Origin of the sequence: Labrenzia sp. C1B70 (genome assembly GCF_000475395.1) — a bacterium.
Taxonomy (GTDB): Bacteria; Pseudomonadota; Alphaproteobacteria; order Rhizobiales; family Stappiaceae; genus Roseibium; species Roseibium algicola.
Genome location: NZ_AXCE01000012.1, coordinates 1 through 115,343 on the forward strand (window position 1 = coordinate 1; position 115,343 = coordinate 115,343).

The 115,343-nt window shown below is 58.6% G+C and carries 105 protein-coding genes and 4 tRNA genes (1 of these 109 running past the window's edge); 52 read left to right on the plus strand and 57 right to left on the minus strand.

Annotated elements, in window-relative coordinates; all coding sequences use genetic code 11:
- Positions 1-200 precede the first annotated feature (200 nt).
- Together Q666_RS48290 and Q666_RS48295 are read right to left on the minus strand one after the other, a co-directional pair.
- Positions 201-274, minus strand: a tRNA-Gly gene (locus tag Q666_RS48290).
- Between the two features lie 22 nt (positions 275-296).
- Positions 297-381 (minus strand) — tRNA-Tyr (locus tag Q666_RS48295).
- A gap of 418 nt (positions 382-799) precedes the next feature.
- Between Q666_RS48295 and Q666_RS48300 the strand changes: the two genes are divergently transcribed.
- The 4 genes from Q666_RS48300 (at position 800) to Q666_RS48315 (ending at position 3,182) form a co-directional block, all read left to right on the plus strand.
- Positions 800-1,330 (plus strand): MarR family winged helix-turn-helix transcriptional regulator, encoded by a 531-nt coding sequence (locus Q666_RS48300; protein ID WP_208993918.1) that lies wholly within the window; start codon positions 800-802, stop codon positions 1,328-1,330.
- On the plus strand, positions 1,327-1,830 hold the full coding sequence (locus Q666_RS48305) for a PaaI family thioesterase (protein WP_023001152.1): 504 nt from the start codon (positions 1,327-1,329) through the stop codon (positions 1,828-1,830). The genes Q666_RS48300 and Q666_RS48305 overlap by 4 nt, the downstream gene beginning before the upstream one ends.
- 122 nt (positions 1,831-1,952) lie before the next feature.
- Positions 1,953-2,273, plus strand: coding sequence for a hypothetical protein (locus Q666_RS48310; protein ID WP_023001151.1), 321 nt, complete (start codon positions 1,953-1,955; stop codon positions 2,271-2,273).
- A gap of 93 nt (positions 2,274-2,366) precedes the next feature.
- On the plus strand, positions 2,367-3,182 hold the full coding sequence (locus Q666_RS48315) for an RNA methyltransferase (protein ID WP_023001149.1): 816 nt from the start codon (positions 2,367-2,369) through the stop codon (positions 3,180-3,182).
- Between the two features lie 25 nt (positions 3,183-3,207).
- Here Q666_RS48315 and Q666_RS48320 read toward each other — a convergent pair whose 3' ends face one another.
- Entirely contained in the window at positions 3,208-4,398 is a 1,191-nt protein-coding gene (locus tag Q666_RS48320; RefSeq protein ID WP_023001148.1) for an MFS transporter, read from the minus strand.
- Between the two features lie 679 nt (positions 4,399-5,077).
- Between Q666_RS48320 and Q666_RS48325 the strand changes: the two genes are divergently transcribed.
- A tRNA-Thr gene (locus Q666_RS48325) sits at positions 5,078-5,153 on the plus strand.
- Positions 5,154-5,205: 52 nt separating this feature from the next.
- Here Q666_RS48325 and Q666_RS48330 read toward each other — a convergent pair.
- The 8 genes from Q666_RS48330 to Q666_RS48365 all read right to left on the minus strand — a co-directional run bounded on the left by Q666_RS48330 (position 5,206) and on the right by Q666_RS48365 (position 13,161).
- The gene (locus Q666_RS48330) at positions 5,206-6,198 is read right to left on the minus strand and encodes a glycosyltransferase family A protein (protein WP_023001147.1); all 993 of its coding nucleotides are present in this window, start codon (positions 6,196-6,198) and stop codon (positions 5,206-5,208) included.
- Positions 6,195-7,412 (minus strand): FAD-dependent oxidoreductase, encoded by a 1,218-nt coding sequence (locus tag Q666_RS48335; RefSeq protein ID WP_023001146.1) that lies wholly within the window; start codon positions 7,410-7,412, stop codon positions 6,195-6,197. The genes Q666_RS48330 and Q666_RS48335 overlap by 4 nt, the downstream gene beginning before the upstream one ends.
- A gap of 120 nt (positions 7,413-7,532) precedes the next feature.
- Entirely contained in the window at positions 7,533-7,802 is a 270-nt protein-coding gene (locus tag Q666_RS48340) for a hypothetical protein (protein WP_023001145.1), read from the minus strand.
- A gap of 66 nt (positions 7,803-7,868) precedes the next feature.
- On the minus strand, positions 7,869-8,174 hold the full coding sequence (gene cyoD, locus Q666_RS48345) for a cytochrome o ubiquinol oxidase subunit IV (protein ID WP_023001144.1): 306 nt from the start codon (positions 8,172-8,174) through the stop codon (positions 7,869-7,871).
- A gap of 9 nt (positions 8,175-8,183) precedes the next feature.
- Complete coding sequence (gene cyoC, locus Q666_RS48350) at positions 8,184-8,777, minus strand: cytochrome o ubiquinol oxidase subunit III (RefSeq protein WP_023001143.1); 594 nt, start codon at positions 8,775-8,777, stop codon at positions 8,184-8,186.
- Between the two features lie 11 nt (positions 8,778-8,788).
- Complete coding sequence (cyoB, locus tag Q666_RS48355) at positions 8,789-10,828, minus strand: cytochrome o ubiquinol oxidase subunit I (protein ID WP_023001142.1); 2,040 nt, start codon at positions 10,826-10,828, stop codon at positions 8,789-8,791.
- On the minus strand, positions 10,828-11,760 hold the full coding sequence (gene cyoA / locus Q666_RS48360; RefSeq protein ID WP_031269334.1) for a ubiquinol oxidase subunit II: 933 nt from the start codon (positions 11,758-11,760) through the stop codon (positions 10,828-10,830). Before cyoA ends, cyoB begins: the two co-directional genes overlap by 1 nt.
- Positions 11,761-11,919: 159 nt before the next feature.
- Positions 11,920-13,161: a Zn-dependent hydrolase gene (locus Q666_RS48365; RefSeq protein ID WP_023001140.1), complete on the minus strand. Its 1,242-nt coding sequence runs from the start codon at positions 13,159-13,161 to the stop codon at positions 11,920-11,922.
- Between the two features lie 147 nt (positions 13,162-13,308).
- Here Q666_RS48365 and Q666_RS48370 point away from each other — a divergent pair, with 147 nt between their 5' ends.
- The 5 genes from Q666_RS48370 (at position 13,309) to Q666_RS48390 (ending at position 19,866) form a co-directional block, all read left to right on the plus strand.
- The gene (locus tag Q666_RS48370; protein WP_035908743.1) at positions 13,309-14,868 is read left to right on the plus strand and encodes an ABC transporter substrate-binding protein; all 1,560 of its coding nucleotides are present in this window, start codon (positions 13,309-13,311) and stop codon (positions 14,866-14,868) included.
- A gap of 280 nt (positions 14,869-15,148) precedes the next feature.
- Positions 15,149-16,093, plus strand: coding sequence for an ABC transporter permease (locus Q666_RS48375; protein WP_023001138.1), 945 nt, complete (start codon positions 15,149-15,151; stop codon positions 16,091-16,093).
- Positions 16,093-18,030 carry a dipeptide/oligopeptide/nickel ABC transporter permease/ATP-binding protein gene (locus tag Q666_RS48380; protein ID WP_023001137.1) on the plus strand — a complete coding sequence of 646 codons (1,938 nt, stop codon included), beginning with the start codon at positions 16,093-16,095 and terminating at the stop codon, positions 18,028-18,030. Before Q666_RS48375 ends, Q666_RS48380 begins: the two co-directional genes overlap by 1 nt.
- The gene (locus Q666_RS48385) at positions 18,027-19,034 is read left to right on the plus strand and encodes an oligopeptide/dipeptide ABC transporter ATP-binding protein (RefSeq protein WP_023001136.1); all 1,008 of its coding nucleotides are present in this window, start codon (positions 18,027-18,029) and stop codon (positions 19,032-19,034) included. Before Q666_RS48380 ends, Q666_RS48385 begins: the two co-directional genes overlap by 4 nt.
- A 37-nt stretch (positions 19,035-19,071) precedes the next feature.
- Complete coding sequence (locus tag Q666_RS48390) at positions 19,072-19,866, plus strand: FCD domain-containing protein (protein ID WP_023001135.1); 795 nt, start codon at positions 19,072-19,074, stop codon at positions 19,864-19,866.
- Here the strand turns inward: Q666_RS48390 and Q666_RS48395 are convergent.
- The 4 genes from Q666_RS48395 to Q666_RS48410 all read right to left on the minus strand — a co-directional run bounded on the left by Q666_RS48395 (position 19,863) and on the right by Q666_RS48410 (position 25,805).
- Complete coding sequence (locus Q666_RS48395; protein WP_023001134.1) at positions 19,863-21,131, minus strand: amidohydrolase family protein; 1,269 nt, start codon at positions 21,129-21,131, stop codon at positions 19,863-19,865. The genes Q666_RS48390 and Q666_RS48395 overlap by 4 nt on opposite strands.
- Complete coding sequence (locus Q666_RS48400; protein WP_081713288.1) at positions 21,128-23,578, minus strand: branched-chain amino acid ABC transporter ATP-binding protein/permease; 2,451 nt, start codon at positions 23,576-23,578, stop codon at positions 21,128-21,130. Before Q666_RS48400 ends, Q666_RS48395 begins: the two co-directional genes overlap by 4 nt.
- Positions 23,579-23,656: 78 nt before the next feature.
- Complete coding sequence (locus Q666_RS48405) at positions 23,657-24,532, minus strand: branched-chain amino acid ABC transporter permease (protein WP_023001132.1); 876 nt, start codon at positions 24,530-24,532, stop codon at positions 23,657-23,659.
- A gap of 85 nt (positions 24,533-24,617) precedes the next feature.
- Positions 24,618-25,805, minus strand: coding sequence for an ABC transporter substrate-binding protein (locus tag Q666_RS48410; protein ID WP_031269330.1), 1,188 nt, complete (start codon positions 25,803-25,805; stop codon positions 24,618-24,620).
- A gap of 234 nt (positions 25,806-26,039) precedes the next feature.
- Here Q666_RS48410 and Q666_RS48415 point away from each other — a divergent pair, with 234 nt between their 5' ends.
- A complete protein-coding gene (locus tag Q666_RS48415) occupies positions 26,040-26,453 on the plus strand; it encodes a nuclear transport factor 2 family protein (protein ID WP_023001130.1) in 414 nt (137 codons plus the stop codon).
- Here Q666_RS48415 and Q666_RS48420 read toward each other — a convergent pair.
- From Q666_RS48420 to Q666_RS48480, 13 genes are all read right to left on the minus strand, one after another.
- Positions 26,450-27,139 carry a GntR family transcriptional regulator gene (locus tag Q666_RS48420; protein WP_023001129.1) on the minus strand — a complete coding sequence of 230 codons (690 nt, stop codon included), beginning with the start codon at positions 27,137-27,139 and terminating at the stop codon, positions 26,450-26,452. The genes Q666_RS48415 and Q666_RS48420 overlap by 4 nt on opposite strands.
- A gap of 40 nt (positions 27,140-27,179) precedes the next feature.
- Positions 27,180-28,724 (minus strand): siroheme synthase CysG, encoded by a 1,545-nt coding sequence (cysG, locus tag Q666_RS48425; protein ID WP_051990131.1) that lies wholly within the window; start codon positions 28,722-28,724, stop codon positions 27,180-27,182.
- The gene (locus Q666_RS48430) at positions 28,699-31,380 is read right to left on the minus strand and encodes a nitrate reductase (RefSeq protein ID WP_023001127.1); all 2,682 of its coding nucleotides are present in this window, start codon (positions 31,378-31,380) and stop codon (positions 28,699-28,701) included. The genes cysG and Q666_RS48430 overlap by 26 nt, the downstream gene beginning before the upstream one ends.
- Before the next feature lie 22 nt (positions 31,381-31,402).
- Positions 31,403-31,852 (minus strand): cyanase, encoded by a 450-nt coding sequence (gene cynS / locus Q666_RS48435; protein ID WP_023001126.1) that lies wholly within the window; start codon positions 31,850-31,852, stop codon positions 31,403-31,405.
- 9 nt (positions 31,853-31,861) lie between these two features.
- Positions 31,862-33,595 (minus strand): bifunctional protein-serine/threonine kinase/phosphatase, encoded by a 1,734-nt coding sequence (locus tag Q666_RS48440; RefSeq protein ID WP_023001125.1) that lies wholly within the window; start codon positions 33,593-33,595, stop codon positions 31,862-31,864.
- A 63-nt stretch (positions 33,596-33,658) separates the two neighbouring features.
- Complete coding sequence (locus Q666_RS48445; RefSeq protein WP_023001124.1) at positions 33,659-34,504, minus strand: formate/nitrite transporter family protein; 846 nt, start codon at positions 34,502-34,504, stop codon at positions 33,659-33,661.
- A gap of 31 nt (positions 34,505-34,535) precedes the next feature.
- Positions 34,536-34,877, minus strand: a complete 342-nt coding sequence (gene nirD, locus Q666_RS48450) for a nitrite reductase small subunit NirD (RefSeq protein WP_023001123.1) — start codon at positions 34,875-34,877, stop codon at positions 34,536-34,538.
- Positions 34,874-37,327, minus strand: a complete 2,454-nt coding sequence (nirB, locus tag Q666_RS48455) for a nitrite reductase large subunit NirB (protein WP_023014523.1) — start codon at positions 37,325-37,327, stop codon at positions 34,874-34,876. Before nirB ends, nirD begins: the two co-directional genes overlap by 4 nt.
- 17 nt (positions 37,328-37,344) lie before the next feature.
- A complete protein-coding gene (locus Q666_RS48460) occupies positions 37,345-39,105 on the minus strand; it encodes a nitrate ABC transporter ATP-binding protein (RefSeq protein WP_023001121.1) in 1,761 nt (586 codons plus the stop codon).
- 10 nt (positions 39,106-39,115) lie between these two features.
- Complete coding sequence (locus tag Q666_RS48465; RefSeq protein WP_023001120.1) at positions 39,116-40,198, minus strand: ABC transporter permease; 1,083 nt, start codon at positions 40,196-40,198, stop codon at positions 39,116-39,118.
- Positions 40,199-40,289: 91 nt separating this feature from the next.
- On the minus strand, positions 40,290-41,690 hold the full coding sequence (locus Q666_RS48470; protein WP_023001119.1) for a CmpA/NrtA family ABC transporter substrate-binding protein: 1,401 nt from the start codon (positions 41,688-41,690) through the stop codon (positions 40,290-40,292).
- A 365-nt stretch (positions 41,691-42,055) separates the two neighbouring features.
- Positions 42,056-43,165 (minus strand): CmpA/NrtA family ABC transporter substrate-binding protein, encoded by a 1,110-nt coding sequence (locus Q666_RS48475; RefSeq protein ID WP_023001118.1) that lies wholly within the window; start codon positions 43,163-43,165, stop codon positions 42,056-42,058.
- Positions 43,166-43,225: 60 nt separating this feature from the next.
- Positions 43,226-43,813 carry an ANTAR domain-containing protein gene (locus tag Q666_RS48480; RefSeq protein ID WP_023001117.1) on the minus strand — a complete coding sequence of 196 codons (588 nt, stop codon included), beginning with the start codon at positions 43,811-43,813 and terminating at the stop codon, positions 43,226-43,228.
- Between the two features lie 205 nt (positions 43,814-44,018).
- On the opposite strand from Q666_RS48480, the gene Q666_RS48485 reads away from it, so the two are divergent.
- From Q666_RS48485 to Q666_RS48540, 12 genes are all read left to right on the plus strand, one after another.
- Entirely contained in the window at positions 44,019-44,204 is a 186-nt protein-coding gene (locus Q666_RS48485; protein ID WP_200863770.1) for a DUF4089 domain-containing protein, read from the plus strand.
- The gene (locus tag Q666_RS48490; protein WP_023001115.1) at positions 44,201-45,613 is read left to right on the plus strand and encodes an AtzE family amidohydrolase; all 1,413 of its coding nucleotides are present in this window, start codon (positions 44,201-44,203) and stop codon (positions 45,611-45,613) included. The genes Q666_RS48485 and Q666_RS48490 overlap by 4 nt, the downstream gene beginning before the upstream one ends.
- Before the next feature lie 6 nt (positions 45,614-45,619).
- Positions 45,620-46,513 (plus strand): LysR substrate-binding domain-containing protein, encoded by an 894-nt coding sequence (locus Q666_RS48495; RefSeq protein ID WP_023001114.1) that lies wholly within the window; start codon positions 45,620-45,622, stop codon positions 46,511-46,513.
- Between the two features lie 191 nt (positions 46,514-46,704).
- A complete protein-coding gene (locus Q666_RS48500; protein WP_023001113.1) occupies positions 46,705-47,832 on the plus strand; it encodes a TIGR03364 family FAD-dependent oxidoreductase in 1,128 nt (375 codons plus the stop codon).
- Between the two features lie 9 nt (positions 47,833-47,841).
- On the plus strand, positions 47,842-48,624 hold the full coding sequence (gene phnX / locus Q666_RS48505; RefSeq protein ID WP_023001112.1) for a phosphonoacetaldehyde hydrolase: 783 nt from the start codon (positions 47,842-47,844) through the stop codon (positions 48,622-48,624).
- Positions 48,621-50,117 carry a sulfatase-like hydrolase/transferase gene (locus Q666_RS48510; protein ID WP_023001111.1) on the plus strand — a complete coding sequence of 499 codons (1,497 nt, stop codon included), beginning with the start codon at positions 48,621-48,623 and terminating at the stop codon, positions 50,115-50,117. The genes phnX and Q666_RS48510 overlap by 4 nt, the downstream gene beginning before the upstream one ends.
- Positions 50,118-50,258: 141 nt before the next feature.
- A complete protein-coding gene (locus Q666_RS48515; RefSeq protein ID WP_023001110.1) occupies positions 50,259-51,023 on the plus strand; it encodes a trypsin-like serine protease in 765 nt (254 codons plus the stop codon).
- Positions 51,024-51,189: 166 nt separating this feature from the next.
- The gene (locus tag Q666_RS48520) at positions 51,190-51,999 is read left to right on the plus strand and encodes an NAD kinase (protein ID WP_031269325.1); all 810 of its coding nucleotides are present in this window, start codon (positions 51,190-51,192) and stop codon (positions 51,997-51,999) included.
- A gap of 144 nt (positions 52,000-52,143) precedes the next feature.
- Positions 52,144-52,668, plus strand: coding sequence for an Hpt domain-containing protein (locus Q666_RS48525; RefSeq protein ID WP_023001108.1), 525 nt, complete (start codon positions 52,144-52,146; stop codon positions 52,666-52,668).
- Positions 52,669-52,775: 107 nt separating this feature from the next.
- Positions 52,776-54,530: a caspase domain-containing protein gene (locus tag Q666_RS48530; protein ID WP_208993917.1), complete on the plus strand. Its 1,755-nt coding sequence runs from the start codon at positions 52,776-52,778 to the stop codon at positions 54,528-54,530.
- A 159-nt stretch (positions 54,531-54,689) separates the two neighbouring features.
- Positions 54,690-56,423 carry a caspase family protein gene (locus Q666_RS48535; protein WP_023001106.1) on the plus strand — a complete coding sequence of 578 codons (1,734 nt, stop codon included), beginning with the start codon at positions 54,690-54,692 and terminating at the stop codon, positions 56,421-56,423.
- Positions 56,424-56,584: 161 nt separating this feature from the next.
- On the plus strand, positions 56,585-58,339 hold the full coding sequence (locus Q666_RS48540; RefSeq protein WP_023001105.1) for a caspase family protein: 1,755 nt from the start codon (positions 56,585-56,587) through the stop codon (positions 58,337-58,339).
- 23 nt (positions 58,340-58,362) lie between these two features.
- Here Q666_RS48540 and Q666_RS48545 read toward each other — a convergent pair whose 3' ends face one another.
- The 4 genes from Q666_RS48545 to Q666_RS48560 form a co-directional block, all read right to left on the minus strand.
- The gene (locus Q666_RS48545) at positions 58,363-59,517 is read right to left on the minus strand and encodes a DUF2336 domain-containing protein (protein WP_023001104.1); all 1,155 of its coding nucleotides are present in this window, start codon (positions 59,515-59,517) and stop codon (positions 58,363-58,365) included.
- A gap of 164 nt (positions 59,518-59,681) precedes the next feature.
- Complete coding sequence (locus tag Q666_RS48550) at positions 59,682-60,989, minus strand: transglycosylase SLT domain-containing protein (protein ID WP_031269324.1); 1,308 nt, start codon at positions 60,987-60,989, stop codon at positions 59,682-59,684.
- 338 nt (positions 60,990-61,327) lie between these two features.
- Positions 61,328-61,930 carry a flavin reductase family protein gene (locus Q666_RS48555; RefSeq protein WP_023001101.1) on the minus strand — a complete coding sequence of 201 codons (603 nt, stop codon included), beginning with the start codon at positions 61,928-61,930 and terminating at the stop codon, positions 61,328-61,330.
- Between the two features lie 3 nt (positions 61,931-61,933).
- Complete coding sequence (locus tag Q666_RS48560) at positions 61,934-62,530, minus strand: nitroreductase (RefSeq protein WP_031269322.1); 597 nt, start codon at positions 62,528-62,530, stop codon at positions 61,934-61,936.
- A gap of 413 nt (positions 62,531-62,943) precedes the next feature.
- On the opposite strand from Q666_RS48560, the gene Q666_RS48565 reads away from it, so the two are divergent.
- Complete coding sequence (locus tag Q666_RS48565; protein ID WP_023001099.1) at positions 62,944-63,972, plus strand: hypothetical protein; 1,029 nt, start codon at positions 62,944-62,946, stop codon at positions 63,970-63,972.
- 48 nt (positions 63,973-64,020) lie between these two features.
- Here the strand turns inward: Q666_RS48565 and Q666_RS48570 are convergent, their stop codons facing one another.
- The 5 genes from Q666_RS48570 to Q666_RS48590 all read right to left on the minus strand — a co-directional run bounded on the left by Q666_RS48570 (position 64,021) and on the right by Q666_RS48590 (position 70,377).
- The gene (locus Q666_RS48570; protein WP_023001098.1) at positions 64,021-64,869 is read right to left on the minus strand and encodes a lysophospholipid acyltransferase family protein; all 849 of its coding nucleotides are present in this window, start codon (positions 64,867-64,869) and stop codon (positions 64,021-64,023) included.
- A gap of 143 nt (positions 64,870-65,012) precedes the next feature.
- Positions 65,013-66,983 carry a threonine--tRNA ligase gene (gene thrS, locus Q666_RS48575; protein WP_023001097.1) on the minus strand — a complete coding sequence of 657 codons (1,971 nt, stop codon included), beginning with the start codon at positions 66,981-66,983 and terminating at the stop codon, positions 65,013-65,015.
- Between the two features lie 138 nt (positions 66,984-67,121).
- Complete coding sequence (locus tag Q666_RS48580) at positions 67,122-68,588, minus strand: RimK family protein (RefSeq protein WP_023001096.1); 1,467 nt, start codon at positions 68,586-68,588, stop codon at positions 67,122-67,124.
- A gap of 4 nt (positions 68,589-68,592) precedes the next feature.
- On the minus strand, positions 68,593-69,777 hold the full coding sequence (locus tag Q666_RS48585; protein ID WP_023001095.1) for a GNAT family N-acetyltransferase/peptidase C39 family protein: 1,185 nt from the start codon (positions 69,775-69,777) through the stop codon (positions 68,593-68,595).
- Between the two features lie 147 nt (positions 69,778-69,924).
- A complete protein-coding gene (locus Q666_RS48590; RefSeq protein WP_031269318.1) occupies positions 69,925-70,377 on the minus strand; it encodes an Lrp/AsnC family transcriptional regulator in 453 nt (150 codons plus the stop codon).
- A gap of 135 nt (positions 70,378-70,512) precedes the next feature.
- On the opposite strand from Q666_RS48590, the gene Q666_RS48595 reads away from it, so the two are divergent.
- Positions 70,513-71,409 carry a DMT family transporter gene (locus tag Q666_RS48595; RefSeq protein ID WP_031269317.1) on the plus strand — a complete coding sequence of 299 codons (897 nt, stop codon included), beginning with the start codon at positions 70,513-70,515 and terminating at the stop codon, positions 71,407-71,409.
- Here the strand turns inward: Q666_RS48595 and Q666_RS48600 are convergent.
- The 3 genes from Q666_RS48600 to Q666_RS48605 form a co-directional block, all read right to left on the minus strand.
- On the minus strand, positions 71,404-73,194 hold the full coding sequence (locus Q666_RS48600; protein WP_023001092.1) for a radical SAM protein: 1,791 nt from the start codon (positions 73,192-73,194) through the stop codon (positions 71,404-71,406). The two genes, Q666_RS48595 and Q666_RS48600, sit on opposite strands and share 6 nt — an antisense overlap.
- Before the next feature lie 78 nt (positions 73,195-73,272).
- On the minus strand, positions 73,273-73,623 hold the full coding sequence (gene yidD / locus Q666_RS65535) for a membrane protein insertion efficiency factor YidD (protein ID WP_081713268.1): 351 nt from the start codon (positions 73,621-73,623) through the stop codon (positions 73,273-73,275).
- Between the two features lie 17 nt (positions 73,624-73,640).
- Positions 73,641-74,093 (minus strand): iron-sulfur cluster assembly scaffold protein, encoded by a 453-nt coding sequence (locus Q666_RS48605; RefSeq protein WP_023001091.1) that lies wholly within the window; start codon positions 74,091-74,093, stop codon positions 73,641-73,643.
- Positions 74,094-74,381: 288 nt separating this feature from the next.
- On the opposite strand from Q666_RS48605, the gene folE reads away from it, so the two are divergent.
- The 8 genes from folE to Q666_RS48645 all read left to right on the plus strand — a co-directional run bounded on the left by folE (position 74,382) and on the right by Q666_RS48645 (position 80,298).
- A complete protein-coding gene (folE, locus tag Q666_RS48610) occupies positions 74,382-75,017 on the plus strand; it encodes a GTP cyclohydrolase I FolE (protein WP_023001090.1) in 636 nt (211 codons plus the stop codon).
- Between the two features lie 44 nt (positions 75,018-75,061).
- Complete coding sequence (gene hisI / locus Q666_RS48615) at positions 75,062-75,517, plus strand: phosphoribosyl-AMP cyclohydrolase (protein WP_031269315.1); 456 nt, start codon at positions 75,062-75,064, stop codon at positions 75,515-75,517.
- Positions 75,518-75,723: 206 nt separating this feature from the next.
- The gene (gene napE, locus Q666_RS48620) at positions 75,724-75,879 is read left to right on the plus strand and encodes a periplasmic nitrate reductase, NapE protein (RefSeq protein WP_023001088.1); all 156 of its coding nucleotides are present in this window, start codon (positions 75,724-75,726) and stop codon (positions 75,877-75,879) included.
- 4 nt (positions 75,880-75,883) lie between these two features.
- Positions 75,884-76,399 carry a ferredoxin-type protein NapF gene (gene napF, locus Q666_RS48625; RefSeq protein WP_023014524.1) on the plus strand — a complete coding sequence of 172 codons (516 nt, stop codon included), beginning with the start codon at positions 75,884-75,886 and terminating at the stop codon, positions 76,397-76,399.
- The gene (locus Q666_RS48630; RefSeq protein ID WP_023001086.1) at positions 76,396-76,680 is read left to right on the plus strand and encodes a chaperone NapD; all 285 of its coding nucleotides are present in this window, start codon (positions 76,396-76,398) and stop codon (positions 76,678-76,680) included. The genes napF and Q666_RS48630 overlap by 4 nt, the downstream gene beginning before the upstream one ends.
- Positions 76,677-79,172, plus strand: a complete 2,496-nt coding sequence (gene napA / locus Q666_RS48635; protein ID WP_023001085.1) for a periplasmic nitrate reductase subunit alpha — start codon at positions 76,677-76,679, stop codon at positions 79,170-79,172. Before Q666_RS48630 ends, napA begins: the two co-directional genes overlap by 4 nt.
- 8 nt (positions 79,173-79,180) lie before the next feature.
- Positions 79,181-79,651, plus strand: coding sequence for a nitrate reductase cytochrome c-type subunit (locus tag Q666_RS48640; RefSeq protein ID WP_023001084.1), 471 nt, complete (start codon positions 79,181-79,183; stop codon positions 79,649-79,651).
- Entirely contained in the window at positions 79,651-80,298 is a 648-nt protein-coding gene (locus Q666_RS48645; protein WP_031269311.1) for a cytochrome c3 family protein, read from the plus strand. Before Q666_RS48640 ends, Q666_RS48645 begins: the two co-directional genes overlap by 1 nt.
- Positions 80,299-80,350: 52 nt before the next feature.
- Here Q666_RS48645 and Q666_RS48650 read toward each other — a convergent pair whose 3' ends face one another.
- Together Q666_RS48650 and Q666_RS48655 are read right to left on the minus strand one after the other, a co-directional pair.
- Positions 80,351-80,782 (minus strand): CBS domain-containing protein, encoded by a 432-nt coding sequence (locus Q666_RS48650; RefSeq protein ID WP_023001082.1) that lies wholly within the window; start codon positions 80,780-80,782, stop codon positions 80,351-80,353.
- A gap of 280 nt (positions 80,783-81,062) precedes the next feature.
- Entirely contained in the window at positions 81,063-81,851 is a 789-nt protein-coding gene (locus Q666_RS48655) for a rhomboid family intramembrane serine protease (RefSeq protein ID WP_023001081.1), read from the minus strand.
- Between the two features lie 555 nt (positions 81,852-82,406).
- Between Q666_RS48655 and Q666_RS48660 the strand changes: the two genes are divergently transcribed.
- The 3 genes from Q666_RS48660 (at position 82,407) to Q666_RS48670 (ending at position 85,113) form a co-directional block, all read left to right on the plus strand.
- Entirely contained in the window at positions 82,407-83,054 is a 648-nt protein-coding gene (locus Q666_RS48660) for a PAS domain-containing protein (RefSeq protein ID WP_031269307.1), read from the plus strand.
- 368 nt (positions 83,055-83,422) lie between these two features.
- A complete protein-coding gene (locus Q666_RS48665; protein WP_023001079.1) occupies positions 83,423-84,058 on the plus strand; it encodes a PilZ domain-containing protein in 636 nt (211 codons plus the stop codon).
- Positions 84,059-84,498: 440 nt separating this feature from the next.
- Positions 84,499-85,113 (plus strand): transglutaminase-like cysteine peptidase, encoded by a 615-nt coding sequence (locus Q666_RS48670; protein ID WP_031269305.1) that lies wholly within the window; start codon positions 84,499-84,501, stop codon positions 85,111-85,113.
- 175 nt (positions 85,114-85,288) lie between these two features.
- On the opposite strand, the gene Q666_RS48675 is transcribed toward Q666_RS48670, so the two are convergent.
- Together Q666_RS48675 and Q666_RS48680 are read right to left on the minus strand one after the other, a co-directional pair.
- Positions 85,289-85,816 carry a gamma carbonic anhydrase family protein gene (locus tag Q666_RS48675; protein WP_023001077.1) on the minus strand — a complete coding sequence of 176 codons (528 nt, stop codon included), beginning with the start codon at positions 85,814-85,816 and terminating at the stop codon, positions 85,289-85,291.
- 6 nt (positions 85,817-85,822) lie between these two features.
- On the minus strand, positions 85,823-86,149 hold the full coding sequence (locus Q666_RS48680; RefSeq protein ID WP_023001076.1) for a hypothetical protein: 327 nt from the start codon (positions 86,147-86,149) through the stop codon (positions 85,823-85,825).
- Positions 86,150-86,431: 282 nt separating this feature from the next.
- On the opposite strand from Q666_RS48680, the gene Q666_RS48685 reads away from it, so the two are divergent.
- The gene (locus Q666_RS48685) at positions 86,432-87,061 is read left to right on the plus strand and encodes a hypothetical protein (RefSeq protein ID WP_145903469.1); all 630 of its coding nucleotides are present in this window, start codon (positions 86,432-86,434) and stop codon (positions 87,059-87,061) included.
- Positions 87,062-87,147: 86 nt separating this feature from the next.
- Here the strand turns inward: Q666_RS48685 and Q666_RS48690 are convergent, their stop codons facing one another.
- Both Q666_RS48690 and cysE read right to left on the minus strand, forming a co-directional pair.
- On the minus strand, positions 87,148-87,363 hold the full coding sequence (locus Q666_RS48690; protein WP_006940479.1) for a DUF3126 family protein: 216 nt from the start codon (positions 87,361-87,363) through the stop codon (positions 87,148-87,150).
- A 112-nt stretch (positions 87,364-87,475) separates the two neighbouring features.
- The gene (gene cysE / locus Q666_RS48695) at positions 87,476-88,312 is read right to left on the minus strand and encodes a serine O-acetyltransferase (RefSeq protein ID WP_023001074.1); all 837 of its coding nucleotides are present in this window, start codon (positions 88,310-88,312) and stop codon (positions 87,476-87,478) included.
- Between the two features lie 166 nt (positions 88,313-88,478).
- Between cysE and Q666_RS48700 the strand changes: the two genes are divergently transcribed.
- Positions 88,479-89,291: an enoyl-CoA hydratase gene (locus tag Q666_RS48700; RefSeq protein WP_031269304.1), complete on the plus strand. Its 813-nt coding sequence runs from the start codon at positions 88,479-88,481 to the stop codon at positions 89,289-89,291.
- A 131-nt stretch (positions 89,292-89,422) separates the two neighbouring features.
- On the opposite strand, the gene Q666_RS48705 is transcribed toward Q666_RS48700, so the two are convergent.
- Positions 89,423-90,307, minus strand: a complete 885-nt coding sequence (locus tag Q666_RS48705; protein ID WP_023001072.1) for an alpha/beta hydrolase — start codon at positions 90,305-90,307, stop codon at positions 89,423-89,425.
- A 65-nt stretch (positions 90,308-90,372) separates the two neighbouring features.
- Positions 90,373-91,128, minus strand: a complete 756-nt coding sequence (locus Q666_RS48710) for an alpha/beta hydrolase (protein ID WP_023001071.1) — start codon at positions 91,126-91,128, stop codon at positions 90,373-90,375.
- A 214-nt stretch (positions 91,129-91,342) separates the two neighbouring features.
- Here Q666_RS48710 and Q666_RS48715 point away from each other — a divergent pair, with 214 nt between their 5' ends.
- The 5 genes from Q666_RS48715 (at position 91,343) to Q666_RS48735 (ending at position 95,076) form a co-directional block, all read left to right on the plus strand.
- On the plus strand, positions 91,343-91,588 hold the full coding sequence (locus Q666_RS48715) for a zinc-finger domain-containing protein (protein ID WP_023001070.1): 246 nt from the start codon (positions 91,343-91,345) through the stop codon (positions 91,586-91,588).
- Between the two features lie 15 nt (positions 91,589-91,603).
- The gene (locus tag Q666_RS48720; protein ID WP_023001069.1) at positions 91,604-92,806 is read left to right on the plus strand and encodes an FAD-dependent monooxygenase; all 1,203 of its coding nucleotides are present in this window, start codon (positions 91,604-91,606) and stop codon (positions 92,804-92,806) included.
- Between the two features lie 73 nt (positions 92,807-92,879).
- Positions 92,880-93,623 (plus strand): molybdopterin-binding protein, encoded by a 744-nt coding sequence (locus Q666_RS48725; RefSeq protein WP_023001068.1) that lies wholly within the window; start codon positions 92,880-92,882, stop codon positions 93,621-93,623.
- Between the two features lie 15 nt (positions 93,624-93,638).
- Entirely contained in the window at positions 93,639-94,148 is a 510-nt protein-coding gene (gene gpt, locus Q666_RS48730; RefSeq protein ID WP_023001067.1) for a xanthine phosphoribosyltransferase, read from the plus strand.
- A 247-nt stretch (positions 94,149-94,395) separates the two neighbouring features.
- Entirely contained in the window at positions 94,396-95,076 is a 681-nt protein-coding gene (locus Q666_RS48735; RefSeq protein ID WP_081713269.1) for a L,D-transpeptidase, read from the plus strand.
- A gap of 50 nt (positions 95,077-95,126) precedes the next feature.
- On the opposite strand, the gene sfsA is transcribed toward Q666_RS48735, so the two are convergent.
- Together sfsA and Q666_RS48745 are read right to left on the minus strand one after the other, a co-directional pair.
- The gene (sfsA, locus tag Q666_RS48740) at positions 95,127-95,831 is read right to left on the minus strand and encodes a DNA/RNA nuclease SfsA (RefSeq protein ID WP_023001065.1); all 705 of its coding nucleotides are present in this window, start codon (positions 95,829-95,831) and stop codon (positions 95,127-95,129) included.
- 62 nt (positions 95,832-95,893) lie between these two features.
- The gene (locus tag Q666_RS48745; RefSeq protein WP_023001064.1) at positions 95,894-97,318 is read right to left on the minus strand and encodes a TrkH family potassium uptake protein; all 1,425 of its coding nucleotides are present in this window, start codon (positions 97,316-97,318) and stop codon (positions 95,894-95,896) included.
- Positions 97,319-97,770: 452 nt separating this feature from the next.
- On the opposite strand from Q666_RS48745, the gene Q666_RS48750 reads away from it, so the two are divergent.
- Positions 97,771-99,912 (plus strand): EAL domain-containing protein, encoded by a 2,142-nt coding sequence (locus tag Q666_RS48750; RefSeq protein WP_023001063.1) that lies wholly within the window; start codon positions 97,771-97,773, stop codon positions 99,910-99,912.
- 15 nt (positions 99,913-99,927) lie between these two features.
- Here the strand turns inward: Q666_RS48750 and Q666_RS48755 are convergent, their stop codons facing one another.
- Entirely contained in the window at positions 99,928-100,404 is a 477-nt protein-coding gene (locus tag Q666_RS48755; protein WP_023001062.1) for a MarR family transcriptional regulator, read from the minus strand.
- An 84-nt stretch (positions 100,405-100,488) separates the two neighbouring features.
- Here Q666_RS48755 and Q666_RS48760 point away from each other — a divergent pair, with 84 nt between their 5' ends.
- Genes Q666_RS48760 through Q666_RS48770 form a run of 3 tightly spaced genes read left to right on the plus strand, consistent with a single transcriptional unit; the run spans position 100,489 to position 105,217 of the window.
- On the plus strand, positions 100,489-102,264 hold the full coding sequence (locus tag Q666_RS48760) for an N-acetylglutaminylglutamine amidotransferase (protein ID WP_023001061.1): 1,776 nt from the start codon (positions 100,489-100,491) through the stop codon (positions 102,262-102,264).
- Positions 102,265-102,266: 2 nt separating this feature from the next.
- Positions 102,267-104,048, plus strand: coding sequence for an N-acetylglutaminylglutamine synthetase (gene ngg, locus Q666_RS48765; RefSeq protein ID WP_031269302.1), 1,782 nt, complete (start codon positions 102,267-102,269; stop codon positions 104,046-104,048).
- Positions 104,045-105,217: an osmoprotectant NAGGN system M42 family peptidase gene (locus Q666_RS48770; protein WP_023001059.1), complete on the plus strand. Its 1,173-nt coding sequence runs from the start codon at positions 104,045-104,047 to the stop codon at positions 105,215-105,217. The genes ngg and Q666_RS48770 overlap by 4 nt, the downstream gene beginning before the upstream one ends.
- 24 nt (positions 105,218-105,241) lie before the next feature.
- On the opposite strand, the gene Q666_RS48775 is transcribed toward Q666_RS48770, so the two are convergent.
- The 4 genes from Q666_RS48775 to Q666_RS48790 form a co-directional block, all read right to left on the minus strand.
- Positions 105,242-105,916: a class I SAM-dependent methyltransferase gene (locus Q666_RS48775; RefSeq protein ID WP_023001058.1), complete on the minus strand. Its 675-nt coding sequence runs from the start codon at positions 105,914-105,916 to the stop codon at positions 105,242-105,244.
- A complete protein-coding gene (gene phnE, locus Q666_RS48780; RefSeq protein ID WP_023001057.1) occupies positions 105,913-106,746 on the minus strand; it encodes a phosphonate ABC transporter, permease protein PhnE in 834 nt (277 codons plus the stop codon). Before phnE (Q666_RS48780) ends, Q666_RS48775 begins: the two co-directional genes overlap by 4 nt.
- Positions 106,739-107,491: a phosphonate ABC transporter ATP-binding protein gene (gene phnC, locus Q666_RS48785; protein WP_208993915.1), complete on the minus strand. Its 753-nt coding sequence runs from the start codon at positions 107,489-107,491 to the stop codon at positions 106,739-106,741. The genes phnE (Q666_RS48780) and phnC (Q666_RS48785) overlap by 8 nt, the downstream gene beginning before the upstream one ends.
- A 62-nt stretch (positions 107,492-107,553) precedes the next feature.
- Positions 107,554-108,426 carry a PhnD/SsuA/transferrin family substrate-binding protein gene (locus Q666_RS48790; protein ID WP_023001055.1) on the minus strand — a complete coding sequence of 291 codons (873 nt, stop codon included), beginning with the start codon at positions 108,424-108,426 and terminating at the stop codon, positions 107,554-107,556.
- 298 nt (positions 108,427-108,724) lie between these two features.
- Between Q666_RS48790 and phnC (Q666_RS48795) the strand changes: the two genes are divergently transcribed.
- The 4 genes from phnC (Q666_RS48795) (at position 108,725) to phnE (Q666_RS48810) (ending at position 112,490) form a co-directional block, all read left to right on the plus strand.
- Positions 108,725-109,546, plus strand: a complete 822-nt coding sequence (gene phnC / locus Q666_RS48795) for a phosphonate ABC transporter ATP-binding protein (RefSeq protein ID WP_023001054.1) — start codon at positions 108,725-108,727, stop codon at positions 109,544-109,546.
- Positions 109,547-109,635: 89 nt separating this feature from the next.
- Entirely contained in the window at positions 109,636-110,547 is a 912-nt protein-coding gene (phnD, locus tag Q666_RS48800; protein WP_023001053.1) for a phosphonate ABC transporter substrate-binding protein, read from the plus strand.
- A gap of 168 nt (positions 110,548-110,715) precedes the next feature.
- A complete protein-coding gene (gene phnE, locus Q666_RS48805) occupies positions 110,716-111,630 on the plus strand; it encodes a phosphonate ABC transporter, permease protein PhnE (RefSeq protein ID WP_023001052.1) in 915 nt (304 codons plus the stop codon).
- A 2-nt stretch (positions 111,631-111,632) separates the two neighbouring features.
- Entirely contained in the window at positions 111,633-112,490 is an 858-nt protein-coding gene (phnE, locus tag Q666_RS48810; protein WP_023001051.1) for a phosphonate ABC transporter, permease protein PhnE, read from the plus strand.
- Between the two features lie 180 nt (positions 112,491-112,670).
- On the opposite strand, the gene Q666_RS48815 is transcribed toward phnE (Q666_RS48810), so the two are convergent.
- Both Q666_RS48815 and Q666_RS48820 read right to left on the minus strand, forming a co-directional pair.
- Positions 112,671-113,846 (minus strand): alpha-D-ribose 1-methylphosphonate 5-triphosphate diphosphatase, encoded by a 1,176-nt coding sequence (locus Q666_RS48815; protein WP_023001050.1) that lies wholly within the window; start codon positions 113,844-113,846, stop codon positions 112,671-112,673.
- A 362-nt stretch (positions 113,847-114,208) separates the two neighbouring features.
- Positions 114,209-114,294 (minus strand) — tRNA-Leu (locus tag Q666_RS48820).
- A gap of 220 nt (positions 114,295-114,514) precedes the next feature.
- Here Q666_RS48820 and map point away from each other — a divergent pair.
- Positions 114,515-115,343, plus strand: the 5' portion of a protein-coding gene (map, locus tag Q666_RS48825) for a type I methionyl aminopeptidase (protein ID WP_023001049.1). 2 nt of this gene lie beyond the right edge of the window; the window shows 829 of its 831 coding nt (coding positions 1-829); its start codon is at positions 114,515-114,517; its stop codon straddles the right edge of the window (only 1 of its three bases is visible, at position 115,343).

Here is a 115,343-nt window from a genome sequence, read left to right on the forward strand (position 1 = left end):
CTTGTTGCGCTCAAATTTTTCCTTCGCCATCGGCGTCGCTCTCTGTCCAATACTCGGTTCGGTCGAATTAGGTCGAGGCGGGACGCGTTCCGGCGCCTTGGACAGATCCGCGAGCGACGAATTGCTTCCCGTTGAACTTCTTGTCAGGATTTCCGGGCGAAAGAGCCTTCCGTTCCGGACACTCCGATCAGCACCCATGATGGAGCGGGTGAAGGGAATCGAACCCTCGTCGTCAGCTTGGAAGGCTGCTGCTCTACCATTGAGCTACACCCGCACAACGAGAGAACCAGGAACGATGGTGGAGGAGGTTGGATTCGAACCAACGTAGGCATAGCCAACGGATTTACAGTCCGTCCCCTTTAGCCACTCGGGCACTCCTCCATCTCGTCCTGCTTCACGCCGAAGCGATCAGGATGGCTTACCGAAGAGCCCGCCCGGAAGGGGCGAGCAATCCCGTGGCGCGTGTTATGCAGATAGGGCCCCGCCCTGTCAACGCCGATTTTGCAAAGAATTGAACAAAATCAGCAGGACGCTCGAAACAGACGCTTCGAACGTGAGCTATTGCCAAGGCCGATGGCACCACCAGATTGCCGCAGCACGGCTGTGATGTCACGGTTCCCCTGCGTTTTGCTGAAAATCCGGCATCACGCGACCCCAGCCTGTGGACAACTTTCATCAACGCGCCCGTTCCTTTGACGAGGCCATTTGTGCCAATTCCTGCACCTGCTGCCCTTTTGAAAAACCAGTCGGACACGACTGCACCCTTGAGCAGATTCTCTTGTTGTTGTATCTACAACAAATGTCATCTTCTCTCAAAGATATCGATTTCCAGCACATGGGCCGAACCTGCCTCGGTCACGCTGCCCGGCGCACCGCCAATCTTCTGACCCGTCATTATAATAGGCACATGGCAGTTCTCGGCCTTGAACTGACCCAGGCCCAGCTTTTGGCTGCGATAGCCGACGGATCTGCAAGTTCGGCGGCAGAGATCGCCCGTTTTCTCGGCATCGACCGATCCACGCTGGCCCGAAACCTCAAGCCTTTGGAAGTTGCCGGTCTTGTAACCCGGCAAGATGGCAATGGCCGAAAGGTTCTTCCAGTGCTGACACAACTGGGCGAGGCAAAGGTGATTGAGATCCACCGCACCTGGCTCAAGGCACAAGAAGAAGTCAGCACATTGCTTGGCCCGGACGGCGCTGATGCCGTTCGCACCCAGATGTCCACGTTGCGCAAGGCGGTTCACATTCTGGAAAGCCAGGAAAAACCTGCCGCAGACACTGCCTCCCAATCAGACCCCGACGAGACCACCCTTACAGGACACCAATCATGAGCGATCCCCAGACCCTGACCGAAAACGGCAAGACCCACACCCTTGGCGCGCTTCCAAAGGCAGCCTTTGCCACCATGACCGGGCTTGATATCTTTGAGCGCATGATGGCAGGCGATCTGCCTGCCCCGCCGATCATGGTGCATTCCAATATCAGGATGAAGGAATTCTCCGAAGGCCGGGCCGTCTTCACCGGCCTGCCAGCACGCGAGTTCCTGAACCCGCTCGGTACGGTCCATGGTGGCTGGATTTCGACGCTGATCGACACGGCGCTGAGCTGCGCGGTACACACCACGCTGCAGCCCGGCGAATTCTACACCACCACATCGCTCAACGTGAACATGGTTCGCCCGCTGCTTGAAACCAGCGGAGAAGTGGTTTGCGAGGGTCGGATCGTCCACCGCGGCTCCCGCCTGGCGACCTCCGAAGGCGATCTGCGGGACGCGAACGGCAAACTGATCGCCCATGGCACCGTCAGCTGCATGATCCTGAAGCCCTCCTGAATTTGCGAAGGCTTTTTCACTAGCTGCTTAGTCGAAAGTCACTGAATTGCTCATCGACTTATTGGAGGACCCCACTCGAAATATAGTGTTAATTTCGAGACAAATTTTGCCTTGGGAAAAACATGAAAACAAAGATCGGCGAACTGTTTTTAATTTTGGGCGTTTTATCGTCGTTGGTTGGTGTACCCAGTTTCTTTCTATTTTTAATATGTTCAATTTTGTTAGGAGGAGACGCACTCAACGGACACGTTATCGGAGACCAGCACTTTGTATGCGCTCATGGTGAATGCAAAGAAGTCTGGCCCTTTTTCTTTAACATTTCCTGGTATTTGGGTGTTGCGATGATTTCGACCCTCACACCAGCAGTCTTCTTGGGAGCGACTTCTCAATGGCTTCTCAAAGAAGAGAGATCTAGCCAACAAGAAGGTCAGACCAAAAACTAACTGCCCGTTATTGCCTCCATACAAACTATTCGGAACCGGATGTGGAAGAAGTTCCCCTTCCCCTCCACGAAAATTGCCGCTAGAGCATGCGCCATGAGTGACGACAAGAAACCATTCCGTGCTGGCGGCAAGCCGGGCTTTCGCGGCAACAAAAAGTTCTCCGGCAAACCTGCGCCGCGCCGTCCGGGCCTCCCCCCGGAAGGCCCGGTGCTGCTTTACGGCCTCCACACCGTTGAAGCAGCCTTTGCCAACAAGGATCGCAAGCGGCTGAAGCTGTTCGCAACGGACAATGCCGTTCGTCGCCTCGAAGAACGCGGCGTGACAATCGATGTCCCTGTCGAATCCATGATGCCCCGCGCACTGGACCGGATGGTGACGAAGGATGCTGTCCATCAGGGCATGATCCTGGAAGCCGATCCCCTTCCCGCTTATGGCGCCGAGCATCTGAAAGGTGCGCGGCTCGTGCTGGCACTTGACCAGGTCACGGATCCGCACAATGTCGGCGCAATCCTGCGCTCGGCTGTCGCGCTTGATGCCGATGCGGTGGTAACAACCGAACGCCATGCGCCGGAAGAAGGCTCCGTTCTGGCGAAATCCGCTTCCGGTGCACTCGACATGATCAAACATGTCCGGGTGAAAAACATGGCCCGCTTCATCGCCGAGATGAAGGACGAAGGTTTTTCCTGCATTGCCCTCGACAGCGATGGCCCGGCAAGTCTTGAACAGACACCGTTCAGCGACAGGACAGTTCTGGTACTGGGCTCGGAGGGCAAAGGCGTGCGTCAGGGTGTGCGCGAAGCTTGCGGCCTGACGGCCCGCCTCGACATGCCGGGCGAGATTCGCTCGCTCAACGTTTCAAATGCCGCTGTACTGTCACTCTATGTGGCGCGGATGAAAATGGGGCTTTAAGGCCCCTCTCCTTTCACCATCCGATTCAAAGCGCCTCTCCACGCGCTGCAGTCACGGAGCTGGTGGCAGTTCTGTTCGCCCGCGTTGCCTCCGACCGGGTCAAGCAAGGCGCCAATAGCAGACTGATACCGATCATCGGTGCCAGCACCATGAGAGCCGCCCGAATACCGAAGGCATCGGCGAGCGGCCCGATGGTGAGCGGCCCGACCAGAAAGCCAAGCAGAGCCACAAAGGAAAGCACGGCGACATTGGAAGCCGCACTTCCTCCTGGCGCTGCGGATGCCGCGGTCACTCCAAGGGGAAACGCGAGCGCTGCTCCCGATCCCAGTACTCCCAGACCGAGAAGTGCAATCGGCGCGTTCGGTGCAAGCCATATCAGGCTCAGACCGATCAGTCCGATGAGCGCAAGCACCTGCCCCAGGCGTCCTGGCGCCGCAACCTGGCGCAAGCGGTCTCCCATGAGCCGGGTCGAAGCCAGACACAGCGAAAAGATCGAGATGCCCAGCCCGGCGAGGCCCGGATTGGCGGCAAAGGCGTCCCGGAGATAGACCGCAGCCCAATCCGCAACGGCCCCTTCCACCAATGTCGTTCCAAAAGTGAAAAAACAGACGCCAAGCAAAACCGGATGTGGCAACCGGAAACCGCGCTGCTCGGGTTTGGCCGACTGCCCTTCGGGCGGCAAAGGCAACCGCAGGATTACAGGCAGCACCAGGACCTGAACCAGGATCGCTATCGCGATACCGGCCACAAGGGGCGACAGGGCAAGACCCGCCACAGCCGAGCCAATCAGCGTTCCAGACAGCAGTCCGAAGCTCCAGCAACCGTGTGCTCTGCTCATGATCTTGTGGTGGGTGCGCGTCTCGTAATCGTCAGCCAGAACATTGAGCCCGAGTTCCAGGATGGACATCGATCCGCCGACAAGCGCGAGTGCGGCCATCAAAAGCCACTGGGTTGTCGCCATGAAGGGCAACAGCATGGCGAGAAGAAAGACCGGATAAAAGACCAGCGTGATCCGCTTGGCGCCGATCCAGCCTGCAATGCGCCCCGCGATCATCAAGGTTGTCAAAGTGCCGACCGGCGCCCCGACGAGCGCAATCGCCAACTCGCTATTGGTCAGTCCGAGCGTGGTCTGGACACCTGGAATATGCGGCAGCCAAGCCCCGAGTGCGATCGGCTGCAGATAGAAAATGAGGCAGATGCGCTGCGCTTCAGTCATTTAAATCGATCCAATTGGCGCACATGATTTCGAGCAGAACCACATGTGTCACGGCAGATTTTCCACTGAGGGTGAAACGGAAGTGATGACAGGACCGAACAGTGTTTGGTCTATCCAGCCTGCCTTCCGGTAAAACCAGAGGAGCCCGCGCAGAAAGCGACAGGCTGATATTCAGAGTACGCATTTATGGGTGCAAAACCCGGTTCATGCAAGCTGCCGTCCCCCTCTTCGCGGATCCCCTTCAGCGCTTGCGAACGCTGGTTTGGCGGATGCCGCAGTTTGGACGTCGCCAAGCGTCCACCTTGATCAGGAGCACATCGGCTATGCGGATCAGTGCTTGATATGCTGCACGAGCATATTATCCCAAGGCAAGGAAATGACTCCGTTCCAGGGAACTTGCAAGATGGCAGAGCGCTGCCCCTCTGACCGAGAAATATGCCTCTTGATTGCGCCTACGCCACAACTGCTTCCCTCAATTTGCAGGAACGACATTGGAATCGAGACGTCGCGATACTGAATTTCTGGGTCGCAGAAACCCTGCGCATGCGAAACTATCCACAGAGGCCAACCAATTTTCGAAATTATCAGAGAGGTTTAGCTGGTTTTCCGGAATCAGAATCGAAAAATGCAAATCAGGGCATGGACAAGTGCGCCCAATCTGGTAGAAGCCATCCCCGGCGCCGGTATAGCTCAGCTGGTAGAGCACGTGATTTGTAATCTCGGGGTCGCGGGTTCGAATCCTGCTGCCGGCACCATTTCCCCCATTCAGCTTGAATCTCTATTGTTTCGCTCGCCGCTGGCACTGTGCTATCGCGTGCCTCGGGCGACACGGACCATATGTTTTCGCCACGCGTTGCAGCCACCCTGGCTCTGCATCAATGAACGCCGCAGCATCTTCTTCATACCCTCCTGGCGCAGATCCAGTTCACTCTTGCTCCAGATCGCGTCGAATGCCGTGCCGACGGCTAGCGGTCTCAACTCGCTGTTTCTGGAAAAGACCCGCTCGCAGGCAAGATCGAATATGGCCTCGCGCTGGTACTCGTCAGCCACGGACCGTGCCGCATAGAGTGCCATTTGCTGGCAATAACGCATCCAGGCGGATGCAAGGGTTTTGGCCGGTGTTTCCAGCCAGCTCGTGTGAGTGTTGCCGCCGTGGTAGAGCTTCCTGTAGAGCGGCCGGTCGAGATAAAGCATTTCTCCCTGGATCGCCTGGCGCATGATCCAGGTACTGTCGGCGAACATGTTGTCGAACCGGTTTCCGGGAACGGTCAGATCACGTAGGTTTGGTGGTGTCCGATTGACCGCCCGAAAACTGACGCCGGCATAACTCATCCCGAACACCTGACTGATCCGCGCTTCCAGGTCTCCGCTCACGCTTTTGCTGCGGATGATGTGTTCATCCGGCCTGCCGACGGTCTGAATTGCGGTGCAAGCGCTTCCGGCAGAGGGTGTCTTTTCCAGAAGATCCACAAGAGCGGCGTAATAGTCCGGCTCAATGGTGTCGTCTTGCGGCAGGATGGCAAAATACGGCGTCCTCACCCTTCTGATCAGCCAATTGGCGTTTTCCACCCAGCCGAGTCGTCCCCGCTGATGGTAGACACGCATGTTTGCTATGCGCCGGAACGGTTCGAAGGTTTCCCGTTCGAAACCGCCATCATTGGAAATGACAATACGAAAGTCGCGAAAGCTCTGCTCCTGCACCGACGCAAGCACCCGTTCCAGAAACCCGTTCGGCCGGTAGGCAGGAATACAGATTGTCAGACGTGGCCGTTTCCATGGCCATATTGCAGGAAACTTCATGAGGCGATGACTTGATGAACCCGGCTTGAAGATGCCAGCGCGTCCGCCGCTTCAAGCGCGAACATCGGTGCGGTCGTGTATTTGCCCGGATCAAGGCTGCAATAACCATCGGCCAGGAGGCTGGGGCCTATTCTGCTGCGCTTGTGCAGATCGCTCACGCGATCGTCGATATCACTTGCACCCCTTGCGTCGATAACTCCGCCGATCAACGGTGCTTCGTCCGTCTCGGGAAAGCGCAGGAACTCAGCTAACTTCGGATAGTAGGCTGCAAGTGCGGCAACGGAACTGCGCACAATTTCGGCCTTTCGGGAAGAAGCGATCTCTGGGTGCGGAAGCAAAAGGTCGCGTGTGCTGGCGAGCATCATCGACGGGTACCAGGACAGATACACCCGGCCTGTCTCATACCGCACGACATCCCCGTATCGCCCCAACATGAGCGTAACATTCGCCAGATCTTCGACAACATCCGGCAGCAGCACCGCCATTTTGTAGCGCAGGAACCACGAGGCATCATCAGCAAAGCCGCTGGCATGATCAAGAAAGCGGCGCTGCTCCCAGGCGGCGTTGAGCACCCGGTCAAATGGTCCGTCAGCGCGATGTTCACCAACCACTTGCCATCCGGACAGGCTTGTCTCGAAACGCGTCACCCTGTGATTGGACCGGAACTCGATTCGCGGGTGAGATAGAACCGCTGCGCGCAGTGAAGCAGCAATGGCTTGAGTGTCGACGGATCGTTCCGGCGTTCCGAAGGCCGCCTCGATCTTGCCAGCTTCAGAGCCATAAGGATGGGAGGTCAGGCGCCGGAAGGCCGGTAGATCCACTTCGCCGAGGTAGTCTGCATTTGGTGCCGCTAGCCGCTCGCGGAGGATATCCTGCACCAGCACAAAGTGCTGTTCTACCGCACCCGCGGAAAGCTGAGACCCCTCGGGAACGGCATAATCGAATGGCTGCGTTACGGAAGAAGCGAAAAGGTCTTGCGCCATCCACCGGCACACGATGGACCGGAATTGAAGCGCGCCGTCGATCATGCGCCGTGCGGTCAGACCTGAACTGTCCCCGCCGTAAACGAACCCGAGATGGATCTTGCCTTCGTTGACCAGCGATGCCGCAGTCAGCGGTTCTGCTCCGGCATCGTAAAGCACGACGCGGTTACCGCGATCAGCAAGCTCCAGAGCTGCGATCGAGCCGGCAATGCCGGCCCCCACAATCGCCATGTCCCGGCACGATTTCATCCAAGAACGACCGAAATCATGTTTCCCCACACCTGTTCCGGAACGGGTTCTCTTACCTCAAGCGCAGCAAACCGACCAGTGGAACAGATACATTATCGGCCGTCATTCCACGTCGCCGATGTATTTTGCCTGGTTGATCAGCTCCTGGCATTTTGCTTCGTTGCCTGCGTGCCGTTCCTTGTTCGCTTCCTGGAGCAGTGCGCGCATCTTCTCTGCAACAGTGATGTCGATACCCTCCCTCTCGGAGTGGGTAACGGCATTTTCAACCTTGTCGATGTCCGCCTGACAGTCGGCAAGTGCACCATTGGTAGCGACCAGCATCAGCCCTGCGGCCAGAAGACTTCCGGCAAGCGGATTGCGATAGCATCTCATGTCATTCTCCCTTTCGGACAGGCTGGTCGTCGATTGCGGCGAGACGCCTCAATGGCGACCAGGCATTCACTGCATGCGGTGATGCAGATCCATCATGATCCAGAGACTGCCGCCGACCATGATGAAAATGAGCACCGCGGCAAAGGCCAGAAAGAACAGGTTTTCGACCGGGGTGGATTTCAGGTCGATGTGTAGAAAAAAGACCAGGTGAACAATCACCTGCAGAACCGCGGCAACGGCGATGACGAAATATACGGCACTGCCTGTGAGCAGTCCGCCCCAGACCAGGGCGAAGGGAATTGCCGTCAGCACAACTGCAAGCACAAACCCGGTGAGATAGGTAGACAGGCTGCGTTCAGCGGAATGGTTCATATGTGCCCCCTATAGAACGCCCGGCAGATAGACCGCCGAAAAGATCCCGATCCAGACAATATCGAGAAAATGCCAGAACAGCCCGAGCCGCATCAACCGGGAACGAACCGGCGGCGTCAGGCCCTTGACCATGATCTGGCCAATCATCACCACGATCCCGAGTGCCCCGAACGCAACGTGCAGTCCGTGTGTACCTACCAGCGTGAAGAAGGCAGACAGGAAGCCGCTTACCTCCGGACCCGCACCTTTTTCGATCATTCCGGCAAATTCACTCAGCTCCATTGCCAGAAACGCGAAGCCGAGCAGCAAGGTCACAAAGAGCCATTGGACCACGCGGCCCTTCTGGTCATTCATCAGCGCAATGCTCGCCATCCCGAAGGTCAGGCTGGAGACCAGCAGCAAGCCGGTTTCAACGGCAGTCCTGCTGAGATCGAAGAGCTCTTTTGACGTCGGACCCGCTGCGGAATTTTCCGACAGGACAGCGTAGGTCGCAAACAACAGCGCGAAGATGACCGCGTCTGTCATCAGATAGATCCAGAACCCGAATTCCCTGGAATGAAGGGAGTGCTTCTCTTCCTCTTCAAGGATGGTTGCAGCAGACATTGGCCCCTCCCTCAAACCGTTCCGGACAACGGTGCGCCAGAGGCGGCACCGCGCGGCACAAAATCGCGCATGTCGTGCAGGTCGGCTGGCGAGATCTGAGCGAGGCGTTCACGCTCGATCCGGGCGACTTCTGCTGCAGGCAACACGAATTCGCTGTTGTCGTCGGACGCCCGGATACCGACACATACGAGGGACAGCACAAAGCTCAGGGCGACGAGCCACCAGATGTACCAGATGAAGGCAAAACCGAGCACAAAGGCCAGCGCACCAAGCACCGGGCCGATCCAGGTGTTTTTCGGCATGACGATGTCTTCGTAATGCTGCGGCGGCTGATAGGCCTCCCCCCGGATCTTCATGTCGTGGAACGCGTCGATATCGGTCACCTCGGGCAGAACCGCGAAGTTATAGGCAGCTGGCGGTGAGGACGTCGCCCATTCCAGGGTACGACCGTTCCACGGGTCCCCCGTGATGTCCCTGGCGGATCCCCATTTCCTGGCCGAAACGTAAAGCTGGATGGCGATGCAGGCGATGCCGCACAGGACGAACAGAGCCCCGATCGCAGCGACGATCAGATAGGGTTGCCAGGTGGGGTCGGCATAATGCTCCATCCGCCGGCTCATGCCCTTGAAGCCAAGGACGTAGAGCGGCATGAAGGCGAGATAGAAACCGATGATCCAGCACCAGAAGGACCGCATGCCCCATTTGGCGTCCAGCTTGAAACCGAAGGCTTTGGGGAACCAGTAGTTCATGCCGGCGAAATAACCGAAAAGAGCGCCCGGGATCAGCATGTTGTGGAAGTGCGCCACCAGGAAGGTGGAATTGTGCATCAGGTAGTCGGCGGGCGGCAGGGCCAGCAGCACCCCGGTCACGCCACCGATGACGAAGGTCACCATGAAGCCGATGGTGTAGACCATGGACGTGTGAAACTCGATCCGGCCCTTGTACATGGTGAACAGCCAGTCGAAGATCTTCACCCCCGTCGGCACCGCGATGATCATCGTCGCGATGCCGAATATGGCATTCACATTGGCAGACGAGCCCATCGTGAAGAAGTGGTGCAGCCAGACTGTGAACGACAGCAGCGCGATACAGGCGGTTGCATAGACCAGTGAAGTGTAACCGAACAGCCGCTTGCGCGAGAATGTCGCCACCACTTCGGAAAAGATACCGAAGGCCGGCAAGATCAGGATGTAGACCTCCGGATGACCCCAGATCCACAGCAGGTTGGCAAACATCATCATGTTGCCGCCGTCACCGTTGGTGAAGAAATGGAAGCCGAGCGTACGATCGAGTGTCAACTGACCGGCGACCACCGTCAGCGCCGGAAAAGCGAAGGCAATCAGGATGGAAATGCACAGTGTCGTCCAGGTGAACATCGGCATGCGCATGAAAGTCATGCCCGGGCAGCGGTTCTTGACGATGGTCACGATGAAGTTGATGCCTGAAAGCGTACTGCCCACCCCGCTGATGATCAGCGCCCATAGCCAGTAGTCGACCCCCACGCCCGGACTGTATTCAGCCCCGGAATATGGAGGATACCCGGTCCAGCCGGCTTGAGAGAACTTGCCGACCACAAGCGATATCAGCACCAGCCCGGCACCGGCTGCCGTCATCCAGAGGCTGACGGAATTCAGGAACGGAAAGGCGACATCCCGCGCGCCGATCTGTTGCGGCACGATGATGTTGATGAGCCCGGTCAGGAACGGCATGGCCACGAAAAAGATCATGATCGTGCCGTGGGAGGAGAATATCTGCTCGAAATGCTCCGGCGGAAGGTAACCTTCGCTGTTCAGGGAAACCGCCTGTTGCGCCCGCATCATGAGGGCATCGACAAACCCGCGCACCAGCATCACCAGAGCCAGCACCACATACATGATGCCGATCTTCTTGTGATCGACACTGGTCAGCCAGTCTGTCCAGAGAACTTTCCATGCGCGCAGCCAGGTGATCAGCAGGAACACGGCAATGCCGCCGCCAACGGTTACTGCCGCCCCACCCATGGCCACCCAGGAATAGAACGGCAGGGCCTCAATCGTAAGACGTCCCAGCATCAAACAGCCCCCCGGCAGATGAGTTCGGCGGCCTTGCTTTCGTAAGGGCCGACAATCGGCGCGTATTTGCGCAGGATGATCGAAAAGAGATCCGTCTCGTAAGACGAATAATGCCGGACTGGATCGGCAACGCTCTGCTTGTGCAAGTCCACATAGGTCTTGGCGTCCAGCACGTCAGCGGATCCTGTTGCCTTTTCCTTCCAGGCGGTGAAATCCGCTTCGTTCATGGCATGAGCCTTGAAGTGCTGGTCGGAAAAGCCGTCGCCGGAATACATTGTGTTGCGGCCGTTGAAGGTGCCTGGACCATCTGCGATCAGGTTAAGTTCAGAGCGCATGCCCGCCATGGCGTAGATCTGGCCACCGAGTGCGGGGATCATCAGTGAATTCATGACCGTGTCGGAAGTGATCTCGATGGTCAGCGGCCTGTCTGCGGGAAAAGCCAGTTCATTCACGCTGGCCGTGCCGAGTTCCGGGTATAAGAACAGCCATTTCCAGTCGAGTGCGACGGCCTGCACCTTGAAAGCCGGCTTATCGGACGCCAGGGCCTTGTAAGGGTCGAGCCTGTGGGTCGCATCCCAGACAATGGTTCCGATGACAATCACGATCGCAGCTGGAACCAGCCAGACCACGGCTTCAATGCCCCAGGAACCATCCCACTCGGGCGCATAATCCGCGGTGTTGCCATTACGCTTGCGATATCGCCAGGCGAACAGCAGCGTTAGTATGATCGCAGGAATGGCAACGATCATCATGATACCGAATGCCGTGAACAGCAGATCCCGTTCCGCCAACGCAATAGGCCCTTTCGGGAAGAGCACCGGCGCATCGGAAAGCGCACAACCTTGTAACAACGGGAAAAGGCATACGAGGCCGACCGTCGCGGCAGACCTCAAGGCAATACGGACCCTTAGTCCGGCAATCCGATCAACCATGGCACCCCCGTTGAAAAATGGATAGGGACTGTCTGTTTGCAACACTTGTGGCGGCGCGCCCGCCAGGAACGATATGCTTTACTTTTGAAAAGCCTAGCCGAGCCCGCGCGGCATTGAAAGAGCGAAAGTTGCAGAAGCCGGCAGACACCAGCAAACAGGTTAGCCAGACAAGTCGAGCAACGCCTGCAGCATGAGGTTCGCCCCCTTCTCGATATCCGACCAGTCGCTGAGTTCTTCGGGAGCATGGCTTATGCCGGCCCGGCTGGGAACGAAGATCAGCCCGGAAGGGCAGAAAGACTGCATTGTCTGGGCATCGTGACCGGCTCCGGAAGGCATCCGCCGCGCCGGTAATTCGTTGCGTTCGGCAAGGTCGGCGAGCTTGTCGGCAAGCTCGCTATCCAGCGAAACCGGTGACAACCAGCTCCTCTCGGTCTTGTTCAATTTCAGTCGGTGCCGGTTTGCGACACTGTCGGCGCTTTCCAGAAAACGCGATTTCAGCCCCACCATTATCTCTTCCGACGTGTCACGCAGAATCACCGAAAAGACTGCGCGACCTGGAATCGTGTGGGGATGGTTCGGCGAAAGTTCGACATGACCAATTGTAAACCGGCTCTGGTCGGTGCCGTGCATCTGGATCAGATCCGGAATCGTCCCGGCAAGCTCGGAAAGCCCGGCAAATGCATCCGCCCGCAGATGCATGGGTGTTGTCCCGGAATGATTGGCGATTCCCGTCAGTTCCAACTCCAGATAACAGACACCGGAAACCTCCTCGGCGATGCCGATGGGAAATTCTTCGGCTTCAAGAACCGGCCCCTGCTCGATATGGAGTTCCAGAAAGGCATTTATCGAACCGGCCGGCCGGGCTGCTTTCAGGATGTCCATCGGCTCGAGACCCAGACTGTTCATGGCATCGCGCAGCCGGATCCCGTCGGCATCAATCGCCTGCTCGATCCATGCCGGAGTGATCGCCCCGGATATGGCCTGTGAGCCGAGCATGCCCCCGAAACGGCCCTCTTCTTCGGAAGTCGCGGCAACTTCGATCGCTGTCCGGGGCGTTATTCCGGCATCCTTCATCGTTCGCACGCATTCCAGCGCAACACAGGCGCCGAGTGCTCCGTCAAAAGCCCCGCCATTGACCACGGTGTCGAGATGCGATCCGGCCATGACGCACGGCCCGTCCTCAGGTCCATACCGGCCAAACAGGTTGAGTGCGCCGTCTCTCCACACCTGCAGATCGTCGGCCCTCATCTGTGCCTCGAACCAATCCCTGCACTCCAGATCGACCCGAGTGAAGCCTGGTCGCGTGTAGCCGCCGGTTTCAGGAACAAAGCCGAAGCGATTCACTCCGTTGAGAAGCGTTCTGAGACGCTCCGGGTCGATACGGATTGCGTGCTGCAGCATCCTTGTTTCCCCCTTATTTATCAGCGCTTAAGCGTTTATCTGGCATCGAGAGCACAACCCTCGAGCGAAAATAAATATGAAATAATTATTGCAGCATTGCAATTAATCATGATTAATTATTCGTCAGAAACAACGAGGGGAATGGTCATGAAAAGATTCCTAGCCGCGGCTTTCGCCTCGGCCTTCCTCGCCTTTGCACCCCAGGTGCAGGCGCAAACTCCGCCCAATGTTCTGGTTGTCGGCCAGATCGCGGAACCCAAGTCACTCGACCCGCACGCCGTCACCGCGGTGAACGATTTCCGCATTCTGGTGAACTTGTATGACGGACTTGTGCGCTACAAGGACGGCACTCTGGAAGTCGAACCGTCCCTTGCCGAAAGCTGGACCATTTCGGAAGACGGCAAGACCTACACGTTCAAGCTGCGTGAAGGCATCAAGTTCCACGACGGTTCCCCCTTCAACGCGGAAGCGGTGAAGTTCAACTTCGACCGTATGCTGAACGAGGAAAACCCTTATCACGATACGGGTCCCTTCCCGCTCGCGTTCTTCTTCTCCACTGTTGAGGACGTGGTCGTCGACAACGAAACCACCGTCACCTTCAACCTCAGTGCCCCTTACGCGCCGTTCCTGTCGAACCTTGCCTATCCGACGGGTCTGATCGTCTCGCCCGAGGCCGTCAAGCAATACGGCAAGGATTTCGGCCGCAATCCGTCCGGTACCGGCGCCTACAAGTTTGCCGAATGGGAAGCCAACGCCAAGGTGGTTGCCGTCAAGAACGAAGACTACTGGGATGGCGCTCCGGACCTGGAAGCGCTGATCTACCGTCCGATCACCGATGCCAACACAAGGATCGCCGAAATGCTGTCCGGTGGACTGGACGTGATGGTTGAAGTTCCGCCGGACAGCCTGCAGCAGTTCAAGGACGATTCAACGTTCAAGGTGCTGGAACAGGCCGGACCTCACGTCTGGTTCCTGATCCTGAACACCCGCGAAGCACCGTTTGACGTCAAGGCTGCACGCCAGGCCGCCAACTACGCCATCAACAAGAAGGCTCTGGTGGAAAACATCCTGCAAGGTACGGCTGACGTCGCAGCAGGGCCGACACCTCCTGCCTTTGCCTGGGCCTACAACGAGAGCCTGGAGCCCTATCCCTACGATCCGGAAAAGGCCAAGGAACTCCTGAAGGAAGCTGAATACGCCGGACAGGAAGTTACTTTCTATGTCACCGAAGGCGGCTCCGGCATGCTCGACCCGGTTGCCATGGGCACGGCCATCCAGGCCGATCTCCAAGCCGTCGGCATGAAGGTCAAGATCGAGACCTATGAATGGAACACCTTCCTCGGCAAGGTGAACCCGGGTCTGCAAGGCAAGGCTTCCATGGCGGAAATGGCATGGATGACCAATGACCCGGACACGCTTCCGTTCCTGGCCCTGCGCACCGAAGCGATGCCCGAACAGGGCGGGTTCAACTCCGGCTACTATTCCAACGCCAAGGTGGACGAGCTTCTGGAAAATGCCCGCGAGGAAACCAACCAGGAAGAACGTGCAAGGCTCTACAAGGAAATGCAGGAAATCGTCCAGGAGGACGCCCCCTGGGTCTTCGTTGCCAACTGGAAACAGAATGCCGTCACCAAGGCATCGGTTGAAGACTTCAAGCTGCAGCCCTCCTTCTTCCTGATGCTTCAGGACGTCAAGAAGCCTCAATAAGACGACACGTCTCCCGGCGGACCTTGAACGGTTCGCCGGGATTTTCGTATTCGGACCTGCACGCAGCAAGTGCCGAAGGAAACGTAAAGGCGCACCCCGGCGACACAACACTCCCTCATCCTGAGGAAGCGCAAGGCGCTGTCTCGAAGGATGGGCCACTTGCTCCGGAGTGTGCCGCCCATCCTTCGAGACGCGCATAAATGCGCTCCTCAGGATGAGGTTGCGGAGGCGGCAAGGCTTCAGGAAATGGCCGGCCGCACTCAGAAAGAGGGAGAGACCATTGGCTTCCTATATCGCCAAGCGTCTGCTGGCTGCCATCCCGGTCCTGTTCGGGCTGACGATCATCGTCTTCCTGATCATGGCGATGATCCCGGGAGACCCGGCAACTGCCATTCTCGGCTCCTACGCGACACCGGAAAATGTCGCCAAGCTCAACCGCGATCTCGGCCTCGACAAAACCCTGTTCGAGCAATACGTCATCTGGATCGGCAACCTGTTCCAGGGTGATCTCGGCCGCTCCTACACGCTCAATCGTCCGGTGCTGGATGAAGTGATGGAGCGCTTTTCAGCGACCCTCATTCTGGCCGGGACCTCGCTCATCCTGTGCTCGATCTTCGGCCTTCTTGCCGGTATTGTTTCCGCCGTCCGTCAGTACGGCTGGGCGGACAAGATCATCACGCTGCTCGTTCTGATCGGTATCTCGACCCCGTCTTTCTGGCTCGGCCTGCTGCTGATCCTGGTGTTTGCCGTCAATCTGCGCCTGTTTCCGGCGTCCGGCATGTACGCGATCTACGGTGGCGGCGACTTGCCCGACCTGATCCATCACCTCACCCTGCCCGCGCTGACGCTTTCGGTCGTCGCGACCGGCGTCATCGCCCGGTTGACACGCACCGCCATGCTGGAAGTGCTGCGTCAGGACTATATCCGCACCGCCCGCGCCAAGGGCCTGTCGGAACGCAAGGTCATCTACAAGCACGCATTCAAGTCGGCCCTCGTCGGCGTGGTGCCGGTCATCGGCATCCAGGCCGGCTTTGTCATCGGCGGTGCTGTCTATATCGAGACGGTGTTCCAGTGGCCGGGCATCGGATCCATGCTCGTGACCGCCATTTCCACCCGCGATCTGCTGCTGGTCCAGGGCGGGGTTCTGGTGGTCGCCGCCGCCTATGTTCTCTTCAATCTGCTCGCAGACGTGGTGCAGACCATTCTTGATCCGAGGTTGCGCTGATGAGTGACACGACCATGAGCGCCCCTTCCAAGGAGAAGGCAAAGTCCTCGCGCCCGGGGACACTTGCGCTGCTGCTCAACAATTCGCTGGCAACCAGCGGCCTTGTCGTTCTGGTGCTGATCTGTCTTATCGCGCTGGCAGCGCCGATCCTGCCGCTGGCGAACCCGGACGTTACCGCCCCGGCAGACCGTCTTCTGCCGGTCCTTACCGAAGGACACCTGCTTGGCACCGATCACTTGGGCAGGGACATCCTTTCGCGGCTGATCTGGGGGACACGCATATCGCTTGCCGTCGGTCTGTCGGCAACAATAATCGCTGCCTTCTTCGGCTCGCTTCTGGGACTGGTCGCCGGATACGCAGGCGGGCGAACGGACACTCTGATCATGCGCGGCATCGATATGGTGATGGCGTTTCCCTACATTCTGTTGGCACTGGCCATTGTCGCCGTGCTCGGCCCTGGGCTGCTCAACGCGCTTTACGCCATCGCGCTCGTCAACATACCGTTCTTTGCCCGCAACATTCGCGGTATCACACTCGGGCTATCCCGAAGAGAGTTTGTTGACGCAGCACGGCTGTCCGGCAAATCACCGGTACAAATCCTGTTTCTGGAAATTCTGCCCAACGTCTTGCCGGTGATCGTCATCACCATGTCGACGACCGTCGGCTGGATGATCCTGGAAACGGCCGGCCTGTCTTTCCTCGGCCTGGGGGCCCAGCCGCCACAGGCAGACCTTGGCTCCATGCTGGGTGAAGGCAGAAAGATCCTCTTTACCGCGCCGCATGTCTCCATCATTCCGGGACTGATGATCTTTGCGCTGGTCATGAGTATCAACCTCTTCGGCGACGGTGTTCGCGATATCCTCGACCCGCGCCTGCGTGCCGGGTCCCTCACCCGGCCGGTCTCTCGAACAGCGGTGCATCGCAAGCCCGACGAGATCCCCGCGCCTTCGGAAAAGGGCGGTGTGCTGGATGTCCGTCAGATGCGCACCGAATTCCAGATCGGCAGCTCCGTTTACAAGGCAGTCGGCGGTGTTGATCTGAACCTGAAAGAGGGCGAATGCCTGGGCGTGGTCGGAGAATCCGGATCCGGCAAGTCGGTAACGGCCATGTCCATCATGGGCCTTGTGCCGACACCGCCCGGCCGGATTGCAGGCGGTGCCGCCTATCTCGACGGCGAAGATCTTTTTGCGGCAAGCGACCGGCGTATCCGGGACCTCAGAGGCGGCTCGGTTGCCTATGTCTTCCAGGATCCGCTGTCGACGCTGCACCCGCTCTTCACCGTTGGTGATCAGTTGACGGAAGCGATAACCACCCACCAGCCCATGTCCGGCTCGAAAGCACGGGAAAAGGCCGTTGAACTGCTTTCGCTTGTGCGGATCCCGAATGCGAAGGAACGATTGTCCGCCTACCCGCACGAGCTTTCCGGTGGCATGCGCCAAAGGGTCTGCATTGCCATGGCGCTCGCCAACGATGCCAAGGTGCTGATTGCGGACGAGCCGACCACCGCGCTCGACGTCACCGTGCAATCGCAAATCCTGACGCTGATGAACGGCCTGCGCCGCGAACGGAACGCTGCAATCCTGTTCATCACCCATGATTTCGGCGTTGTCTCCGCCCTTTGTGACCGTGTTGCGGTGATGTATGCGGGCCGGATCGTTGAAACGGGAACGACGGAGGAGGTTCTGGCGAATCCGCGTCATCCCTACACCGCCAAGCTGATCGAATGCGTGCCGGTTCTGGGCGAACCGGACCGTCGTCTGGATGCAATCGAGGGCCGCCCGCCCGTGGTCAACAACCTGCCGGACGGTTGTGCCTTCGCCGAACGGTGTCCGCATGCACAGACCTCCTGCCGGACCGGTGAGATCAACCTTGAGATGTCTTCCGAAACCCGCGGTGTGCGCTGCCTCTTTCCGCTGAATTCCGGAGCGACCGCATGAACGAGATAAGCCAGAACCACATGGACAGCGAAGCCCTTCTGACCATTCAGGGTGTCGAGCGCATTTTCGGCGGCGGTCGGAAGCTCTTTGGCGGTCATTTTCCCGCCGTGCACGCGGTTCAGGGTCTCAGTCTCGACGTAAAGAAGGGAGAGACCCTCGGTGTCGTCGGAGAGTCGGGCTGCGGCAAGTCCACCCTCGCGCGCCTCGTCGTCGGTCTCGATCTGCCGACTTCCGGCTCGATCACCTTCAACGGCGAGGATCTTGCGGCACTGGCAAAAAAGGACCGCAACGCTCTCGCCCGCAAGGTTCAATATGTCTTTCAGGATCCGGTTGCCTCGCTCAATCCGCGCAAGACCATCAGGACCATCCTGGAAGCGCCGCTCAAGCACCTGACAAACCTGAATTCCGATGGTCGCGAGAAGCGCCTTGCCGAGCTGCTGCAGGCGGTCAACCTGGCGCCGGAGTTCCTGGAACGCTACCCGCATGAATTCTCCGGCGGCCAGGCGCAGCGGATCGGCATTGCGCGGGCCCTTGCGGCCGGGCCGGAGCTGATCGTGCTTGATGAGCCCGTGTCTGCCCTCGATGTGTCGGTGCAAGCCCAGGTGTTGAACCTGCTGGACAAGCTGAAGGACGACTTCGGCCTCACCTACATCTTCATCAGCCACGATCTTTCAGTGGTGGAAAGTGTCAGCGACCGCGTGGCGGTGATGTACTTCGGCCGGATGGCCGAACTGGGTCCAGCCAGAGAAATCTTCCGCAAACCGCTACATCCCTATACGGATCTTCTAATGCGCTCCGCGCCCGCCCCCGGGCGGCACGACCTGATGTCGGAAGACGCCTCTGCCGAATTGCCGGATCCCTACAATCCCCCTGAAGGCTGCGCCTTTGCCGCGCGCTGTGCGCACCGCACGGATATCTGCGTTGCCGGCAAACCGTCACCAGACGAGGCCAAAGGCGGCAACAATCACGTTGCGGCTTGCTATCACCCACTCGGGAAGGCATAGGCTCCCCAAAAAACAAGGCAATGCAGTTTAACCGGTCATGAGAATTCCCGAAGGAGCGACAGATCCCAAGACACGGAAACGCCTGCGGCGGCCCGACATGGTTGCCCAGCAGATCCGCGAACAGATCGTCGAAGCCGGTCTGCGCCCCGGTGACAGGATTCCCGCCGAATGGCTTCAGCCGGAAACGGTCAGGGTGTCACGTGGTTCACTGCGTGAGGCTTTGAAGGTACTGGAGTTCCAGGGGTTGATTTCAACGCGCAGCGGCCCGGGCGGCGGTGTCTTCGTCGCATCGGTGGAGCCAGGTGAAGCCATCCGCATGCTGGACAATCTGTTCCTGTTCGACCAGCCGACGATTGCCGACATCTACACACTCCGGAAACAGCTTGAGCCGGAACTTGCCGCCTCGGTTGCCGGAACACTGACAGACGAAGGTTTTCAGGCCTTGCAGGGCTGCATCCGGCTTTACGAGGACGAGCCGAAGACGGCGGAAGAAGAATATTCGCAGCGCCTGGCCGAGCTTGATTTTCACGAAGAACTGGCCCGGCACTGCAAGAACCCGATCCTGGCCTTCACATGTTCCTTCCTGCTCAGCCTGCTACGCGACATGACGGTCTGCCGTTCGATCTACAAGGAACCGAACCCCGCCCTGCGCGAAACGGGACTGCACTATCAGGTGCAGTTGCTGCGGGCGATAAAATCGGGTGATGCCGAACTCTGCCGCATGATCATGCGTGGTCATATGATCGAGGCGGAAAAATACATGAAGGAACGTGCCGCCATGCGCACACGCGGCAGCACGACGGCGCAAGCGGTCTCGTCCACGAGCAGCTAGGGCACAAGAGCCGCTCGCCTTTCCTCAGTCCGGCCTTGCGCTGCAAATGGGCCCATCAACCTGGCCGGAGCCTGCTCGAAGGTGAATTTTCCATTCTTCATCCCCCAGACCGGCCGGATGATTTCCGAAACGATCTGATGTCCGCTCACGGCCGGCAGCGCCACGAAGGTGGCCGCTTCGCCGACTTCGATCCGGTGAGCCTTGTTGATCAGCCGCCGTGGTGCAGCCGTTACCATGTCAAAACAAGCCTTCAGGTCTTCCGCTGATCCGAGCTGGTGAACATTGGCATAAAGATTTGCCATGCGCGGCAAGGAACAGTCGCCATAGGGCGTGAAGGGATTAAGCACGTTGTTTGTTGCGACCGTGCAGCAAACGCCGTGTTCATGAAAGACATGCGCCGGCGCGACCCCGCGTGGCACCAGGCTTTCGCTGCCACGCCCCATCAGAAACAGATCCGTCGACGGCAGGACGGTAAGCGCGATTTCAGCGCTTTTCAGTATTTGCACCGCCTCCAGAAGGTCCTTTCGGGAAAGGGCCGACAGCTTGGTGACATGGCCGATCGCGACCCTTCCCTGCCAGCCGAAGGCGACTGTCTGGCGAGCGATTTCATCAAGATGACGCCAGGATGGATCGAGATCGAAATCCAGATGGAAATCGAGATCGACATCATGGCGTTCGGCCATTTCGAACAGACAGGCAATCTGGCCATTCGGATCGCTGTCCGTATAGGGACACCCGCCCAGCAGGTCCGCTCCGGCGGTGAGCGCCTCTTCCAGCAATTCGGCAGTACCCGGGTTGTTGATCAGCCCTTCTTGCGGAAAGACACATATCTGCAGGTCCAGCGCCCAGGCGAAATCCTGCTTCAGCCGCTGAATGGCGTGAAACCCCGTCAGGCCGATGCCCGGATCAATCTCCACATGCGTCCGGATGGCGTTGGTGCCCTGGGTAATGGCCTTTTCGAGAACCTTTCGACCACGGTCGTAGACGTCGTCTTCCGAAAACCCTTTCTTTGCCTCCGCAACTGACGAGATCGCTCCTTCCAGCGTACCTGTCTCGTTCCGACAGCGGTCGAGAATGCAGGCTTTGTCGAGATGAAGATGGCTCTCGACGAATCCCGGCACCAGGAGAACGCCGTTGCCATTCAATTCTTCCGCACGCGTGGGCAGGTCGGCTCCTATCGCCGAAATCTTTCCGGCCCTAACAGCAATATCGACAGCCGCATCAGCGCCCTCCAGCAGGACGTTCCGGATTACTAGCCCGCTCATACCCTCGCCTCCATGCGAGTTTCCTGTTCATTGGCGGCGCCGAGATAGGCCGCCGTCAGCCGCGGGTCCGAAGCCAGATCCGCAGCCTTGCCTTCAATCACGATACGGCCTTGCTCCAATACGTAGGCGTAATCTGCAACGGCGAGAGCAAGCGTCGCCATCTGGTCGACAAGCAGAATGGTGATGCCTTCGTCCCGCAACTCGCCAAGGATCGCATAAAGCTCCTCAACCATCGCCGGAGCCAATCCAAGCGAAGGTTCATCCAGGAGCAGGATCTTGGGTTTCGCCATGAGACCGCGGGCAATTGCCATCATCTGCTGCTCACCGCCCGAAAGAAGCCCTGCGCGGCTGTGCAACCTGTCACGCAGGCGCGGAAACCGCTTCAGATGAGCTTCCAGTTCCGAGCTGTTGACATCCGAATGTCTCTTGTAGGCACCCAGTTCGATATTCTCGCGCACTGTCAGTTCCGGAAACACCTGGCGACCTTCGGGAACCAGCACAAGACCACGCCCGACGAGTTCATGCGGCTGCATGGCCTGTGTCTGCTCGTCATTCAGGATTATGCTTCCGGTGACCGGCCTGTGCAGACCCGAAACGGCAGAAAGAAACGTCGATTTTCCTGCACCATTCGCCCCGAGCAGAGCCACCATTTCGCCTGGCCGCACCTTGAGTGATACCTCTTTCAACACCGGTGCCGCGCCATATCCTGCAGTCAGCTTTTGTGTCGAAAGAACTGGCGTTTCTTCCGTATGCAGCGGTTTTATGCGCGGGAAGGCCGTGGCGCCACCGGTGCCGAGGTAGGCTGCAATCACTGTTTCGTTTGCCTGGATCTCTGCCGGGGTGCCAAAGGCAATAGGCTTGCCGGCGTCAACCGCCTGGATCCGGTCCGAAATCCCCATGACCAGCTCCATGTCATGTTCAACGAGCACAACTGCAGGCCCCAGGTCGGCAATATCCCGCAGCAGCATGGCGAGCTTGTCCTTGTCGGCACGCATCAGTCCGGCTGCCGGTTCATCCAGAAGCAGGATGTCAGGTTTCAGGGCAAGCGCGCGTGCGATCTCCACCAGCCTGCGGTCGACATGTGGCAGGTCACCGGCACGCTTGTCGAAGTCCCCTTCATAGCCGCAGTATCGCAACAGTCCTGCCGCCAGCGACAAACGATCTGGCGACTGAATGTCGGACCACGGGTCGCCGAAGGCACCGCGCCCCAGCCCGGAGACGACATTTGCAAGCACCGTCAGGTTCTCGAAAAGTTTGGTCGTCTGGTAGGTCCGGGCAATCCCCGATCGAGCAACCGCATGGGCCGGTAGCCCGGCAAGGTCCCGGCTTCCAAGCAGGATCTTTCCCTGCGTTGGACGGTAGAACCCGCCTATCATGTTGAGGACGGTGGTCTTTCCCGCACCGTTCGGACCGATGATGGATGTTACCTCGCCGGGCTTGATCCGGAAGCTGACACCATCGACTGCCCGAACGCCGCCGAACGAAATGCCGAGGTCTTCAATTTCCAGTGCACTTGAGGAAAGCCCGCCCTGGAGGAACTGCTCGATGTCTGCGGAAGAAACCGGTGCCACGCTTCGGCTCGACTTCGGAATGTAAGACGCCACCGTGCCGACCAGCCCGCGAGGCGCAATCAGCAGCACGCCCACCAGCAAACCGCCAAAGAACAGCAGCCGGTATTCTGCAAGATCTGAAAGGAACTCCGGCAGCAGGACGGTTACCAGCGCACCGGCGAGTGGCCCCAGCACGGTGCCGGCGCCGCCGATCAGGATCGCGAAGAGAAAAAGGATCGACTGCGAGAACGGGAAATTGCTCGGCGCGATGAACATCATCAACGGCGCAAACAGACCGCCCGCAAGCCCGGCCATCGCCGCCGCAATGGCAAACGCGGCCGCCTTGACCGCGAAGGGCCGATATCCAAGCGAGGCGGCTGCGGTTTCAGCATCGCGTACGCCCGTCATTGCCATGCCCCAGCCGCTTTCGGCCAATCGGCGAAACAGGTAGAGAGACAATCCGGCAAGCAGGATGGCCAGCACCACCAGTTCCCGCTCGCTGAACACAAAGCCCAGGATCTCCGGCATCGGAAAGCCCATGAGGCCATTCTGACCGCCGGTCAGGGAACGCCATTCCACTGCGCCGTGTTCGACAATGAACGCGAAGGCAATCGTGACCATTGCCAGGAACGGCCCCGCCATACGGACGGCAGGCACCGCCAGCAGAACGCCCGCGATCCCCGCCACGAGTGCGGACAAGGGCAGTGCCAGCCAGAAGCTCAGGCCAGACAGGGTCATCACCGCCACACCATAAGCGCCGATGGCAAAGAAACCCACCTGGCCAAGTGAGACCAGACCAGTCAAACCATAAAGAACGTTGAGACCTGTCCCCAGGATGGTCGTGATTGCAACAAGGCCGATGACGAACTGCGTGTAGCCACCGCTTGTCACGGCCATCGCACAGGCTGCAACAGTCAGAACGAGCAACGCGCTGTCGAGAAGAATTCGCTGGTTCAGAAAGGGCACGGCTCTTCCTCAGACTTTCTTTACGGCGGGACGACCGAAGAGACCGTCCGGCTTCAATGTCAGTGCAAGGATGATCAGCGCAAAGACAACGATGTAGGTGGAAGATGAGCCCAGGTAGGCCGTTACCAGGGCTTCCGTCACCCCATAGAGAAAGCCTGCCAGCATGACGCCGGCTGCCGATGTCATGCCGCCCAGGATTGCCACCGCGAAGGCCTTGAGCCCAAAGAGAGTTCCCATGTCCGAATGCACGGAAAACAGCGGCGCGATCAAAAGACCGGCACATCCGGCAAGCATGGCCGAAATCGCAAAGGAACCGGACACCATCATGGTTGTGTTGATCCCCATGAGCCGTGCTGCCTGATTGTTCTGGACGACGGCAAGCAGCGCCCTGCCCTGCAAGGTCTTGCGGAACAGGAAGTGCAGCGCCAGAGCAACACCGATGGCGGCAATCGGAATAAGCAGTTGCTGCGGATAGATGCCCGTGCCGGCGAACTGCCACGTGGTCTGCGCCAAAGGCGAAAACAATGTCCGCGGTTCGTTGCCGAAGCTGAAGAGAACGGCGTTGTCGAGAAAGATGCCGCCCGCGACGGTCGCCATCAGCCAGGCCTCCGAATTGCGTTCCACGAAGGGACGAACCAGAAGTATTTCAACAAGCACGCCAAAAAGGCCGCAGCAGGCGATCGCAAGCGGATAGGCGATCAGCCAGTTCAAGCCGAGCCGTTCGGTAAAGACAAAACCCAGAACCGCGCCCAGCATGACAACGCTGCCTTGCGCGAAATTGACGGTGGAAGAAACGGAATAGGTGATCTGAAAGCCGAGCGCGATCAGCCCGTACATGCTTCCAAGGCCAATGCCGGTGACAAGGGCGGCGATCAAGAGGGTCATGGGTGGGTCCTGGCGGGTGAGACGGGATCAGGGCTAATTCAAAGGAAAGAAACCTCCCGCGGGCCTGCCGCGGGAGGTGACATCATCAATCTTCGATCGGGATGATTTCGCCTTCGACGAACTGCGCGAAGACATAGTCTTCAGGCGCGATCGCATCCTGGTCCTCCGGCGAGAACGGGTCGGTATAGGTCTTGATCAGGCCTTCGACGTTCTCGATGTCGTACATCGCCTGTCGGATAGCCGGACCATCGGTGGAACCGGCCTTCTCGATGGCAGCAGCCAGCAGAAGCATGGCGTCATAGGCATTGGCGATACCGGTTGCGGGTGTCACATCGGCCATGGTCTTGATTTCGGGAAAGCTTTCCTGAAGCTTCGAGAACATGGCCTCGCCCTTCGCATCGCCCTCCCGGAACAGGTAGGTCTGGATGAAGTGGAGCTTCTCGCCGCTCTTGCCGGCCAGTTCCGTGAACCGTCCGCCTGCCGGGCCCCAGTGCGATGCCATGGCAACGTCCCAGCCCATCCGGTCGAGCGATTTCACCACCTGTGCGGTCGGGGCAACGTTTGCCACCACAAACAGGCCATCCGCGCCGTTTTCCTTGAGGCGCGTGAGCTGCGGCACGACATCGACGTCGTTGGACTCGAACTTCTCGATACCCGCATGCTCCATGCCGCGCTTCTCGAGCGCTTTCAAAAGCCCCTTCTCGTTGGACTCGCCCCATGGGTTGTTGATGAGGATCATGCCCGGTTTCTTGGATCCGTATTTGGTGACCAGATACTCGGTGATCGCTTCATCGACATATTCATCAACGGCGGAGACGCGGAAGATGTAGTTCTCTTCAGCACCATTCTTGGTGATGCCGGTGCCTGCAGCCCACGGGCCGACAAAAGGCACCTTTGACTGGTTTGCAAAGGGAACGATTGCAAAGGAGACCGGCGTGTCCAGACCGCCGATCAGAGCCGCAACGCCTTCGCGCTGGACAAGCTCACGTGCGGCGACAAGCCCCTTGCCCGGGTTGCTTTCGTCGTCGCGGCTTACAAGTTCAAGCGGTTTGCCAAGGACACCGCCCTTCTCGTTGATCTCATCAATCGCGATGGTCAGGCCACGTGTAATTGCCTGTCCGGACTTGGCAGACTGACCGCTGAGCGCGGCAACAAGGCCGATCTTGATTGTATCGGCGGCGAAGGCCGGAAGGCTGGTGGCCAGGGCGAGACCGACAGCACCTGACATCAGGACGCGGCGTGTCACCTTCGGAAATTTGCAAGCGGATTTCATGAACGGCTCCTCTGGTTTTCCGGACGACACGTCCGAACGCCACATCAAGAGCAAGTCAGATGCCAGTTTACTGATCTCTATATATTTCAATTACTTACCAAATTTCAGCCTTTACAGACCTTCGATGACATCAGAATTTCGCTTAAATTGCATGCAATCTTTGCATACAAAACTTGCATGCAAAAAACCGGACAGGATTTATGCTCCGGAAGGCCATTTTGAAAAGGACGCCCCATGCTGGACGAAAACAAGGACACCCTTCCCGAGGAAGCGCAGATCGTCAGGGAATATCTCGACGCTTCCATGAAACCCGATCCGGATCTAGCTGCGACATACGTTGCCGACGATGTGACGATCACGTTTACGGGCGGACGGGTATTCAACCATCCGTCAGGTCCGACCGGCTTTAACGCGAAGCGGTACAAGTGGGTGAAGAAGAAGATGGACCGTTTCGACGTTGCCCGCGGGGCGGACGGGGTTGTCGTCTATTCTGTCGGGACGCTTTACGGCGAATGGCCGGACGGAACCGCCTTCGAAGGCAACCGGTATGTCGACCGGTTCGAAGTGCATGACGGCAAGATCACAAAGATGGATGTCTGGAACGACAGCGCGGAGCGAATTCTCACCCGCATGGGCATTGAAGCCTAGTCGTCTCCTCGAACCGCGCGAACGTAAGGTTCCAGGGCATCGAGATAGATGCCCTGCCCCTTGTTTTCGGGCTTGATCAGCGCCCGGTCAGCCACGGCCCCCAGGTGGTGTCGCATGAGATCTCTGGCCCGATCCTCATCGCCCTTGGAAAGAGCATCAATAATTTCCCGGTGCTCCTGGATCCCGCAATCAGTGGAATGCGGCCGTGAGTAAAGCGCCAGCGTCAACCCGCATCTATAGCCGACATCTTCCACGTAGCGGATCAGAACCGGACTTTCCGTGAGCTGCGCCATGAGAATGTGGAATTCCGTGGCAAGCCGGATGGAGACAGGCTCAGGTCCCTTTTCAGCGGCAATTTCCTTGTCGAGATGCGCATTCAGTGCATCAAGGTGCTTCTGGGAAAATTCAGCGCTCAGCCGGGACACCACGAGGTCTTCGATCTGGCATCGCAGATCAAACAGATCCCGCGCCTCTTCCAGGCTGGGGGTTGCGACAACGGCTCCCCTGTTCCGTCGCAGTTCGACAAGGCCTTCCGCTGCGAGCCGTTCCAGTGCCTGGCGCACGATCGTCCGGCTCGACCCGAAACGCTCACCCAGCGAATCTTCCGGCAGTTTCATGCCCGGTAACAGGGCACGCTCAAGGATGGCACTGCGCAGGGCTGCGCAAATTTGTTCGGAACGATTCATCAGTGCTTCGGATCACCAGCTGATTTGCCGCTCAAACAAATCAAATAGCTGCAGATTTGCCAAGTGTCCGAATGCCTCGATTTTCAGCTCCGGCTATTTCCCCTCGCACAGAGAAGACCTGATTGAATTCAAATCCTTCACCTTGCCCGATCTGACGGCCTGTTGCCCGAAAGACCTGCCCCACTCCGATGAGGACCGGACCTTCCAGTCCAAGCAAATCGACACCGCGTTCAAGTTCGTCCAGCGTTCCCGACCAACGCTTTTCGTCGGTACGGGATATTCCCGAAACGGCAACGACGGGGGTCGCAGCGGACAAGCCTTCGGCAATAAGCCGGTCTCTGATACGGCCGGCCATGCGCGCCCCCATGTAGAAAACGGTCGTGGTGGCCGGGTCGGTAAGCGCAGCCCAATCTACGGTTTCCGGCAAATCTCCCTTGCGCGAGTGGCCGGTGACAAACCTGACCGACTGTGCATGGTCACGGTGTGTCAGGGAAACGCCCAGGCGTGCCGCCATGGCAGAGGCTGCAGTGATGCCGGGAACAACGGTTGCCGGGATGCCTTCGGCAGCAAGACGGTCGAGTTCCTCTCCACCACGGCCGAAGATCATCGGATCTCCGCATTTGAGCCGCACCACGTGTTTGCCCTGTCGTGCCAGCAAAACCATCATGTCGTTGATGTCTTCCTGGCGGCAACTTTGCCGGCCGCCTCTTTTTCCGACCAGCATCCGCCTGGCTTCTCGACGCGCAAGTTCGAGAACCGCGTCATCGACCAGATCATCGAAGAGAATGACATCAGCCGATTGCAGCGCACGCACGGCTTTCAGTGTCAGGTATTCGGCATCGCCCGGCCCTGCCCCCACAAGGGTAACTTTGCCTGCGCCAGACGTCCTCGCATCCTCCAGAAGTGCTTCGGCGAGATGCTCTTCCTCTTCAGGCGCCGAACTGCCCGAGAAGGCAAGATCGGAGATCCGCTCCCAGAATCGGCGCCGCTGTGCCCCCGCGTCCAGCAGGGAAAGCGTCTTTTCCCGCAACCGGCTCGCCAGCTGCGCCCATCCTTGCAGACTTTCAGGCATCAGCGTCTCGATCCGCCGTCGGATCGCCTGGCCAAGAATCGGCGCGACCCCATTGGTCGAGATACCGATCACGACCGGTGACCGGTTTACGATGGACCCGAACTGGAAGTCGCAATAGGCGGGGTTATCGATCACATTGACCGGAACCCCCATGCGCCGCGCGGCCAAAACAAACGCTGCGGCTTCTTCGTCACTCTCTGCATCGGCAATCGCAAGGGCTGCGCCCTCTAAGTCTTGCTGCGACCAGCAGGACCGGTGATGTATGAAACGCCCCTTGATGCTGCCGGCCGCAAGAAGTGCCTCGAAAGCCGGCTCCAGTTCCTGTGCGTGAACATGTACGTCTGCCCCGGCAGCAGCCAGCAGCTCCGCCTTCCAGGCGGCAGCTTCCGTGCCGCCTGCCAGCAGGACTTTTCTTCCTTCAAGCGGAAAGAACAGCGGCAGGCTTGCAAGAGCCCCCACGCGTGCCGGACGGCTCCGGCGCTTTACCTCAGCTGGCTTGCGCAATGTCGGCATCATCGAGGCTTTCCTTTGCAATTTCATCGAGAAGCGTCTGGATTTCCGAGCGGCAGGAGCCGCAATTCGTGCCGGCTTTCAGTGTTTCACCGATTGCGCTGACACTCGTCGCACCGCAACGTGCGGCTTCGGCAATCTGGTTGCAGCCGATCTGGAAGCAGGAGCAAACCAGCGCCCCCGGATCAGGCCTGTCGGCCGGCACGCGTCCGGCAAGAACCCGTGCCCGCTCCTGCGGCGAAACGGGCCCCTCACCCAGCAGCCCGCAAGCCCATTGGCGCGAGACTTCCACCGGGGATGCGGAAAAGAAGAACGCTGCCTGCAGCACATCGTCCCGCCACTCAGCCAAACGTCTCCAGCCAGCGGCACCGTCCGATATATCGGTCGTCTCGTTGCTGGACGAGGTCAACGCAGCTGCGATTTCCGCGAAATCCGCATCGGCTTTCGCCGCGAACTCAAGCCGGTAACCGCCAGGAACAGGAGCAAGGGCCCAGTAGTCGGCAGCGATCTTCTCCGGTCGCTGGCGCAAGACGGCAAAACCGAACCAGGCCATTTTCGCTTTTGCCACAGCCACAGGCGTGAACTTGGATCCCGGCTGTCCGGAATGAGGGTCTGTCTCAGGCGCCATGACCGCATCGATGCGGGCTTTCGATGCAAGCTGGTCGGTCCAATGCATCGGCACGAAGACTTCTCCCGGGGCGACCCGGTCTGTCAGCAGCGCCCGCACCACCACGGCCCCATAAGGGCTTTTGACCGTCACCAGATCTGCCGGGTCGATCCCGAGCTTTTCGGCATCGATCGGATTGAGTTCGGCAAAAGGTTCGGCGAAATGCGCGGTCAGGCGCGGCGTCTTGCCGGTGCGCGTCATGGTGTGCCACTGGTCGCGGATCCGGCCCGTATTCAGGGAGAACGGATAGCGGCGCTCTGTTTGCCGCGGAGCCTTGAAAACGACAGGCACGAACTGCCCCTTGCCGCTTTCGGTATAAAATCCTCCTCCGGCAAAGAACCTCGTATCAGTTGGTAGTGCCCCCGCCGGCTGCGGCCACTGAAAGGGCTCCATGGCATTGAAATCGGCATCGGACACGTCCCGATAAGAACCGATATCGAAATCACGGCTGCCTTCGTTCCGATAGCCCGAAAGCTCCGCATGCTCACGGAAAATCGCCGCAGCCCCTTCATAGGAAAAGGCCCCGGCAAAGCCCATGCGCCTTGCGACTTCGCTCAGGTGCCACCAGTCGGGGCGAACCTCACCGGGAAGCTCCAGGAACGCACGCTGTCTTGAGATCCGGCGCTCGGAGTTGGTAACTGTTCCGTCCTTTTCACCCCATGCGGCTGCAGGCAGCAACACGTTCGCATAAGGAACCGTGTCAGCTGCCCGCGTTACTTCCGAAACGACAACAAAAGGACATGCTTCCAGGGCTTCTGCCACGCCATCTGCATCCGGCAGACTGTCCACCGGGCTTGTCGCCATGATCCAGAGCGCCTTGATCCGGCCTTCCCGCACGGCCTTGAAAAGCTCAACAGCTTTCAAGCCGGAGCGATCAGCCACGACCGGGCTTTGCCAGAAATCCTGCACGATCCCGCGGTGCTCGGCATTTTCCAAAGCCATGTGGCCGGCGAGCATATTGGCCAGTCCGCCGACTTCCCGGCCGCCCATGGCGTTCGGCTGACCCGTGACGGAAAAAGGGCCCATGCCGGGCTTTCCGATCCGTCCTGTTGCAAGATGTGTGTTGACGATGGAATTGACCTTGTCAGTCCCGACGACTGACTGGTTGACACCCTGGCTGTAGACGGTGACCGTCTTTTCCGTCCGGGCAAACATCTTGTAGAAGAGTGCGATATCCTGACGTGACAGGCCGGTCTTTTCGGCTATCTGGCCAATTTCACAAGGTCCTGCAGCTTCGACAGCCTTTTTAAGGCCTTCCGTGAACCGATTGACATAGCTTTCATTCACGACAGACGCCTCAGCCAGGAAGGCGAGCAGACCGTTGAAAAGGGCAACGTCCGTGTCGGGCTTCAATTGCAGATGCAGATCGGCGATGGCGCAGGTCGCTGTCTTGCGCGGGTCCACTACGACCACCCGCAACGCCGGGTTGGCAGCCTTGGCCGCTTCGAGACGCTGGAACAGGACCGGATGACACCAGGCGAGATTGGAGCCGACCAGCACTACAAGATCTGCCAGTTCAAGATCTTCATAGGTTCCCGGAACCGTGTCCGAGCCGAATGCTCTCCGGTGCCCGGCAACGGAAGATGCCATGCAAAGACGGGAATTGGTGTCGATATTCGCCGAACCGATGAACCCTTTCATCAGTTTGTTGGCGACGTAATAGTCTTCTGTCAGGATCTGGCCAGACACATAAAACGCAACGCTATCTGGTCCGTATTCCCGAATGGCATCCTGAAAGTTGCGCGCGACAAGATCGAGCGCGTCATTCCAGTTGGCGCGTTCGCCGTCGATTTCCGGATAGAGCAGTCTGTCATCCAGCGAAAGCGTTTCTCCAAGGGCCGACCCCTTGGAACACAGCCGGCCGAAATTGGATGGGTGCTTGGGGTCACCTGCAACAGTCACCGTCCCGTCCGGGTGCCGGGTCGCGAGGACGCCGCAGCCGACACCGCAATAGGGACAGGTGGTCCGGATTGTTTTTTCTTGTTCGGTCATGCCATCAATCCCGGTTCTTGATTTACCAGGCGTTGTAGCCAAGGTATTTGCCCGACATCTCGATCTTCACCCGGTCTCCCTTGGGGTTCTCAACACGGGTTACCGACATGTCGAAATCGATGGCCGACATGATGCCGTCGCCGAATTTCTCATGGATCAAAGCCTTGATTGTCGGGCCGTAGACACCGACGATTTCATAAAGACGGTAGATGCACGGATCCGTCGGCACGGTCTGCGACCAGATCTTTGTTGGGCTCTCCTGCAGTACTAGCGCCGCTTCCTGCGGCAGACCGAGTGTCTCCGTGATTGCCTTTGCCTTGTCTTCCGGCATGGCGTTCATGCCCATGGCCGCCGAATGGGTCCAGACAGGCGACATGCCGATCGCTTCGGCAATGCCTTCCCATGTGAGCCCCGCCTGGCGCTTCGCCGACAGGATCATGCTGGTAACGTCTTCACGGGTAAGAGCGGTCATGAAAATCTCCTATGAATTGCCGAAGAGTTGAAACAACAGGATGGCGCAGAGCACCGCGAGAACAGCAGAGACGATCTGCCAGAAGCGGACCGGATCCCGTTCCGCCAGAGGGACAAAACGATCTGAACTGAAGGCCGGGTTCGGGCGACGAAGATCTTCCAGGAAGGCGCTCAGCGCTTCGTAGCGCTTGCCCGGCACGGGATGAACCGCGCGGCAAAGCGCGCCATCGACCCAGTCCGGAACCCGTTCCGTGACAGCTGTCGCACTGCGATAGCGCAGTGCAGCCTGTGCCCGCTCACTGGTTGCCCTGGCAACGGCCGCACCATAGGGCAAACGCCCGGTCAGCATTTCGTAGGCGATCACACCGAGCGAAAACTGGTCGCTGTACTCAGTCCCGAGGTAGCCGAGAAACACCTCTGGCGCGGTATATTGGTGGGTGCCCAGGATCTCACCCTTGTCGAGCGAAGGAGCGGCTTCCATCACGCCGGCGATCCGCACCGACCCGAAATCGATGATTTTTACCGTACCGGACGTGTCGATCATGATGTTTTCCGGCCGCAGGTCCTGATGGACCATTTCCTTGCGGTGGAAGGCCATCAATCCCCTGGCCACCTGCTCCAGAATCCCGCGCACGGTCTCGAGGCTGGGGTGAGGATTGTCGATCATCCACTGGCGAAGCGTCTGGCCTTCGACAAACTCCGATGCCAGAAAAAGCGTCTGACGGCCCTGCGGATAGGTGGAAGCCTTCAACACATGCGGCGATGAAATCCGGCGTGCAACCCACTCCTCCAGCGCGAACCGGCGCAGATAGTCTTCCTCTCCGCGTAAATCGAGCGACGGAAACTTGAGCGCCACCGGTTCGCCGGTTTCTTCATTTTCCGCCAGATAGATGTGGCTGCGGCTGGTGGCGTGCAAGCCGCGTATCAAACGGAACCCCTCATGGGTGCCAGGCACCTTCGGCAGCGGCGCCGGTGGCAAGGTGCCTTCCCCGTTCAGGAGATCATCTGCACCGGGTTCCGCGATGTCGATCACCCGCACGATCTGAACGGTCAGATTATCGTTGCTGCCTGCAGCCAGCGCCTTTTCGACAAGTGTCCTGGCTGTCTGATCGAGAGCTTCGCCAGCCAGCACGGCGTCGGCCATGTCCTTCGCCCGCAAGAAGCCATGGACGCCATCCGTCGTGAGAACAAACAGATCGCCCAGACGAAGATCGAACACGGTATAATCGATATCGACAGATTGCCCGACCCCCAGAGCCCTGCCGAGATAACTCTCCTGTTCGGAAATCCGGACAGTGTGGTCTTCCGTCAGCTGTTCCAGGCTCTGGCCGGAAAGACGCCAGATGCGGCTGTCACCGACATGGAAGAGATGCGCCTTACGCCCCTTCAGGACCAGGGCAGAAAAGGTGCAGACATGGCCCCTGTCGAGATCGTCGACCTGTTTCGTCTGGCTGAAAAGCCAGGAATTGGCGGCAGAGATCACCCGGACGGCAGAGGTCTTCACTGTCCAGGCTTCAGAGGTGCAATAGTAATCGGAGAGAAAGGATTTGACGGCCGTTTCTGCTGCGACATGCGCAACCGGACTGGAGGAAATGCCGTCCGCGACAGCAAGTGCGATACCCTTGTGCACCAGGGCCGGGCCGTCCGGCACCATGGCGCCATGAAAGTCCTGGTTCAGAGCTTTCCGTCCGGCAGACGAATACTGGCCGGTTTCGACGCTCAAGGTGGTATGGCGGACTTGCATCAGCACGGGAAAAGGCTCCTCGGGAAAAGACGCTCCGCCGCCAGTGACGGCGGAGTGTCACACTTATTCGGCAGGCGCTGCGACCGGCGCCTTTTCGTAGCCTGCCTTGCGGGATGGCGACGTCTTGTAGTGGGTGGCGTAGATCATGCCGCCGACGAAGGTCAGCCCGCCGACCAGATTGCCGACAACAACCGGAATTTCGTTGTAGGCAAAGTAGTCGAACCAAGTGAAGTTGCCGCCAAGCATGATGCCGGACGGGAACAGGAACATGTTCACGATGGAGTGCTCGAAACCGAGATAGAAGAACACCAGGATCGGCATCCACATCGCCATGATCTTGCCGGAGACAGAGTTCGACATCATCGCGGCCACGACACCGGTCGAAACCATCCAGTTGCACATCACTGCGCGGACAAAGACTGTCAGCAGCCCCGCCCAGCCGGCGGCGGCATAGCCGAGCGTCCGGGTTTCACCGATCTGGCCAATCTTCTGACCGACGGCGTTCGGTTCCTGGCTGAAACCCATGGTGAAGATGATCGCCATGAAGACCGCCGTGGTCAGGGCACCTGCAAAGTTGCCGGTAAAAACCAGGCCCCAGTTCCGGAACACACCGCCCCAGGTGCAGCCCGGACGTTTAGCGATCACGGCCAGCGGCGCCAGCGTGAACACGCCCGTCAGAAGGTCGAAGCCCAGCAGATAGAGCATGCAGAAGCCGACCGGGAACAGGATCGAGGCGACCAGGAAATTGCCGGTATTGACGGCGATGGTCACGGCGAAGGCGGCTGCAAGGGCAAGGATGGCGCCTGCCATATAGGCCCGGATGAGCGTGTCCTTTGTGGACATGAAGATCTTCGCTTCACCGGCGTCGATCATCTTGGTGGCAAATTCCTGTGGCGTTACATATGACATCTGAATTCCTTTCGCGAGAGTGCTCGGCCGGTCAGACGGCTTCGTGGGAATAGGAAAGGTCGACAAGGATCCGGCCATCCTCCAGCCGGACGGGGAAAGCTGCCGTGCGGCCTTCGTCAGCTCCTTGCGCGGCTCCCGTTTCCAGGGAGATCACCCAGTTGTGCAACGGGCAGGTCACACATCCGTCATGCACAATGCCCTGACTGAGAGGCCCGTTCTTGTGCGGACACTTGTCTTCCAGCGCAAAGACGTCGTCCTTGGCGGTGCGGAAGATGGCGATGGTCATGTCGCCATTCTTCACGCACCGCGCTCCCTCCCTAGGAATGTCTTCAAGGGTGCCGATATGGACCCAGTTACGGATGTCGGCAGTCATTCGGCAGCCTCCTTCGTCAGAACAGCCATCGGCTTGAATTCATGCTTGTCCTTGCCGGAGACACGCTCCGACCATGGGTCGACCTGGGCGAATTTCTGGGAGAAGACGAAACGGTCGAAATACGCCACGCGCATCGCCTTATCGTCCATGATCTGGCGACGGATCTCCTCCAGACCTATGCGTTTAGCCCACTTGTAGATCCGCTCCAGGTAGTGGCCCTGCTCGCGGTACATCTGAGTGAGCGCAGCAACATGCTCGATCGCCTCATCCTCGGTCTTCACTAGGCCCAGAACTTCCGTGCCCTTGATGTCGAGACCGGCAGCTCCGGCGAAGTGGATCTCGTAACCGCTGTCGACGCAGATGATGCCGATATCCTTGCAAGTGGCTTCCGCGCAGTTTCGCGGGCAGCCGGACACCGCCATCTTCAACTTCGCCGGGGTCCAGGAGCCCCACATGAACTTTTCCAGCTTGATGCCGAGACCGGTGGAATCCTGCGTGCCGAACCGGCACCAGTCCGTCCCGACGCAGGTCTTCACCGTTCTCAGACCCTTGGCGTAGGCCTGCCCGGAAACGAACCCGGCCTTGCCAAGGTCTGCCCAGACTGCCGGCAGGTCTTCCTTCCTGATGCCAAGCATGTCGATGCGTTGGCCACCGGTGCATTTCACCGCCGGAATGTTGAACTTGTCGACCACATCGGCAATCGCCCGCAGTTCCTTGGACGAGGTCATCCCGCCCCACATGCGCGGGACCACCGAATAGGTGCCGTCCTTCTGGATGTTGGCGTGGACACGCTCGTTGATGAAACGGGACTGGTAATCATCCGCATATTCATCCGGCCAGTCGGAGACCAGATAGTAGTTGAGTGCCGGCCGGCACTTGGCACAGCCGCCGGAGGTGGTCCATTCCAGTTCCTGCATCACTGCCGGAATGGATTTCAGCTCCTTGGACTTAATCAGGCGGCGGACCTCGTCATGGCCCAGGTGCGTGCAACCACACATCGGCGTTACGGCCGCCGGGTTATAGGCATCGCCCAAGGTCACCTGCATCAGTTGCTCGACCAGCCCCGTGCAGGTGCCGCAGGAGTTCGAGGCCTTTGTGTGGGCCCGAACACCGTCCAGGGTCGTCAGACCCTTCTCCTTGATCGTCGTAACGATCTTGCCCTTGCATACGCCGTTGCAGCCGCAGATTTCCGCATCATCCGGCAAGGCTGCAACGGCCGCCGTAGGGTCCAGCGGGGACCCTCCCTGGTAAGCCTGACCAAAGATCAGCGTCTCGCGCATGTCCGAGACGTCGGTACCTTTTTTGAGGAGGTCGAAGAACCACGGACCATCGGAGGTCTCTCCGTAAAGGACGGCACCGACGATCCTGTTGTCTTTCAGGACGATGCGCTTATAGACGCCGGCCGACGCATCACGCAGCACGATCTCTTCCCGGTCGTCGCCTTCGGAAAAATCGCCTGCCGAATAGAGATCGACACCTGTCACCTTGAGCTTCGTCGCGGTGACCGAGCCCGTGTATTCGGAAGAAGCGCCAAGCAGATTGTCGGCAATCACACCCGCCATTTCATAAAGCGGCGCGACAAGCCCGTAACACATGCCACGATGTTCGACGCATTCCCCGAGCGAGAAGATGTCCGCATCGCTGGTGCGCATGTCATCGCCAACCAGCACACCGCGATTGACGTCCAGCCCGACCTCCCTGGCAAGGTCGGCCGACGGGCGGATGCCGACGGCCATGACGATGATCGAGGCTTCGATCTCGGTGCCGTCGTCAAGGCGGATGCCCCTCACCTTGCCTGAATCATCACCCAGGATTTCATGACTGTTTGCCTTGGTGCGCACGTCGATGCCGCGGCGTTTGAATTCCGCTTCGAGCAGGAACCCCGCAGCCGGGTCGAGCTGGCGCTCCATCAGGGTCGGCATCAGGTGCAGAACGGTTACGTCCATGCCCTGCATCTTGAGACCGGCTGCCGCTTCAAGACCCAGGAGCCCGCCACCAATAACAACAGCGCGACCGCCGCGTTTGGCCGCATCCAGCATCTTTTCCACATCGTCCAGATCGCGATAGGTCAAAACGCCATCGAGATCCTTGCCAGGAAGCGGAATGATGAAGGGGGAAGATCCCGTGGCGATCACCAGCTTGTCGTAAGAGGCGGTTATGCCGTTTTCCGAGGTCACCGTTTTGGCGTCCCGGTCGATCTCGGCAACCCGGGCTCCCTTGTGAAGCGTCACGCCATGTTCGGCATACCAGTCGTCGCCATGGGTGATGATGTCTTCGTATGACTTCTCGCCTGACAGCACGGGCGACAGCATCAGCCTGTTGTAGTTGACCCGCGGCTCTGCATTGAAAATGGTGACGTCATAAGCATCCCTGTCTTTTTCGAACAGGTTTTCGAGCATCCGCCCGGGTGCCATGCCGTTGCCGACGATGACAAGTTTCTGTTTTGTCATGGCTTTTCTCCAGACTTTCATTCGGCTGCTTCGGCCGCCGCGGTTTGACGGGCCATCCGTGCGGCCCGCTTTTCCTGAATGGATTTCAACTGGTCTTCGCTCGGGTCCGCACCGCCTTCATAGGCTTCCAGGAAGTCCAGAAGCTCCTCGCGGTAGGCGTAGTAATCCGGGTGGGCGAGCAGCTCCTTGCGCGACCTCGGCCGTGGCAGGTCCACTTCCATGATGTTGCCGATGCGGGCATTGGGCCCGTTCGACATCATCACCACCCGGTCAGCGAGCAGGATGGCCTCATCGACATCATGCGTGACGCAGACAGCCGTCACCTGGGTGCGTTTCCAGACATCCATAAGGACGTCCTGCAGCTCCCACCGGGTCAGGCTGTCGAGCATGCCGAAGGGTTCGTCCAGCAGCAGGAGCTTCGGCGACAAGGCAAAGGCCCGTGCAATGCCGACGCGTTGCTTCATGCCGTTGGAAAGCTCCGAAGCAGCCTTTTGCATGGCGTCCGACAGACCGACCTTGCCGAGGTAGTATTCAATCACGTCCCGCTTTTCGGCCCTGGACGCATCCGGATAGACCTTGTCGACCCCAAGCTCGACATTCTCGTATGCTGTCAGCCACGGCATCAGGCTCGGCGCCTGGAAAACGACGGCACGGTCCGGACCGGCCTGCGTCACATGAGTGCCGTCCAAGACGATGGCACCTTCGGTGATCTTGTTGAGACCGGCCACCATGGACAGGACTGTCGACTTTCCGCATCCGGAATGGCCGATCAGGGTGATAAACTCGCCCTTCTTCATTTTCAGATCGAAACCGTCGACAACCGTCAGCGGCCCCTTCGGCGTCGGATAGACCTTCTTCAGCTGAGAGAAGTCGAGATAACGGTCCTGAACCGCGGATTCCGATGCCCGCTCATAAGCCGCCGGAAGCTTGTCGGCAGGCTTCGGACGCTGGGTAATCGGAACGATGTCCGGCAGAACGATTTCCCGCTCCAGATCAGCGCCACGCTCGGCACCAGCCTCCATCAGGTATTCGGTGACTTCGGCGCGCAGGCGAATGAAGTTGTCATCGTGATTGAGTTCACCGCGATCGCGCGGCCGCTGAAACGGAACCTTGAACTCCGGACCGAGCGTTGCCGGTGTGCCAGGTTTCAGGGGTATGATCCGGTCTGCGAGAAGGATTGCCTCATCGACATCGTTTGTGATGAGAATGATGGTCTTCTTCTCTTCGTCGCAGATCGCGGCGAATTCGTCCTGCAGCTTCGCGCGGGTCAAGGCATCAAGAGCGGACAGCGGCTCATCCAGCAGCAGAAGTTCCGGCTGCATGGCAAGTGCCCGTGCCACGGCAACGCGCTGACGCATGCCACCGGAAAGTTCCGACGGCTTGCGGTCCCTGGCATGCCCCAGACCGACCATCTCGATGTACTTGTCGCAGATCGCCTTGCGCTCAGCGGCGCTCTTCTTCTTGAAAACGCTGTCGACGGCCAGCGCCACATTGCCGAACACCGACAACCACGGCATCAGCGAATAGGACTGGAACACGACGCCCCGATCCTGGTGCGGCCCGTCAATTTCCTTGTTCTTGAAGATGATGCCGCCCTTGTCCGGCTCGATGAGACCGGCCAGCAGGGAGATCAGCGTGGTCTTGCCGGTGCCGGAAAACCCGACGATGGCAATGAACTCGCCCTCTTCCACTTTCAGATTGATATCGTCCAGCACATCCGTCCGGGTGGCATTTTCGCCATAGGATTTGGAGACGCCGGAAATTTCCAGAAAGGACATATCCGTCTCCTTAGCGATTGGCCGAGAATGTGAAGGCGCGCTGCAGGGCAAACATCAGCCGGTCGAGCATGAAGCCGATGATGCCGATGGTCAGGACTGCGACCATGATCTTTGCGAGCGACTGGGAAGAACCGTTCTGGAATTCGTCCCAGACGAATTTCCCGAGCCCCGGGTTCTGCGCCAGCATTTCTGCCGCAATAAGCACCATCCAGCCCACACCCAGCGACAGGCGCAGCCCGGTGAAGATCAGCGGCAGAGAGGACGGCAGAACCAGCTTGGTAACGGTCTTCCAGGTCGGCAGCTGCAGAACACGGCCGACATTCATCAGGTCCTTGTCGACCGAGGCCACACCCAGCGCGGTGTTGATCAGGGTCGGCCACATGGAGCAGAGCGTCACGGTGACGGCGGAGATCAGCAGGGATTTAGACAGCCAGTCGACAGGATCGGCATAGGTTGCCGAAACGATCATCGTGACGATCGGCAACCATGCCAGCGGCGACACCGGCTTGAAGATCTGGATCAGCGGATTGATTGCGCCGTTGAAGGAGCGCGACAGACCGGAGGCAATGCCAAGCGGCACGGCAATCAGCGTTGCGATCAGGAAGCCGAGGCCAACGGTTTTCAGCGAGGTGCCGATCTGGTCGATATAGGTCGGCTTGCCGGTATAGTCGCGCCACTTGATCTTGTCGGTCTTGCCTTCAGCTTCGTATTTGGCGTTGCGTTGTTCCTGGCGATCGTAGAACGCAGCGGCCTTGTCACGCTCGCGCTCATGATCGTCCCAGAGGTTGACCGCCTGGCTCCAGACGGCCGCCGGCCCGGGAACTGCGCCCAGGGATGTCTGCACCTGGGGCGCCAGCGCTCCCCAGAGGACGAGAAAGGCGATGATGCCCAGAAGAGGAATCACGAGAACGCGTTTGAGTTCCCCCAGCTGCTCCTTCGGGCTGTCGCCTGCGGCAATTTTCAGGAGCGGCACGGTCCAGGAAAGGCCGAGCGCATCCAGCCAGCCGGCGGCCTTGTTGATCCGTGTGAAGAGCTTTTCCCGGCGTGCGGCACGGGCAAGGTCCTGACTGCCTGCGGTATCGGCATTGGCCATGTCGTCAATCCTTGTTCGAATTCTGTCGGTTCGTGTCGAATGAGAAAAACGAGCGGCGGGGCTGCAGACCGCCGCTCAAGTTTGGGGAAGATCAGCCGCCCACGACCTGGTTGCCGTCGACCACCTGCTTGCCTTTCAGGCCGATCGGAAGGCTGTCGATGTAGGCGTTCGGCTGCTTGCCGTCGTAGGGAATGCCGTCGATGATGTCCGCCGACGGGGTCGGAGCGCGGTAGCCGTCCGTTTCCCAGGGGAAGTCTTCCTTGGCCACATGCCCTTCCTCGACCAGCATTTCTGCGGCTTTTAGATAGATGTCGGGGCGATAGACCGACCGCGCGACTTCGTCGTACCAGCTGTCGGGTTTGTACTCGGAAATCTGCCCCCAGCGGCGCATCTGGGTCAGGTACCAGACGGCGTCGGAATAGTAGGGATAGGTGGCGAAGTAGCGGTAGAAGACGTTGAAGTCGGGAACGTCTCGCTTGTCGCCCTTCTCATACTCGAAGGTGCCGGTCATGGAGTTGGCGATCACTTCAGCGTCCGCACCGACATACTCCGAGCGGGACAGGATCTCGACGGCTTCCATACGATTGGCGTTGTCGTTCTCGTCCAGCCACTTGGCCGCGCGGATCAACGCCTTGGTAAGCGCAAGCGTGGTGTTCGGATATTCTTCGGTAAATTCCTGCGTCAGACCGAAGACCTTCTCCGGATTGTTCTTCCAGATCTCGTAATCGGTGATGACCGGAACGCCGATGCCCTTGAAGACTGCCTGCTGGTTCCAGGGTTCGCCGACGCAATAGCCATAGATGGTGCCGGCTTCCAGCGTCGAAGGCATCTGCGGAGGCGGAGTGACCGACAGCAGAGCGTCTGCCTGGATCTGGCCGGAGATATCCGAACTGGAATAGAAGCCCGGGTTGATATCACCGGATGCCAGCCAGTAGCGCAGTTCGTAGTTATGGGTGGAGACGGGGAAGACCATGCCCATGTTGAACGGCTTGCCTTCGGACTTGAACTTGTCGACGACCGGTTTCAAGGCGGTTGCCTTGATCGGGTGAACCGGCTTGCCGTCGTCCTGCATTTCCAGGTGCGGCTTCATCATCTCGAAGATCTCGTTGGAAACGGTAATGCCGTTGCCGTTGAGATCCATGGAGAACGGCGTCACGATGTGTGCCTTCGTGCCGAAACCGATGGTAGCCGCCAGCGGTTGTCCGGCCAGCATGTGCGCCCCATCCAGTTCGCCCGTGATGACCCGGTCGAGCAGAACCTTCCAGTTGGCCTGCGGCTCCAGGGTGACGAAAAGGCCTTCTTCCTCGAAATAGCCGAGCTCATAGGCAACCGCGAGCGGAGCCATGTCCGTCAGCTTGATGAAGCCGAAGGTGAGTTCGTCCTTTTCGACATCCAGCATCTCGGCATAGGCGCTGGATGCGGACACAAGTGCCGTGGCTGCCATCAGGGCGCCAAATGCGGTCCGGCGGGTGATATTCAGGGTCTTTTTCATTGTCGCGTCCTGTCCCTCGTTCGTCCTGCACCCTCTTCAGCCGGGCACAGGAGCAATAAAAAAGCCGCCGACCGAACCGCATGACGGGAGGAATTCCCATGCGGTTCAGATCGGCGGCTTTGCCTGTGCACCCGGCAGTGGGTGCGATATCTGGTAGGCCAGCGTCGGCCTCACCTGCTTAAAAGCACGAACTGTGCCAATTTGGAGAAATTAGCTTTTCTCTTTATTTACAGATACTTACTCTTTGTAAAAATTTTGACCATATGCTCAAGCTGCATATTTGATCATCGAAGCTTGCAGGCAACTGAACGAATTTTGTGCAACGCAACCAGACCGCCCCGGCGCCAGGCGAGCTGTCTCGGAAGTCAAAAACGGGCGCCGTCAAACATTTCGATGGTCATGTCTGTCGCTTCGCCGGTCAGCTCCAGAGCCTCCAGATAGGCGGTCGGAGAAAAGACCTTTTCAACTTCGCTTTCCGCCTCTCGCGAACGCTCCACCTGCCCCCAGCGAACCATCTGCTCGTAGAACCATTTGCCATGAACCGGCATTGGCGCTGCCTTGAGCCCACCCGAGAAGGTCAGGAAGTCCGGAACGTTCTTCACCGAGACCGGGCCCAGCCTGATGCGGCCCGATAGCGCTGCAAGGCAGATTTCAGCGGGGCAAGCCAGAAGGTCCGGCCTTGCGAGCATGTCGGCCAGCTCGGCATTGTTCTTCGGATCGGCGCACCAGTCGGCGGCTGCCGAAAAGGCACGCATCAGCGCGGCCAGCGTTTCCGGGTTGGCTTCGGCCCATTTGCGCGTCACGCCCAGCACTTTTTCCGGACTGTCCGGCCAGATGGCCTGTTTGTAGGTTGCTATGCGCCCCGTTCCGGCGTCGACCGCAGCCGTGTTCCAGGGCTCGCCAACGCAATATCCATCGAGCTGGCCGGCGGCCAGGGCATCCGCCATGACCTGCGGCGCCAGTACGGTAATCTCGACATCCCGATCCGGATCAATTCCGGCGGCGGCTAGCCAGTAGCGCAATTCATAGGCATGGCCTGAAAACGGGTGCACGACCCCGAAATGAAGCAGCGGCGCATCCGCCTCCTGCTGGTCGGCAATCACCCGCGCGAGCGCCGCACCAGTCGACGTCGGATCGCCTTCCGGATCGGCTCCGACAGCCGACATGTCCGCCCAGAGTGCGTTGGAAACCGTAATTGCGTTGCCACCTAGCCCCAGAAGCATGGGCGCCAGCATGGGCACGGCTAGACTGGTCAGGTTGAGGCTGGATGCAATCGGCATCGGGGCGAGCATATGCGCCACGTCGAAATGACCGACCGAAATCCTGTCTCGAATATTGGCCCAGGATGTTTCGCGGATCAGCTTCAGCGCGATGCCTTCCTGCTCGGCAAAACCGAGTTCGGCAGCAGCCACGACAACGGCACTGTCCAGAAGCGGGATAAATCCGGCGATAACAGGCTTCAAGTTCGTATCCATGATCTTCCTGTCCCCTGGTTGGCCGCTTCTCCCCACTCGGTGTTTTTTGTTGTCATCGCGTCAGTCTCCCAGAAGTCCGCTGGCGATCACCAGGCTTTGCGCCACATCAATGATCTTCCGGCTCTGGTTCATGGCCGTACGACGCAACAGGTCATAGGCCTCCTGCTCGCTGAGCCCCTTGGATTTCATCAGGATGCCCTTGGCCCGATCGATGGTTTTCCGGTCTGCAAGTTCAGAGCGCACTTCCTCCAGCTCCTCTGTCAGCCTGGAAAACGCACGAAAGCGGCTGATCGCCATATCAAGGATCGATTTAACCCGCTCCCGCTTGAGCCCGTCGACGATATAGGCCGACACCCCCGCATCGACGGCGGCCTCTATGGAATGGCTGTCCGACTTGTCGACGAACATCGCAATCGGTCGCCGCACCGCACGCGACACCTGAAACATGTGTTCCAGCTGGTCGCGATTCGGGTTTTCCAGATCGATGACAATCACATCCGGATTGATGTCGGCGATCTGACGAACCAGACCTTCCATCTGGTGAACAAGAATGACCCTATCGTGCCCGGCATCGTGCAATCCCTGCTCGATGATCGAGGCACGGATCTTGTTGTCATCTATAACCAGAATGGAAAGCCCGCCGCTCATGCCGCCATTATGCGCAGGGCTATTTTTTATGCAACAAAAATGCTGCGCCGCAACAACGCCGTCCTGTGGAGACATTCGGAAGTCACCCTGGAGCGCTTGAAACCGGACTTGCGAAAGACGGAACCAAAAGAAGATTTCTCCTCTGGACAGAACCCCACAGCCTTAGAATGATGCACCGGGAAAATTCAGGATGAAGGAAAGCGGGATGGCGGACACGTTTGAGCCCAAGGCGCATGTGGCCCACATGGAAAAGATGTTGGGGCTGACGATCGAAGAAGATTGGCGCCCTGTTGTGGAAATGCATATCGCCGCGATCGAGAAAGCTGCCGAAGCCGTCCTGGATTTTCCGCTGGAAGACCACGCCGAAGCCGCACCGGTCTTTGTTCCATGAGCCAGGACAACAGCAAACTGAACACCCGCTCCGCGGCTCAGACGGCCACAGCCGTCAACAGCGGCGACATCAAGGCTCTGGAAGTTGCCTACGCATCTCTCGAGGTCATTGAACGTCTCAATCCGACGGTCAACGCCTTTACCGACGTTCTGGGGGAGCGTGCACTTCTTGAAGCGCGCGCTGTCGATGACGCGATTGCAGAGGGCCGAACACTGCCACTCGCCGGTGTGCCATATGCGGTCAAGAACCTGTATGATGTCGAAGGCCTGACAACCCGCGCCGGCGCGAAAATCAATCGCGAAAACCCGCCTGCTTCTGCCGATGCGACTTTGGTCCGCAAGCTGAAAGACGCTGGCGCAGTTCTGGTCGGCGCGACCCACATGGGCGAATACGCCTATGATTTTACCGGCGAGAGCGCGCACGACGGCATCTGCCGCAATCCTCATGATACGGGTCATATGACCGGGGGGTCTTCCTCCGGATCTGCCGCGGCAACGGCTGCCGGCATGGTGCCGCTGGCAATGGGCTCCGATACCAATGGCTCCATCCGCGTGCCGGCCTCGTTCTGCGGCCTGTTCGGCTTGAAGCCGACCTATGGCCGCCTCAGCCGTGCAGGCACATATCCGTTTGTCGGCAGTCTCGATCACCTAGGCCCACTCACACGATCGGCAGAAGATCTTGCACTGATCTTTGACGTCCTGCAGGGCCACGACCCCGCAGACCCGGCCCAGGCAAACCACCCGGAGACCGAGACCCATAACCGGCTGCAGGAAGATATCGGCCCGCTGCGCATTGCCGTGGCAGGTGGCTATTTCCGCGACAAGGCCCTGCCGGATGCCCTGAATGCAGTGGATCTTGTCGCCAAGGCGCTTGGGGCAAGCCTTGAAATCGACATTCCGGAAGCTGCCCGGGCCCGCGCCGCGGCCTATGTCATCACGGCGGCCGAAGGCTCTACCCTGCATCTCGGCCGCATCCTGGAACGGCCGCAGGACTTTGACCCGGAAACGCGTGACCGCTTCCTGGCGGGAACCATGGTACCGGCAATCTGGGTCCAGCAGGCTCAGCGATTCCGGAGCTGGTTTCGCGACCTCTTCCGCAAGATCTTCGAGAATGTCGATGTTCTTCTGGCCCCGGCCACCCCCTTCCCGGCCCTGCCGTCAGGTACCAAGACTTTCACGATCGGCGGCGAGACCATGCCGGCCCGGCCCAACATCGGCCTGTTTACCCAGCCAATCTCCTTCATCGGCCTTCCCGCGGTGACGGTACCGGTCTGGCAGGAAGGGGCGACATTGCCGATCGGTGTTCAGGTGATCGCCCCTGCCTGGCGCGAGGATCTGGCGCTTCGTGTCGCTCACCACCTGGAACAGACAGGTATCTGCCGCGCGCCCGTCGCCAATTTGACGGCCTGAAGCCCGGTGAAAAGGGAACAGGCCCGCACCACAGGAAACCTCAGCCTGGCGCAACTGCGAGCGCTGGAAGCTGTGGTGCGCACCGGAAGCTTCACAGATGCGGCGAAGGAAATCGGCGTCTCCCAACCCTCCATCTCCAATCACATTCAGGGTCTGGAAAGCCGCTTCAAGACAAAACTGCTGGTAAAGTCCGGATATTCAGTTTCCGCGACGCCGGCTCTGGTCTCTCTATTGCCCCGCATCAGGGCCTTGCTGGCATTGGCAGGTGATCTGGAAACCGAGCTGTCTCACCACCGTGCCCTTGCGGCTGGTAAACTCAGCATTGGCTATTCAACCTATCAGCTCGCCATCCCGATCATCTCGTCCTTCATGGCGAAACACCCAACCATCTCGATCGAGGCCCGCGCCCTTGCAAGCCAGGACATCATCAACCTGATCGAAACAGGCTCTCTCGATATCGGCTTCATTACCGGACGCGAAATTCCGGCAGGTCTCGAAGGCGAACTGATCCTGAAGACACGCATTGTCCTGGCGGTTTCTCCCGAACACCCGCTGGCGAAAAAGGACAGCGCTTCCTGGAAAGACGTCGCCGAGCTCCCACTCCTCCAACGCGAAGGAAGTTCCGGTACCCGCAGACTGTTCGAAGCCGCTGCCACGCTTGCCGGGACAAGACCCAAGACCGCACTCGCTCTTGGCTCGTGGGGATCAATCGCAACGCTGGTCAGATCCGGCTCGGGTATCGGTGTCGCGCTGGAAGCGGAAATCACCGAGCGCGACGGTTGTGTCGGTGTCAAGATCGAAGACGCGAACCTCAACGCAAACCACTTTGCAGTCTGGCAAAAAGACATGGGTACGGTTGCCGCCATAGAGGCATTTCGAGCCGGTTTGCCCGCTTCATGACAAATAGAAGTCACCCGTCATTTGATAATTAAAACCTATACATTTCGATCTTTGATAGACCGAAAGGCACTTCCGTGATTACTGGCGCCTGACGTTTTCAAAACCACTGCACCAGAGTCGAATCCATCGCCCGCGACAAAGGCGTGATACTGACTTCGAACGGCTCCAGCACAATTCCAGAGACCGCCTGAATGGAACAGAGATCTTATGACCTTGCGATCGTCGGTGCCGGGATCGTTGGGCTTGCACACGCCCTCGCAGCAGTCAGGCGCGGCAAGAAAGTTGTCGTCATTGATCGCGACAGCCAGGCAAATGGCGCCTCGATCCGCAACTTCGGCTTTGTGACCGTCACCGGCCAACAGGCAGGCGACTGCTGGCAGAAAGCGTCGCGCAGCCGACAGGTGTGGGCAGAAGTTGCGAAAGCCGCCCGCATACCGCTGCTGCACGAAGGTCTGACCATGACCGCAAGGCTCCCGGAGTCGGAAGCTGTTATCGACGCGTTTCTGAAGACAGAAATGGGTGCGGAGTGTCAACGCCTGACACCCGCTCAGGCCGCCCTCAAGGTTCCCTGTTTGCGACAAGAGAAAATCACCTGCGCGCTCTATTCGCCGCTGGAAGTGCGCGTGGAATCGAAAGATGCCCTGCCCCGGATCGCCAATTGGCTGAAAGAAGCCCATGCCGTCGACTTCCTCTGGCAGACAAGCGTCAATTCTGTCGAGGCGCCGAAGCTTCAAACCTCGCGCGGGACGGTGCACGCGGAGACCGTGATCATCTGCCCGGGCGACGATGGCACGACGCTTTTTGCTGACCGGATCGCCACTTACGAAGTCACGCGCTGCAAACTGCAGATGTTACGCGTCGCCCCTCACAATCGTATCGACCTTGGCACCGCAGTCATGTCTGACCTCGGCCTTGCGCGATATCTTGGCTATGCCGAACTCCCCCAAGCAGAGCCTTTGAAAGCCCGGCTGGATCGGGAGATGGCTGATCACCGGGAAAACGGCATTCACCTGATCGTTGTCCAGTCCGAAGACGGCAGTCTCGTTGTCGGCGACAGCCATCATTACAGCGCGACACCCGATCCGTTCATCGACAAGACAGTGAACGACCTGATCCTGGGCGAGATGGAGACGATCCTCGATCTCGGCCCCTATGACATTTCTGAAACCTGGATCGGCACCTACGCCTCTGCCCCGGACCGCTGGCGCTTCACCGATGCGCCGGACGATAGTACCCGCATTGTCGTCGTCACGGCCGGCTGCGGTGCCTCCACCGCCTTCGCCATCGGCGAGGAAACCATTGCCGATCTCTATGCGTGAGGAAACAAGATGAGCAAATTCAAAGCCGTGGTCTTCGACTGGGCCGGCACCATGATCGACTTCGGATCCTTTGCCCCGATGGGTGTCTTCGTAAAGGCCTTCGAGACCTTCGGCATTACCGCAACTATCGACCAGGCACGCGGCCCGATGGGCAAACCGAAGTGGGACCACATCCGCTCCATGATGGATGATCCGGACATCTGCGCCCAATGGATCGCCAAATACGGCCACGCACCAACTGATGCCGATGTGGACAAGGTCTACAAGGTCTTCGTTCCAATGAACGAGGAAGTCGTCGCCGATTTCTCCGATCTCGTTCCAGGTGCTGCCGAGGTTGTCAGATTGCTTCGCGCCAAGGGCATGAAAATCGGCTCGACCACCGGCTATACCCGCTCGATCATGGAACGCGTGCTGCCGAAAGCTGCCGAACAGGGGTATGAACCGGACAATCTCATCTGTGCCGACGACCTGCCGGAAGGCCGTCCCGGTCCGCTCGGCATGTATCAGTGCTTCGTCGATCTGGTGGCCTACCCGCCGAGCGCGGTCATCAAGGTGGACGACACTGAACCGGGCATTGCCGAGGGTGTTGCAGCCGGCTGCCTGACTGTGGGTCTTGCGCTGTCAGGCAACTATGCAGGCAAGACACCGGAGGAACTCGCTGCACTTTCGAAAGATCAGGTTGACGCCCTGCGCCAGCATGCAACGGTAGAGCTGAAAAAAGCCGGCGCCGATTACGTCATTGATACGGTCGCGGATCTGCCAGCCCTGATCGAGAAACTGGAAGCGGAATGACACGTCCGAATATCCTGCTGATCACCGCTGACCAGTGGCGGGGCGATTGTCTCGGCACAGTTGGACACCCTGTTGTCAGGACGCCGAACCTTGATGCCTTCGCCGAAACGGCAACAGTTTTCGAGCAGCATTATGCGGCAACGGCTCCGTGCTCTCCTGCACGGGCCTCGCTCTATACCGGGCTTTACCAGATGAACCACCGGGTCGTGTGGAACGGCGCGCCACTCGATGACCGGTTCGACAATATCGCCCGTGCTGCCCGCCGGGCCGGATATACGCCAACGTTGTTCGGCTACACCGATACCTCACCCGATCCACGCCTGCATCACCCGAACGACCCTGTCCTGACTTCCTATGAAGGTGTTCTGCCCGGCTTCTGGGTACGCCAGCCTCTTGCCGAGGACGAAAAGCAATGGCTTTCCTGGATGGTCTCACGCGGCCACGATCCCGCAGGTTTGCCTACCATCCATCACGTGGAACCCGAAGAAGGTGAAAAAGTCAGCCTCAAGGCAGCCAGGTATTCGAAGGACGAAACCCAGACCGCCTTCATGACGGATGCCTTCCTAACCTGGCTTGGAGAACAGGAAGAAGACCGGCCATGGATGGCGCATGTTTCCTTCCTGCGTCCGCATCCACCGATTGCCGCTCCTGCCCCCTATAACACCCTCTACCATCCGGATGACGGACCGGGTTTCTCCGGGGCACCAACTGCGGCGGAGGAAGCTGCGTTTCATCCCCTAATGGAAGCCCTGCAGGACTATCAGCAGCTGGCCTCCCATTTACCGGGGACCACTGACTTCGTGCGTGATCTGACGGAGCGCGATCTCAGGCGGTTGCGAGCACTTTATTACGGCATGATCACCGAAGTTGACGCACAGCTCGGCCGGATCTTCGAGGCGCTGGAACCACTCGAAAACACGTTGGTTATTTTCACTTCCGATCATGCGGAGATGATGGGCGATCACTGGATGCTCGGCAAAAGCGGGTTCTACCGCGAGAGCTACCACATCCCCCTCATGATACGGGCACCGGGTGGCGGTGCAGCGAACCGGGTCTCCGCCTTCACGTCCTCGACCGATATCTTCCCGACGCTCCTGGATCTGCTGGATATCGAACCCGAGCATGCCCCGGACGGAGCCAGCCTGCTGCCGTACCTCAGCGGACAAACGCCTCTGTCCTGGCGAGATGCTGCCCTCTGGGAGTTCGATTACAGGCAATTTCTGAAGAAATGGCCGGAGAAGTTCCCGGCATCTGCCCATGAAGGATCCTCCACGGCACTTTGCCGCCTCGGGCCGGAATGGCAGTTCGTGCATTTCTCCGGAATGCCCAACATTCTGATGAAGGCCACCTGCACGTCCACCGCGCCGGTCAACGAGGCGGCCAGTCACCCGGACCTGGTGATCGCCAACCTTGATGACCTTGTGGCAACCCGGATGCGCCACAACGACGAGACCCTGGCCCGCACCCTGGTCTGGGACTACTATCGGGAATAGCGTGTACTTTCGCAGGTCCGCTTAGCGTGACGTTAAGCGTCGAGCGACAGAATGAACCCTTCATAGGGGCTCTGAAGAATGCGTCAGACTTTGCGGAAAAATCAGCTTTTCACCGGGATTGGACGGAGTGTTCTCCGGACCATGGGGCTGGCTCTCGTCGCCCTGCTCTCGCACCAGCATGTGTCCGCGGCCCCGATTGAGCTCAAGGTCATCGACTCGATCGATCCACCCTGGCCGTCCATAGGACGGGTAAATGTTACCGGCTTCAGGTCGACTGCCATGTGTACCGGCACCTTGATCGCACCCGATATCGTGCTCACAGCCGCCCATTGCCTCTTCAACAAGACGACCCGCAAGCCCTTTCCGATCGAAGACCTTCTGTTCATGGCCGGTGTTCGGCGGGACGAATACTCCGCCCGTCTGGAACCTGCATGCACCATCGCCGCTGCAGGATACGAGCCACGGCAGAAACCCAGATTGCGGGACGTACACAAGGATGTCGGGATCATTTTGCTGAAGGAACCCAGCACATTACCGCCCGTTCCGGTGCTTTCGCTGGATGACGCAACAGTTCTGACCAAGGACACACGGTTTCAATCCGCAGGTTACCGCCGCAGCCGCCGGTTTCTGCCAACCGTCGTGCCCGCTTGCAGGGTCATGGGAACCGCCGAGGACAGCTGGGTAACGGATTGCGCATCGGAAGCCGGCGCATCGGGCGGTCCGCTCCTGGTGGAAACGCCGAACGGGCTCCGTGTTGCCGGCATCATGTCGGCCAAGATCGACGCTGTTCGCTCAGCCATCGTGCCTTTCCTAGAATGGCAGGACCTTTTGGCCAATCCGAGCTGCAGCGGTGACAGTGCTCCGGCAGCCCCGCCACTCCGGTCATCGCTTGATACGGACAACTGACGACAATTCAGCCGACGGGCATAATCTGTACCGAAAGACAAATTTTCTCTGCACCAACGCCGGTTGCCCGGTTATGGTGCTATTCCCTGAATTCGGCCCGGAGCAGCTTCGCAACGCGTGCAGCTTTTTGGCCGGCAGACTGCCAGACGCAAAGACCCCTTGGCTCATGTACCAATCTGCGCCTCCTTCCAGTGCCGAACACTTCCGGCCGGTTTCCACCGACAAGCTTGCCTTTGTCGCCAGCGACACGGAGGAAGCACTCAAGGCTCAGGAAGACCTGTCCGCCCGCTACGGCAATGTTCCAGTGGCTGAAGCCGATGTCATCGTGGCTCTCGGCGGCGATGGCCTGATGCTGCAGACCCTTCACAAGCACATGGGCAGCAACAAACCGATCTACGGCATGAACCGTGGTTCGGTCGGCTTCCTGATGAACGAATACCGGGAAAACGACCTGAAGGACCGGCTAGCGCTGGCCGACATCACGACGATCCGGCCTTTGGAAATGACGGCAACGACCTCCGAAGGCATTCACCACGCCCTTGCCATCAACGAGGTGTCACTCCTGCGCCAGACATCGCAGGCCGCCCGGCTGCGCATCTCGGTCGATGGACGCGTCCGGCTGGAAGAACTTGTGTGCGATGGCATCATTGTCGCGACACCGGCAGGCAGCACTGCCTACAATCTATCTGCGCATGGCCCGATCCTGCCAATCACCGCACAACTGCTCGCGCTGACCCCCATCAGCGCCTTCCGGCCACGGCGTTGGCGTGGCGCGATCCTGCCGAACGGCGCCAAGGTCGATATCGAGATACTGGATCCCGGCAAACGCCCTGTCAGCGCGTCGGCCGACCACACCGAAATCCGACACGTTACCCATGTCGCAGTCCGGGAGGCGGCCGAAGCGGAAGGCGTGATCATGTTTGATTCCGATCACGGTTGGGACGAACGCATCCTCACTGAAATGTTCCGCTATTAGTTTCGAAACATCCTGGCGGAAACACCCTGTTAAGTATGATTGCCGATACTGCCAGCCACAGGCTCCGGCCGAATGCCCGAAGGCTTTGCCACCGAGGTGTTCTGAAGTCAGGACCGAGCGAGGATAACGAGGACATTTGCCGTCATGGCCGACACTGCCAAGGACCAGGAATATGAAATCTTGTCCCCGCCTTCGGACCTGCGCAGCAAGGTGCGGGAACTGACACCTCGCGAGGCCAAGAAATTCGATCCGGTCAAGGCGGCTGAAGCAGCACTCGAACGCTTGTCCTCCCATTTCGGAACCTGGATGAACAACGAGAGCGCCACCCTGCTTCACGCTTGGGAAGCTGTTCGCGCACAGGGATTGAACGACGACACTCTCGCCGCCCTGTTTCAGGCTGCACACAATATCAAGGGACAGGCCCTGACACTTGGTTTTCCATTGGTTGGCGAAGTCGCCGCCAGCTTCTGTCACCTGATCGAAACCGTGCCGTCTCCCGACAAGTTGCCCCTGTCCCTCGTCGAACGCTACGTCGAAGCCATTCGCGCAATGGTCGCCGAAGGTGCAAAGGACGAAGCGAACAAGACCGGCGTCGAACTTCTGAAAACCCTGCAAGGCGTGACGGAAGAATATCTGGCGCAATTTCCGCCGAAACCTGATGACGTCTGACGGACCAGTAGACCAATTGCCAACAAGGTTTATGCCGCAACGTCAAAGAGTTGATTGACTCAGGTTTCAAGCGCGCATAGCATTCGGCCTATTCATGGAGAATGGCCGTGAAACATTTTTTTTGTTTCTTTTTTCTTTTATTGCTGTCTTTGACTTCCGCACATGCCGAACGAAGGGTAGCTCTCGTAATAGGGAATTCCGGCTACGCGAATGTCGCGGAGCTGAAGAACCCCTACAATGATGCCAAGGGCATGTCGGACAAGCTGACGGACCTCGGATTCGATGTTGTCACAGGTCTCGACCTGAGCTTGAGGGACATGCGCCAGACCGTGCGCGAGTTCATCAAGAAGCTCGACAACGCAGACCTTGCCCTGTTCTTCTATGCCGGCCATGGCATCCAGGTGAACGGCGAGAATTATCTCGTCCCGGTCGACGCCGAACTCAGCACCCATCTCGACCTTGATTTCGAAGCCCTGCCCGCAAATCTCGTGCTCAATGCCATGGAGCAGAGCACGAAGGTCAACCTTGTCTTTCTGGATGCCTGCCGAAACAACCCGTTTACGGAAAACCTCGCCCGGTCCATGGGGACGCGTTCAAGCGCAGTCGGTCGTGGCCTTGCGAAGATCGGCTCCGGTGTCGGCTCCCTGGTTTCCTTCGCCACCCAGCCGGGCAACGTCGCGCTTGACGGCGATGGCGAGAACAGCCCGTTTACAACTGCCCTGATCAAGCATCTCGGCACGCCCGGTCAGGACATCACCCGCGACCTGGTGATGGTGCGCCGGGACGTTCTGGAAGCCACCAAGGGTCAGCAGGTTCCCTGGGACAATTCCTCGCTGACTGGCGAAGTCATTCTCAAACAGCTTGAGATGGTGCAGCCCATTGAACCGGAAAAGCCCGCGATCAATCCGCAGATCGAGCTGACCTATTGGGACTCGATCAAGTCAGGACAGAATGCGGCCTACTTCGAAACCTATCTGTCTCGGTATCCGGAAGGCCAGTTCGCCGACATCGCCCGGATCCGTCTGGACGAGATCAAGGCACAGGCGGAAAGCGACAAGGCCAAGCAGGCAAAACCGGACGCCACGGCTGAAATCACCTATTGGCAGACGATCCAGAATTCGACCCGGCCGGAGATGTTCGAGAGTTATCTCGGCAGATACCCGAACGGGATCTATGCCGACCTTGCCCAGCTGAAAATCCAGTCGATCAAGAGCCAGGCGGAAGCGGATGCGCGCCGCAAGGCTCAGGCAGAGGCAGAAGCCCAAGCCATCGCTTCTGCAGCAGCGAATGCATCGCCGGAAAGAACGACGGCCAAGCCTGCAGACGAAATCACCGTTGCCGCCCTGACGCCTGATCAGGCGCCGTCAACGACCTCGCCGTCCCCGGTATCGTTGTTATCGCCTGAAGAGCTTGCAACGGCTCTCCAGACAGAACTCAACCGGGTTGGCTGTTCGGTTGGCCGTGTTGATGGTGACTGGGGCAACAGAAGCCGTCAGGCATTGAGAACCTATGGCCGCGAAGCCGGGATCGATCTTGCCTCGCTCGACCCGGATCCTTCCATTCTGGAACAGCTCAAGAAGTCGACCGGACGCGTTTGCCCGCTGACCTGTGGTCGGAACCAGGAACTGAAGAACGGTCGCTGTGTCGCGACCAGAAAGCCTGAACCTTCCGGCAACAGCACAAAACCGAGCACACAAACCAAGACAACTGACAGCTGCCCGAAAAACCCGTCAGCCTATGGAAACAAGGTAATTGGAAAATCTCATGGCCTCGGCCGCCAGACCCTTACACACCCCTGCGGCAGGAAGCTTGCATGCAGAGGTTCTAGGGCCAGCTGGGTAAAGACCTGCACCTGGCTTTAGCTGTTCGGCTGAAGTCCGATTTATGAATGTTTGAAGTTGAATTTTTCTGGTGAGCCCGCGATCTGATTTCCGATCCCGAATCGCCGGATTACCCTTCGGGGGAGCAGCCGGTTTATTGCCCGATTGCTCCCGAGATCAGGTAGCTCTGGAGAATCGATTGTGAAGCAGATCCTCGTATCCCTTTTGCTTCTTGCGTTTGCCGCAAGCGCGGCACATGCCGAACGCCGAGTAGCACTCGTGATCGGTAATTCCGGTTATGAGCACGTCACTCAGCTCACCAATCCGGACAACGACGCCAAAGGCATGGCCGAAAAACTGACCAGTCTGGATTTCGAGGTCGTGACCGGCACCAACCTGTCGCTTCGGGATATGCGAAAGACCGTTCGGGAGTTCATCGCCAAGCTCGAAGGTGCGGATATCGCCCTGTTCTTCTACGCAGGGCATGGCCTGCAGGTAAGTGGCGAGAACTATCTGGTGCCGATTGATGCCGAGCTGAATTCTTACGTCGATCTTGAATTCGAGGCGATGCCGGCAAATCTCATTCTCAATGCCATGGAGCATTCCACCAAGGTCAATCTGGTGTTTCTGGACGCCTGCCGGAACAATCCGCTGGCTGAAAACCTCGCGCGGTCCATGGGCACCCGTTCCGGCTCAGTCGGCCGGGGCCTTGCCAAGATCGGCTCCGGGGTTGGCTCCCTGATTTCCTTCGCCACCCAGCCAGGTAACGTCGCACTTGATGGTGATGGCAAGAACAGCCCCTTCACCACGGCCCTGCTGAAACATCTCGGCACACCCGGACAGGATATTACCCGGGATCTCGTGATGGTCCGCCGGGATGTGCTGGAGGCTACCAAAGGTCAGCAGGTTCCCTGGGACAATTCCTCGCTGACTGGTGAAGTCATTCTCAAACAGCTTGAGATGGTGGAGCCCATTGAACCGGAAAAGCCAGCGATCAACCCGCAGATCGAGCTGGCTTACTGGGATTCGATCAAATCCGGCGAATCCATTGCCTATTTTGAAACCTATCTGAGCCGTTACCCCGACGGCCAGTTTGCCGACATCGCCCGGATCCGTATCGACGAAATCAAGGCAAAGGCCGAACGTGACAAGGCCCAGCAGAACAAGCCGGATGCAACGGCTGAGATCACCTACTGGCAAACAATCCAGAATTCGACCCGGCCGGAGATGTTCGAAAGTTACATTACCCGGTATCCAAAAGGGATCTACGCCGACCTTGCGCGGTTGAAGATTGAATCGATCAAACGCCAGGCCGAAGCAGAAAGCCTCCGCAACGCCCAGGCCTCAGCGGCCACGCCCAACCCGGCGCCTGAAAGAACTGCTACCAAACGCGACGAGGAAATCACCGTTGCCGCGTTGACACCTGACGAAACCCCGGCAGGCGTCATTCCTTCGCCAATCACACCGCTCTCCGCTGAAGAACTGGCTACGGCTCTGCAGACTGAACTCAACCGCGTCGGTTGTTCGGTTGGCAGGGTTGATGGCGATTGGGGCAACAAGAGCCGTCGGGCACTGAGGACCTATGGACGCGAAGCGGGCATCGATCTTGCCTCACTCGACCCAAGTCCCGCTATTTTGGACCAGCTCAAGAAATCAACCGGACGCGTTTGCCCGCTCACCTGTGGACGGAACCAGGAACTGAAGAACGGTCGCTGTGTCGCAACCAGAAAACCTGAACCTTCCGGCAACGGCTCCAAGCCGAGCACCAAGTCCAAGACCGCCGACAGTTGCCCGAAAAACCCGACTATTTACGGCAACAAGATCATCGGCAGAGTGCCCGGTGTCGGACGACAGACGTTGACACACCCGTGCGGCAGGAAGCTCGCTTGCAAAGGTTCAAAGGCCAGCTGGATATTGAGCTGTAACTGGATTTAGCTACACGGCTAAAGCCAGATTTAAGAATGTTTAAAGTTGAAGTGTGCCGGCGAGCCGCGATCTGATTTATGATCCCGGCCTGCCGGAGTGCCCTACAGCAGAGTAACCGGAATAGTTTTGCACGGCAGCTCCCGAGAGCTGGTAGGTTTGGAGAACCGCCTGTGAAGCAGATAATCGCATGCCTGTTGCTACTTGTGTTTGCCGCAAGCGCGGCACATGCCGAACGCCGTGTGGCGCTCGTGATCGGTAATTCCGGCTACGCGAATGTCGCGGAGCTGAAGAACCCCTACAATGATGCCAAGGGCATGTCGGACAAGCTGACGGACCTCGGATTCGATGTTGTCACAGGTCTCGACCTGAGCTTGAGGGACATGCGCCAGACCGTGCGCGAGTTCATCAAGAAGCTCGACAACGCAGACCTTGCCCTGTTCTTCTATGCCGGCCATGGCATCCAGGTGAACGGCGAGAATTATCTCGTCCCGGTCGACGCCGAACTCAGCACCCATCTCGACCTTGATTTCGAGGCCCTGCCCGCAAATCTCGTGCTCAATGCCATGGAGCAAAGCACGAAGGTCAACCTGGTCTTTCTGGATGCCTGCCGGAACAACCCGTTTACGGAAAACCTCGCCCGGTCCATGGGGACGCGCTCAAGCGCAGTCGGTCGTGGCCTTGCGAAGATCGGCTCCGGTGTCGGCTCCCTGGTTTCCTTCGCCACCCAGCCGGGCAATGTCGCGCTTGACGGCGATGGCGAGAACAGCCCGTTTACAACTGCCCTGATCAAGCATCTCGGCACGCCCGGTCAGGACATCACCCGCGACCTGGTAATGGTGCGCCGGGACGTTCTGGAAGCCACCAAGGGCCAGCAGGTTCCCTGGGACAATTCCTCACTGACTGGCGAAGTCATTCTCAAGCAGCTTGAGAGGGTACAGCCCGTCGAACCGGAGAAGCCCGCGATCAACCCGCAAATCGAGCTGGCCTACTGGGATTCGATCAAGTCCGGCGAATCTATTGCCTATTTCGAAACCTACCTGACCCGATATCCCGAGGGCCAGTTCGCGGATATCGCCAAGATCCGGATCGATGAACTCAAGAACCGTAGCGAGGCAGAAGCAGCCCGCAACGCGAAGCCCGACACCTCCGCTGAAATCGCTTTCTGGCAATCAATCCAGAACGCCACCCGGCCGGAAATGTATGAAACCTATCTGGAGCAATATCCGGACGGGATCTACGCCAAGCTGGCAAGGCTGAATATATCTTCACTGCAACAGCAGGCGGAAGCGGCAGCTACTGCCGCCGCTGCGGCAAAGGCAGCCAAGGCTGCGGACGCCTCCAACAGCACGTCCCCTGCGCAGGAGATAATCGTTGCTGCCCTGCCGCAGCAGGAAACAGTATCAACCGAACCTGCTCCAGCAATTGTTCCATCAACAAGCAGCCGGTCACTCTCGCCTGAAGAACTCGCCACTGCAATGCAAACCGAATTGAACCGCCTTGGGTGTTCGGTTGGTCGTGTTGATGGTGATTGGGGCAACCGTAGCCGGCAGGCTTTGAGGACTTTCAGCCGCGAAGCAGGTGTCGATCTTGCCTCGCTCGACCCGGACCCTTCAATTCTAGACCGTCTGAAGCAATCGACAGGCCGAGTGTGCCCGCTGACATGTGGCCGAAATCAGGAACTGAAGAACGGCAAGTGCATCGCCGTTCGGCAGGAGACACCCTCCAAATCGAACGAGAAGTCCAACTCCACTAAGACGGCACAATCTAGCGGCGCTTGCCCGGCTGATCCAACAGCCTCGTCCAGAAGGCTGGTCAGTTTCAACTATAGGCAGATCACCGCTGTTGCGACACATCCGTGCGGTCGGCAGGTGATTTGCAACAAGCCGCAGAGCAACGTTCATCCGTTCAAATGTTTCTGGAAGTAATCCGCTAAGAGGTGGACTGCGGCCTAAGCAGCGGCTGTCACCTGAAGGCCGCTGTTCTTCACCAATAGCCGAGCCTCGAGACGTGCAACGTCGATGGCGAAACGGCGTAGGAACGCAGTCACGTCTTCGTCCGCTCCCAGGGCGCCGTCCTGCATTTCGGAAAGCAGTGTTTCCGTTAGCATGCGGGCTTCGTCCAGCGCCAGATCATAGGTGAAGTCGGCATCCGCCTGCCGGGCAATGTCAATGGCCAGCAGAAAGGCCTGGTGAGCCCGTAGCGGCAAACCGGCCTTGCGGAGCATGGCCTGCAGCGCCGACCGACGAACCGTGACCAGAAGCTTGCACAGCCTCGGCAGCGGCACCTGGCCAAGGTTGGCAAGAGCGGCAGCGAAAAACCGCAAGCGTCCACAGCAGACCGCGCGCAGCAGCAACCGGGTGGTCAGCTTGCCATTGACACGTAGATGCTCGACGAATTCCGGCAGATCGTCTGCACCGGCTTCGAGAGCCAGCCGCAGCACGACCTTGTCTTCTGCATCGCTCAGGAAAGTATGACGCTGGTTTTCCGGAACGCGCTCCAGCACGATCGGATGATCGTCAAGGTTCTGCGCGAGCCGCATCAGCAACTGATAGCGCGTGGTCAACGGCAGGTCCCGGGTTTTCAGAAGCTGGTCGCAGAGGTCCGGCCGGTCTTCGAATCTTTGCGCGATACGCAGGAGGGAAGACTGCAGGATGCGGGCGCTTCTGTTTTCCAGAAGCTGTCTGCAGGCCTGCTCGCAGCCAACCTCACAGATGGCAGCGCAGACAGAAGCCGGCAATCCCTCACGCGAGGCGATGGCGCATTGAACGGCATCGCTGCCTTCTGCAAGAAGGTCGACCAGTTCGACATCCGTCAATATGGGAGAGTGCTTGAGAACCGGCAAAGCCACTTCGTCGACATCACTTGCGAGGCAGCGCACGACGTGACCGGGAGCGTAGGCGCTTGGCGCAAGCAGGCTCGCTATCGCTTTGCGGACGGCGCGGCTGGGGTCGTCGAGAAGAATCGTCAAGGCTGCAGCCATGCTGGTCTGTTCCTGGCTGCCAGGTTCGGCTGCCAAATAACGTTCCGCGAATTCTTCCGCGGCACGTATATCCAAGGTGCGCTCGTCAACTTCGTTCAGAGGGTGAAAGTCATGTGCGTTCATGGCGGTAAAACAATCTTCCCAAGAGTCGAGTGTGAGTCTGACATCAAAGGCTTAACGATCGGTTCACCATAATTTTGCCAGGTTCTCTGGCGAATGCCCGCCTTTCCCGATGGTGGCGGACATGAGACATCAGGCTTTCAGCCGGGTCTTTCAACTGCCCATGCTCAAGCCGGTGGCAGCAGGTCCTTTTGTTCCTCTTCTGCCTTCAGGCGCAGGAAACGCGTCAGGTCCAGCGGTCCGCCCTGATTCACCAGCGCCAGTTCCTGTGCCTGCACCTGGTTGGAGGCTCCGGACAGGGCGCTGACAAGGGCAGCTTCTTCCACAGCGGCGAAAGCCGACGCAAAGCGCGGGTTGACGCCTGCCTGGTTCGAAGCCGCGTCATTGCGGAACAGAGCCTCGAACGGATTGGCTGTTTCCGTCGCCTGGAAGGCCGACAGAACCCTGTTGCTTGCATCGAAATCATCACCATCAATGGCTGCTTCGCGTGTGGTTTGCGGCACCGGACGGTCCGGGGTCACAGAGCCGACACTTTCTTCCAGGAAAGCTGCGCTTGCCGTTGTGGTTGCCCCCTGCCCTGCCGTGCGCTCCGGCAGCGGCACATCCGTCTTTGCCAACTGGAACAGTTCGCCCTGAGGCAATTGAGGGCCTGTGGTGTCAGCTCTCGCGATCTGGCCCGGGCCGGCGGGTTTCGTCCGCATTGCGAAGGCGGCTGCCGGATCTCCCGCGAGATGATCGAAGGATTTCTGGTTGATCGTCGCAGCGCCGTCCGCAGGCTTTGCATTCGGCAGCGTGGCGACCTGCGTGAGTTCTCCCGATGTCCGCAGGTCCTTGTTGGTGCTGGCCTGCGCAATCATCGTGACGGCATCGTGCTTGGAAACGATTACCTCGTAAACTTCCTGCATCGAGCGGGCCTTGCCGTTCGAATGATAGAAGATCGGTTTGTTGGCGCGTGCCTGGGCGGAAAAAACCTTGTCGGCTCGCATGTCCGGGCTGGCGCCGGCCGCATCAATCAATCTGCTTGCGCCGTTGGCACCAAGAAAATGAGCCATATAGAGCTCGCCGTCGCTCGGTTCGCGCCCGATTCTGCGTTCCAGGTACTGGGAATTCTTCTGCGTGAGCGCCCCTGCCATCATGGACGAGATTTCCGGATCCTTCCGAAGGTCGAGAATCTCCCGCCGCATTTGCGGGTCGCTTACATAGAACTTTCCGCTCTTGGAGCGTTGAATCTGATCGGAGTATTTTTCAAGACCGTGTTTCGGACCAGCTTCCTTCATTGTCTCCAGCCAGGTGGATTCAATGAATTGGAACAACCCGGTGGCGCTGGATGTTCTGGCCTTTGCCGTTGGGTTGAATGACGATTCCCGCGCAGCTGTCTTCACCAGGTAGTCGAATGACGTCCCCGTTGAAGTACTCGCAGACTGAAACGCAAGCTCGATCCTAGACGCGATCGAGGCGGTGTCAGCAACTCGCATGACCCTGTCTCCTCGACGGAACCAAATTATCACTTCGTTAACTTTCAGCGTTAACTTTCACGCCCAAAAGGTTAACAAAACCTTAACAACACACAGGTGGGGATCTAAGCAACTACAGGCGAGTCTTTTTTCTTTTGTGCCTGGTCAGAACTACTTATGTCGAAAGCCGGTTATGTGGACAGACAAGAGGCTACCGGCCATTTCCTTTGGAAAAACGCACCAGGAAAAACATCGACTACTGCATTCGAATAACGCCGTTTTCCATGAGTCGGCAAGTCACAATAAAAGGGCGCCGACTTTGCCGGCGCCCTTTTCGGTCATGATCGTTCGGATAATCGTTAAACTTTGGGCCGGCCCATCTGGAACACCTCGTTCACCACGGCGTAGTCCATGTAGCCAAGCCGGGATAGCGGCTTGTAGAGCGTTACATCCACCTTGCCGTCGACAATGACGCTTTCATCGATGTGGACACCGACAACCTGACCGAAAACGACGTAGCTGTCGGTGTCGTCTCCTGTCAGCGTCTTCAATCTCAGGGTTTGAAGGTGCTTGCACTCCAGCGCAGTGACGGCCTTTGCAACGCGAGGCGCTTTCACCAGTCTTGAGGCAGCCATCTCCAATCCGGCCAGATCAAACTCGGAGATCTCATGTGCGACGGAGGCGGAGGACTGGTTCATCTCGTCCTTGAGGCCGAGGTTCGCCATGTTGCAGACGAACTCCCCTGTCGCGTCGATGTTGGAGACGCTGTCCTTGTAGCCGGTGGAAGAGAACATCACGATCGGCGGCGTATCGCAGACCGCGTTGAAGAAACTGTAGGGTGCAAGGTTGGCCTTGCCGTCCTTGTCGAGTGTGGAGATCCAGCCAATCGGCCGGGGTGCGACAATAGCCTTGAACGGGTTATGCGGCAGGCCGTGGTCGTTTTTTTCCGTTTCGTAGAACATGGGTCAGTCGGTCTCTGTCCAGGTGGATACAATATCGGCAAGGTCGGGGCGCGGACGCTCGAAAGGTGGCTGTGTCGGAGTTCCGATATGTACGAACCCCGCAAACCGTTCTCCGTCTCGCGCGCCAAGGTAACGGGCTGCATCTTCATCGAAGGCAAACCATTCGGACAGCCACTGCGACGCGAATCCTGAAGCTGCCGCGGCTGTCAGAAGGTTCATGCAGACGGCGCCGGCGGAAAGCTCCTGTTCCCAGATCGGGATTTTCGGATGCTCGGCTGCCTGGCTGAGAACACCGATCACCAATGGCGCACGGGTGAAGCGGGTCAGTTCCTTCTGGCGTTGCTCGCCGTCGAGCGGTCCGTAGAGTGCTTCATACCGGTCCGCCAGCCAGGAACCGATCGTGCGTCCCTGTTCCGGCCTGTAGAGAACGAAACGCCAGGGCGCCAGTTTGCCATGGTCGGGCACGCGCGCTGCAATGGTCAGAATGTCGTTGATCTGTTCTTCGCTCGGCCCCGGGGCTGTCATGGTAACGGAGGGGTGGGAGCGCCGCTGTCGGAGAAAGTCCAGAGTTGCCGGCGATCCGGCGCTGTTACTCGGCATGAAAAGATCCTGTCGGCCTGTTGCAATCGTAAGATCCACCTAATTCATTGACCGTAATTGTCAACTTTGATCGCAGCGTCTTGAATTTGCCCAATTTCCGGGCGCATTAAGGGACAACGCTGCAGTGCGGTGAATCTCGGGAAAATCGTCCTTGGCCCGTGATCGGTCAGATTGTACCGAGAATTCCAAAAAACGCACTGGAAACAGAAACATAGTCGTTGCCCTGCATCCGGTGCACTTGCACCAGGCAAACCGGACCGGATCTCCAAGGTCAGTTTCGGGTGACGAATGCCTCAAAAGACTGGTAAAAGTCTGCGAGTCAAAATGATAACGACGTAGGCATGGTGAATTCAGCCCCCCTCTCCGGCCAATCGGCTTTGAAGCGTGCAGTCAGATGCACTGCATTTTCGATAATGCTGAGCGCCGTCCTTTCGATGGGCCTTGCTCCTGCGACCTTGGCGCAGACATCTGACGTACCGCCGGCCCCTGCGGAAAAACCGGACCCGAACGCACCGTCTGCTGCCCCTGAAGAACCCATCATCAACCTGCTCGATCGCGAGCCGGAACCCCTCTTTTCCGATACGCTTGTCCCCTATGCGCCGGCCAGGGCATCATCCCCCGGTATCAAGGGTGGCTTGCGGCAGGGCGCTCTCTACCTGATGGCAAAGCTGACGCCCGACAGCCCTCCGCTGAACGAAGGGCTCATCTGGCGGATCTATTCGGAAACGACCAATGCCGACGGGCGCTTGCAACTTGTTGCAACGTCGCAAGGTGGTGATGCCGAATTCCGGCTCGACCCGGGCACCTACCTGATTCACACCGCCTACGGCTTCTCCCAGGCAACCAACCGCATCGTCATCGGCAAGGAAGTCCAGTCGAAGATGGTGACGCTCAATGCGGGCGGCATCAAATTCGGTGCGGCACTCAAGGATGGTGAAGACCTCGACGGGCGCGCCGTGGCCTTCGATCTTTATGGCATGGAATTCAATCAGCGCGGTGAACGCAACCTGATTGCCAGCAACGTCAAGCCGGGCTCCATTCTCCGTCTCAGCGCCAACACCTATCATGTTGTCAGCAAATACGGCGATGTGAACGCGGTCGTCCGGGCCGATATTCAGGTGCTGCCGGGCAAGCTCACTGAAGCGACGATCTTCCACAAGGCCGCCGGTATCACGCTCAAACTGGTCAACGAACGTGGCGGCGAAGCAATTGCCAACACCACCTGGTCTGTCCTGAGCCCGGGGGGGGACGTCGTGGTCGAAGCGACAGGCGCCTTCCCTGATTTCGTGCTGGCAGAAGGCGAGTATGAAGCCCTCGCCCGCAACAATGGCCGCACCTACCTGCACACGTTCCAGGTGGAACCGGGTGAAGATCGGGAAGTTGAAGTGGTCACTTCCATCAGCGAACTGGCCAGCCAGCAGCAGTCCAGCATCAACAACTGACCTGCGCCGTGTTCCCGGCGACTTTAAGATCTGACCGGGTAGCGACGTCTAACGCCGTCGGCCAAGCAAACGCCGGGTCCGTGTGGGCGGCGCCATCTCCATGACCTTGGTCTGCAGGAAATCCATGATCTCCTTCTGATCGCCAAATCCCGAAAGCGTTTCGAACGGAATTGCCCTGCCCGCGCGTGCGGTCATCACAGACCCGAGGATACGGCGGAACTCGCGCACAAGCAGCGCCAGACGAAGGGTCAGCGAGTATTTGCTGACCAGGTGGAACAGCCAGGAATTCTGCCCGTCGAAATAAAGCGGAAGGACGGTTGCTCTCGAAGACCGGATCATTTTTGCCGTGAAAGTCTTCCAGGGCAGTTCTTCCGCACGGCCGAATGGCTTGGCAGCCGTTGCCACGCCACCACCAGGAAAAACGATAATGGTCGTGCCTTCCTGCAGCAGGCGCAGCGCCTCCTTGCGAGTGGCCATATTGGTCTTGAGCGCTTCCTTGGTTTCCTCGAAATCGACCGGCAGCGAAAACGGCCGGACTTCCGGCACCTTCAGCAACTCGTTGTTGATCAGGATCTTGAACGGGCGGCCAAGCTGTTCCGCGAGTGCCAGGATCGCAAGACCATCGCCAATGCCGTAGGGATGATTGGCGATAAGCACCAGTGGACCTTCCGGCAGATCCTTCGGCGGCCATTCGCCATCTGCAACCGAAACGTTGAGGTTGATCAGGCCGAGAAGGTCGTTCCAGATATAGTCGGACGTGCCGACCATCGTTTCCTTCCACACCTCGTAGATGTTGACCAGCTTTCGCCGGCCGGAGAGACCTTCAATGGTGCGGATGGTCCAACGCTTCAGCGGTGGATGCTCAGGATTGGCATAACTGAATTCAGCGTAGTTCACGGCAGTCGTCTTGACCCTGATGAAACGGTGGCAAATCCGGAACCCAATACCAGACACCCTGTTTCATGATTGTGACAGCACATTGCCCTGATGCCAGGGCAATGTGCAAGCTGTCAGATTTTCCCTTAATGCCAGGGAAAACCTTACTTCAGGTCTGGCGGCGTCGCTTCTTCAACGAACGCTGCAATCGCCTCGTCGAGGCCCATCGGGGTCTGGTCCTTGGAACCGAGACGGCGAACGTTCACGGTCCGCTCCTCGGCTTCACGCATGCCGCACACGATGATCACCGGCACCTTGGCCAGCGAGTGTTCGCGGACCTTGTAGTTGATCTTCTCATTGCGGAAATCGGTCTCGACCTTGAGGCCTTTCGCCTTGAGCAGATCCGCCACTTCCTGGCCGTAATCGTCGGCTTCCGAAGTGATCGTTGCCACCACGATCTGCAGCGGCGCAAACCACAGCGGGAAGTGACCGGCGAAGTTCTCGATCAGGATACCCAGGAACCGTTCCATGGACCCGCAGATCGCGCGGTGGATCATCACCGGTGTCTTCTTCTCGCCGTCCTTGTCGACGTAGAAGGCACCAAAGCGTTCCGGCAGGTTGAAGTCGACCTGCGTCGTGCCGCACTGCCATTCACGGCCGATGGCATCGCGCAAGGTGTACTCGAACTTCGGACCGTAGAAAGCACCCTCACCCGGCAGGATGTCGGTCTTAACCCGGCCGCCCGACTGGGCTTCGATCTGCTTCAGCACATCGGACATGATCGCCTCGGCATGATCCCATGCCTCGTCGGTGCCGACGCGCTTTTCCGGACGGGTGGACAGTTTCACCACGATCTCGTCGAAGCCGAAGTCTTCATACACAGACAGGATCAGGTCGTTGATCTTGAGACACTCATCCGCCATCTGCTCTTCGGTACAGAACACATGGGCATCGTCCTGGGTGAAGCCGCGCACGCGCATCAGACCATGAAGTGCACCAGACGGTTCGTAGCGGTGCACCGCACCGAACTCGGCAAGGCGCATCGGCAGATCGCGGTAGCTCTTCAGCCCGTGCTTGAAGATCTGCACGTGACCAGGGCAGTTCATCGGCTTCAGCGCGAAGACACGCTCGTCCTCGGCTTCCGGATCGGCACACTGCACGGAGAACATGTTCTCCTTGTACCAGGTCCAGTGACCGGAAGTTTCCCAAAGCGACGTGTGCAGCACCTGCGGTGCGTTCACCTCCTTGTAGGTGTCCTTCAGAACCCGGCGCTTGTAGGCGATCAGGCTCTGGAACATGTCCCAGCCCTTCGGGTGCCAGAAGACAACACCCGGGCCTTCTTCCTGGAAATGGAACAAGTCCATTTCCCGGCCCAGCTTGCGGTGGTCGCGCTTTTCGGCTTCTTCCAGCATGTGAAGGTAGGCTTTGAGCTCCTTCTCGCTGTGCCAGGCCGTTGCGTAGATGCGCGTCAGCATTTCGTTGTTGCTGTCGCCGCGCCAGTAGGCGCCGGCCACCTTCATCAGCTTGAAGGCATCGCCGATCTGCCGGGTGGAGACCATATGCGGCCCCCGGCACAGGTCCAGCCACTGGCCCTGCTTGTAGATCTTGAGTTCCTGATCTTCCGGAATCGCATCAACGAGCTCGACCTTGTAGTCCTCGCCCTTGGCTGCGAAATAGCGCTTCGCTTCGTCGCGGCTCCACACTTCCTTGGTGAACTGTGCACCGCGGCCGATGATCTCGCGCATCTTCTTTTCGATAACCGGCAACTCTTCCGGCGTGAACGGCCAGTCGGCGCCCGTGTCCGGGTGAACGCGCTTGAAGTCGTAGTAAAAGCCGTTTTCGATCACCGGACCGATGGTCACCTGGGTACCGGGCCACAGTTCCTGCACGGCTTCGGCCATGACGTGGGCCGCATCGTGGCGGATCAGTTCAAGGGCGCGCGGGTCGTCGCGGGTGACGATCTCGATCTGGTGATTGCCGCTGATCGGGTCGGTGAGATCTTTCAGTTCCCCGTCGAGAGCCATTGCCACGGCCTTTTTGGCCAGCGACTTGGAAATGCCTTCGGCGACGGCGAGACCGGTGGTGCCTGCCGCGTATTCGCGCACGGAATTGTCGGGGAAAGTAAGTTCAATCATCGGTTTTCTCCTGCTCACTCCTGCAGACAAGGCAGGTAAGCTGTTCAAAGGAAATGGAACGGGCCGGGCATACGGGATTCAAACTAATCCGGCAACCTTTTCCGAAGCATTTCCCTTGATTTGGCCGGCGGTGTTGCCCTAGCGCGCCTCCAGGCGGCGTACGAACCAGCGGATAAGCTGATCCCAGACAGCGTCCTTTTCGGCAAGATCCTCAACCCCGTGATCAAGATTGGGATTGTCATTGATCTCGATGACCACCACCCGCTCGCCGATCACTTTCAGATCGACGCCGTAAAGACCATCACCGATAAGCCGCGCCGCCCGAACCGCGATATCGATCACTGCTGGCGGTGTTTCGGCCATGGAAACTGTCTTGAACCCGCCTTCGACGGCCTTCTTGCCGGTCTCGTGCCGCACGATCTGCCAGTGTTTTTTGGCCATCAGATACTGGCAGGCGAACAGCGGTTCTCCGTCCAGCACACCGATGCGCCAGTCGAAGTCCGTCGGGCAGTATTCCTGCGCAAGCAGGATGGCGCTTTCCTGGAAAAGCTCTTTCAGCTTCTCCTTGATGGGTTCGGCGCCCGTCACCCGGAACACGCCACGGCTGAAGGAACCGTCAGGGATCTTCAGAACGATCGGAGAGCCGAGTTTGGCTTCCAGGTCACCCGCCTCCTTCAGGGAGGACAGGACGATGGTCTTGGGCGTCGCGATGCCATGACTTGCCAGAAGCTCGGTCAGATAGACCTTGTTGGTACAGCGGATCATCGACACCGGATCGTCGATCACCGGCATGCCTTCCTGCACGGCGCGCCGGGCAAAACGGTAAGTGTGATTGTCGATGTTGGTGGTCTCGCGAATGAACAGCGCATCATACTGCGCCAGCTTGTCGAGATCACCCTTGCCGATCGGCACGACTTCAACCCCGTGGCGCGCCGCCACCTTGGCCATGTGCTTCAGCGAGGCGATGGAGGATGGCGGCAACTCTTCCTTGGGATCGGACAGAACAGCCATCGCGTATTTCATCAGTGCGCGCTGTTTCGGCGCCCGCCAGGGACGTGTCGTATAGCTTTCCACCGCTGCCAAAAATTGCGCACGCTCTTCCGCTTCGAGGTCATTTACCGCCAGCACGCGGATGCGCTTGATGCTGCGCCATTCGCCCTCTTCCAGCAGAACCTCCAGCACAGGTGCGCGGAACCAGTCGAACAAGAGCCGCGCGAACGGTTCAAGTGCAGGGTCGCCAACCTGGCCGAGATAGATCAGCAGCCGAGAGACCGCTCCAGCAGCCTCCGGTGCCATCTTGCGAAGGCAGCGGTTCAGCCGGTCTTCAAGTTCCGGCAAGGCATGCTGATAGAGTTGCTTGCGGGACAGTTCGATCATCGTCTCGACAACCGGCACCACGCGGTGCTGGCGTGCTTCAGCCAGAAGCGACGCGTAATAGCCTGCCCCCTGGTAAGCGTAGGAGCGCGACAGATTGAGAATGGTCGGCTTGGCACCGGTAAACAGTTTCGGGTGCGTCAGATACTCCCGCACGGTCATGACCTTGTGCGGCGTTTCCGTGTTGGAGAGGTCTTTGAGGTTGTCGACCAGAATGACCCAGGAAGACATTGGATCAGGCGTCCTTTCGTATCAGGATTTGGGCACGTACCGCGCTGCGGCCCCAGCGGGCCATGCGGTCGAATTCGGCAAAGGGAATGGGAAGATTTGCAGCATCTGCCGGACTTTCATGGCGCTCGCGCTCAAGCCACGGGTCATGAATGATGAGGTGGCGATCGTCCGCGTCATGCACAAGCACCCAATGCGGAACTTTCTGGCCGAACATGCGGTAGCCGGAAATGAGCACGATCGCGAGCGTACCGGCTGAAATCTCGGTCGCCAGTGCTGTTGCTTCCAAGGGGGTTTCCGAACGGGCAACACCAAGCTGCGCGGCTTCCGACCGGTAGCCTTCCTGTACCAGGGTCAGAACCTTGCGCTTTTCCGGGTTCCGAACCGAATTGAGAAACAGGAGTTCGTCGGGAAACAGCCTGACCTCGACCGAAAGCCCGCGCCGCGCAAGCGCATTGGCCAGGCCGAAGGGACCGCAGCCACCATGACCGGAGGCGAGATAGATCGTCGTTGCCTCCCGCCAGAGGGTGAGTTCCGTCAAGGGTTCTGCCGGAACCGACCGGTCGAAATGCCGGGCCGCCATCAGTGCACAGGCCGGGCCGCAGGTGAATTCGGTTGTCTGCGAGTAATAAGGCGCGTTGCCGGTGCCCAGCACCGGACCATGGAGCAGCTTTTCCATGCGCAACGCTGCGCAGCCATCCTCGTAATAGGCCTCTACCCTGCCCAGCATCCGGTAGCCGCTGCGCTGATAAAGTGCGATGGCCGCCTCATTGTCTGCACGCACTTCAAGCCGCAGCACAATGCGATCGCTGTCGAAAGCGGCAACTTCGGACGCTTCCAGCAGCTTTGCGCCAAGCCCCTGTCCCCGGCAGGCCGGATCCACAGCAAGCGAATAGAGCCGCGCCAGCGCGGTTGCCTGGCGCAAGAGCAGCAGCGCGTACCCAACCAGTCCGTCTGGACCGATTGCGACCAAAAGGCGTGCGCGAGGGCTCTCCAGAAATCGCCTGAAGCTTCGCCGGGAAATGCGATCGCCGGCAAAGGCGGCGTTTTCAATGCGAAACAGCTCGGCGAGATCGCCGGGCTCGGCAGTGCGAATGAGAATATCCCCGGTTTCGGCCTGGGGCGAAGCCTTGTCCATGGTGCCTTGAAAGACCCAAAGGCCGGTGCGCCGCACCCGGTCTCCATCCAACATTGGCGACGGCCCTGAGGCAGTTTAGAGACTGCACGGACCGGTCGGCGGCCTTTGCGGAATACACCGATTTGCAGGTGCTGTCTTTGAGAATTTTCGCTGCGGCAACACATTTTGCATTCAGGCCTTAACGGCCCGGAAACGCAGGCCTCAAGAGGCCTTCTCAGCCACAGCCAAGGGCGGCGGACGGCGGCGGATAGGCTGGGATTTGACAATCGAGGTGCTGGTTTCCGCCTTGTCCGAAATCCGGTCCAGAATTCCGTCGAGCTGATCGATGGAAGGAATGGCAAGTCGGGCGACGAAACAGTCTTCTCCCGTGACCTTGTCGCACTCGCAAAACTCGGGAATTTCCTGAATGAGTTGCTGCACGATGTGCAGCTTTCCAGGCAGCGGTCGAATGCGCACGATCGCCTGCAGACTGTATCCAAGCACCTTCGGATCAATATCCACGGTAAAGCCGCGAATGACGCCGCGCTCCTGCAGACGGCGGATCCGCTCCGAAACACCGGGCGACGACAATCCCACGTGAGCGGCCAGGTCTTTCAACGACATGCGCGCGTCGTCAATCAAGGCTTCAACGATCTTGATATCCGTCTCATCCATCTTCATTTCGAAACACCAATCGGCAGATAAGCTTACATTTCACAAAACAATATCAGCTTCTGCTGATTTATCAAAAGTACGCGCATCCATCTCCTTGGCAGAATGAAGGCCATCCTGAAACGCCTGGAGGCAAAAATGGACAAGACATTGCGCGGCGCCACCGAAATGACCGCCGCCATGACCATTCTGGGAACGATAGGACTTTTCGTGGTCCTTTCCGGCCAGGGCGCCATCGACGTTGTGTTCTGGCGCTGCGCCTTCGGTGCGTTGGCACTGCTTGTCATCTGTTCTGCCCAGGGCCTACTCCGCCGGCACCTGACCTGGAAGAAACTGGCCGTTGCCGCCATAGGGGGCGTTGCCATCGTCGTGAACTGGGCAATGCTCTTCACTGCCTATTCCGAGGCATCCATCGGCGTGGCAACCGCTGTCTACAATACCCAGCCGTTCATCCTGGTCGGCTTCGGCATTCTGTTTCTGGGAGAACGGATCACCGTCAACAAGCTCGGCTGGCTGGTCATTGCCTTTGCCGGTGTCCTGCTGATCGTCCAGGCAAAACCCGGCGCTGTCGAATACGCCGGTTCAAATTATGCACTCGGCATAGCACTCTCGCTCGGCGCAGCCTTTTTCTGGGCTGTCGCAGCCCTGCTGACCAAGAAGCTGACGGGAACGCCTCCACAGCTGATCGCCCTGGTACAGGTCTGTGTCGGCATCCTGATGCTTACCCCCTTCGTCAGCTGGAACGCTCTGCCGGAAGGTACAATGGCCTGGGGCTCGCTTGTCACGCTTGGCACCGTTCACACGGGGTTGATGTATATCCTCATGTATGGCGCCGTGCAGAAGCTGCCGACCTATCTGCAAGGTGCCTTTTCCTTCATTTATCCGGTGGTGGCGATCCTTGTCGACTATGTAGCCTTCGGCCATCAGCTGAAACCGCTGCAGCTTGTCGGAGCGGCCGCGATCATCATTGCCGCGATGGGCATGACCTTCGGCTGGCGGCTGCTTCGGCGCAAGGCTACGGCCTCTCCTTCATAGGGCCGAAGCTGCTTTCGCCCGGTCTTTTCCGGCCTTCGAAAGCGCGGCATCGCGAAGCTGTTTGGCAACCGCTTCCGCGCCGCCGCGTGTTTCCCGGATCATCGCCAGATCCTCTTCTTCGCTCCGGTTCATGGGGGCAATGGCAAGATCGGAATACGTCCGCCTGCCAGGCGATGCCTTTACCCTCCGGTAGATCCGGTAAACCCGCCAGACGGCAGATAGATAGACCCAATGTTTGGCGACGATTTCGGCAAGATACCGCGGATAGAACATCAGCGGATTTTCAAGCGGCAGCCCACCGCGTCGGTCTGTTCGGAATTTCAGGCGGAAATATCCGCCCTCAAGCGGATGAACGCCTTCGCATTCGACCATCAGCTTGAACCACATCATCAGGAACAATTTGTTGCCCGGACGCCCCTTGCGATGCGCCGCGGCTCTGCGCAACACCGTTTCAATGTGGCCATCCGAATAGTAGCTTGCCCAGGCCTGCCGATAGGCCTCCTCCCAATCCTCATCGCTCATGTTCGGGTGATGACTCACCCGGTGATTGAGATCGTACTTGTTGAGGTCTGGATCCATCCAGATGCCTTTGCTTAAAAGCACCTTGTGATCTTCGGATCCCGGAAGCGGTGTCAGATAAAAGAACTCGAGCAGATCGAGCGGAAGCTCCTTTTTGATGATCTCGACATCATGCAGGACCGACTCCTTGGTATCCCCCGGAAAACCGATGATGTAACCGGCATAGGTGGTTGCCCCGTGGGTCCGCCATTTCTGCAGCATCTCCCGGTATTCGGTAATCTTGTTCTGCCGCTTCTTTGCGGCCATGAGATTGTCCGGATTGATGTTTTCCAGCCCGATGAAGACCCGGTTGACCCCTGCCCGCGTCGCTTTCTCGATGAAACCGTCAATTCGGTGACAGAGCGTGTCCACCTGGATGATGAACTTGATGTCGAAACTCTCCTGCTCCCTAAGCTGGATCAAGCGGTCGAACAGCGGCTCCCATTCCCGGTTGCGGGCGAAATTGTCGTCGGTGATGAAAAAACGGTCGATCCCCTGTGCAACGTTATCGCGAATGATCTGCTCCAGATCGTCGGCGGAACGAAACCGGCTCTTGCGACCTTGCACGTTGATGATGGTGCAGAAGGAACACTGGAAAGGGCAACCGCGGCCAAGATCGAAGCTGGAATGCGATCCGGCCGTGAAGCGAATGTGCTGAGTGGGCAGGATCGGGGTCGGCTCCCCCTCCAGCGACGGCAAGTCCGCCATGAAATTGTAAAGCGGCTTCAGATCGTCGGAAAAGGCATCTCGGAAGACATCGTCCAACCGCCCGTCCTCGGCCTCGCCGGCAAAATAGACGACACCTTCCTTTTGCAACCGAACCATCTCTTCCGGCATTTCATCCAGCATGGATATGCAGCCGGAGACATGAAATCCGCCGATGGCCACCGGCAGACCAAGACCTAGAAACCTGCGGGCAAGGTCGGTCGCCCGGGGAAACTGGTTTGACTGAACCCCGACCAGCGCGATCAGGGCCTTTCCGCCTGCTTTTTGGATATCCCGGCCAATCTTTTCCGGACGAACCCGCTTGTTGGTTTCATCGTAGGTATGAAGATGGATGCGGACATCCTTCCCGAGAACCTGACGGTTGCGGGCCGCTTCTGCGAGCCCGTTCAGGCTGGCGAGCGTGTTGGAAGGAATTGCAGAGCGAAGCCACTGGATCGGATAACCATCGTCGTCGTAATGGGTCGGCTTGATCATCACGAAATGGAAGTCGCGTCCGCTCATTCTTCCCTCCGCCTTCTGGCATGAGAGGCAAGCGCTGCACCAACCTGACGTTGGGTCAACAACAGATCGGATGAGCGATTAGTCCAGACGATGTTCCGGCGGTATGTGCTTGCCGGTCCAATGACCGTAACGCCAGGGCAAAAACCAGTGCGCATCTGGCGGCAAGGTGTCGGGAACCGGGTCAAAACCGGAGGAGCCCAAGGGATTACAACGAAGAACCCGGGACAAGCCAACCCACCCCCCGGCCCAAAAGCCGAAGCGGCGAATGGATTGCTCGGTGTAATCGGAGCAAGTCGGCGCGTAGCGGCAGGTGCGCCCCATGAAGAGCGACAGGGAATGGCGGTAAAGCCAGATAAGCCCAATCGCTGCATATCCGATTGGTGACAATCGGCCATCCGGCTTTCGCGGTTCGTTATGGAGAGAACACATGGGACGCAGAACTGCGGTCACGCGACCGCACTGTCTTCCTTGGCTTTCGCCTCGATCTGGTCGAGCGCATCGACAACGGCATCAAATGTCAGAAGCGTAGAGGCATGGCGCGCCTTGTATTCGCGGACCGGTTCCAGAAACTTCAGGTCTTCAAAGCGGCCTGTGGGGGCCTCGCCGCCTTCCTTCAACATGGCGCGCATGGTCTGTTGCACTTCGCGCAACTCATCTGCGCGCGCGCCGATGATATTTCGAGCCATGATTGACGAAGACGCCTGGCCAAGCGCGCAGGCTTTGACGTCGTGAGCAAAATCCGTGACGACGCCGTCCTTCATGGAAAGGTCGACAATGACGGTGGAGCCACACAATTTGGAATGAGCTTTTGCGCTTGCGTCCGGATGCTCGAGACGGCCGATCCGCGGGATATTTCCGGCGAATTCAAGGATCTTCGCGTTATAAATGTCGTCGAGCATAACTCGCCTCTTCGTGAATGCCTGTGATGCGCGACACATTGATGGCGCACTGCTTTCATATATATACATCAGACGCCACGGCAAATTCGCAAGGGGCAGAGTGGTCGCAGTTGGTCTTTCGCATGTCGTTTGCACGCTAGAAACCGGCTCCTCCCGCTCAGAAACTGTGCGTTCGCTTTTTGCCTGGAGTATGATAAGGGTCCGCGGCTTGAAAAGCCCGAACCTTCTGATCTGTGCACCAGCGGGCGCCGTATGACGAGTGACAAGGGTAAAATTGCGAGGATCCCCATGGACGCTGTCCTCAAGCCGGTAGAAAAAACCTTCGAAAGAAAGTCACCGGATCAGTTGCATCGGCCAAGCCGTGAAGAAGCGGAAGCTGCAGTGCGCACGCTTCTGGCCTGGACCGGCGACGACCCGGACCGCGAAGGTCTTGTGGAAACACCGAAGCGCGTGGTCAAGGCACTGAGCCAGCTTTACAGTGGCTACTTCGAAGATCCGGCAGAGCATCTTGCAAGGACGTTCGAAGATGTTGGCGGCTACAAGGATATCGTCCTTGTGCGCGGCATCCCGTTCCATTCCCATTGCGAACACCACATGCTGCCTTTCATCGGCGAAGCTCATATCGCCTATTACCCGGCAGAAGGCGTCGTTGGTCTTTCCAAACTGGCACGTGTTGTCGACATCTACGCCAAGCGTCTGCAAACGCAGGAAAACTTGACTGCGCAGATCGCATCGGTCATTGACGACGCTCTGGCCCCGCGTGGCCTGGCCGTGATGCTGGAAGCCGAACACCAGTGCATGACCATGCGCGGTGTCCAGAAACCCGGTGTTTCCACGATCACCACCCAGTTTACCGGCGTATTCCAGGACGATCCCGCCGAACAGGCGAAATTCATGTCTCTGGTACGTGGCAAGGGTCTCTGACTTTTCAGCCCTTGCGTTATCAAGACGACAAGGGCTTTCTTCCCATGTGCAATACCCACCTGACTGAGCGCGGCGACAAGGCAACGGTCGAAAACGGCGATCTGATGATGCCGAAGTTTGACCGGGACGGCCTGATTGTGGCTGTCGTCACCGATGTGGCGTCAGGCGAAGTGCTCATGGTTGGCTACATGAACGCCGAGGCCCTGAAGCGGACGATCGAGACCGGCGAGGCCTGGTACTGGAGCCGTTCGCGCCAGAGCTTCTGGAAGAAGGGCGAAACCTCCGGCCAGATCCAGACCGTGCATGAAATCCTGACCGATTGCGACCAGGATGCCCTGGTCCTGAAGGTTTCGGTTGCCGGCAATGGCGCAACCTGCCATGTGGGATATCGCTCTTGTTTTTATCGTAAAACCATCAAAGGTGACGATGGGTCTGTGCGTCTGGAGCGCGTGGAAACCGAGAGGGTCTATGATCCCGACGAAGTTTACGGCAAGGGTTGAGCCCGGCAGTAGAGCCACCAGCCTTGAGCGAGGCTTATCCGCAAGCCATTGAAACATATTAACTTTCGAATTCTTGAAACAAAATTTTAAGTAGTATCCCGTATATCTCCACCCTCTCTCTTGTGCCTAAGTTTCCACTAGGCGCGAACAACAAGATCAAAATCCCGTGCCTGATTCCCTATCGACCGCAAGCTGAGGGAGAGGCTATGGCGGACAACACTGTTCCAAGCAAACGGGACGAACGGATTGCGTTCATCCTGTTGGCCGTTTTGCTTGCCCCGGCGCTTTCCGTCGCAATTGTTGGCGGCTACGGCTTTATCATCTGGATGTCACAGCTGGTCCTTGGGCCGCCGACGGGCTGATGCCATGTCTCCCGACCCTCATTTTTCGGCCAGCCGCAGAGCATTCCTGAAACTGCCCAGCCAACCGGAGATCCAGAGACTTCGCCCACCCTGGACGGACGAAGCCCTGGTTGCCGCACGTTGCACAAGCTGTAACGCCTGCAGCGAAGCTTGCCCCGAATCCATCTTGAGGCCGGACGACACCGGGCGGCCGGAAGTTGTCTTCGACGGCGGCGAATGTACTTTCTGCGGCAAATGCGCAGAAGCCTGCGCACAGGACGTCTTTGACATGAAGCGCACGCCGGCCTGGCCGATGAAGGCTGAATTTCAGCCGGGTTGCCTGCAGGATCATGGCATTGCCTGCCAGGTGTGCCGGGATATCTGCCCCACTTCGGCAATCCGCATAGATCTCACCAAACGCCCCTTTGGCCGGCTTCGCATCGAAACAGATGCCTGCACGGGCTGCGGAGCCTGTCTCCCAGTCTGTCCGCAGGATGCACTGGCCATTATCCATCCCAAAGAGGATGCCCAGACAGCATGAGCACAACAGTCCACATAGCCAGTCTTCTCGTTCATGCGCGGACCGAAGCGATATCCGATGTCGAGCGGGACATTCTTGCACTCGGCGGCGCCGAGATCGCCCATTCCGATGATCAGGGACGCCTGATCGTGACACTGGAAACCGCGAACGAAGCGGAAATTGTACAGGCCCTCACGGATATCCAGCTGCTCACCGGCGTTGTGAGCGCATCCCTTGTTTACCACCAGACAGACGGTGCGCCCGAGGCGGCACCGACCTCCCTTCAAGGAGACACACAATGAGCGGAATTAGCAGACGTGATGTCATCAAGGCGCAGGCTGTGGCGGCCGCCGCCGCGGCAGCGGGGCTCCCCGTGCCTGCGGCCGCACAGAACCTTGTTACCCATGCGCATCTGACCGACCTGAAGTGGTCCAAGGCTGCCTGCCGCTTCTGCGGCACCGGCTGCTCCATCATGGTCGCGACTAAGGCCGGACGCGTGGTTGCAACCCACGGCGACGCTGAAGCGGAGGTGAACCGGGGCCTCAACTGCGTCAAGGGCTACTTCCTGTCGAAGATCATGTACGGCAAGGACAGGCTGACGACACCGCTCCTGCGCAAGAAGAACGGTAAGTTCGACAAGGACGGCGACTTCGAACCGGTGTCCTGGGACGAGGCCTTCGACATCATGGCCGAGAAATGGAAGGCAACATTGAAGGCCAAGGGCCCGAAGGCTGTCGGCATGTTCGGCTCGGGCCAATGGACAGTCTGGGAGGGGTATGCGGCTTCCAAACTGATGAAGGCCGGCTTCCGATCCAACAATATCGACCCCAATGCTCGCCACTGCATGGCGTCTGCGGTCGTCGGGTTCATCCGTGCCTTCGGCATTGACGAGCCCATGGGTTGCTACGACGACTTTGAAAACGCCGACGCCTTTGTGCTCTGGGGCTCCAACATGGCCGAGATGCACCCGATCCTGTGGACCAGGATCGCCGACCGGCGCCTCAGCCATCCCCATGTCAAGGTTGCCGTGCTTTCTACCTTCGAACATCGCAGCTTCGATCTGGCGGACATTCCCGGCGTATTCGTTCCCCAGACGGACCTGATCATCGCCAACTATATTGCGAACCACATCATCCAGTCCGGCGCGGTGAACGAGGAGTTCGTGTCAAACCACGTCAATTTCCGGAAGGGCGCACAGGACATCGGCTATGGCTTGCGACCGGAAAATCCGCTTGAAGCCGCTGCAGCAAATGCCGGCAGCGGCGATTCCGAGCCGATGTCTCTCGAGGAATTCGCCGAATTCGTGAAACCCTACACACTGGATTTCGCCGCGGAGAAGTCCGGAGTTTCAAAGGAGCGGCTTCAGCAGATCGCTGAGCTTTACGCAGATCCGGACACCAAGGTGATGTCCCTTTGGACCATGGGCGTCAACCAGCATACCCGCGGTGTGTGGATGAACAACCTCATCTACAACATCCACCTGTTGACCGGTAAAATTGCCCAACCCGGCAATTCCCCCTTCTCCCTGACCGGCCAGCCGTCTGCCTGCGGCACCGCCCGCGAAGTCGGCACCTTCGCTCACCGTCTGCCTGCCGACCTCGTGGTTTCAAATCCGGAGCACCGGGCAACAGCCGAAAAGATCTGGAAACTGCCGGCAGGAACCGTTCCTGAATGGATCGGTGCACATGCCGTTCTGCAGAACCGGAAACTCAAGGACGGCGAAATCAACTGCTACTGGGTGCAGGTCAACAACAACATGCAGGCCGCCCCGAACATGATGGAAGAAGGCCTGCCCGGATATCGCAATCCGGAAAACTTCATCGTCGTTTCCGATGCCTACCCGACTGTGACGGCCGAAGCCGCCGACCTTGTTCTGCCAACCGCAATGTGGGTGGAAAAGGAAGGTGCCTACGGCAACGCCGAGCGCCGCACCCAGTTCTGGCACCAGCTCGTCGACGCACCGGAAGGGGCCATGTCCGACCTGTGGCAGCTGGTTGAGTTTTCCAAACGTTTCACAACAGACGAGGCCTGGCCGCCCGAGCTTCTGGCCGACAATCCCGATTACAAGGGAAAGACGCTGTACGAGGTTCTGTTCGAAAACGGCAACGTCAACGCCTTCCCCAACAGCGAGCGGGCGGAAGACTACGAAAACCGCGAATCCGACGAGTTCGGCTTCTACATCCAGAAAGGCCTGTTTGAGGAATACGCCCAGTTCGGCCGCGGACACGGCCACGATCTGGCGGATTTCGACACCTACCACCAGGTGCGCGGGCTCCGTTGGCCCGTGGTGGACGGCAAGGAAACCCGCTGGCGCTACAACGGCAAATACGACCCTTATGTGAAAGAGGGAGCCGCATTCGATTTCTATGGGAAACCGGACGGCAAGGCGGTCGCCTTCGCCCTGCCCTTTGAACCGCCCGCGGAAAGCCCGGATGAGGAGTATCCCTTCTGGCTGTCCACCGGCCGGGTTCTGGAGCACTGGCACTCCGGATCGATGACGCAGCGCGTGCCTGAACTCTACAAGGCCGTGCCCGATGCCCTCTGCTACATGCATCCGGACGATGCCGAGGCTCTAGGTTTGAGGCGCGGTGCGGAAGTGCGCATCAAATCCAGACGTGGGGAAATTCTCACCCGCGTCGAAACCAGAGGCCGCAACAAACCGCCCAAGGGGCTGATTTTCGTACCCTGGTTCGATGCCCGCCAGTTGATCAACAAGGTCACGCTGGACGCGACCGATCCACTGTCGAAGCAGACCGATTTCAAGAAATGCGCCGTGCGCGTAGAAGCAGTGTGAGGTGAGCCATGAAACGCTTTGCAATCGGCCTTGCCTGCGCCGCCCTGTTGGTTGCCGCAGCTGCCGCAGCCGCCCAGGAACACATCGCCACCATGCGCCCCGCAACGCCGTTGGCGGAAAACGGGACGCCTGCCCCGATGCCAAAGCCGGTGAACTCCGACATTCGCCAGGTGCGGAACTATCCCGAGCAGCCACCGCTGATCCCTCACACGATCGAGGGCTATCAGATCGACAAGAACTCCAACAAGTGCCTGAGCTGTCACTCCCGTACAGCCATTGAAGTCAGCCAGGCGCCAATGGTGTCGATCACGCATTTCATGAACCGGGACAACCAGTTCCTGGCGTCCGTCACACCCCGGCGGTATTTCTGCAATCAGTGCCACGTGCCGCAGACCGACGCCCGGCCTCTGGTCGAGAACGACTTTGTCGATGTCGATGAAGTGCTCGAATATGTGAAATCCAAAGAGGGGGCCAAATGATGCTGGCCTTCCTCAAAAGGCTCTGGACCACCATCCGCCGCCCGAGCGTGCACTACAGCCTCGGCTTTCTGACCCTCGGCGGCTTCATCATGGGCATAATTTTCTGGGGTGGTTTCAACACCGCGCTGGAGTTGACCAATACCGAGAAGTTCTGCACGGGCTGTCACGAGATGCGCGACAACGTCTTTGCCGAGCTTAAAACGACAATCCACTACTCCAACCGCTCGGGCGTGAGAGCCACCTGCCCGGATTGTCATGTCCCCCATGAATGGACAGACAAGATCGCCCGCAAGATGCAGGCCTCAAAGGAGGTCTGGGGCAAGATCTTCGGAACGATCAATACGCGGGAAAAGTTTCTGGAACACCGGCTTGAACTGGCCCAGCACGAATGGGCCCGGCTCAAGGCGAACAATTCTCTGGAATGCCGCAACTGCCATTCCGCCGATTCCATGGACATAACCCGTCAGAGTGGAAGGGCCTCTGAAGCGCACCAACGCTTCCTGTTCACGGGTGAAAAGACCTGCATCGATTGCCACAAGGGCATTGCGCATCGCTTGCCGGACATGTCCCAGTCGGCATGGCACGGGGAAAAACCCGAAAAAATGCTGAAGGAAGCCACCGCGTTTCTGGCAACACGGCAAGATTGATAAATCACACGTCGAAACAAAAAGGCTGGCCTACAAGCCAGCCTTTTTCATGTCAGGCCATCGTAATGTAGCTGCGCATCTGCTCGGCTTCGAGTTCAACCTGCGCAATCTTGAACTTCACGACGTCGCCGATGGAGATCACACCGGTCAGCTTGCCGTCCTTCACGACCGGCATATGGCGGAACCTGCCCTGTGTCATGCGAGCCATGACTTCGTTGATGTTGTTCTCTTCGGAGCAGGTAACCACGTTCTTGGTCATGACACCGGAAACCGGTGTTTTCAGCGCCGACACGCCTTGCGTACCGACCACGCGAACGATGTCCCGCTCTGACACAATGCCGTCAACGGCACCTTCCTTGTCGGAAACGACCACGGCACCGATCTTGTGTTTTGCCAGGGTTTCACAAATTTCGCTGAGCAACGCGTCGCTGCGCGCTGTGATAATATCGTGGCCTTTCCCACTCAGGATAGCGGCTACGGTCATTCAATCACCTCCCATGGCATCAATCGGTCCGTTTTACCGGACCAGATCAACCGACGCTCAATCGGAAGCGATCAAACGTCAATAGTTGATCGACCTTAATGTAGTCTGCCAGCCGGTCTCCGGAAGGAGATGTTCCTGCTGCTCGACCACTTTCGCACCGACTGGGGCCGGACGTCCATTCGAATCCGACAGGACGACCTCCAGTCGTCAGGTATCATGGCAAAAAAATCAGATCGCGCAAACTGTTGACCTTGCGTCTTGAACGCACTTTCGCTCCGCGTCAGGAATTCCGCCGCTGCGGCACGGGGTCAAACAGCGGGAACAGGGCAAGTCCGGCGACAAATCCACCAATATGAGCTTGCCAGGCAACACTTGCCGGCTGTCCCGCAACGGGACCGCTCATCAGGCCGAAGAACAGGTTGAGCCCGAACCATACCGCGACAAAAACCAGAACCTGTTGATTGCGAAGGCATTCCGCAAGCGGCTGCGCCGGTACGAAATAGGCCGTCGGATCGTTGCTGCGGATCGCTCCCAGCGGGCCACCACGCTCGAAAACGAAACGAATGGCCGCAGCCATCTGACCGGAAATGGCGGCGGATGCACCGATCATCGGCGCCCCTTCCCCCCAATGGGTGGCAAGATGAGCCAGCGCCCCGCCAACGGAACAGGCCGCCGAAAACAGCAGAAACCGGCCCACGCCAAACCGCCTGGCAACCGCACTGCCGAAAATCGCCATCCAGAGCAGGTTGAAAATGATGTGCATGGCGCCACCATGCAGCAGGCTGTAAGTGACGAAGGCCCAGAGGCTGGAGAGAAGATCAAAAGGCGGCAGACTGCCAAGATAGGCATATTTTACCGGCCAGAATGCAAAAAGTTCGATGATCAGATTGTCCAGGTTTGCCGGAAGGACCATCGCACGCAAAACGTGGATCGCAATCAGGATACCGCCAAGCCAGACGATGATCCCGGGCAGATTGAACACGGGCGGACCGGACGGCCGTTGGGGAGGTTGTTCCTTCTGGGCTTTTTCGCGCCGGGCGCGTTCTTCATCAATGCGGTAAACGTTCATGGACCCTCTGCCTTTCCTGTCTTTCTTCTAAGCCAGATCGAAGACAAAACAAGAGTGGTTCGACCGCCAGAACATGCGAAACCGGGAATTAGTGACTTCGACTTCACCGGTCACAATCCCCAAAAAGCCTGAAAATACAAAGCGCCGGCCACCTAAAGGTGACCAGCGCTTTGCGATGCCCCCCAAAACCGGTCGCGTCCCCACGACGCCCGTTCAGGACAGTTGTTCACTCTGGCCGGCGCTTGTTTTACCGAGGCAGCTCTTGGCGGCTGTACCTATCGGCCCGCGGCCTGACCTGCAACAACAGGTTCCTCCCACCCGCTGTCTATGTGAACTGAGTGTTAAGCTGACAGGCAACTGCCCCCAATACAAGCTTTACCGAAAATTAACCTTAATTTCTGACCGCCTCTCAAGCTTTCGCACCAACAAGCACTTGGCACGCGCCCTGCTTTGTAAAGGTCAAAAACCAACAGGGAAGCATTTTCGTCCCGTTTTGAAACAAGAACTGTCTTGAGACGAAACACCGGGCGCAAGAATGGCAAAGAGGCGAACCAGATGAAACACGGCGTAACGCAAACTCTTTACAACTACTGGGACAATCTTCGCGGCGCCCGTCCTGCACCGAACCGCAGTGAAGTCGATCCGGGTGAGATCCGTGGCCTTCTTGGTGATACCTTCATTCTGGAGACGAACGGTTCCAGGGACGTGCGCTACCGCCTCGCCGGTACACGTCTGTGTTCCGCACATTGCCGGGAACTCAAGGGCCGCAACTTCCTGCGCGGCTGGAGCGTGAAAGACCGTGAAGCCCTGGAAAGCCTGATCGCCGCCATCACCGAAGATGCGGCCGCGGCCGTAATCGGCATCAACGGCCATACGGAACGCGGACAGATCCTGCAGATGGAAATGCTGCTGGTGCCGCTGAATGTTCCAGGTGAAGGCAGGATCCGTGTCCTAGGAAGCTGTACTCCGATGGAAAAACCCTATTGGATCGGCCTGCATCCCATTTTGAGCCAGTCGATCAGCAGCCTGCGCCTGGTCTGGCCGGACGAGCGCCCCTATTTCGTGGATTCCCCTGCTTCCACGCTCAACCCGATCCTGCCGCGGTTTACCGCCGAGGGCATCGCCATGCCGACACCGCCCCTGCCGAGCGGTGCGGAGCGCAAGGTCGGACATCTGACCGTCTATTCCGGCGGCAAGTCCTGACCCGCACAACATAGCAAGTCTGGTAACATCCCTGTTCAACTGCGAAATCGGGCCGGCCAAGAATCAGCTGGCCCGAATTCATGTTCGGCACCGGCTGGTTTGCAGCCTCTATTCAGCTGAAAAGAAGTCCTTCCTTCCGGATTTTTACTCTCGCGTTATTGTGCTTTCTCGCCAGAGAGCGCTCGAATTCCGAACATCACGGCCGTACCCGCATTTTTATCGATCACAAGTCTGGACCTGTGCGCCTTCTGAGCTACACTCTTACACATCGTTAACCCCAGCTACCTAAAGTGCTTTGAAAGACGTCTTTTGAATCGCATCTCAGCCGGGGACAATGCGATTTGCGCACCGTTTTGGATAGAACAGGCATGAGCGCCGGAGTGGCAACAGCAACCGAAGGAAGCAGATCGATTCAAGTCACTGACCGCCGGCGCCATCAACGGGTCCAGGTCAATATACTGGGCCGCTTCATGCTTGAAGATCGGCGCGAATATCCTTGTCAGGTTATCGACATGTCGCCGGGCGGCATGGCCATGATTACACCGGTCACCGGCAGGGTCGGCGAACGCGTGATTGCCTATCTTGACCACCTGAGCCGCGTCGAAGGCAGGATTTCCCGCCTGATCGATGGTGGCTTTGCGGTTGAACTGCGCAATACGGTCCGCAAACGCGACAAGATCGCCAATGTTTTGACGTGGCTTGCGAACCGGGACGAACTCAATCTTCCCGAAGACCGCCGCCACGACCGCTTCGTGCCCAAAAACCCGATGACGAAGATGATCCTGCCGGACGGCTCGGAACATGTCTGCCGCATCATAGACGTATCCCTGTCCGGCGCGGCCATCGCCACGGACATCGTGCCGGAGATGGGCGACGCCATCACGCTCGGCAAGATGCATGCACGTGTCATTCGCCGCATCGAAGGTGGCATAGCCGTCGAATTTGCTGCCGTTCAAAGCCGCGAATTGCTGGAACATCACATATCGGCACCAGAGGAAAGCTGACTTTAGCTTTCTCATCAATCGCAAGTGCTTAAAACCCTTCAGACAGGCCCGGCTTTTTGCCGGGTCTTTTCGTTTCTGCGCAATTTTCCAGGTAGTCGCGTTTCTTTTCTGGTGGCCAGATCCAAAAAAATCAAAAAACTTTCATGCCCTTTTCTCACCCTTGAGGACGGGCACACGGCCCGCTCCAGACCGAAAACCAGGCGATTGAAAACCGATTTCGCACCACTCGAAAAACACCAATTTCTCGCTAATTCAATGACTTCTGGAGGATGCATCAAATTTTACGAAAATTTTCTTCCAACTTGAATTAAAGTAAATTCAAATAACGGTAAAAAGAAACTCAAACACTCATAAAATACAAATACAGTTTTACTTTGGAGATTTTCTCCAAGTAAAAATCATTGGGTCATCGTTGCGTCAGCCTTGGGGAGGGCGTTACGATGAAATTACTTCACAGAACTCTACTCGCTTCTGCAATGTTGCTGTCTTGCACCGTCATGGGATCGGTTGCACAGGCAGAACCCGGTCGCTTCATGGACATGCAAATGGTTGTCAAGGCACCCGTCGGCTATGACCAGTTCTGCCGTGACAACGTCTCGGCTTGTCCGAAGGAAACATACAAGCCGGTTGTCGTGAAGCTGGACGAAGCCCGCTGGAACGAACTCATTGCAATCAACAAGGAAGTCAATCGCCGGATTCATCCTATGACCGACCAGGACCTATTCGGCCAGGAAGAATACTGGACCTATCCGGTAAACGGATACGGTGACTGCGAAGAATACGTCCTTGAAAAGCAGCGGGTCCTGATCGAAGCCGGCTGGCCGAAAAGCGCCCTTCTGATCACTGTTGCAAAAGATACCCAGAACTCGGGTCATGCCGTTCTGACGGTACGTACGGACCATGGCGACATGATCCTCGACAACCAGATCGAGGCGGTGCTGCCCTGGTATTCGACACCCTACCGTTACATCAAACGTCAGTCCGCCAGCTCGCCCGTGCAGTGGACAGGTATTGCAGACACGCGCGTGACGACCGTCAGTAGCGTGTCCAACTAGGATTGGGATTGGTCCGGCTTCAGCCGGCCGCTTGGACGATCCGGTCGCGTCCCCACCCTCCCCATCCCTACCACGACCGGATCCAGGGAACCGGCCCGCCCCCCGCAGGCCGGTTCCCGCCTTTTCAGGCCCAGCTCATTCGGGATCGGGTCGAAGGGGGCAAGATCAAAGCGGGTCAGAGTTCCCGCAGGCCGGCCTTGAAGCGGCGCCAGTTGCGCACATATCCGTCAGCCGAGTTCGCAATCCCGTTCGCCGCTTCCAGCGGCAACGTTTTCACGACCTTTCCGGGCACGCCCACGACAAGAGAATTGTCCGGAATTTCCTTGCCTTCGGCAATAAGGGCATTGGCACCAATGATACAGTTGGAGCCGATGACAGCGCCGTTCAGAATTGTCGCGCCCATCCCGACCAGCGAATTGTCCTTGATCGTACAGCCATGCAGGATTGCCTTGTGGCCGATCGTGCAGTTGGCGCCGATGGTCAGCGGGTAACCCATGTCCGTATGAAAGACGCAGCCGTCCTGGACGTTGGAGCGCATGCCGACGGTAATCGGCTCGTTATCGCCACGCAGGACCGCGTTGAACCAGACGCTTGCGGCTTCCTGCAGAATGATATCGCCAATCAGCGTCGCATTCGGTGCGATCCAGTATTCTCCGTTTTCCGGAAAAACAGGGGTACGTCCATCAAGAGCAAAGACCGGCATGAGACCTCAGGTGTAACCAATCATGATCAGGGCAACGTTGATCACCATAACACCGGAACACATGCTCCACATGCCGGCAATCGTTGAAGACGCGACCAGCCAGCCCAACGGCCGCTTTTCGATCCTGCGTCCGCGAATGGCATTGCGCATGATGATGAAGGGTCCAGCGAACACGCAGACAAAAACGCCGGCGATAAACGACAGGATGCCCTCTCCGTCAAAGGCGAACTTCGGCGGCTGCTTCGTGATCAGCTGATAAAGGCTGCCCAGCACACCGGACGCAACAAATCCGGCGCATGCGATATATCCAACGATTAGAAGATTGAACAGCACGCCCGTTAACCCCTTGTTAACTCTTTCGCACGGAAAGTGATTAAGAATTCGTAAAGGGTCAAGAGCAAAGACTGTGCCGGAACGGCAAATGAGCGAAATCCCCTCAATTGAGCCACTTCGAGCAGTGTCAACGCCTTCCCCAAGCGGGACACCTGTGCCGTTTCAGGACAACCTGTCCCATATATGTGCACAGCCAATCAAGGGACTGAAGTCGTGATACCTGTCTCCTTGCCAGGCCCGATCAGAACCGATCCCCGCCACTTCACCTGGCTGGCGTTGGCAATGTGTGTATTGGGCACGGCTCATGTTGGCGGGAAGATCTACTCCTGGTCATCCGGCTGGCCGATGGAGGCAGGCATCAGACAGGACCAGCCCGTCCGCTTTGCGGTTGGCACGACCCGCTTTGAGCTTCCCCTGAACCTGATCGCGACGGCTTCGCAGAAACGGCAGGCCCTTGGTTCCGAAGCCGCGTTTGAAACACTTCGCCTGAACCTGCACTGGTCTTCCAGCGCCACGAAAAACAGCGATACGGGATGGGACACCCCTGCGACGATCCAGGTTGACCTTGAGAGCAATCCCGGCCGGGAGAGCCTGCGGGCAAGGCTTGATCCGTTCTACAGGCGTCTTGCACGCGGCGGCGAGATGAAGGGGCCTTCTGGACTGAAGGTGCTGAAATTGTCTGCGCGTGGCGCGCCTGCGACGGATCTCATCGTCTACGATCCGACCGTTCAAAACGGCTTCATCGCACGATGCCGCAAAGACAGCACTTCCGGAAAAGCCGGTTGCCACCGCGCCATCGTGTTCGCCTCGGGTCTGGAGCTGCGCTACAGCTTCGATCAATCGCTGCTGCCGGACTGGCGCCGTCTCGACGGCGACATCGTTGCCAGCATCGAAGGTTACCGGATGCAATGACCTGACTTGAGCGAATGGCGGAGAAATGAAAAAGGCGGCTCACCAGAGGAGCCGCCTTTTCACGTTACGATCGAAAAGTCTGAAACTCAGACTTCGTCCAGATCAATTTCAAGGATTGCCATCTGGAAGTTCCAGCTCAGATCTTCATCCTCATCGTCCCGGAAGATGACACCGATGAATTCATCGCCGATGTAAACTTCGGCAGAGTCGTCCTTGCGCGGGCGGGCCTGCACCTTGATGGTCTTGTTCTCGAACTTCGAACGCAGATAGGCTTCGATCTTTCGGATTTCATCGGGTTTCACGGCGCTCTCCTGTTCTTTGCCTTCAGCATCAATCTGGCGCGGACCCTACAGGAGCCAACGGAAATGCCAAAGCCTTTCCGCAAGCTTTCCCCGTCTTCCTGAAACCGGAATTTCAATTCGTCTGGCCGGCGTCTTCACCGAGCAGCTGATTCATGCTGCGGGCCGGTTCTGCGCACCCTGCCTTGCCGACGATCTTGGCCGGAACCCCGGCAACCGTCGTGTTTGCAGGCACGTCCTGAAGCACCACGGACCCCGAGGCAATGCGCGAGCAATGTCCGATTTCCAGGTTGCCGAGCACCTTGGCTCCCGCCCCCAGCAAGACACCGCGGCGGATCTTCGGATGGCGGTCGCCATCTTCCTTGCCGGTGCCGCCAAGGGTGACGCCCTGCAGGATCGAGACATCGTCCTCGATCACCGCGGTTCCGCCAACAACAATGCCGGTACCGTGGTCGATGAAGATACCGCGCCCGACGGGAACCGCCGGATGGATGTCGATCTGAAAAACTTCCGAGCTGCGGCTTTGCAGATAAAGGGCAAAATCCTTCCGGCCACGGCGCCACAACCAGTTTGCCAGCCGGTGCGTCTGCAGACCATGGAAGCCCTTGAAGTAAAGGACCGGCTCCAGGAAACGGAAGCATGCCGGATCGCGGTCGAAGACGGCAACGATGTCGACCCTGAAAATTTTGGCCAGCTCCGGCTCGTCAGCCAGGGCTTCAAGGTAGGTTTGCCGGATCAATGATGCGGAAACAATGTCCCGGCCCAGCCGGTCGCCAAGGCGATGAACGACGGCCTCTTCCAGGCTGTCATGGTTCAGAACAGTTTCGTAGACGAAGGACGACAGGGCCGGCTCTGCCGCGACCATCGCTTGTGCTTCATCCCTCAGTTGATGCCAGACCGGATCATGGGTCGGAACTTCTTTCAAACCGGTCTTGCTGATCGGTGCCGACATGGCCTGTCTCCTTTTCAAGCCGTCACGAGTGGTCCTTAAAATAGGACTGTCGTCTGATATTCCCAAATCAAACTTCCTGATATCAGATATGACCGTTTCGAATGAACCCCGATACCTGAAGATTTTCAGCATCTTGCTAACTGAAATCGCAATTTGAGGTTAAATCATGCCAACACAAACGTCCCTATCAGCCCCTTCCGGCAACCCGATGGTGATCCGCAACGGTCAGATTGCAGAGCTTGTGTTGAATGCGCCCGACAGAAAAAACGCGCTGCCTCTTGCCGCATGGCAGGCAATTCCCGGTCTTCTGGCAGAGCTCGCACGGGATCCGGATCTGCGCGTCTGCATCGTGCGCGGTGCCGGTGGCAAGAGCTTTTGCGCAGGTGCTGACATATCGGAATTCGAAACCATCCGCTCGACGCCGGAAGCCGCCAAGAGATACGACGACATAAATGTTGCCGCCTTCAAGGCGCTTAAGGCGCTGCCCGTCCCGGTCATTGCGGCAATTGAAGGCCCCTGCCTTGGCGGCGGCCTGGGCCTGGCGCTCGCCTGCGATCTGCGCATCGCGGCCCGTTCCGCCTTTTTCGCCATTCCTGCAGCAAGGCTCGGTCTTGCCTATCCGCCCGAAGCGCTCGGGGACCTGCTGGAGGCCGTTTCACCATCCAACGCCAAGAGATTGCTGTTTTCGGCCGAGCGCCTGACGGCCGAAAAGGCGCTGGACATGGGCCTTGTCAATGAAGTGGTGGATGACATGGATCTGAACCAGCACATCAACGCGCTGAGCAAGGCACTCTGCGCCAATGCGCCTTTGTCACTGAAGGCAGCCAAGCAAGCCATCAATCGCCTCGCCCAGCCCGGCAGTCAGGCGGACGCAACGGCTGACCTTGCAAATGCGCAGGTCTGTATCGACAGTGCCGACTACCGCGAAGGCTGCAGGGCCTTTCTGGAAAAGAGATCGCCGGTGTTCACTGGCATCTGACAGGATCGCAAGCCAAGCCCCGAAGCTGAATCAACCTCTCAACCTCTTCTGCCAGCAAGTTGAAACGACTCCCGTTTTCACTTCACAGCGAACACCCGAACGCGTCACGACGATTTGTCGGCAAACCTGCCTCAGGCCATTGCGGCATCGGTTTTGAGTGCGATCAGGAAGTCCTCTACCGCCCCGGCAAAAACGTCATTGCGATCGCCGGCAACCATGTGTCCGGCATCACGGATATCGGTGAATTTCGAGTGAGGCACCAGCGCCTGGAATTCGCGAACATGGTCCATGGACACCAATTCGGAGTTCTGCCCCCGGATCAGGAGAACAGGCACGGAAAGATTGCCCGCCGCAGCCAGCATGCGCTCTTGCGACTCCACCGCCCTGTCTTCGTCCTGATGATGCTTTGACTTCAGGAAAGCCGGGTCCCAGTGCCAGCGGTAGCGGCCATCTGCATGGAGGCGAAGGTTCTTTGAGAGGCCGGACAGGTCCTTGGGCCGCGAACGGTTGGGCAGATAGCGGGCGATCGCATCAGCGGCCTCTTCCACATCGGCAAAGCCGTCATCGACCCTGTCTCCCATGAAGCCCAGGATCTTGGCGACACCACCCATGTCGATCCGTGGCGTGATGTCCACCAGAACCAGCGCGGAAAGACCGCCCCTGTTTTCCTGTCCCTCCGCCAGCATACCGGCAAAGCCGCCAAGCGACGCACCAACGACAACCGGGTTCGCCTTGTGCAAGGCCTCAACCTGACTGGTGACAGCCACGAGATCCCTGGCGAAATCGTCGAATGTATAGTTTCCCGAGGCAACCCAATCGCTTTCGCCATGTCCGCGCTGGTCCAGTGAATAGACCGGGTGCCCGAGATCCGCGATCCTGCGTGCAGCACCGTCCCAGGAATGCCGGGTCTGGCCGCCGCCGTGGAGCATGATCACAGGCAAGTCCCCTACCCCGTAGCGATCCGCCACCAGACCGTTCTTTTCCGCGCCCTGGAATTCAACACGCTTCGGACCCATGCAACCTCCCTCGATACCCGATCAGCACACCACAGCGCGGCTTGCGCCTCCGGTGGCGTCAGGCCTTACGCTTCAATGTTGTTCAGGAACGCCAGAACGCCCTGCTTGTGCACCTTGTCGCCCACCGCAACCATGTGATCTCGGCCCGGGATCTCCAGAACTTCCGCATGCGGAATCAAGGCCGCCAGCTTTTGCGGTGACCCGGCGATATCGTCCTTCGTACCGACAGCAATCAACACCGGACGTTCAATGCGCGCGACGTCTTCCTCGCTGATTTTCTGCCGCGAGGAGCGCATGCAGGCCGCCAGCGCCCGGCGATCGGACCCTGTCTGCTCCGCAAAGGCCCTGAAGGCGCGTCCGGTGCGATCGGAAATGTCCTGGATGCGGTCGGTCTCAAGGGCTGTCGCAATCGGTTCCGGATCTCCGATGCCGGAAATCATGCCGTAGCCCAGACCGCTGAAGATCGCGCGGCGCACCCTGCCCGGGTGATTGAGGGTCAGGAATGCCGAGATTCTTGCGCCCATCGAGTAGCCCATGACATCGGCACGCTCGATATCAAGATGGTCGAGCAGGCGTTTGGCATCTTCCGCCATCACCGGTGCACCATAAGCTGCCGGGTCGTAGAATTTCTGACTGTCGCCGTGGCCGCGATTGTCGATGGTAATCACGCGCCTGCCGTCGCCTACCAGCAAATCGACCCAACCGGGATACTGCCAGTTCACCTGCTTGTTGGACGCGAACCCGTGGATCAGCAGGATCGGGTCCCCCTCACCTTTATCCTCATAGGCGATCCTAACACCATCGAACTCGAACTGAGGCATCTAAGACATTAACCCTTACGTAAACGGAAAACACAATTTCACGGTAGAGTAAGGGGTTTGGGCAGCGAAGGTAAAGCCCATTTCCGGCTCCAGGTGGAGCCTTGCTGCGGTTGTGGATCGCACATTCCGGGTCTACCCATATATTTTACAAATGGATATGGTCCGGAAAATTTGCTATCGGGGTCCAACCCTTTAGAGACAGAGGAATTTCAACATGGCGGATCATGTCGTCCCGCATTTCCAGAACTCCAGCGGACACGATTCGGTGGCGATCGGCGCACGGGAATTCATGTGCATCGGCGCAAATCCTCCGTTTGATCATCCCCATGTCTTCCTCGACATGGGTAGTGAGAACGAAGTGGTCTGCCCCTATTGCTCCACGCTCTACAAGTTCGACAAGACACTGCAGGCAACCGAATCCTCGCCTTCAGACTGCACTTGGACGCCTGTAGCGGCGTAACTTATTGGTCTGTCCATGAGCACGAATGGTGAGACCGGTCTTCCGATCATTATTGCCGGCGCAGGGATTGGCGGTCTAACGGCCGCCCTTTGCCTGCATGCTCAAGGGCATGAAATTGTCCTCATGGACAGGGCTCGGCAACTTTCGGAAGTTGGCGCCGGCCTTCAGCTCTCTCCCAACGCCTGCTCGGTACTCGATCAGCTTGGCTTGCTGGAAGACCTCACCCCACATGCCTATGCCCCGGATTTTGTGAAAATCTGCTCGGCAAAATCCGGCGAAGAGCTCGCCAGGGTGACCATGGGCACTTTCCTGAAGGAGCGACACGGCTATCCTTTCTGGGAAATCCACCGGGCAGATCTCCAGCGCGTGCTTCTGGAGAAGGTCCAGGCCAGTGACGGTATCTCCCTCCGCCTTTCAAGCGAAGTTATCGATCTGGAATCCTCGCCCTACGAGCACCTGACCTGCGTGTTCCAGGACAATGAGATCTCGGGAAAACTTCGTTGCAGGGCTCTCATTGGCGCTGATGGGGTCTGGTCCAGGACCAGGCGGCTCATTCCCGGACATGAAGACGCTCATTACAGCGGCCAGGTTGCCTACAGGGCCACAGTTCCGATCGATGCGGTGCCCGAGCGCTGGCGCCGCGATGCCGGCCTCTGGTTCCACAAGAGCGCCCATCTGGTGCATTACCCGGTTCGTGGTGGGCGGGAACTGAACATCGTCGGGCTGGTCGAAGAGGCCTGGGAGGACGAGACCTGGTCTGCAAAGGCCAACAAGGAAACCCTTCTGAAGATTTTCCGGGATTGGCCAACGGAAGTTCGCAATCTTCTCACGATCCCTGACGTCTGGTTGAAATGGGCCCTGTGCAGCGTGGACGCTGGAGGCCCCTGGACCCATGGCAATATTGCGCTGATCGGTGATGCCGCCCATGCGATGCTGCCGTTCATGGCGCAGGGGGCGGCAATGTCCATCGAGGACGCAGCGATCCTGGCTGAGCATATGCCTCAGGATGTCGAAAACATCCCCGCTGCCTTCAGGGCGTTTGAGCGGCAACGCAAACAACGGGTACAGCACATTCAGGGTATTTCTTTCAGAAATGCCCGCACATTCCACTATGGTGGCGCGATGGCCTTCGCCCGCGACACCGTTTTGCGCCTGTCGAAACCAACCAGTCTGGCTGCCAGGTTCGACGATATTTATGGCTGGACTCCCGGGCAATAGACCCGCTTTCGCTTGAGCCAGGCGTCAAGCTGGGATAAAGCCAATCCCCATCCATGTGTCAGGGAGTGTGAAGATGACCGGTCAGAGGGCAGATGACGTTGTAACCGCTGCGTTTCTGGTCATCGGGGATGAGATCCTGTCCGGCCGCACGAAGGACAAGAACATCGGCTTCCTCGCCGACTACCTGACTGCGCTTGGCATTGACCTCAAGGAAGTGCGCATTGTTCCGGACGAAAAGCCGGAAATCATCGGTGCCGTCAATGCGCTGCGGGCGCGCTACGACTACGTGTTCACGTCCGGCGGCATTGGCCCGACACACGACGACATCACGGCCGAAAGCATCGCTGACGCCTTTGGTGTTGCGCTGAACCTTGATCCGCGCGCTGTCGCAATCATGGAACCCCACTACCCGCCGGGACAATTCACCCCGGCTCGCCAGCGGATGGCACGAATCCCCGAAGGCGCAGACCTCATCGAAAACAAGGTTTCGAAGGCACCGGGCTTCCGGATCGAGAACGTCCACGTGATGGCAGGCGTGCCGTCGATCATGCAGGCGATGATGGACGCGCTTGCGCCTTCGCTGAAGACTGGCAAGAAGATGCTGTCGGAAACCGTTGCCGCAGACATGCCTGAAAGCCGCATCGCCGAGCGCCTCGCTGCCATTCAGGACGCGCATCCGCAAACCTTGATTGGCTCTTATCCGAGAGCGACGGACGGCAAGTTCACCACACAAATCGTGATCCGCTCGCGGGACGAGGCGATACTGATGGCCGCGGTCAGGGATGTCGCGGAAGCTGTCGCCGACCTGTCGGGATAATCTGAAGGACTAGAAATGGAAAACCCAGCCCAAGACAAAGCATTCCCCGTTTCCTGGGACATGTTTCACAGAGATTCCCGCGCACTAGCCTGGCGCCTTTCTAGCGAAGGCGAATGGAAGGCGATCGTCTGCATCACCCGTGGCGGACTGGTACCGGCCGGGATCGTTGCGCGTGAGCTTGGCATCCGCACCATCGAAACCGTCTGCATTGCGTCCTATCACGACTACGACAGTCAGGGTTCGCTCAAGGTCATCAAGCCGATCGATCCGAAGGTCATCGATCTGGAAGACGGTGAAGGTAGCGGTGTTCTGGTGATCGACGATCTGGTCGACACCGGCAAGACCCTGAAAGTGGTTCGTGAAATGCTGCCGAAGGCACACTACGCGACTGTTTACGCAAAGCCGGTTGGCGTGCCCATGGTCGATACCTTCATCACCGAAGTATCGCAGGACACCTGGATCTATTTCCCCTGGGACATGGGCTGGCAGTTCCAGCCGCCGCTTTCGAAAGAAACCGCGGGCTGATCCAGACTTCGCGAACTTTTGAGGGTCCTGCCACGTTTCCGCTGGAACCCTGTTTGTAAATCGACAATCGACCGGTCAGGCATCGCGTTTGGCCGGTCTTTTTGCGTCTGCCTTCAAGTCAATCCGCCCAGATATCTCTGCTCGCCGAAACAAAAATTCGACAAATCAGAACTTTGTCGCCTGTCATGCGTTTCCTCTCCGAAAACTTAGTCGTTACACGCTACGAAAGCCTATTTCGGAAAACGGAATGCTCAACAGACGTTTGTTCCTCGCCTCCGCTGCTGCCGCTCTTGTGACCGGCTGCGCATCCAGCCAAAGAACCGGACAACTTGCAGGACCTGGTTACCCAGCCGATGGTCTGGGAAGAGCTGTGCGCATTTCGCCCGAGTACCTTCAGATGTACCGGGCAATGCCGGAAGAGCCCTACCCTATTCCGGCAGTGGATCTGTCGAAGATCGATCCGGTCTACTACCGCCAACTGGTGACCTATGCCGCTCCCGAACCGGCGGGCACGATCATCGTCGATACGCCCAACCGGCTTCTCTACCTGACCATGGAGGGCGGCCAGGCAATGCGGTATGGCGTCGGCATCGGCCGGGAAGGATTCGCCTGGGGTGGCCGTGCGCGCATCGCACGCAAGGCTGCCTGGCCCAAGTGGACGCCGCCGGCTGAAATGATCGACCGTCAGCCAGAACTGGAGAAATACAGGAACGGCATGCCGCCGGGTCTCGACAATCCGCTGGGTGCGCGAGCTCTTTATATTTTTGAAGGCAATCGCGACACGCTCTACCGCCTGCACGGCACGTCGGAAACCTTGTCCATTGGCAAGGCCGTGTCGTCCGGCTGCGTGCGCCTGCTCCAGCAGGACATTATCGATCTTTATAACCGTGTACCAAACGGCACGCCGATTGTCGTGCGGCAGGCGTAACAGCTGCCGCCCAATTTGGCTTGACTTGGCTTGGTTTGGCTTGGCTTCGCTCAGGCGATGATTTCGACCGGCTTGACTGCATCAATGCCGTCCAGCCGGACATCGCAGCCGATTGCAAAGGCTTCCACTCCGGCGCGTCTGGCCTCGGCAAAGGCGGCTGCATAGGCAGGGTCGATGTCGTCCGCAAGGCTCATCCGGCTGCAATCGGGCCGCTGGACCAGAAACACCATTGCCGCGCGGTGCCCCTCGGCCACCATGTCGCCCAGTTCCACAAGATGCTTGGCGCCGCGGGCAGTGACACTGTCCGGAAACTCAGCAAGTCCTGCTTTACGCATCAGGTGGACGTTCTTCACTTCCACGTAGGTCTTCGCGCCGTCTGCACCTTCCAGCAGAATATCGATACGTGAGTTCTTGCCGTATTTCACTTCACGGCGCAGCGTCTGGTAACCTGTAAGTCCGGCAATACGCCCTGCCTCAAGCGCTTCTTCCACCAGCTTGTTCGGGTGTGCCGTATTGATGCCGACCAGAGCCCCGTCGGCCTCGATCACTTCCCAGGAATACTTGAGCTTGCGTTTCGGGTTGTCCGAAGCCGACAGCCAGACACGAGATCCCGGCTCCTTCAAGCCGAGCATCGAGCCCGGGTTGGCGCAATGGGCCGTGATCGCACCGCCATTGTCGTCCAGAAGAACATCGGCAAGGAAACGCTTGTAGCGCTTGACCAGACGGCCACTGACAAGGGGCGCGGAAAACTTCATGGCAGATCTCTCTCGTGCAGATCAGGACCCGACGGCCCCGTTCGTTCAGGTGAGCTTAAAGGTCACTTTGACCAGAAATCCGGATCAAGAAGAACCAGGATTGTGAACAGCTCAAGGCGGCCGACCAGCATGGCAAAGGACAACAGCCACTTGGCGCCATCCGGCAGCGGAGCAAAATGCCCTGCCGGGCCGATGACCGGCCCCAGGCCCGGACCGACGTTGCCCACGGATGTTGCCGCCGCGGAGATGGCCGTAACCAGATCCAGATCGAAGAAGGACAAGGCAACGGTTATGATGCCCACCGACCCCATGTAGACAACAAGGAAGGCCAGAACCGAGAAGGACAGTTCAGGCGTCAGTCTTGTTCCGCCGTACTCTTCCGACATGATCCGGTGCGGACGCACCATGCGGCGCAGATGCGCGCGGACAGTACCGAAGAAGACCAGGAAGCGGAAAATCTTGATGCCGCCGGTCGTTGAACCGGTACACCCGCCAACGAACATCAGAAGCAGCGCGATCCCGACGACCGGCGCGCCCCATTGCGAATAGTCGCCCAGCGCATAACCGGTTCCTGTCACGATGGAAACCACGTTGAAGGTGGCCCTCAACAGCGCTTCATCGAAGGGAAAGTGCATGTTGAGGCCGAGATAGACGGTCAGCGTCAAAGCCACCACAGCCAGAAACCCCAGCAATGCCCTCACCTGCGGATCGCGCCAGAGCTGCAGCGGATGACCGCGCAAGGCCTGGACGATCAGCACGAACGGCAAGGCACCGATGATCATGAAAACGATCGCAACCCAACCTGAGGCCGGATTGGTGAAATAGCCGAAGGATTGATCATGGGTGGAAAAGCCACCCGTCGCGATCGTGGTCAGGGCATGATTGAAGGCATCGAACAGCTCAATCCCCGTGACCAGATAGGCGACGATGCACAGGAATGTCAGGAACAGGTAGGCAAGGCCGATCAGCCGGATCAGTTCAACCGACCGGCTGACGATCTTCTCGGACCGATCGGAGTTCTCGCTCTGGAAAAGCTGCATACCGCCGATCCTAAGGAACGGCAGCAGCACGATGGCCATAACGATGATACCGACACCGCCCATCCACTGCATCAGCGACCGCCAGACCAGAAGGCCCGGCGGCAGACTGTCGATGCCGGTCAGAACGGTGGATCCCGTGGTGGTGAAACCGGATACCGCCTCGAACACCGCATCCGCGTAGCCGATGCCAAGCCACAGGAACGGCAGCGCGCCGAAGGCCGGCAACGTCGTCCAGGCAAGCGTCGTGAGAACGAAGGTCTGCCGTGTGTCCAGTCCCTCGCGCAGCGATCCGCCGACGGCAAGAGACAACAGCATGCCGATCATGCCGGTCAGAAGTGCGGAAAAGACAAAGGCCTGCCAATCGGCATTTTTCTGGGCAACGTCCACGATAGCGGGAATGAGCATGGCAGTTGCCAGGCCGACATACAGAAATCCGAGAACATTCAAAACTGGTCTGAGAGAAATCAAGTATCAGTCTTCCCGAAAAACGCTGTGTCGGTCGGCCGATCCGCGAATTGCCGCACCAACCACTCGTCCTAACGCCTTTCTGCCGATTTTCCAATGGCTTTGGCGCGCGTTCCCCGGAAGATGACGGGGATGACCATCCGGGTCTCGGTCAACAAAAGGCATGTCTCACACCGCCAATAGAGCTTGTCCTTACATTTTGGAACCGCCTGGCGAAGTTGATTGGCGTCTGTGCACGGGCACGTTACGCAGGAACAGCGCGGGAAACCGCCAATTTTTTTAGCCCTGTTCAGGATTTCGTAGCGAATAAGAATTACTTTTACGTGCTAATTGCCAATCCAGCTTCCTATACGTGAAATTGACAAGGATTTGGTGCAATAGAACGGCTCGGACTACATTCGCTTGTATTCAGGATCAGCCTCACCCTGGTGGTGATGGTGCTTTGCAGCATCGGGCTGGTCTCAGGGCTTGCCTATCTCGATTTGTCCAGAAGCACTCAGGAAAATGCCACCATCAGGCTGGACCGGGCCGCACGTGCCGCTGCTTCAATGCTGCATTACGGCACGAATGCAAGCTTCAATCCGGTTTTCGCTGATAGTGGTGAGCCGATCGTCATTCGCGTTTCCGAAGCTTCTGCCAAAGAATTGCTCCAGCCAAGCGAAAAGCTGGACGGCTTGATCGAAACCATAGGCAAGACCAATCAGGGCGCGGCGAATTTGTTCAGCTGGTCGGGCGAGACCAGATCCTTCGACCGCTTCGCCACCACCTTCAGCCATCCCAAGGGTGAGCCCCCGCCGGCTTTTTCCATCAGCGAAGGCCACCCCGCATTTGCCAGTCTTTCTGCAGGCCAGCCATATGCGGGCAATGTTCCGGTTCAGGGCAGGTTCCGCCTCGCCTATCTGACGCCGATTGTCACCGATGGCGGTAAGCTTGTCGGTGCAATCGCAGTTGATTTCGGCTGGGCAGACGACCTGACATTGGCAGAAAACCGACTGAAGACACGCATGGCCTCTGCAGCCATTGTCATCCTGTTTGCTGTCATCCTTGTGGGGGGATTGTTCCTGCGTTTCGAATTGCGGCCATTGCGCCGCCTGGCAAAGACAGCGGATGAACTGGCCACCGGCACCCAGCCAAAACGCATTCCCTTCACGGACCGGCGGGACGAGATCGGTGATCTGGCGCATGGTCTGGAGAGGGTCACCGACCTGCAGGACAAGCTTCACAAGCTTGCCTATACGGACCCTGTGACCACCGCAGGCAACCGTGCCAGATACTTCTCGGATCTGAGCGAAGCCTTGCAACGGGCAAGGTCCGGCACCTATTCGGCCTCACTGATCCATCTGGATTTCAATGGCTTTGCCAAGGTGAACGACACCTTCGGCCAGCAGGTAGGTAACCGGGTCCTGTTACAGGCCTACGCACGTCTTGCAAATATCTTCGGCCCGAGCGCGCAGATTGCTCGAATTTCGGCAGACGATTTCTGCATTCTCCTGCCCTTTGACAGCAAGGGCGCGATTGCAGAAGACTACGCGGTGCAGGCAATCGACATGCTGTCCGTCCCCTTCCAGTTGGAAGAAGGCGAAATCCGTGTAGAACCAAGCATCGGCATAGCCCTTTTGCCGCAAGATGCAGAGGACGCTGAAACGGCTCACCGTATGGCGGGACTTGCCTTGCGGGCAGCAAAGCGGAACGCAGGTGCACGATACGAATTCTTTTCTCCGCCCCTGAACGACCGCGTCCAGAGTGAAATGCTCACGGAGACGCTGTTGCGTGCTGCACTTCAAACCCGCCAGCTTGTATTGCATTATCAGCCCCAGGTTTGCCCTGCCGACGGCCGTCTCATTGGCCTGGAAGCCCTGCTCCGCTGGCCACACGAAAAACGTGGCCTCATCCCGCCGGGAGAGTTCATTCCGATTGCGGAAAAGACCGGCCTTATCCTGGACCTTGGCCAATATGTTCTGGAATCGGCGTGCAAGCAGGCCGCAGAGTGGCGGCAGGCCGGTTTCGAGTTCGGCCAGGTTTCCATCAACGTATCACCACTTCAATTCCGCCAGTCCAATTTTGCCGACACGGTTCGGCAGACCCTGAACGACTATGGCCTGCCTGCTAGCTACCTGTGTCTTGAAGTGACGGAAAACGTCTTTGTCGACACCAGGGAGCAGCTGGTTCTGAACATCCTTTCAGAACTTCAGCAGATTGGTGTCCAGCTTTCCCTGGATGATTTCGGCTCGGGTTACTCTTCCCTGAATTATCTGCACCGGCTGCCATTCCAGGAGCTGAAGATCGACCGAGCCTTCATTTCCGGGGCGGATACGCACCCGCAACGCGAACAGCTGTTTGAGGCGATCGTTCGGCTTGGACGCAGCCTGGGCTTGCGTGTGATAGCGGAAGGTGCCGAGACTGCAGGAGAATTCGCGCTGACAGTGACCCATCACTGCGACGGCCTTCAGGGTTATTATTGCTCCCCGGCCGTACCGGCAAACCTCATTCAATCGCAACTGCAGAGCTTCAGGGCAACCTTGAAAGCATCCGGCATCATGAACGACCCCGACCAGTCCTCCAAGAAACGAGCCTGATCTTGCCCGGGTATCTTACCCCGAGAGCTTTCCCGTCATCAGGATAGGCGCCGCATCCAGCTTGTGCGCGTTCATCATTTCGGCAATCTGCTCGATAGAAGAAACGAGGTGCGTCCTGTCCTCGGCATTCAGATCATCGAACTTTCGCACGAACTCTTCATGCAGAAGGCCAGGCAGGTTTGAGGCAACCTCTTTTCCACTTTTCGTCAGCTTGGCATGGACGATTCGCCGGTCCGAGACGGATCTGTACCGCTCGACAAGACCCTTTTCTTCCAGCTTGTCGAGAATGGTTACCACGGTCGCCGAGCTCAGGTCAGCGTTGTCCGAAAGGGCTTTGGTCGTCACCTCACCCAGATCCCGAATCCCTTGCAAAACAACGATTTGCGGGATCGTGAGCCCGGTCAGTCTGGACACTTCTCTGGAGCGCAAGTCAATGGCCCGGACGATCTTCCGGATAGCCTTGACCACTTGCGATGCCTGCATCGCCTGCATTATTACACCTCTATTAATTTGAACTCTAATGATTAGACCTCTATATAGTGCACGTCCAGTTACAAAACGGAGATTTTTTTCAATATGTGCGGCATTTGCGGCGAAGTGGTTTTCAATGGCAGTCAGGCAGACGTTGTCCGGGTCAGCCGGATGGCGGACGCCATGGCGGCGCGCGGCCCCGACGGTATGGGTGTAACGCAGCGCGGCCGGGTCGCCTTTGGCCACAGGCGCCTGAAGATTATTGACCTAAGCGAACGTGGTACGCAGCCAATGACCGACATGGCGCTTGGCCTGTCCCTGGTCTTCAACGGCTGCATCTACAATTACCAGGAGCTGCGATCCGAGCTGATTGGCCGCGGCTATTCGTTCTTCTCTACCAGCGACACCGAGGTCATCCTCAAGGCCTGGGCCGAGTGGGGCAAGGATTGCTTTTCCAGGTTCCATGGCATGTTCGCCATCGCCATTCACGAGCATGACAGCGGCCGCATTCACCTTGCCCGCGACAGGTTCGGCATCAAGCCGCTTTACCTGAGCGAAGCGAACGGGCGTCTTGCCTTCGCCTCCTCCCTGCCTGCACTTCTGGCAGGCGGTGGCATCGACAAGTCGATCGACCGGGTGGCGCTGCATCACTACATGAGCTGGCACGCTGTCGTTCCCGCGCCGCGCACGATCCTGAACGGCGTGCGCAAGCTGCCCGCGGCCACGGTGCGGACGCTTGAAGCTGATGGCACCTCTTCCGAGTACACCTATTGGGAACCGCGTTTTGAAAAGACGGCGGAAGACCTTGCCCGCAGCGCCGACGACTGGCGCGATGAAGTCCTGGAAAGCCTGCGCACAGCCGTTCGCCGCCGCATGGTGGCCGACGTACCTGTCGGCGTTCTCCTGTCCGGCGGTGTCGATTCCAGCCTGATCGTCGGTCTGCTGGCCGAGGAAGGCCAGAAGGGTCTTGCAACCTTCTCCATCGGCTTTGAAGAAGCACATGGCGAAAAGGGCGACGAATTCCAGTATTCGGACCTGATTGCCGAACACTACGGAACAAATCACCAGCAGATCTTCATCCCCTCCTCCGAGCTTCAGGAAAACCTGCCCGGAGCGATCAAGGCGATGTCCGAGCCGATGGTCTCCTATGACAATATCGGCTTCTATCTGCTGTCGCGTGAGGTCTCCAAGCACATCACCGTGGTCCAGTCCGGCCAGGGTGCCGACGAAGTCTTTGCCGGTTACCACTGGTATCCGAAGCTCAGCGGCTCAAACAGTCCGGTTTCCGATTATGCCACGGCCTTTTTCGACCGGACTGAAGCACAGATGACAGAGGCTGTTTCCCCCGCCTACCACTGTGCCAGGGATGAAAGCCTTGCCTTCGTCGAAGAACATTTCGCCCGCTCCGGCGCTGCCGATCCGGTCGACAAGGCCCTGCGGCTCGATACCAACGTCATGTTGGTGGATGACCCGGTCAAGCGTGTCGACAACCACTCCATGGCTTGGGGCCTTGAGGCGCGCGTTCCGTTCCTCGATCACGAACTGGTCGAGCTCGCCGGACGCATTCCTGCCGAGTTCAAACTCGCACAGGAAGGCAAGGGCGTCCTGAAGGAAGCTGCGCGCAAGGTCATTCCGAGTGCCGTCATCGACCGTCCGAAGGGCTATTTCCCGGTGCCTGCGCTGAAATACATCCAGGGTGACTATCTCGACATGGTGCGCGACACGCTTTCCAGTCAGGCCGCCAGGGAACGAGGCCTCTTCAACGAGGTTTACCTGCAGAAACTGTATGCCGACCCGACCAAATACATCACGCCTTTGCGTGGTTCCGAGCTTTGGCAGGTCGCGCTTCTGGAAATGTGGCTGCAGGCACAGGAGGTCTGAACATGGCCGAGAATGAACCTTCGCGACCGAAAGGTGCGTTTGACCACCGCCTGAAGCGCATGCGCCAGCATGGGCTCAAACCGGAATACCGGCTGGACGAGACGGAAGCCCAGAAGAACCGGTTCATCGATTGTGGCTGGGGACGGCTGGTGTTTGCCAACACCTATGGCGAAACCGAGAAACTGGTCGAGGTCCTGCGCAACGAGCGACCGGACAGACGCGACATCGCGTTCTATGTGCGTGATCCGCATGTACTTGTCGGCTCGGCCCCGCAGGAGCTGTTCCTTGACCCCTCGCACACATTCCGCCTGGATCTCGCGACCTACAGGCCGGCGCGCAATCGTCGCAAGGGCTTCACGGTACGGCGTTTGTCTTCCCGCAGTGATGCGGAGGCGATCAACGAACTTTATCTCACCCGTGGCATGGTGCCGGTGCCGCCGGAGTTCTTCTGGTCGCAACTCGATCCGCGTACCATCACGGTACTCGTGGCGGAAGAAGACGAGACCGGTGTCATCGTCGGCACGGCAATGGGCGTCGATCACAGCCGGGCCACCAATGATGCCGATCTCGGCAGTTCGCTCTGGTGCCTTGCTGTTTCCCCACAGGCCCGGTTTCCGGGCATAGGGGAAGCCCTAGTCCGGCGCATGGCGGAGGTCTTCAAAGGCAAAGGCGCACCGCACATGGACCTGTCGGTGCTTCACGATAACGAACTTGCCATTGGCCTTTACGACAAACTCGGCTTCGAGCGGGTTCCCTATTTCACCATCAAGCGCAAGAACACCATCAACGAGGCTCTGTTCGCCGGCCCTGCCGTTGAAGACAAGCTCAACCCTTACGCCACCATTGTCGTGAACGAGGCACGGCGGCGCGGTATCCAGGCGGAGATCATCGACGCGGAAGGCGGCTTCTTCCGCCTGTCCTATGGTGGCCGCTCGGTCGCCTGCCGGGAATCCTTGAGCGAATTCACCAGCGCCGTCGCCATGTCCATCTGCGACGACAAGGCCACCACGCGCCGGATCGTCGAAAGGGCCGGTGTAAACGTGCCTGACCAGATCCTTGCAGGATCCGCTGATGAGATCGCCGCGTTTCTGGAGCAGCACGGTTCGGTTGTGGTCAAGCCAGCGCGCGGTGAACAGGGCAAGGGCATCGCCATCGGACTGACCACGACCGAAGACGTCATGGCTGCGGTGGAAGTCGCCCGTACCTACTCCAATGATGTTCTGGTGGAGGAATTCGTGACCGGTCAGGATCTGCGGCTTGTCGTGATCGACTACAAGGTAGTGGCGACCGCCCTGCGCAAACCGGCCGAGGTCACCGGAAACGGCAAGGCCACGATTGGAGAACTGATCGAAATCCAGTCCCGCCGCCGGTCTGCGGCAACAGGCGGGGAATCCAGGATCGAAGTGGACGACGAGGTTCTACGCTGCCTCACAGCCAATGGCTTTCAGCTGGAAGATATCCTGCCCGAAGGCAAGACCTTGCCGGTCCGCCGTACGGCCAACCTTCATACCGGCGGCACCATTCATGATGTGACTGGCGAAACCCATCACACCCTGATCGAAGCCGCGATCAAGGCAGCGCGCGCAATTGAAATTCCGGTGACAGGCATTGACTTGATGGTCAAAGACCCGCGACAACCGGAGTACCGCTTTATCGAGGCGAACGAGCGGCCGGGGCTCGCCAACCACGAACCTCAGCCAACCGCAGAACGCTTCGTGGACTTCCTGTTTCCCCTGTCGGTGCCTCAACCCGTCAGGACGACCTTGAACCGGGCCGGAACATGACCTTGCTGAATATCGATATTTCCTATTTGAACGATCGACTGAAGGAACTTCTGAAAATCCCAAGCCCGACGGGCTATACGGACGAAATTGTCCGTCACGTTTCCAAGGAACTGGAGGCGCTTGGGGTATTTTACGAAATTACCCGCCGTGGCGGTGTTCGGGCGAGAGTGTCCGGCAAGTCGCGCCGTCCCGCGCGGGCCTTCGTATCGCATCTCGATACGCTTGGGGCTCAGGTAAAATCGTTGAAAGACAACGGTCGGCTGGAGCTGGTGTCTATCGGCCACTGGTCCGCCCGCTTCGCGGAAGGAGCCCGCACGACGATCTTTTCCGAAAGCGGCGCCTACACCGGCACCATCTTGCCGCTGAAGGCGTCGGGGCACACCTACAACAACGGCGTGGATGAACTTCCGGTCGGCTGGCCCTATGTCGAACTTCGCGTAGACGCCTATTCCAAGTCGGTAGACGACCTGCACCGGCTTGGTATCGACGTCGGCGATTTTGTTTCCATAGACCCGGCGCCGGAGTTCCTGGAAAACGGCTTCATCGTTTCCCGCCACCTGGACAACAAGGCAGGTGTTGCGGTGATGCTGGCGGCGATCAAGGCGCTGGTGGAATCCGACATCGAACCGACGGTCGACGTGTTCTGGCTGTTCACGATTGCAGAGGAAACCGGTCATGGCGCTCAGTCCATCCTGACGCCAGACATCGCGTCGCTGGTTGCCATCGATAACGGCACCACTGCCCCAGGGCAGAATTCGGACGAATTCGGCGTCACGATCGCCATGGCGGACCAGACCGGACCATTCGACTATCATCTCACCCGCAAGATGGTCCAACTCTGCCGGGACAACGACATCAAGTTCCAGAAGGATGTCTTCCGCTTCTATCGCTCGGATGCGGCAACCGCCATCGAGGCGGGTGCGGACGTGCGCACGGCGCTGATCACATTTGGTGTTGATGCCAGCCACGGCTATGAGCGCATCCACATGCACGCGCTGCGCTCGCTCGCCGAACTGGCGACCGGCTATGCCCTCAGCCCGGTGGAAATCCAGCGGGACGCCCGCGAATTTGCGGACCTCAAGGGCTTTACCCGTCAGCCGACCGCCGATGCCGACCAGACACTCAATCCGGAGACGGACGAACCGCTGCCGGAACCGGCGGGCGAATAACGCCCGCCGCCGAGACCGGCTCGTTCAGCGGTTGAGTTCCGCGATCATGTGCCAGTGCCACGACCCGGGCTTCGAGTGCACCTTGTCTTCCAGGTAGCTCAGCTCAAACCGGTCGAAAAGCGACACCAGCTCACTCGCATTGCAATAGAAATGCGGGTGATCCTTGTCGTCATCCCCCTCACGAACCCACGTGTCCGCGGCAATTTCCGTCCCGATCCCGAAGTTCGCGTTGCGCTTTGACAACATGGTTCCCTGGTAGATTCCGCCGGGTTTCAACACCCGGGCAATCTCCGAAATGGCTGTACGGACGATCGACGGATCACCGTGATAGATCACGTTGAAGGACAGGACATAGTCGAAACTGTCGTCCTCAAAAGGCAGCGACGTCATCGGCGCCAGATGCGTCGCAATCTGCATGCTTTCCAGTGCCGCGCTCTTTTTCAGCTCGGCCAGCCCGGCTTCGGAAAGATCCATCGCGTGGGTCTCGAACCCGGCGCGGGCAAAGGAAAGCGCATGTCGGCCAACCCCGCAGCCCAGATCCAGGGCCTTCACCGGCCCCTGCTTCTGAAGTCTTTCGATCAGACCGGCAACGTCCGCCTCCGGACGCAGCCAATCCGCGCGGCCTTCTTCTGTCTGCCAGCGCTTGTCCCACGCGAGATGGGCGGTATCGGTTTTTTCCAGAGTGTGTGTGTCGCTCATTGAGACGATCCTTCCAGTATCCGGCTGCGGGCGATTGTGCCAAGCCGCTCAACACAAAGAACCAGCACGAAGATCATCAGGATGATGGTCATCGCGAGTTGGTAGTCGAAAAAGTCCATGGCCACCTTGAGTTCGATGCCGATGCCCCCTGCCCCGACAAGACCAAGCACGACTGAGGACCGTGTCGCCTTTTCAAGCGCGAACAGCGAGGTCGTGATAAAGGAGGGCATCGCGGCAGGTACCACTGCACAGAAGATCGTGTCGAAACGCCCTGCACCGGCCGCTGTCAGCGCCTCGGTTGGTCCTTTCTCCACATCCTCCATGGCTTCAGCGAAGAAGCGTCCGCAAAAACCGATGGTGTCGACGGCAATCGCAAGCGTGCCCGCGAATGGGCCAAGTCCGACCGAAATGACAAAGACCAATGCCCAGACCAGATCCGGCACCGTCCTGAAGAGGGCAACCAGCAAGCGGGCACAGGAATAGACAGCCCGGGACAACATCGACGGCCGCGTCAGGCCTTTTGCGGCCAGGATCGCCAACGGCAGGCTGAGGACGATGCCGATAAGTGTGCCCGCGAGCGCCATCTGAAACGTTTCCAGCAACGCCTTTGACAGTTGCGGCAACCTTTCCAGCGAAGGCGGCCAGGCCCTCGACAGGAAGTCGACCAGCGCCGGACCGCCAGAAACCAGCGCGGAAAACGACCAGCCTGCCCCCTGAAACGACCAGACAACGAAGGCCAGCAGCGCGACATAGGCGACAAAATGAAATGCACCCGGGCGTTCGAACCGATCCGGCATGCGGGAGCGTTTCAATGTCAGGAGATCAGCCATAATGCTTCCCCAGATCCGCAACACTCAGGTTGCTGCTCTTCTCGTCCAGAACGACTTCCCCATGTCGGATTGCAAGGACCCGATCGGAGTAGGCGAGCGCCTGCTGCACGTTGTGCGAGGTGAACAGGAGCGTGATCCCCTCCTCCCGGGTGAGTTGGCGGAAGAGGTCCATCACTTCCTGGCCGGCAACCGGATCAAGGCTGGCAACGGGTTCGTCCGCGACGATCATTCTGGGCTGCTGCATCAAGGCTCTGGCGATCGCAACCCGCTGGGACTGACCGCCCGAGAGCTGGTCTGCCCGTTTCAGTGCATGGTCCGCGAGCCCTACCCTTTCGAGGCAAGACATTGCCCGGTCACGCAATGCCGTTTTGGCCAGAAACTGCGACCAGCCGCGCATGCCACCGGTGCGGCCAAGGTTGCCATGGATTACGTTGGTCAACGCCGAAACACGAGGCACCAGGTTGTGCTTTTGAAAGACAAAACCGACCTCGGTGCGAACCCGCCTGAGCTGGGGCTGTCGCGCGGAGGAAATGTCTTCACCGAACAACACAACCGAACCGGCTTCCGGCTCGATCAGGCGCAGCGCGCAGCGCAACGCGGTCGATTTTCCAGCACCGTTTGAACCGATCAAGGCAACCGCTTCCTCACGTCCCACGGAGAAGGAAACTTCGCGCAGCACGCTCCGGTCCTTGCCGAAAGACTTGCAAAGGCCTTCGACCTTCAGGTCACACGGCGTCTCCGTCACGGGCTGTCGGGCTGGGACCGCCGGCGCAATTGCGCCGGCGGACTGGAGCAGAGGCTGCGCCATTATTCGCCGATGAACTTGTCGTATTGCGGGAAACCGGCGGTGGTGTACATGGACCGCACCAGGTCATAGGCACCATCTTCGATCGCCACCAGATCCATACCCGAATACTTGTCGTTTTCCTCGTGCTGCAGGATCGCGGCGATGATTGATTTCTTGTTGTCGAGGATCGCCTGACGCAGGCTCTGCGCTGTCGCAGGATCGACATGGGCTCCGGCCATGATCATGTCGTTCGGCAGATCGCCGGAACGGGCGATCACCCGGAAAAAGCCGTTCGGGACGCTGTCATCCTTGTTGCGGGTGCCAATCCACGAATTGTGATTGATCCCGATGGCGGCAACATCACCCTTCTTCAAGGCTTCATGCGCAATGTTGCGCGAAGTATGCAGCTTCTCGATGTCCTTGACCGGATCGACGCCATAATCGGCCATCAGCTGCATCGGGCACAGCATGTTCGAGGTGGAACCGATGTCACCGAAGGCCACCTTCTTGCCCTTGAGATCGGCCGGCCGCGTAAGACCGCTGTCGGCTCGTACGACGACGGCACAGAAGTAGTCCGGGCGGCCAAGACCGATAAGCGGACGGGCTTCGGTCAGTTTGTTGATCACTATGTACTCGGCAGGACCGGTTACGACAAAGTCGACGCGTTTGGCGCGCAAGGCTTCAGCCGCCGCAGTCCTGCTGGTAACCGGGAAAAACTCGAAGGTGTGGTCTGTTGCATTTTCAAGGGCGTTCTTGAACGGCCCCCATTCAACCTGCAGCCGCTCCAGGCCCTCAACATCGGTAACGGCCAGTTTGAACGTGTCGGCCAGGGAAGAAGACAGGGAAACGGCAAGAACGGCAGCCGCGAGTGCGGCGGATTTCAAAAAGCGCATGACAGGAACTCCTCAGACAGCCGAAACAAAGCCGGCAAGGCAACAAGAGCGTAACGACACGCGCGCCGCGGAACGTGACTGTATTATGTAAATTTTACGAAATTTACATCAGAGAAAGATGGATTTACGAAGCATATAATTTCTTTAACTTCGAACTTCCAGACAAAACTTGGTCTTATTTGTTTTCCGGCAAATTTTCTCGATGCCTCTGTCGTAAAACTTCATAAAAGTATAATCGTATAGACATCTGTTCTCGGCACATGTCTGCTAGTTCGCTCTCCGTTTTTCGGAGGGCCCGATGCTGGTCATTGAGCAATTATCTAAAGTCTTTGGAGACCTGACCGCGGTGGACAGTGTCTCCCTTGCCATTCCCAAGGGACAGATGGTCGGCGTGATCGGCCGGTCCGGTGCCGGCAAGTCCACGTTCCTGCGCATGATCAACCGGCTGGCCGACCCCAGCCGTGGGACGATCCTTAACGAGGGAAAGAACATCACGGCCCTGAAGGGTCGCGATCTGCGGCTTTGGCGCGCGTCCTGCGCCATGATCTTTCAGCAGTTCAATCTCGTCGAGCGCATGGATGTGCTGACCAATGTCATGGTTGGCCGCATCGCCCACACTGGGTTCCTGCGCTCCATGACGCGATCCTTTACTGACGAAGACCGCGCCCGCGCCATCGAAGCCCTGGACCGGCTGGACCTTGTGCCCCAGGCGCTGCAACGCGCGGGAACCCTTTCCGGCGGGCAGCAGCAGCGCGTCGCCATCGCCAAGGCGCTGGTGCAGAACCCGCGCATCATGCTGGCCGACGAACCGATTGCTTCACTTGATCCGGCCAACGCCAGCCGTGTGATGGACGCCTTGCGCGAAATCAACCGGACGGACGGTCTTACGGTGCTGGTCAACCTGCACACGCTCGACACCGCCCGTGCCTACTGCGATCGGATCATCGCAATGAAGGACGGGCGGGTTCAGTTCGACGGCACGCCGGACGCCCTGACCAGTGAAAGGGTTCGGCAAATCTATGGAACCGACGATCTTTCCGATGACATCAACGAAGCAGTCACCTCCACCTCCCTTTCGACAACCACTTCCCGGCCGCCGATGAAGGCTGTCGGGGCCTGACCTTCGCGAAGCGGATCATCCGCTCTCGCTCTTGAAGCGGCCTTTGCCGCGCAAATCGCCGGATCTGCCGGCACCAAAGGAGACTTGAGATGAAGGCCATTTTTGCAGCAGCCGTTTCCGCTGCCGTTCTTGCAGCCTCCCCGGCCCTGGCGGACAGCTGGAAGGACCAGTACAAGACAGTCAAGTTCGGCATTCTTTCCGGTGAAAACGAAAAGGACCGGATTGCCCGTTACACGCCTTTCGAAAAGTACCTGGAGAACGAACTCGGCGTTGATGTCGAAATCTTCACCGCCGGATCCTATGACGGCGTGATCCAGGCCATGGCGGCCGACCAGATCGAATTCGCCTTCTTCGGTTCGTCTTCCTATGCCGCTGCCTACACCGAAACCAACGGCGGTGTGGTTCCGCTTGTCTCCCGCCTGCAGAAGGACGGTTCCACCGGTTATTTCTCGGTCGTCGCCGTGCGTTGCGACAGCGGCTACAAGACCCTTGAGGATCTGAAGGGCAAGACACTGGCTTTTGCCGATCCGGACAGCACGTCCGGTTACGCCGTGCCTTACTTCAACCTCAGCAAACAGGGCTACGAGCCGAAAACCTATTTCGGTGCCATTCCCTTTTCCGGAGCCCATGAAACCGGTGTGCTTGGTGTCTACAACAAGCAGTATGACGCTGCCGCTACCTACATCACCAACGAGGAAGACGGCATTCCGCAGCGCATGGTCACCAAGGGCATGATCGAGAAAGACGCGATCTGCACCATCTGGAAGTCACCGGAAATCACTTCCGGTCCGCTGGCTGCCCGCAGCAACCTGCCTAAGGGCCTGATCGATGCCATGCGCACCGCGGTCATGGAAATCCCGGAAAAGGATACGCTGGCATTCATCGAAATGACCGGCGGTGAAGACAGCACCCAGGAAGCGTGGATCGAGGTTGATCACGACCGTTACCAGTGGATCGTCGAAATGCGCGACTGGCTGAAGAAACAGCGCCGCGGCGGCTGACTTTTCAGAGCGAGGGAGGAAACCGGCTGATCCGGGTTTCTCCCGACGACCCGACCATCGTCATCCCGGGCGGCACTTCGCGTCTCCCGGGATGACGCCTGGAAAAACTTGTGGCGCAGAACGCTGCGGCGTCAGCGCATCCTGCCCAAAATCATTGGAACTAGAGGCATGACAGCGCTCTCCCCTGCCATTGACCGGTTCGAAATCGATTATGCTGCCACTCGCCGGTCAGCCCTCCGGGTAAACCTCGTCTCGACTGCGGTCTTCGCACTCTGCTTCTTCGCAACGGCGTGGTTAGGCGGTTTCTTCGACATGACCGACGTCACCCTGCCCGATGGCGACCGTGTGTCCATGTGGAAGATCTGGGCAGGATTGCCGCGGCTTGGAGAGTATCTCTACAAGACCTTGCCAGAGCTTCACCGCGAGACACTCGGGGCGGATCTTGCCGGTTGGTTCTGGCGCTGGAAGGTCTGGCTCTGGCTGCTCCTGGAAACGATCCTGATTGCCTATATGGCAACATTGCTTGGCATCATCGGTGCGTTTCTCCTCAGTTTCCCGGCGTCACGGAACCTCTCCCCCAACAGACTGGTCCTGAATGTCACCCGCCGGTTCCTGGAAATCATCCGGACGGTTCCGGATCTCGTCTGGGCACTCATTTTCGTTTTCTGTTTTGGCGTCGGCCCGCTGGCCGGTGTTCTCGCCATCGGTCTTCATGCCACCGGCGCTCTCGGCAAGCTCTATTCCGAAGCCAACGAAAATGCCGACATGCGCCCGCTCGAAGGCATCAAGGCGTCGGGCGGCACCTGGTTCGACCAGATCCGCTACGGCATCGTGCCCCAGGTTGTCCCGAACATCATCAGCTACACGCTGCTGCGGTTCGAGATCAACGTACGGTCCTCCTCCATCATCGGCTTCGTCGGCGCAGGTGGCCTGGGCCAAGAGATCCGCGTGGCAATGTCCTTGCAGGAATACACCGATCTTTCGGCCCTGTTCCTGATCGTCTTCCTCACCGTGATCGTCATCGACATGCTGAGCGAAAAGGTGCGTCACCGCATCATCGGCCTGACCGGAAGAGGCATCTGACCATGACCGCACAATCTCCAGATATCGCCCGCGCCAGAACGCTCGTACCAGGCGCCTTTTCAACGCCGCTCCGGACGCGCCTGATCCGTCTCGCCGGCTGGTCGGCTTTCCTTCTTTTGACCGGCTGGTGCCTGTGGGATTTCGGCTTTGCGCCTGAAAAACTTCTTCACGGGGCGACCCGCTTTGGCGATGTACTCGCCTTCATGTTTCCACCCCACATCTGGACAAGCTGGGCGGAATGGCAGGAAGTTCTGAAAGGTCTCGGGGAAACTGTTGCCATGGCGTTCATGGGCACGCTTCTGGGAGCGCTGGTTGCATTTCCACTGGCATTCCTGGGGGCCAAGAACATCCTGCCGCTGTCCTGGCTCCGGCTCGGTGTCAGGCGCGGTTTCGACGCCCTGCGGGCGATCGAACAGCTGATCCTCGCACTCGTCTTCATCCGCGCTTTCGGCCTCGGGCCGCTGGCAGGCATTCTGGCCATCGCGGTTTCGGAAGTCGGCACGTTTTCGAAGCTCTTTTCGGAAGCCATAGAGAACACCAGTCAAAAGCCGGTCGAAGGCGTGCGCGCTTCCGGCGGCGGCAGCCTGCAGACAATCCGCTTTGCGGTTCTGCCGCAGGCCCTGCCGGTGATCCTGTCGATCATCCTCTACAATTTTGAATCCAACACCCGCACCGGCACCATCCTTGGCATTGTCGGCGCCGGAGGCATCGGCTTCCTCCTCGCCGATCGAATCCACGCCTACCGCTGGCCGGAAGCCTGGACGATCATTTTCCTGATCATCTTCATGGTCTACCTGATCGACGGCTTCTCCGGTTTCCTGCGGCGGCGGATCATCGGGCTGGAGCCGGGGCGAAAGTAATTTTCACCTGGGGGAGAAGCAGCGTTTTTCTCCTCCCGCCGAGTTTCCTTTTTCCGCTGCATGCCTCCCAATCAGCAAGACCTCGGAAAATCCTGATCAGCGCCTCATGCTCACCTCGGAAACGGCATGGATGCCATGGTCAAGCCATGGCATGACGGAGGAGGAATTTTAGTCGAATGATCAGAGCATCCGCTGTCCGTTCCGCCAGGCCTGCTTGATGAAGGGATGTCCGTTGAGGACGCCGACATGAAGCAGGTCGGCGCGTTTTCCTTCTGCGATCTCGCCTCTGTCTGATAGTCCGGCAACCTCGGCAGGCGTTTTCGAAACCATCCGAATAGCTGCCGGAAGGTCGGCGTGGAACGCATCGTCCAGCCCCACAAGAAACGCACAGTCGAGCAGCGAGCGCGGGACGTAGTCCGAAGCCAGGATGTCAACGAGATCTTCCGCCAACAGTGCGCTGACCGCGATGTTGCCCGACTGGGACACGCCGCGAATGACGTTGGGCGCACCACCGACGACGTGCATTGCGTGGCTCTTGGCCTTGCGGGCTGCCTCCAGTGTGCAGGGAAATTCCGAAACGCTGATGCCCTCGCCGAGGGCTTCGTCGATGTGTTCGAGTTCCGTATCGTCGTGACTGAGCAGCGGCAGCTTGTGTGCATGCGCCAGCGCGACCACAGCCGGACGAACCTTCGAGCTGATTTCATCGGAGAAGTTCAACAGCTCCTGTGTCTCACGCTCGGCAACGGCACGTGTTTCGCCCGTGTCGGCCATGCGGCGGTGAATATAGGCCTCGACGTCCTTGCTCTGGCGTCGGCCCGGCAGGTGTTCCATCACCGACACCATGCGCACGATGTCCTTGCCGATGTTTTCTTCCGTCAGGCGCGTGGTCTCGCCATCGGTGATCTCGCAGCGCAGATGCACCAGATGCTCCGATTTGAGCATTCCCGAGGCCTGAAGCGTCTCCAGGGCGTCGATCATTGGCGCCAGGATTTCGCGGCGCTCCGGGTTCTTGATCGTCGCCCCCACGCAGAGGCTGTCGAACACAGTGGTAATGCCGCTGCCGATGATCTGAGCATCATGGGCCATCGCCGCTCTGAGCGGATCCCAGCGCACATGTGCACGCGGAAAGACATGCTTTTCGAAGTGGTCGGTGTGAATGTCGACCAGCCCCGGCAGCAGGTAATCGCCCTCGAGATCGAACCCGGCTTGCGGCGCGCTGCCCTGGTCCACCGAGACAATCCCGCTTTCGGAAAAGGCAATGTGACCACTGACGACTTCATCGGCGAGCACCAGCCGGGCGTTTTTCAGAACTGTCAGGGCACTGCCGGAGGGCACGCGATTGTCGGCATAAGTCATGGAAACTCCTTCCGGCGAGCAGGTCGAACGAATTCGAGGATGGCCCGGTAGCGGACCGCAATGAGATGTGACACCGCGAGAGCGGGAGTGAACTGGGGCCGGAAGCAAACGCGTTCCCGGTTGATCGACCGATGATCTAGCGCTCTTTCGGGCGCAAATTGTGACAGTCGTTCAACGGATCCGTGACAATCCGGAAAAATCTGCAGATTGCAGGCGAAGGGATGGATTAGCGGGGTCGGACACAAAATCTGCGCTCAACCGGCTGGAAAGGCAAGAGCACAGGGAAGAAGGACAGGCGCGAAAGGGAACCTCGAACCAGGCCGCCGCTAAAGTGGGCCAAAGGCCGGTAGCGCAACAAACCATGGTGCGGGCGACGGGACTCGAACCCGTACAGCCTAGGGCCGAGGGATTTTAAGTCCCTTGTGTCTACCAATTCCACCACGCCCGCTTTTCCCTTCCCCTAGCTCTCCTGCCCGAAAAGCGCAAGAAGGCACTGCCGCTTTTCAGCGCACAGGCGGGAAGTTTCCACGTCAGCCTGATTTTGCGGGAACAGAAGCTGGAAAATAGGCGCTTTGGGCGGTATGAGAACAGGTAACGGATAATTGGTGCCGAACGGGGCCTTGTGGGCTTAGAATGGCACCGGATAATTGTGAGACACGGTAAACCCCATGGTCAGCTATATCGACGCTTCGGAAGCCCCTTTGAAAAACACGGGTCAGGTACGTTTGTACGGCCCTGAAGATTTTGAAGGCATGATGCGCGCCGGACAGCTGACCGCAGCCTGTCTGGACGAGCTGGCCGACATCGTCAAACCGGGCACGACCACCCAGGAAATCGACGACTTCGTCTACCAGTACGGCATGGATCACAACGCCATTCCGGCGACGCTGAACTATCGCGGCTACACAAAGTCCTCCTGTACGTCGATCAACCATGTCGTCTGTCACGGCATTCCCAACGACAAGGCCCTGCGCGAGGGCGACATCGTCAACATCGACGTGACCTTCATTCTGGACGGATGGCACGGTGATTCCAGCCGCATGTATCCGGTCGGCCAGTTGAAGCGCGCTGCCGAGCGCCTGATCGATGTGACCTATGAATCGCTGATGCGCGGTATCGAGGCTGCCAAACCAGGCAACACCACCGGGGATATCGGCGCTGCCATCCAGACCTTTGTCGAGGCTGAACGCTGTTCGGTCGTGCGCGATTTCTGCGGGCACGGTCTTGGTCTTCTGTTCCACGACACCCCCAACATCCTGCATTACGGGCGTCCTGGCGAAGGTGTTGAACTGAAGCCGGGCATGATCTTCACCATCGAACCGATGGTCAATCTGGGCCGCCCGCACGTGAAGGTTCTCAGCGACGGCTGGACGGCCGTCACGCGGGACAGGTCCCTGTCCGCCCAGTTCGAACATTCCATCGGCATCACGCCTGAAGGCTGCCAGATCTTCACCACGTCCCCCAAAGGCATCCACAAGCCGGGCCTGCAGACGGACT

Bases quoted from the DNA above. Each gene is read 5' to 3' on its own strand.
- Q666_RS48300 (WP_208993918.1), top strand. From the start codon at position 800: ATGTCATCTTCTCTCAAAGATATCGATTTCCAGCACATGGGCCGAACC.
- Q666_RS48305 (WP_023001152.1), top strand. From the start codon at position 1,327: ATGAGCGATCCCCAGACCCTGACCGAAAACGGCAAGACCCACACCCTT.
- Q666_RS48310 (WP_023001151.1), top strand. From the start codon at position 1,953: ATGAAAACAAAGATCGGCGAACTGTTTTTAATTTTGGGCGTTTTATCG.
- Q666_RS48315 (WP_023001149.1), top strand. From the start codon at position 2,367: ATGAGTGACGACAAGAAACCATTCCGTGCTGGCGGCAAGCCGGGCTTT.
- Q666_RS48320 (WP_023001148.1), bottom strand. From the start codon at position 4,398: ATGACTGAAGCGCAGCGCATCTGCCTCATTTTCTATCTGCAGCCGATC.
- Q666_RS48330 (WP_023001147.1), bottom strand. From the start codon at position 6,198: ATGAAGTTTCCTGCAATATGGCCATGGAAACGGCCACGTCTGACAATC.
- Q666_RS48335 (WP_023001146.1), bottom strand. From the start codon at position 7,412: ATGGCGATTGTGGGGGCCGGCATTGCCGGCTCGATCGCAGCTCTGGAG.
- Q666_RS48340 (WP_023001145.1), bottom strand. From the start codon at position 7,802: ATGAGATGCTATCGCAATCCGCTTGCCGGAAGTCTTCTGGCCGCAGGG.
- cyoD (WP_023001144.1), bottom strand. From the start codon at position 8,174: ATGAACCATTCCGCTGAACGCAGCCTGTCTACCTATCTCACCGGGTTT.
- cyoC (WP_023001143.1), bottom strand. From the start codon at position 8,777: ATGTCTGCTGCAACCATCCTTGAAGAGGAAGAGAAGCACTCCCTTCAT.
- cyoB (WP_023001142.1), bottom strand. From the start codon at position 10,828: ATGCTGGGACGTCTTACGATTGAGGCCCTGCCGTTCTATTCCTGGGTG.
- cyoA (WP_031269334.1), bottom strand. From the start codon at position 11,760: ATGGTTGATCGGATTGCCGGACTAAGGGTCCGTATTGCCTTGAGGTCT.
- Q666_RS48365 (WP_023001140.1), bottom strand. From the start codon at position 13,161: ATGCTGCAGCACGCAATCCGTATCGACCCGGAGCGTCTCAGAACGCTT.
- Q666_RS48370 (WP_035908743.1), top strand. From the start codon at position 13,309: ATGAAAAGATTCCTAGCCGCGGCTTTCGCCTCGGCCTTCCTCGCCTTT.
- Q666_RS48380 (WP_023001137.1), top strand. From the start codon at position 16,093: ATGAGTGACACGACCATGAGCGCCCCTTCCAAGGAGAAGGCAAAGTCC.
- Q666_RS48385 (WP_023001136.1), top strand. From the start codon at position 18,027: ATGAACGAGATAAGCCAGAACCACATGGACAGCGAAGCCCTTCTGACC.
- Q666_RS48390 (WP_023001135.1), top strand. From the start codon at position 19,072: ATGAGAATTCCCGAAGGAGCGACAGATCCCAAGACACGGAAACGCCTG.
- Q666_RS48395 (WP_023001134.1), bottom strand. From the start codon at position 21,131: ATGAGCGGGCTAGTAATCCGGAACGTCCTGCTGGAGGGCGCTGATGCG.
- Q666_RS48400 (WP_081713288.1), bottom strand. From the start codon at position 23,578: ATGGCCGTGACAAGCGGTGGCTACACGCAGTTCGTCATCGGCCTTGTT.
- Q666_RS48405 (WP_023001132.1), bottom strand. From the start codon at position 24,532: ATGACCCTCTTGATCGCCGCCCTTGTCACCGGCATTGGCCTTGGAAGC.
- Q666_RS48410 (WP_031269330.1), bottom strand. From the start codon at position 25,805: ATGAAATCCGCTTGCAAATTTCCGAAGGTGACACGCCGCGTCCTGATG.
- Q666_RS48415 (WP_023001130.1), top strand. From the start codon at position 26,040: ATGCTGGACGAAAACAAGGACACCCTTCCCGAGGAAGCGCAGATCGTC.
- Q666_RS48420 (WP_023001129.1), bottom strand. From the start codon at position 27,139: ATGAATCGTTCCGAACAAATTTGCGCAGCCCTGCGCAGTGCCATCCTT.
- cysG (WP_051990131.1), bottom strand. From the start codon at position 28,724: ATGCCGACATTGCGCAAGCCAGCTGAGGTAAAGCGCCGGAGCCGTCCG.
- Q666_RS48430 (WP_023001127.1), bottom strand. From the start codon at position 31,380: ATGACCGAACAAGAAAAAACAATCCGGACCACCTGTCCCTATTGCGGT.
- cynS (WP_023001126.1), bottom strand. From the start codon at position 31,852: ATGACCGCTCTTACCCGTGAAGACGTTACCAGCATGATCCTGTCGGCG.
- Q666_RS48440 (WP_023001125.1), bottom strand. From the start codon at position 33,595: ATGCAAGTCCGCCATACCACCTTGAGCGTCGAAACCGGCCAGTATTCG.
- Q666_RS48445 (WP_023001124.1), bottom strand. From the start codon at position 34,504: ATGTCATATGTAACGCCACAGGAATTTGCCACCAAGATGATCGACGCC.
- nirD (WP_023001123.1), bottom strand. From the start codon at position 34,877: ATGACTGCCGACATCCGTAACTGGGTCCATATCGGCACCCTTGAAGAC.
- nirB (WP_023014523.1), bottom strand. From the start codon at position 37,327: ATGACAAAACAGAAACTTGTCATCGTCGGCAACGGCATGGCACCCGGG.
- Q666_RS48460 (WP_023001121.1), bottom strand. From the start codon at position 39,105: ATGTCCTTTCTGGAAATTTCCGGCGTCTCCAAATCCTATGGCGAAAAT.
- Q666_RS48465 (WP_023001120.1), bottom strand. From the start codon at position 40,198: ATGGCCAATGCCGATACCGCAGGCAGTCAGGACCTTGCCCGTGCCGCA.
- Q666_RS48470 (WP_023001119.1), bottom strand. From the start codon at position 41,690: ATGAAAAAGACCCTGAATATCACCCGCCGGACCGCATTTGGCGCCCTG.
- Q666_RS48475 (WP_023001118.1), bottom strand. From the start codon at position 43,165: ATGGATACGAACTTGAAGCCTGTTATCGCCGGATTTATCCCGCTTCTG.
- Q666_RS48480 (WP_023001117.1), bottom strand. From the start codon at position 43,813: ATGAGCGGCGGGCTTTCCATTCTGGTTATAGATGACAACAAGATCCGT.
- Q666_RS48485 (WP_200863770.1), top strand. From the start codon at position 44,019: ATGGCGGACACGTTTGAGCCCAAGGCGCATGTGGCCCACATGGAAAAG.
- Q666_RS48490 (WP_023001115.1), top strand. From the start codon at position 44,201: ATGAGCCAGGACAACAGCAAACTGAACACCCGCTCCGCGGCTCAGACG.
- Q666_RS48500 (WP_023001113.1), top strand. From the start codon at position 46,705: ATGGAACAGAGATCTTATGACCTTGCGATCGTCGGTGCCGGGATCGTT.
- phnX (WP_023001112.1), top strand. From the start codon at position 47,842: ATGAGCAAATTCAAAGCCGTGGTCTTCGACTGGGCCGGCACCATGATC.
- Q666_RS48510 (WP_023001111.1), top strand. From the start codon at position 48,621: ATGACACGTCCGAATATCCTGCTGATCACCGCTGACCAGTGGCGGGGC.
- Q666_RS48515 (WP_023001110.1), top strand. From the start codon at position 50,259: ATGGGGCTGGCTCTCGTCGCCCTGCTCTCGCACCAGCATGTGTCCGCG.
- Q666_RS48520 (WP_031269325.1), top strand. From the start codon at position 51,190: ATGTACCAATCTGCGCCTCCTTCCAGTGCCGAACACTTCCGGCCGGTT.
- Q666_RS48525 (WP_023001108.1), top strand. From the start codon at position 52,144: ATGGCCGACACTGCCAAGGACCAGGAATATGAAATCTTGTCCCCGCCT.
- Q666_RS48545 (WP_023001104.1), bottom strand. From the start codon at position 59,517: ATGAACGCACATGACTTTCACCCTCTGAACGAAGTTGACGAGCGCACC.
- Q666_RS48550 (WP_031269324.1), bottom strand. From the start codon at position 60,989: ATGCGAGTTGCTGACACCGCCTCGATCGCGTCTAGGATCGAGCTTGCG.
- Q666_RS48555 (WP_023001101.1), bottom strand. From the start codon at position 61,930: ATGTTCTACGAAACGGAAAAAAACGACCACGGCCTGCCGCATAACCCG.
- Q666_RS48560 (WP_031269322.1), bottom strand. From the start codon at position 62,530: ATGCCGAGTAACAGCGCCGGATCGCCGGCAACTCTGGACTTTCTCCGA.
- Q666_RS48565 (WP_023001099.1), top strand. From the start codon at position 62,944: ATGCTGAGCGCCGTCCTTTCGATGGGCCTTGCTCCTGCGACCTTGGCG.
- thrS (WP_023001097.1), bottom strand. From the start codon at position 66,983: ATGATTGAACTTACTTTCCCCGACAATTCCGTGCGCGAATACGCGGCA.
- Q666_RS48580 (WP_023001096.1), bottom strand. From the start codon at position 68,588: ATGTCTTCCTGGGTCATTCTGGTCGACAACCTCAAAGACCTCTCCAAC.
- Q666_RS48585 (WP_023001095.1), bottom strand. From the start codon at position 69,777: ATGTTGGATGGAGACCGGGTGCGGCGCACCGGCCTTTGGGTCTTTCAA.
- Q666_RS48590 (WP_031269318.1), bottom strand. From the start codon at position 70,377: ATGGATGAGACGGATATCAAGATCGTTGAAGCCTTGATTGACGACGCG.
- Q666_RS48595 (WP_031269317.1), top strand. From the start codon at position 70,513: ATGGACAAGACATTGCGCGGCGCCACCGAAATGACCGCCGCCATGACC.
- Q666_RS48600 (WP_023001092.1), bottom strand. From the start codon at position 73,194: ATGAGCGGACGCGACTTCCATTTCGTGATGATCAAGCCGACCCATTAC.
- yidD (WP_081713268.1), bottom strand. From the start codon at position 73,623: ATGTGTTCTCTCCATAACGAACCGCGAAAGCCGGATGGCCGATTGTCA.
- Q666_RS48605 (WP_023001091.1), bottom strand. From the start codon at position 74,093: ATGCTCGACGACATTTATAACGCGAAGATCCTTGAATTCGCCGGAAAT.
- folE (WP_023001090.1), top strand. From the start codon at position 74,382: ATGGACGCTGTCCTCAAGCCGGTAGAAAAAACCTTCGAAAGAAAGTCA.
- hisI (WP_031269315.1), top strand. From the start codon at position 75,062: ATGTGCAATACCCACCTGACTGAGCGCGGCGACAAGGCAACGGTCGAA.
- napE (WP_023001088.1), top strand. From the start codon at position 75,724: ATGGCGGACAACACTGTTCCAAGCAAACGGGACGAACGGATTGCGTTC.
- napF (WP_023014524.1), top strand. From the start codon at position 75,884: ATGTCTCCCGACCCTCATTTTTCGGCCAGCCGCAGAGCATTCCTGAAA.
- Q666_RS48630 (WP_023001086.1), top strand. From the start codon at position 76,396: ATGAGCACAACAGTCCACATAGCCAGTCTTCTCGTTCATGCGCGGACC.
- napA (WP_023001085.1), top strand. From the start codon at position 76,677: ATGAGCGGAATTAGCAGACGTGATGTCATCAAGGCGCAGGCTGTGGCG.
- Q666_RS48640 (WP_023001084.1), top strand. From the start codon at position 79,181: ATGAAACGCTTTGCAATCGGCCTTGCCTGCGCCGCCCTGTTGGTTGCC.
- Q666_RS48645 (WP_031269311.1), top strand. From the start codon at position 79,651: ATGCTGGCCTTCCTCAAAAGGCTCTGGACCACCATCCGCCGCCCGAGC.
- Q666_RS48650 (WP_023001082.1), bottom strand. From the start codon at position 80,782: ATGACCGTAGCCGCTATCCTGAGTGGGAAAGGCCACGATATTATCACA.
- Q666_RS48655 (WP_023001081.1), bottom strand. From the start codon at position 81,851: ATGAACGTTTACCGCATTGATGAAGAACGCGCCCGGCGCGAAAAAGCC.
- Q666_RS48660 (WP_031269307.1), top strand. From the start codon at position 82,407: ATGAAACACGGCGTAACGCAAACTCTTTACAACTACTGGGACAATCTT.
- Q666_RS48665 (WP_023001079.1), top strand. From the start codon at position 83,423: ATGAGCGCCGGAGTGGCAACAGCAACCGAAGGAAGCAGATCGATTCAA.
- Q666_RS48670 (WP_031269305.1), top strand. From the start codon at position 84,499: ATGAAATTACTTCACAGAACTCTACTCGCTTCTGCAATGTTGCTGTCT.
- Q666_RS48675 (WP_023001077.1), bottom strand. From the start codon at position 85,816: ATGCCGGTCTTTGCTCTTGATGGACGTACCCCTGTTTTTCCGGAAAAC.
- Q666_RS48685 (WP_145903469.1), top strand. From the start codon at position 86,432: ATGTGTGTATTGGGCACGGCTCATGTTGGCGGGAAGATCTACTCCTGG.
- cysE (WP_023001074.1), bottom strand. From the start codon at position 88,312: ATGTCGGCACCGATCAGCAAGACCGGTTTGAAAGAAGTTCCGACCCAT.
- Q666_RS48700 (WP_031269304.1), top strand. From the start codon at position 88,479: ATGCCAACACAAACGTCCCTATCAGCCCCTTCCGGCAACCCGATGGTG.
- Q666_RS48705 (WP_023001072.1), bottom strand. From the start codon at position 90,307: ATGGGTCCGAAGCGTGTTGAATTCCAGGGCGCGGAAAAGAACGGTCTG.
- Q666_RS48710 (WP_023001071.1), bottom strand. From the start codon at position 91,128: ATGCCTCAGTTCGAGTTCGATGGTGTTAGGATCGCCTATGAGGATAAA.
- Q666_RS48715 (WP_023001070.1), top strand. From the start codon at position 91,343: ATGGCGGATCATGTCGTCCCGCATTTCCAGAACTCCAGCGGACACGAT.
- Q666_RS48720 (WP_023001069.1), top strand. From the start codon at position 91,604: ATGAGCACGAATGGTGAGACCGGTCTTCCGATCATTATTGCCGGCGCA.
- Q666_RS48725 (WP_023001068.1), top strand. From the start codon at position 92,880: ATGACCGGTCAGAGGGCAGATGACGTTGTAACCGCTGCGTTTCTGGTC.
- gpt (WP_023001067.1), top strand. From the start codon at position 93,639: ATGGAAAACCCAGCCCAAGACAAAGCATTCCCCGTTTCCTGGGACATG.
- Q666_RS48735 (WP_081713269.1), top strand. From the start codon at position 94,396: ATGCTCAACAGACGTTTGTTCCTCGCCTCCGCTGCTGCCGCTCTTGTG.
- sfsA (WP_023001065.1), bottom strand. From the start codon at position 95,831: ATGAAGTTTTCCGCGCCCCTTGTCAGTGGCCGTCTGGTCAAGCGCTAC.
- Q666_RS48750 (WP_023001063.1), top strand. From the start codon at position 97,771: ATGGTGCTTTGCAGCATCGGGCTGGTCTCAGGGCTTGCCTATCTCGAT.
- Q666_RS48755 (WP_023001062.1), bottom strand. From the start codon at position 100,404: ATGCAGGCGATGCAGGCATCGCAAGTGGTCAAGGCTATCCGGAAGATC.
- Q666_RS48760 (WP_023001061.1), top strand. From the start codon at position 100,489: ATGTGCGGCATTTGCGGCGAAGTGGTTTTCAATGGCAGTCAGGCAGAC.
- ngg (WP_031269302.1), top strand. From the start codon at position 102,267: ATGGCCGAGAATGAACCTTCGCGACCGAAAGGTGCGTTTGACCACCGC.
- Q666_RS48770 (WP_023001059.1), top strand. From the start codon at position 104,045: ATGACCTTGCTGAATATCGATATTTCCTATTTGAACGATCGACTGAAG.
- Q666_RS48775 (WP_023001058.1), bottom strand. From the start codon at position 105,916: ATGAGCGACACACACACTCTGGAAAAAACCGATACCGCCCATCTCGCG.
- phnE (WP_023001057.1), bottom strand. From the start codon at position 106,746: ATGGCTGATCTCCTGACATTGAAACGCTCCCGCATGCCGGATCGGTTC.
- Q666_RS48790 (WP_023001055.1), bottom strand. From the start codon at position 108,426: ATGCGCTTTTTGAAATCCGCCGCACTCGCGGCTGCCGTTCTTGCCGTT.
- phnC (WP_023001054.1), top strand. From the start codon at position 108,725: ATGCTGGTCATTGAGCAATTATCTAAAGTCTTTGGAGACCTGACCGCG.
- phnD (WP_023001053.1), top strand. From the start codon at position 109,636: ATGAAGGCCATTTTTGCAGCAGCCGTTTCCGCTGCCGTTCTTGCAGCC.
- phnE (WP_023001052.1), top strand. From the start codon at position 110,716: ATGACAGCGCTCTCCCCTGCCATTGACCGGTTCGAAATCGATTATGCT.
- phnE (WP_023001051.1), top strand. From the start codon at position 111,633: ATGACCGCACAATCTCCAGATATCGCCCGCGCCAGAACGCTCGTACCA.
- Q666_RS48815 (WP_023001050.1), bottom strand. From the start codon at position 113,846: ATGACTTATGCCGACAATCGCGTGCCCTCCGGCAGTGCCCTGACAGTT.